Source organism: Mycobacterium sp. OAS707, from assembly GCF_014873705.1.
Taxonomy (GTDB): Bacteria; Actinomycetota; Actinomycetes; order Mycobacteriales; family Mycobacteriaceae; genus Mycobacterium.
The window spans coordinates 2,041,463-2,156,316 of sequence record NZ_JADBDS010000001.1 but is presented as its reverse complement, the minus strand read 5'-3'; the positions used below and the strand labels follow the sequence as shown (position 1 = coordinate 2,156,316).

Here is a 114,854-nt window from a genome sequence, read left to right as displayed (position 1 = left end):
GATCTTCTCGACTCACCGTTTCGCGAGTTGGGCCTCGTACGCCCTTCCCACGGGACGAAAAAGAACACGTACCGGATGATTAGAGGCAGCAAGCCGACGCTTCCCGCTGCGGCCATCACCTACGCGTGCCTCGACTACCTGAGTAAGGGAGTCGAGGGAAGTAAAACTGTGACGCTCACTCGCCTTGCCACGGACCCGGGAGCTCCCGGCCGCATCATGAAAGTAGCCGAACAAGACATCGCAGAAGCGATCGAGGACAGCGCTGCTGTTGTAGGCCATCTTCGCTTGATGAGGCCGGCAGGTTCGCGGCAACTCGCGATCAGTGCGCCGGTCAATGACGTGGCTTTTGAACTGCTGGCTGCGAGAAGCGCCCAGCGTAGCGCCGACGTCCCAACGTTCGATGACTGGGCGCTCGTAGGCCGCGACGCCACAACAGCGTGCCTTTCCGACGTCGAAGTAGAGGGTGTACTTCGCAAAGTAGAGCGATCACGAGCACGGATGGGCGGAGACGCGGCGTGACAAGAACTCTCGCAGATCACGTAAAGACGAGTAGTAGATTCAACAGGTCTGCAAACGTCGAACGCGACCATGGTGGCGCGGCGATCGATGGGTACGTGCCGACTGGCCGCGCACTCGATGTTATCTCGCGTATCGCCGGCGGCCTCATCGATCCCGCAGCAGGCCGGGCGTTTTCAATCACAGGGCCACACGGAGGCGGAAAGTCTTCCCTAGCTGTGTTCCTGGATGGCCTGCTCGCTAAGTCGACGACACCGGAATTTAAGCGGGCGCACGCGATCTTGGAGAGCGTAGATCGCTCCGTTGACGACCGACTGCGCGCAGGGATGCGATCCGTCAATGGCGGAAGGGCAGGCTTCATACGGGCGTACGCGACCGCACGAACTGAACCGGTAGCCGCAACCATCGCCCGAGCATTGCATGACGGCGCCAACCGTCAGCTCGGTGAAGCGCAGGCGATCGTGCCTGCCAAGTTCGCATCGCCAAAGCGCACAGCGACTGCCGCCGAAATCCGGCGTTGCGTCCAGGAGCTCACGCCGTGCCATCCGGTCCTCCTCGTAATTGACGAGTTCGGTAAGAATCTGGAGTATTTCGCAGCTTCCGGAGCCGATGGCGACCCATATCTTCTACAAGAATTAGCTGAGATGACCCAAGGCGACGGCGCCGCGCCGCTGGTCATCGTTACGATGCAGCACTTGTCATTCGATGAATACGTACAAGGTACCTCGACAGCCCGCCGCCGCGAGTGGTCAAAGGTGCAGGGCCGCTTTCAAGATATTCCCTACATAGAAACGCCCGCGCAGTCTCGACGCCTTATTGCATCGGTGCTGGATCAAGACAAAGCGTTACGGCGTGCTGCGGATCAATGGGTAGCTGACCACCGACAATCGTTGGAAACGCAGGGTTTACGTGATATCGCGGACGATGCGGCGGCCGCGATGCCGTTGCACCCAATAGCGCTCGCAGTTCTTCCGGAGCTATGCAGTAGATATGGCCAGAACGAGCGCACACTCTTCTCGTTCCTCACAGGCGCAGAGCCATCCGCGTTACCTCAGTATCTCGCGAACACTGGTTGGGATTCGAAGTCACCGCTTCCTCTGGCGGGTGCCGACCTGCTGTATGACTACTTCCTAGAATCGTCAGGCAGCACGATCGGCGTTGCCGACGGTGCTAGTCGCTGGATAGAGATTGAGACGCGTATCCGTGACACGGCGGGGTTGCCACCGGGACAACTGAAGGCACTCAAGACAATTGGATTGTTAAATCTCGTTGCGAGCGGCGGGCGCATTAGGGCCTCGCGCGCACTGTTAGAACTCGCGCTCGAATCCGACCCTGACTGCGGTACCGGCCTCGGTGGCATCCTCACACCACTGATCGATGCAGGACTGATTACTTATCGAGCGTTCTCTGATGAATACCGAATCTGGCAAGGCTCCGACTACAACCTGCGCCATGTGGTCGAGAATGCGAGGAGGTTCTACGAGGATGTCGACCTCGTCGACCTCCTTCGGGACGCATCCAGCCTCGAGCCGATCGTCGCGGGACGCCACAGCCAGCGCACGGGAGTGCTGAGGGTTTTTGCACGAGAATTCAGTGATCAACCCACTGACGCCAACGGTGTGCTCGATCCCGCCTGGGATGGAATCGTCTACTACACAACAGATGCACATCTGGACCCCGCGTCAGCTCCGGGCCTCGTCGATGGGCGCCCCGCCGTTTACGTAGTGCCACAGGATGTGTCGAGGGTTCGCGAGGCTGCGGTCGACGCAGCGGCGCTGAAATCGGCCCTGGAGAGTGCCGAACTCGAAGGCGCCGACTGGGTTGCACGTAGTGAGCTCGTGGAGCGTGTGTCGGGTGCTCAGCAGAGGTTACAGTCTGTCATCGCTGAGACTTGGAGCAGCGGGGCAGGTTGGTTCGTCGCAGGCACAGCTGAATCGCTTGATCCGCGGCCCGGACTTTCAGCACTTCTCTCCGCGATAGCGGATCGCGCTTACCCAGACACTCCTCACATTGCCAACGAGATGATCGCCCGCCGCGAGTTGACTAGTCAGGGGGCGAAGGCCCGTCGGTTCCTTACCGACGCGCTGCTATCGCATCAGGAGTCGGAAGCATTTGGGATCGACGGGTACGGGCCCGATCGCGCTATTTATGAAGCCATTTTCCGGAAGACCGGAATGCATCGCAGGACCGATGGGCCGGCGTGGGCCCTGCGCCCACCGACTGACCGAAGTTGGAAACCGGTTTGGTCACTGATGAACTCAGAGTTCGACCGTGCCGTGGACGATCGCCTTAGCCTCGCGGATATCGGTATTCGATTGATGCGACCTCCGGTTGGTTTGAAAGACGGCATCGTCCCTCTGCTGCTTATCGCCGGTCTCGTGTCTAGGAGCGACGAGATCGCGGTTTACGAGCATGGCAGCCTAGTCCTATCGATAGATGATGCCGTTGCGGAGCGACTGACCAAGAACCTCGGGCATTTCTCCATCAAGAACACTGAGACACGTAGCGGTAAGAGGTCTGTCGCTATTACCAGCCTCGTAGGTCGCATGGGCATTACCAATCCGAACCGCGCGGGTACTCCGACGTTCTTGAACGTCGCGACGGCGCTTTACCGGGAACTGCGGGTACTGCCGCCTTACGTCCAGAAGACCATGCGCGGGCTCTCTCCGGAAGCAATCGCGGTCCGAGATGCGTTCCACTTAGCGACAGAGCCCGACGTCCTTCTATTCGAGACGCTGCCCAGTATCTTCGGGTCTGCGCCCATCTCTGGACGCGGACGGCCGGACGCCAAGGTCGCCGACAAGTTCGCGGAACGTCTGGCGGAAGCGATCCGCGAGTTGCGTGAGTGCTATCCACAACTCATCAACTCAGTGCAGCAGCAGCTTGCAGATGCGACCTCGACTTTTGGGCGGCTACCGCAGCTCCGGCAGGCTTTGGCGGCCGATGCGACCCGATTGGAAGGTCATGTGCTCGAGCCACGGCTAAAAGCGTTCGTTGGTGCGCTCGCACGTCCGCTTGACGATCAAGCCTGGCTGGAGAACGTGGCAATGGTGGTTTCCGAAGGTCAGGCACCGCGCGTGTGGACTGACGATATCGCTGGTCGCTTCCCGTTACGAATCGCCGAACTAGGAGGCGCCTTGCGGCGTACGTCGGCGTTGCTCCACGAGCGGCTTGCCGGGAACGTGAACAATGCATATTCGGCGAGCAGGATGACACTTACACGTCCCGACGGCACGGAGTCCATTGAGCTCCTGGTCCTAACTGAACCTGAGAAAGCCGCAATCGAACCCCACTTCGCGCGTTTGCTCGATAGTTTGATGAAAGGCGGTGTGTCGAGAGCCGCAGCTTGTCGGATGCTGATGGCAAGGTTGGCCGTAGAACACGACGCGGGCCAGCCGTCCGACGCCCAGAACGTTGCCAGTAAGGACCAAAAATATGCCTGAGGCCATCCGTCACATCTGCGGAATCAGTGGAGGTAAGGACTCTAGTGCGCTAGCGGTGTACATGCGGCACCGGGTACCGGAGATGGAGTACTTCTTTTGCGACACCGGAGCTGAGCTGCCGGAGACTTACGAGTACCTAGATCGCCTTGAAACTGCGCTGGGCAAGCCGATAGCCCGGCTCAACCCCCGAAAGGGCTTCGACCACTGGTTCGATGTCTATCGGGGAACTTTGCCCTCCCCTCAGATGCGCTGGTGCACGAAGAAAATGAAGATCGAGCCGTTAGAAGAGTGGATCGGAGACGACCAAGCCGTTTCTTACGTTGCGATCAGGGCAGACGAATCTGGGCGCAAGGGCTATGTGAGCACGAAGCCGAACATTCGCACAGTCCTGCCGTTCGTCGAGGACGGCGTCGACCACGACGGGGTGCTGCGAATCCTTGATCAGGCCGGTATCGGGCTGCCGAAGTACTACGAGTGGCGCACAAGGTCAGGGTGCTACTTCTGCTTTTATCAGCGCAAAGCCGAGTGGGTGGGGCTGGCTGATCGACATCCGGAGTTACTGCGACGGGCGATTGCCATCGAAGCGAAGGTTCGTCAAGATGCCGGCGCCGACGGTGACGCGTCATTCGGCGAATACGCGATGAAGGGTCGCCAATACACCTGGTCGGGAGGTGAGTCGCTGCCGGAGCTAGTCGCTCGCAGGGAAGAGATCCTTGTTCGACACGAAGAGGCACAAGAACAGGCGAAGAAGCGTAAGAAGAATCGGTCGGTTTGGGAGGTTCTCGGAGACGCGCTTGATGATGACGACGATTCGATGCAATGCTCGGTTTGCGCGCTTTAGTCGGATGCGATCGCGAGTCTCCTCCGTGTGGTGAGAAAACCGCAGTCAAGGTTCTCTGATGTCCACGTACAGAAGCCACCAACATACCTTATGGCAGAGCGAATCAGGCGCCGAGTTATTAGACCTGTACAACGGCGCCGAACCTCTCTCGGTATTGCTTCCTAAAAGCGCCGCAGTTTATATGTGGAAACTTTCGCTAACTCCAGGGATTCTGCAGAAGACCGACCCAGATGAGTACACAACATGGCTTGATAGCCTTTGCAGTTTACCGCTCGGCAGAATCGTAGATTCGCAGCTGTCACATTACCTTCGGCTATCGAAAGTCGAAATCCGTGGCCGGGGCCTTCCGGAGCAAAAAAAGCAATTCTTTCGTAAATTCTTATCTCCACCGTCTGCTCGAAAGTGGATGACGGAATATATAAGCGAGCTCAGCGGCCAGCTTCCCGCCTTGTACGTAGGGGAGACTGAAAACCTACAACAGCGGGTTACACAGCACCTCTCGGGAGACAGTCAATTCGGTGCCCAGGTACGAGAGATACCTGAATTAAATTGGAACATGATGCGCCTCTATTTCGTCAAAATCGACAATAAAGACGCTGATTTTGCTGCTGTCGCACGTAGGTCACTCGAATATTTGACATCTACGCTAACGATAGCCGGCTTCACAACACGGCCAGGATAGGGAGGAAAGCGTGAAAGCACATTCTACAATTAAAGACGTGTCCGCTACGAAGAATTTCGACTTTTTGTATGGGAGCTTCAGGCTTTCGAAGTGGGAAATTCCGTACTTTGCAACCACGGTAAGCTTGAAGGACGCCGCGGCAGACCTGAGACTTACCTCGGAGATTCCGGGGGCAGAGAATATCGAATGGAGCCTCAACGAGCTGTACCAGCGTGATATCGACTGGCCACGAGTCGAGCGACAGATAGTGCCTTATCTCCGAAACTCAGAGATACCGCAATTCTTCAACTCGATCACCATTGCGCTCTTACCTTACGACACTATGCGAGGTCGGCTGGCCGACAAGTTTGATAGTAATATCGAGTGGAATCCCCCAGAGCTAGCAAACGAAGAAACCTTTGAAAAAATAATTGAAGTCGGGCCGATCAAGATCGGGACATGGAACTCCTGGAATTCTCCGTCTGACGATGAGTTTCGCAGCGGACGAATTCGGTGGAACACTGACGAAGTATTCGGAGTGGCAATCGATGGGCAACATCGCCTAGCCGCGATTAAATCGTACGTGCAGGGAGCCGCGTCGGTGGCGAACATTCAAGGGTCTCGGATTCCAGTGATCTTCTTGCTGTTCGACGAGCAGGTAGGTTACCGGGGTCCTGTCGACCCACCGACGGTTGAGCTCCTCCGCGCGCTGTTCATCGACTTGAACAAGCACGCCCAGACGGTCAAGCGCGGTAGGCAGATTCTCCTCGACGATCGGGATCCTCACGCCGTCTGCGTCCGCACGCTGATAGCTGAGCGTTTGAGTGATCACGCCGACAGCCTGCACGGGGCCCCTCCCCGCCTGCCGCTGTCGCTCGTTGATTGGCATTCTGAGCAGGCTAAATTCGACGTCGGGCCCTATCTCAGCACGGTGCTCGGGCTGGACTGGATTGTTATTCGTGCACTCGACACAAAACCGATTTCCGATTGGACCGACTACAACGCTATCGCTAGGCAGATAACAAAGATTGAAAGCCGTACGGGAATAAGCCTAGCATCCGCGCGCGGCAGGTTAACCGAGCTGCAGAATCTTCAGGTGAGTTCATTCTCTTATCTAGAACCCGATCTTGATGCGATTCGGACCGCATTTGGTGAAGTCTGGCGGAAGCCGATCATCAAGTTGCTGACTGAGTTTCAGCCGTATGCGGACCTCATCGCGCAGCGGGTTGAGGACGGCTCATTTTCTATGCAATACCAGCAGTGGTACCAGCTATATGAGGCAAGCCAAAAGGAGGGCCTTACCGGCGGGCATGCAACTACTGAGTACGGGCAATTCTTGCAACGCGCGGCGCTAGACGACAATACCCCCAAGGGCGAAGGCGATTTTCTGAAGGTTCTCAAGGCGCAAAATGTCGCCAAGGCAGATGGTGGATTGGCCTTCAACGTTGTTTTTCAGCGGGCGATGGTAGAGGGCTTCCTCGAGTACTCCCAATTTGGCGAGGCCGCCGTCAATGAACTGGCGCTCGAGGACGAGGGTGACGATATTGACTTCGGCGATCTCGCGTTCCAGGAAGACTCAGAAGCCGATGATTCTTATGCTAGTGAATTTGAAGCGGAGAGTGCGAGGGAGGCTATCGCTGATCAAAGCGAGGCTTCCGCCCAGAAGGCTGAGCATGCCTTGAAGGCTCAGTACGAATTGCGCTCCGCCGAGTACATTACGGCCCTTAATCGGTTCCTGGCGGGACTTCCTGAATTACTAAACGTTCAAGCTGACTTCGAAGTTGCTGAAGAAAGTCCGGCCAAATTCTGGCTTGGCTCCTTCTGGAAAGCCGAAGGAGGGATTGACTTTACACAGGGGGCATCGACTCGGGCGAAGGATATCCTTTTTATTGTCGCCGCCATGTGCTTGTACGACGACATGCGCGAACCGGCTGAGGAATCAGAGTTCGACGAGTTCTGGTCCACCTGTCAAGATCCTTCGTCTGGCGCCGTATGTCGCAAAGTAGGCCGTGTACTGAAGCGAATGACAAATACCGACGCTTCACTTGGGGGCCGAATCCTACGTTCACAGGGCTACAGCCACGATCCGGATGCAGCAATGGTCGAGGTTTATAACCGCCTTCTGTTCGTGTGGGAAGGTATAGGTTTGTAGCATGCCGCCAGCGGATTCGGCGGGTGTCCTTCGTCGCGCGCTGTCAAGACACTTCGCCATGGAATCGTCGCCGTGGGATGAAGGTTTTTTCGATGAGGAAGATAGTGCGGATGTCGCTACGGTTGGAACTCACTCCCTGGATCTCGTCCGGTCGTCTCTGCGGCCACGATTGTTCGACTATCAGCGTGATCTGGTAACGAAGTTCGTCGCTTGTATCGAAAGTGGAAGGTCCGGTTTGCTATCGCTTCCGACGGGAGGCGGGAAGACCCGTACGGCTGTCGTCGCTTGTCTAGATTCGTTCTCGCGGAACATAATTCACAATGCAATCTGGCTAGCTCCGACGCGGGAACTAGTCGAGCAAGCGCAGCTGACCTTCGTCGATATGTGGAAGGCGATTGGTGGATGCCCTGATATTCGTATTGACCGGGGGTTTCGGATGTCGAGGGAGTTGAGTGTATGTGTCACAACGCCTCAGGAAGTCTACGCGCGGTTGCAGAAGGAAACGAATTTGGGAGCTTGGGATGCTGTGATCTTCGATGAAGCTCACCAGCTAGGCGCACGCACATATGAGCAGTCGGTTCGTGCGCTGTGTTCCCAACATACGGGCTATCGATCGCAGCCAACAGGACTCATCGGCCTCTCGGCAACCCCTGGGCGAACGGCGGAAGATGAAACAAGCCGACTCGTCGATTTTTTCGGCGGCCACTTGATAACAAGCTCAACGCTGGGTGCCAATCCGGTCCTGACACTTCAACGGCGGGGGGTGCTCGCTCGACTCGAATTCCGCAGCCTCACGAAACGGGAGATCCCCGTGGCGGACGAAGTTTCGCGTTTGCGCATTGCAATCACAGCTTGCCAGCAGTTCGCGATGCACGGAAGGCGTGTGATGGTCTTTACACAGTCAGTCGAGGGCGCTGAATGCCTTGCGGCCGCCTTGTGGGGTCTCGAGGTTCCTGCTGCGAGCGTGAGTTCAAAGCTGCCGGCGCAGAGACGGTTTTCAATACTCGCAGCGTTCGGAGAAGGGCGTATCCAGGTGTTGGCGAACCAGCGGCTGCTCGCAACAGGATACGACTGCCCTGCGGTATCAGATGTCTTACTACTCGGGCCGGTCGGAAGTCCGATATTGTTCGAGCAAATGGTGGGGCGAGCTGCAAGGGGACCGAAGACAGGCGGATCAGCTCTGGCGCGCGTCTGGGACTTTGACGATCATCTAGCTAAGTATGGCATCCCGTCTTCCTACTATCGCTATCGTGACTATGACTGGTCGCGAAACTGAGGCGACGGACAGCGTGGCTGACGAGCGGACCGTTGCTGCAGGTCGCGTGTTCTGGCCGTCAGAAGTCGACGGCCGCGGAACATGACGCCGCCGCGGGAGCCCGACTGGGGAAGCCGCCGACATCGCACAGCAATCGGACGGGGCGATCTTTCGATGCCGGTTCGGCAAAGTCTTCGCGATCACATAATTCGACCGGAGCTCTCGGTACTCGATTACGGTTGCGGTCGTGGTCAGGACGTAAATCGCTTAGGGCGCATGGGAATTGCTGTCAGAGGCTGGGATCCATACTTTGCAGCCGACACACCCCTTGAGAAGCGCGATGTCGTACTGCTGACGTACGTCTTAAACGTTATCGAAGACTCGATAGAACGCCGCGCGACCCTCGAAAGGGCTTGGAGCCTAGCTGAGGGCGCAATAGTGGTATCGAGCCGGCTGCAGTGGGAAGTCAACTCGCTGAACGGGACTACGTCAGGCGATGGAATTCTCACTAGCCGCAACACTTTCCAGCATTTCTACAGCCCGCGTGAGCTGCGGCAAGTAGTTGAGGAAGTGACAGGTCGCAGATGTGTGTCTCCCGTCCCAGGCGTCGTCTACGCCTTCCGTAATGACGAAGACAGGTTCGCTTATCTCGCTCGCGGTACTATTGCTGATTATGAGTGGGCGAGGAGCCAGGATTACTCAGCGGCGGTAGCCGAGGTCGTCTCGTTCACTGAGAAGCGAGGCAGGCCCCCCTTGTTCGAGGAGATTCCAGCGGAACTGCTTCCGCTCCTTGGCACGCTCTCGCGTCGGACAATACTCGACCTAGTGAATAAGGGTGCCTCCCCCGAACGGGTTGCCGAAGGCTTCAAACGCACTACGCTCGACACGTTGCTGTACTTGGGAACATCAATCTTCAATGGACGCGCGTCCTTCAATGCTCTTCCGCTCGGTGTGCAAGCGGATATTAAATCCTGTTTCAAGAGTTATCGGGAGGCATGCGCAAGAGCTGACCGCCTGCTGTCAAAGATCAGGGATGACAAGTATATCCGTGGGGCAATGCAGAACTCGCCCGGAAAGCTGACAGCTACGGCGCTGTATGTTCATCGGCGCGCAGTTCCGAAAGTGCCTGTAGTGCTGCGGCTGTACGAGCACTGCGGATTTGTAGCAGCGGGACGTCCCGATGGATGGAACATACTCAAGCTTGACCATCGAGGTCGCCGTGTCTCGTGGTCCTCGTATCCGGACTTCGATAAGCACCCGCATCCCACGTTAGATTGGACGTATGGCGTTGATATGACGTCGCTTAACTCAAATTTCCAGCGATTCGGTGATCGATCCAACCGGCCTCTGCTGCATCGCAAAGAAGAGTTCCTCGCGCCCGAAGATCCAGACTTAGCCAAATACCGCCGTCTGACGGCCGCAGAGGTGCGCGCTGGATTGTATTTGAATCCCAACATGATTGGGCTCGAGGATGGATGGAATGCGGAACTGAAGAGATGTGGAGTAACGCTGCGTGGACATCGTCTCGTAAAGGCGTCGAGCTAGGCAAGCGCTGTACGTGTTAAATGCGGGTTAGGGACGCTTCTGACGCTGGTTGCATGTGTCAAACGTGGAACAGCGAAGGGAAGACGCAGGGACACATGGTGTTCCACTTTGACCATGCCGACGGAGGCGGTCTGAGTATCGCCCCGCAGAGAGACGAGCATTCCGCTATGTGGAAGCCGATCATTTCATAACCATGGCTGGCGCGGACGTATGCAGGCACAATCTCCATGCCGTCTGGGACGAGCGGACGAACGGCTAGGCGGGGGAAAGAGAAGCCCATGCTTCGCGAGTAAGCCGCTGACCTTCCGTGTCCGCTTCGACGAGGAACACGACGTTGTCACCGTTCCGCTGGGCAACGAACACCTGATCAACCTCAACTTGGCCCTCTCGATGCTCAATTATGTTGGCCGCAAGCGAGTGTGGTCGAAACTGAAAGTTGTATTTGGAGCTGCCAGTAGCTCTAGGTAAAGCGTAGCTGGGGTCATCAAGCTTTAGACCGGTACGACAACCCCGGTCGCTAGCGAGAGATTGGCTATGGACGGTTCGACTGGTTAAGCAAGACGAAGCTAAGCAAGTACCGCTTGGGTGCGCTCGACAGAAAGTTCTAGGTTTCCTATCAAACGTGTCCGTATCAAGATGAAGAAGTCGGAGGGCCAATCTTGCGATGCTGCCAGGGTGAATCTTGTACCCCGTTGTCCGCTCCGCACCCGAAACGCCAGGGTCGTTTCTGGACAAATTCCGGTGCCAGGCCGTCGAGGTGCGCATCGACGTCCTGCTCGCTGTGCGGTGCCTGCCGCTGACTCCGGTTTGCTCGGCGAGAAGCCTGTAGTCTTTGAATCGCTGGAATTCTCTGACGCGGGCGCCTGCCATTTGTTGCAACGCAAGGTCGAACGAGCGCGGCGGCTTGGATCCGGTGGAGGCTCCATGGTGGCAGGTTAATCAGCGTCTCGAAGTTACGATCTTCGAGTGGGTGCTCTGGCGAACGCAAATTCTGTCGATCCGATGCTGCTACGACGTCTTCTTGATCACGTAGACAAGACGATCGGGCGCGACGCGATCAAATGGCCGCCAACACCTGCAGGTTACCGAGATGAAGCGGAAGCAGCCCTTTTAGATTCCATCTTTTCTCTTCGAGCTGTATACGGTCGATCGGCAGTGAAGGGACCTCGCGCTGTCGTAGAACGCTGGCGTGCTCATGTTGGTAGGCCGCTGAATGACTTTCAACAGATGATCGACGAAGTGGAAGCCCTTGGAGGTGTCGACGGGTTTCGCGCAGTCTTGAAAAGCAATGCTGTCGCGGTTCCCAATTCGCCAGATAGGCCAACAAAGGCGCTCGCGGTTTACACCTCCGCTTCCGCACTGTTGGCCGCAGGCATTCGAAACGCTCGAGACGTCGTGGAGTCGCATGCAGAACGACCGATGGACCTTTTGAGGGCCATTCGGAGAGGTCGAGGTGTAGGTCGTCAAGCGGCAACCTACTTCCTAATGAACCTTGGGCTGCCGGGCGTGAAAGCCGACGTCATGATCAACCGATTCGTGGACGATGCCCTCGAACGTCACGTGTCCGACGTCGAAGCCGCGCAGCTAGTCACGATTTTGGCCGAGGAGCTTCAGGCCAGCGTGCTACAGCTCGATCACGCGATCTGGCACCACGGTAGCGCCGAATCAAGGTTGCGCCGGACAAGTAGGCGGACTAGCCGACGCGGGCACTCCGGCTGCAGTTTAGGAGGTTAACGCGGTGGGACAGCTTGCCGGTCGAGCGCTTGTACCTCTGAAGCAATGCATCCGACGTCCGGAAGTCCTCGCCGCGATCGCTGTCGAGCACGGGGCCGCTCTCGCTACCATCGTCGACATCGCACGAGTCAAGCGCGACGAGCGGGGAGGCTTCGATCTGCGGCTATGGCTAGACGGTGTTGACCCGCAGCCTTGACTCAGATCGGGAGGTGGATGCGTGTCGGATGAGCGGCTGAAGAACGACGTACTGGCCCGCGCCGACGAAGACCCGGACCTCAGCGAACAGGCCCGCCTCGTCGTCCTGGCCGCACTGGAGTCCTCCGAGGACCTGTCCGAAGTCCTCGGCGGGGGCACTACCCGCCGCGAACTCGTCGAGTCCCTCACGGCGCCGATCGAGGAGCCCAGCGAACCGACCGGTGCCTACCTCACCGAGGTCACCGTCGAGGGCTTCCGCGGCATCGGCCCGAAGGTAACGCTGCCGCTGAAGCCCGGACCCGGCCTGACCGTCGTCGCCGGCCGCAACGGCTCGGGCAAGTCGACGCTCGCCGAGGGGCTGGAGCTCGCGCTCACCGGCACCAATTCGCGCTGGAAGAACAAACCTGTGATCTGGTCGCAGGACTGGCGCAACTTGCATGCCGGCAAGAAGTCAGAGATCCGTGTGGGCCTCGCCGAGGAAGGCGAAGGCACCACCATGATCGGAGTCGACTGGCCACCCGGCGACGACGTCGCTGTCGACGACTCCAAGCGGTGGGTGCAGCGCAAAGGCAAGAAGCAAGAAGACGTCTCGGTGCTCGGATGGGACAGTGCGCTCGAGATGTATCGCCCGCTGATGAGCTACGACGAATTGAGCGGAATTCTCGAGGGCAGTCCCAGCGCCTTCTACGACCAGCTCTACAAGCTGCTCGGCCTCGAACAGCTCACCGACGCGATGGCGCGTCTCGACGCTGAGGTCAAGCAACTGCGCCAACCCGCAGCCGAACTACGCAAGGCCCGTGACGCGCTGAAGCCGACCCTGGAGTCACACGAAGACCCAAGGGCGGCAACCGCTCTGGCGCAGGTCCGCAAGACCAAGCCGATCCTTGACGTGGTGCGACCGTTGATCACCGACGGCACTAATGCCGCCGTCCCGCAAGCGTGGCTGCGAGCCGAGCGCCTCACCACTCCCGAGCCCGACGACATGGCGCTGAAGTGTGCCGCGCTGCGGTCCGCCGCCGACAGCCAGCGGCAGGAGGCGGAGCGCTCCGATGCGCTCGCCGCCGACCGCGCCCAGCTGCTGGAGATGGGACTCGACTTCCACGAGCACTTCGGTGACCAGAAGTGCCCGGTGTGCGGGCACGGAACCTTGGACGCGAACTGGGCAGTCGCTGCTCGCGCCGCCCTGGAACAGGAACAGGAGGCCGCTCAGGCGCTGACCGCTGCGCGGGCCGCGACTGCCCAAGCCCGCTCCGCAGTTTTGGCGGCCATCCGCGAAGTTCCGGCCCCGCCGACTGCGGACGCCGACCTCACCGACCTGGACGCCGCCCGCACCACCTACGACGCCTTCGTGAAGCTGCCCGTCGACGACGACGGCGCTCTCGCCGACCACGTGACCGAGACTCTCGAACCACTGCGCCAGGCCTATGCGAATCTGCGCCAACAGGCCGCCGCTTTGATCCAATCACGCGCTGACGCATGGCATCCCGTGGCCTTGGAGCTTGCGGGATGGATCAGCAAGGCCGAGAAGGTGGCTGAAGCGGAGCCTCGGCTCGCTGTCGCCGACGAGGCTCTTAAGTGGCTGCAGAAGAACGGCGGGATGCTTCGCAACGAACGCATCACCCCGCTGGCCGACCAGGCGAAGGGCATTTGGGCCGCGCTGCGGCAGGAAAGCAACGTCGATCTCGGCGAGATCCGGCTCGAAGGCCAAAAGACCACGCGCCGAGTTGTTTTGAAGGCCGACGTAGATGGGTCGGACACCGACGCGTTCGGGGTGATGAGTCAGGGCGAGCTGCAGGCGCTGTCGCTGGCGATCTTCATTCCGCGTGCCACGTCGCCGGCGAGCCCGTTTCGCTTTCTCGTGCTCGACGACCCCATCCAGGCGATGGACCCGTCGAAGATCGACGGCTTCCTGCAGGTGCTGACCCGGCTTGCCGAGAACCGCCAAGTCATCGTCTTCACCCACGACGACCGACTCCCTTCGGCCATCAGAATGTCACGGTCGCCGGCGCGGATCGTGGAACTTGTTCGTGGTGCGAATTCGGTTGTCACCGTGACGGAATCGACTCGGCCCGCAGACCGACTACTTGAGGATGCCTTTGCAATCGCGGTCGACGAGGCCGTCCCCGACGACATCAAGAAGAAGGCTGTTCCGCTGCTGTGCCGAGAGGCGCTGGAGGTCACGGCGTGGGACGTCTTCTCCTCGCGCCAGTTCACCGCAGGCAACTCGCGCGCCGAACTCGAGGACATGTGGAACGACGCCACGACGACGCGGCAGCGTGTCGCGCTGGCGGTGGATCCGACTAATAGTGCGGCGATCGACAAGTGGTTGGATGGCGGTTCAGCACGCAAAGCCACCATGATGGTGGCGACCAAGGGGATACACGCCGGAATCCGGGATTACCGTGAAGCCGTCAAACAGGCCCGGTTGGCAGTTGAGGACCTCGGACGGCTCGCCTGATGAACGATCGCAACGCCGTACTTGACGAAGCTGACCGACTGCTCGAGGGGGAGTACGGATTGGGCGGTCGCGGGCCGCGCATCGCGGCGCTGCTGGCACGCTCCGCACTAGAGGAATGGCTTGACGAGCAGTGCGCGTCGTGGACGAAGCAGGCGTATGGCTTTCCCACGACAAGATCGAAACTCGTTGCGCTAGGGGCGCTTCGAGGTCCCGCTCTCGGCGAGCAGGCGAAGCGGGTTTGGCACGGATTGAGTCTGGCGGTGCACCGGCACGCCTACGAACTGCAGCCGTCGCTCGCCGAGATTACACAGCTCGTCGGTGCGGTGAGACGGTTGCAGGCGCAGTGAGCAGTCGAGTTGGCCGACATGTTGAAGTTCTTCGGCAGATTTCGTGCGACGGGGGTTGAGGACGAGGATGGAATTCATCCTTGAACCGCAAGAGCAATCTGGGCTTCGGTACGGCCGCCGACATACGCCGCCAGGCGCTGAGCTTGTCGGTGCGTTTGGGCCGACGGTCATACCCGACGACGCCAGCCTGCCACTCCTGCAGGCACTTGAGGGGTAGGAGGACACGGATATGCCGGGACTGCTTCCGGCACAGATTGCCGACATAACTAGGGCCTCGATGCAGCGTATGGCCAACCAACGCGACTCCACCCCCGATGTGCAAGAGCGCGCGGCGATGGCGTTGACCGTGCGATTAGCGCATTGGCACGGCGACTTCTTACCGCCGCAAGGCCGGTTCAAGGACAAGCGGCCGGTAGCCGAAGCGAGTCCGGCCCTCGTCCGTGCAGACCCGATCGAGCTACTCATCGTGCGGGCCATTGCGATGACCTCAGTCCCAGGAGCCGCGCAATTCGGAGTATCAACTGACGGATCAGTGTTTACGACGGATGCGATTGGTTGGAGCTTGCACTCGGGCCGTCGGTACGACGTGACAGGATTGTCTCCGCTGCTGGACGAGGCTGCCGACCTCTTCAATCTCCGGCGTGGCGGCGTCGGCGGCCGGTTTTACGAGCGCGACGGCTCGTTCTTTATGGCGGACGGCAAGACCACGTTCCTCAAAGTGTTCGATGTCGAACCCGACGGCGCCAGAGGTTGGTGGCAGACCATATCGTCGTCGGTTCTTATGTTCATACGCGATGGCGACCCGTTCCCTGACGTTCAGCAGTGGGTGCTGCCCGCCAGACGGTCATTCGCTCGTTTCGACCACAATCAGCCTCCCGAGTATTGCAAGGTCCACCACATAGAGCTCCCAGCGACCGGACAATGCGATGAGTGCTGCTGATGGCCTTCGAGCGGTCTGGGGAACGTCTCTACATCGGCCTTTCGCGGGCTCGCGGCCACTCGTTGTGCGGCGACCTCGGCTTCATCGCGATCAGGGTGGCTGGGACCTCGCTCGGCGGTTGAACGTCGACTGAACCTGTCAGCAAACGCTGTGCGGCCTGAATTGTCATACCTCTCTGGAATAATTGGTAGGTGACGCAAACAAAGACCGAACGCCTTCACATCGTCGAGGGAACGCCCTGGAAAGACGCGGTGATCGCGCTGTTGGATTCTCGCAGCCCGTACCGACCCTGGCGACACGGCTTCGGCGCTCAGGTGGGCGACGCGGTGGCCATTGTCCTGGACACCGATCCGCCCGCCATCTTGACGACCCTCGGAAGAGTGGGCATCGACGGTCGCATGGACCGTGCGGTAGTCGAATGGTCTGATCACGCGCCCACCTTGGTCGACTTGACGACGCTTACCGCGGTGATGGACTTCAGGCACGATCAGGACCCCCGCGAAGTGTGGCAACTACACGGAGACGCCGCGGTACAGATGGAGCTGGCGTTGGACGAATGCAGGTACCGCAGTGATCCCTCGATGCGGTACGGGCATTCGACGGTGGCCGCAGCCCGGATCTTGCTGCATTCGCAGGGGACATGTACCGGATGCGATGACCCCATCGATATGACTGGCGAAGACGCCCGTGATGTTGTGCACATTCGCACTGTCGATGCGCCACGACGCGAGGGGCCGGAGGTGCTCATCCAAGCGGCTAACGGCCGTGCCAGCTACATCGACGGGCCATACTCGCCTAAGAGTTGGCTGCTACCAACGCTTCCCGCCGATTGGCCGGGGGTGCTGTGCGAGCGGTGTGTTGTCCGTATGCACGACGATGGACACACCAGCCTGCTCGACTTCCGCTTTTCGCAGCATCCCAGATGTCCCCGCTGTGGCGCGCAGCGCACACAACGAGGATTGTTCGGTGAGCCGTCGACCCAGTATGTCCCGCCATGGCGCAATATTCGTGGATGCTGCGTCAACCCAGAGCCTTGGACCTGTGCGGCGTGTGCATACCAGTGGTGACGCCGCCAGGCGACTATGTTCCTTCGAAACCCGGGCCGTGCAAGGGTTCTCCGAACTTAGCCCTCAGATGCAACAGGGGATCCACCGTGCGTATGGCCAGATCCACACGCTGACTGAGATCACCCGTCAGCAGCACCCAGGAATGTCCCGCCAGGGTCAAAGCGTCGATGAACCACTGCGTCATCGCCGCCCGCAGCTCGAGGTCACCCTCGCGCCAGCCATCGTCCTCCCACGGCACGCCTTGGTGATCAGTGACGAGGTACACCGCTCGCGGCGGAACTCGCGTCCACATCTGACCCGTACGGGCGGCCGCTGCGAGATAGCGCCGCTCCCACAGGGCGGTTGCGAATGCATCAGTGTCGCAGACCAAGAGCGGGGAGCCGACGCGAGCCGCTTTCTCCTCTTGGCGCGTCTGCTCCGCGGCGACGACATCGAAATCGTCACGCTCCCAGACCAAGTCGCGTAGTTGGCCGCCTTGGCGGCGATGTTTGATCTCGGTGTACTCGCGTCCGTACTCCCGCACACAGCGCGTGTTTGCCCACACCCCACCCCGCGCCTGGTAATGCGCGGCCAGCTCCTGCGCAACGGTGGTCGTCCCCGTTGATTCGGCGCCCACCACAATGACTCGTGTGGTCAAGCCTGCCCGGGTGGCTGGCGCCAGTTCGCCCCAATGCGACGCCAAGTCGCGTCGCACTGCGGTGCTACTTCCGTAGCGATCCAGGCGCACCGCGGTGGCGCCGAACCGGCTGGCCAGCTCGTCGCCGTAGTCGTCACCGCAAAACACTGCATCCACGGCCGGTGCACATCCGCACCGGAGCGCAGCCTGCATCACGGCGACCTGCGCGGTCCACACCTGTTCGTCCGTGACATCTAAGGGCGCATCGCAGCGGACCCCCAAGACTCGGACATTTGCGTCGCTGCGGTGCTCCTCACGCAGCCACGACACCCTCTGCTCCAGCGGGATCGACTCGACTGCAGCGGACATCACCAGGACGGTGAATCGGCGGCATCGTGCGGCAGCGGCGCGAATGCCGGCGTGGTGTCCAAGGTGCGGCGGGTAGAACTTGCCGATCAGCAACCCGTGGTCAAACGCGCTCATATGCTCGAGGCACTCTTCTGCTCGGCGACGTCGACCGCTGCGGTGTCAGATTGCCTGCGCCAAGCACGTAGACCGGCGATACACAGCGCAAGGAACAGGACATAGACCGCTGCGGTCAACATCAACCCCTTGCTGGCGTACAGCGGTACGTAGATGATGTCGGCGGCAATCCAGAAGTACCAATTCTGAATTCGCTTGCCGTTCAACAACCATTGCGCTGCCAGCGACAGGGCGGTGGTCAATGCATCCAAGAACGGCGCGCTGTCGTTGATGCTGTGCAGCAGCGGATACAGAACCATCGTCGCCGCGCCGACAAACACGACGCATCCGATGACCGTCCCTACCCCGGCGCTGCGTACCTCCAATCGGCGATGCTGGGCGCCGCCGTAAAGCCACTGCCACCAACCCGCGAACCCCAGTGCGATGTACAGGACCTGCAGTCCGGCGTCGGCCCACAGCCGCGTCGACAGAAAGAGAAGCAGGAAGAAGGTGGAGTTTGCGATCCCGACCGGAAAGTTCGCGACCGATGCCCGCACGGTTAGGAAGACGCACGCGCCGCCCGTGACGAAGCCCAGTAGTTCAGCCCAGCTGACTTCGTCGTTGCCGAGCACGAAGATCACGTGGGTGAACGGCGCAACCAGCGTGGTCAGTATGTCCACGACAATCCTTTCCGATCCGCTCGTCGTGACCCTAGCCGGTGTGACCCGTGCGCAAGCGCCGCAACGCTTCTCGGAACGCCCGGTTGGGATGCGCGCCTGGGAGAACGGCCGTGACGTCGTGCAGTGCCTTCTCGGTGTCGACGTTGCGCAGGCGCGCACCGTACAGCGCCGCAACGGTCGGTGTGCGGCTGTACGCCCCGACGCAATGCACCAGCACGGTCCGCCCTTCGCGCCGGAATTCCTCGATGGCACGCACGGTGTCGAGGAGCACGAAGTCGAGATTCGGGTTCTCGTCGTGTTCGGGACGGTCGATCAAGCGCACCTCGACACGAGGTATATCGGTGCGCGCATCGTCGTCTGCAACCCGGCACAGCGAGACCACCGCGTCGAATTTCGCCGGACGGTCTCGTAGGACACCGATGCCGCCGAGGAGGACGCCGTCATCGTAGGGGTGGCGCGCAAAGACGTCGATTGGGGACCCCGGATAAGAGAAGTCAAACTCATTCGGTTTTCCCTTGCGCTCGATCGCCGTCGCGAGTGACACCAGGCCGTGGGCAGTGATCCCTGGCCAGCCGTGCAGCAGCCTTCGCCAGTCAAGGGGTACGGCCGATGCGCCATATGCGGCTCCGAGCAGCGCACCTGCGATCGCAGCGACCGTATCGGTGTCGTTTCCGGCCCGGACGGCGGCGTCGAGCGCGAGGCGAAGATGATCTGCACGGAACACTTCAGAGTCGGGGTCGTCCACCGGTACGGGAGTGGTGGCAATCGCCGACCATGCCGCCTGTAACGCGGCGACCACCCAGCCATTGTTCGCGAAGGACGATGGCCGCCCCGATTCGGCCGCGTCGAGCCGCTGCGACCACAGCTTACGACGGTCAGTGTCGATGTGGCGCAAGCCGATTCGCACATCCAGCTGTCCGGTGAGCACGGCGTGCCCTATGGCGCTGCACCACAACACGCAGGCGTCGCCGGCGTCGGGGTCGAAGTGGGTGAGCTCACTGACAGTGCGGGCAGCTTGCACCATGGCCTGCTCGTCGTCGAGATAGGCGAGTGCCACCGGCGCCGTGCGCATCAGCGATCCGTTTCCGGCTGTGCGGCCAGTCTGCTCATGCAGCCTTTTTGACTCGGCACGCGCACTGGCGACGGTGATGGCGCCGTCGCGGGATGCCGAGTTGAGTACCGACCGCGTCTGTATGCCAACGTCTTTCGCGTGGCGCGACCATTCGCGCCATCGCTTGACGACGGTGTCCAGAGCGGAGATCTCGCGAAGGTCGGCGCCCGTCGCGGCGACTTCCGCGACAGCGATCGTCATCGCGGTGTCATCCGTCCACTCGCCGCGCTCCCACGGGCCGCCGCCGACCATCGCCACTTCGAGTTCTGGACCACGCGGTGGTCCGAATTCGTAGGGCGCGCCGAGTGCATCGCCGGCCGCGGTCGCCAGAAGGACACCCTCGACGCGATCCTGGTATGAAGTCATCACCGCTCCTCTCGAGAGTATTTTGCGCAGTTCTGCGCTAATTGCGTTTCACTGTACGCTGAGGCTCCGACATGAGCGAGCGCGATCATCGAGACAGCAGCGGGCGCACCCTGGCTGACTATCCGCGGCCGTCGGTGGCCGTGGACACGGCGCTGCTCACTCTCGACACACAACTTGGACTTGTGGTGTTGGAAGTGCGCCGTCCCAGCGGCACGGGGTGGGCGCTGCCCGGGACGTTCCTGCACGAAGGCGAGACTCTGGCTGATGCCGTGGATCGGTCACTGCGGGAAAAGGCGAACGTGCGCGGACTGCGTCCGCGGCAGTTGCATGTGTTCGACGACCCGCGTCGCGACAATCGCGGATGGGTGCTGTCAGTTGCGCATATCGACGTGGTGCGGCCAGATCAGCTGTCCTCGCGGTTGCCCGAGGCCACCAGGCTGGTTCCGGTTCACTCTCCTGGCCGCCTGCCGTATGACCATGCCGACATCATCAAGCTCGCTGTCGAGCACATCCGCACGAACTACGCCGACAAACCTGATCCCGATCGGCTCTTGGGCGAGGAGTTCACGCTGCGAGAACTGCGACTCGCACACGAGGCGGTCGCCGGACGCGAACTGCAGCGCGACACCTTCCGGCGCACGATGGAACCGCACCTCGTCGCAACAGGAACCGCGACTTCGGGAACTCGCGGGCGGCCGGCGGAGGTGTTTCGCCGCCGCTAGCGACGCGAACGGATTTGTCGGACCCGAGGCGCACAATCTGCACAGCGGGGACAAACGCTGGGGAGGTTGGTGCGGCGATGAGTAGACGCCGAAATACGTCGGCGGGTGGCGGCGGATTCGCCGGTGCGATTGGTGTGCTGTTCATCGTCGGCCTGATCATCAAGTTCATCTGGTGGATCATCGGTGCCGCGGTACTCGTCGGCCTGTTCTACGTGATCCGCGCAATCGTGCGGGCTGATGCCCGTCGTCGCGCGATCTTGGCGCGCCAGATGAATGAGTTGGCCGCACGTGCCGACCAGCAACACAACTGGGTGCTACAAGGTGACGATCGCGGTGTCTACGGTCCGCAGGGCGCTGATCTGATGCACTACATCCAGTGGCCGGCCGGGTGACGTTTGAGCGCGGTTCGTAATTGACTATTGCGGCACGGCAAAAGTCACGCTCGCATCATCTTTCGCTACTCTCGCTGGCAAGTTGCCGGCCAGTGCCGCAGCGATGTCGCCATGGAGGATGAAAGCTATTGAATCGTAAGGGAAGTACCATGCGGACGCAGTCTCGACGACTGCATCATCGATGATCATAAGTTCGCCCAACTGCTGTTCTTGCGCAAGTCTCTCTATCGCTTCTGCTGCGAGGGCGCGGGCCTCCCTGACAGTCGATCGAGACTTTGCGCCACCGAAAAATTTCACACCGGAGTCCCACGGTTCGATCCAGGCTTCTCGATCAGTAAGGCGTCACGTTCGTGTCTGCGGCACGACTCGACAAATTCGATTGCCGCGTCACGGTCGTTGAGAAAGGCCTGGTATTGATCTGACGTGATCTTGTAATACTCCTCGTAGTCGAACATTCCGTTACTCACAGGAATCGACACATAGGGTTGGGCAGAGTCTTCTTCGATGCCGATCGAATATCTGTCTTCCCTGGAGAAGAAAGTGTCGTTGTAAACCATGGTCCCTCCGTCCTAGTCGGATAGGTCCGTGATGATGTATCCCTTCGTCATGGTCGACGGCCTCAGCCACGACGTCATCCCTTCGGTGGTGCCAGCTGATTTTCCACACCCTGTACGTTTGTCAGGCGGCCCGCATCGACAATGACTTCATAGACGCCAGGCTCGACGAGACCCGCGCCCATCCGTCCGGCGTCCGAGGGCTCGTCGGAGAGTAAGAGGACTTCCGCGGTCCGTCCCATGCTGCGCAACAGACGCACCGGCACCCCTTCCAACTCGGCCGTGAAAACCCGCTCGAACACCTCACACTCAGACATCGGTGCTGTCGCACAACAAACACGCGGGTGAACCTGCTCAAAACCTGCTGGCCCGTCGTCGGTGATCGCCGTCAACAGAACGCTTTCCGGTAAAACGTCGGCGAAGAACTCGCGACCCTGCCAGCGGGCCAGGGTGCCGACCATCGGACTGGGCGCACGCCACCGTCGCGCGCCGATCCACCCGCGGGCAGCCCCTTCATAACGCGACAGGCACTTCTGCTCACCGTCGGCACGGATTCGCCAGTATTCAGCGCCATACGAGTATCGAGTACGGCCCAACGTCCACACCTGTGCTAGCGAGTCGCCGAGCAAAAATCCATTGGGGAAGGTCTGCCACGGCCGCTCTCGACCGTCCGGCATGCTCAGTGTTGCCAACCAGGGTTGCTCGAAGCGCACCACGTCTACGAATTCGGGTGTGCCATCGACGCCGTATGCCGCCAACAGGTCCGCCGGAGTCCTCAGGCTGGCTGCTGCCGAGGCTGCTGCGACGTAACCACCGACCTGGTCAGAGCCGGATTCCACGATGGCCGCGGCGATAGGTGCAGTGAGCAGCTTTTGCAACACGAGTCGCTTAGGCACGTCGAGTCTCCACTATCCGTATGTCTGTCAACTCGTCAGGTTTGACCAAGCCGGTCCATCCCATATGCTGATCACCTTCAAGCCGATTTTCCTGGGCTACGTCGCGAGAACCAATGAACCACACTCTGATTCGGCCATCTGGTGATATTACCGGGGAATTCCGCGATCGCTTCCAGGCTGTTGGATAAGCAGGTCGTCTCGTTCATGTCTGCGACATGATTCAGCGAATTCGAAGGCGGCCGCTTTGTCGGTGAGGAACGTTTGATACTGCTCTTCGCTGAGGTAGTAATACTCGATATAGTCAACCATCGCGTTGGCTACAGGAATTCCGATAAAACGCCTGTCAGTTTCGTTATCCGTGCCGAGCCAATACCTGTCTTCTTTGGAGAACTGCGTCTTTTCGAACCTCATTTCAATCCTTCCGTCATCGTCGACATATCCGTGACAATGTAATCTTCGACCGGAACTTGGGCGCCGTCGATGACAGCCTCCGACGTACCTTGAGGTAGGAAGCCACCGGGGATCCATTGGCCGGTAGCACCGGCTTCGTTGCCGGACGGCAGGCGTAGGTCGTAGTTTCGTGGGTCTCGTATGTCGACGCGGACCACATCGTCGCCAGAGAAATATCCCTCGGGTAGGCCGAGTGCCTTCTCCATCGCACGAGGTTCGCCGTGGGTCGCATTCATTAGGGCATCTATTTCGTCGGTAGGCATCACAAATGAAGTACCGTCGCGCTGCCCAATCCCATAGGTATCCAAGCTATCTCGGGTCATGAACCGAGTGGCGCCATCGTCGAACTTCTCAAGATGGCGTTCTATGAATTCGTGCGACAAGTACTCCGAAGGATCGGGCCGAGTGCCCTGCTCCATAGCAAGAATTTCGTTACGCTTCTCCTCGCTCAGCCCATTGTCGTCTGGCGAGGTTCCGTGGTCAGAGTCAGCGTGAGAGTGGTCGCCCGGATCCGAGTCCGAGTGATGCCCCTGTTCGTCTGAGTGAGTCGGCGGGTCGCCCGGTTCGTGGGGAGGGCCATCGCCTCGACCGTCGCCCGCTGGACCATGGCCGTCGCCAGAACCGCCGTGCCCGGATCCCGACTCACCAGAGCCCGAGCCATGCTCCACGGTTGGCGGCGCGTGTTCGCCTGCCGCGACAGACGTTTCCGCGCCACGGGTTTCCGCGCCGACAGAGGCAAGTTCTTGTGACGGTACGGTCGCAGGCTGTGCTGAACCGAATCCCTCGCTGGCAGAAGGAATCCCAGGAGCACTTGGCGCAGCGGGCGGCTCCATATGCGGCGCGCTGGGTGCCGTTGTGGCTGGCACATGAGGCTCTGCCGCCGCTGGCACGCTCGATACCTCTGCAGAGTGAGGCACCGGTTCGGGCGCCCGTGGCGCTTCGGGCACGGCTGGCGCGCCATTGTGCGGCGGCGTTGACACTTGCGGCTCAGCAGAAGTGTGCGGTTCGGCAGTCACAGACGGCTCGCTGTGCGGAACATCCGGCGCCCGCGGCGTGGGCTCGACCCGCGGAGTCTCTTGCGGCACAGGGGCTTCGACCGGCGCACGTCCGCCGGGGACGGTGCCGGGGGTAGCACCCTCGGGGACACTGACGCTGTCCAGCTTGCTGCTGATTTCCCCAGCCTTGGTCGTGATGCCTTCGGTCGCCCCGGCCGCGCGGGTAGCGGCCGTCGCCCCGGCATCTCGCGTGGCCGCGCCGGCCGCGCGCGTCTCGGCTCCCGCAGAGTCGGCTGCTGCCCGGGTAGCCGCGCTGGCTCCATCGACTGCGGGCGCGGCCTCTCCGGCGCCCGGGATGAAGAAGCTGCCGACCTGGGCGGCGTCGTAGCCGAGAGCACGGAACGGATGACCCTTTTCGACGTCTTCCCAATCCACCAGGCCCTTGACGGTGTTCAGGCTGCCTTGTGGATCGGACATGATCTCACTCGCGAGATGCACCGGATTGGTCAGCGTTTCAGCGGCATTCGCCAACCCTTTCCAAGTATCCAACGCCCCTTGCGGGTCGTAGGCGAAACGTGAAGGGTCAAGTTGATCGAGGCCGTGCGCAGTCTGGGCAACGAACTTGAGCCCGCCCTCGGGGAGATCCACCAACGCGTTGAAGTCGGACGACAGCACATTGCCGACGTCCTGCCCGAACGCCGAGATGAACTCCTTTTTCGCCCAGCTTTCAAGCGAATCCGTCACCGAATCAAGAGCATTGATGCCTTGACTGAAGAGCTGACTCGACGCGTCGGCCTGGCGCTTCATGTTGTTGAGCACGGTCTTGATCTCGCCGGCGACCTGCTTGATCTTGTCGATCGGATTGTGACCAGTGAAGATGCCGCCGATGGTTTCCAGCACCCCGCCTGGGCTCAGTTGGTGCAACAGATCTCGCACCGCGTCCTGCGTCGCCTGCACGTTGTCTGCGAACGCGTCGACATTTGAAGCCAATGCCTGCGCCTGCGCGGCGATATCGCTCAAGCCGGACGCGACCTTGCCGGCCGCCTCCACCATCTTCCCCGACTCGGGAATCTGCATGCCGCCCAACGCCGTTCCTGATGCCGACACCGGGCCCGCCGCCGCGCCGATGGCCGCTGCGAACCCACGCCACGCTGCCGCGGCGGCATGCATCTGCGCGGGATTGCCGTCGGGCCAGACCTCACCGACGAACTGCTCCACCAACGACCAGCCGAGCGGAGCCGCGACCCCGCCACCCATGGGAGGCGGCATCGTCAGTCCACCAAAGCACGACGGTTCCGTCGGGACCGGCACCGGCGACTCGCCACCGCCCACTGTGGATGCGGCGTTCGCCTTGCCGTAGTTCGAGGCCGACATCTGCACACCGAAACCCACTCGGCGGCAGGCATTTACGGCGGACTCTGCCGCATCGAGCAATGCCTGGCCGGAGTGGGTGTAGCCCTGCCCGAACACGATCCCGGCCGAGTCGTGCCCGAACAACGCGCCGGCGCCTGACAACGCCGACGACAACGTCTGGGTCGCGGTGGCCACCGCGTCACCCTCATTGCTGACGCTCGTTCCGGTAGCCGCGAGAGCCGACGGATCAACCGCAATCGGTGAGGTCACACATCAACCCCACATGCGCGTGTTCGCCTGCACCGCCGAGGAATAGTTTTCGTGCGCGCCCTCGGCGATCTGGCGTAATCGGGCCAGCGCCTCCCGCATCTCTCGTGCGCCTTCGTCCCATCGGGCTTGTGCTGCGCGCTCCGCCTCACCGCCGTCGCCGTACCAAGTGGTGCCCAGTCGGGCCACCGACTTGGCGGCCTGTGCCAGGTGCGCTTCGAGTTCGGAGTCGAACGCCGTCATGCGGTCAATCACTGCCAGCAGGGCGGCCGGGTCGACGCTGAACGCGGCCATCAGAGCCCCGCTCCGGAGATGCCGTCGGCCGTCGCAGTATCCGTCGATGAGTACTGGGCGGCGGCCTCCTGCAGCAGCCCGGACATCCGCGACAGACCCTCGACGACCTGCGCCGCTCCCTGATGCCACTCCTGCCAGACGCCGGAGTACGACGACGCCGCCGAACCTGTCCAGCTTGAACCCAACAACCCGGACACGTCGCTGTCGAGCGAGCCCAGGCCTGAGCGAAGACTTTCGGTGAGCGCGTTGAGCTCGGCTGACACCGCAACCAACTCCGACGCCGTGACCTGCAGATCTGACACCGTTCAACCCCCGCGAGTGACTTTCATTTGCGTTGTAAACAGAATAACGAAGCTCTCAGGGGGCTATGTGCACTAGAAAGTGCCGCATCCACAGCAAATGCACAGAAATGCATTTGTGCTGCGCTGTCCGCGTCAGATGACCGCGCCCCGAGATCGGGACTACGTAGTGGCGGATTGAAACCGGGCGAGATTGCAGTGGGGTCCTACTGCACTCGTCGCATCGAACGCGACTGATGATTCATGGCGGACGTCGACGCAGGAGAAGGCAATCATGCTAGACCGGCTTGCACGACTAGCAGTGGCCCGGCCGAAGTCGGTTCTCGCCGCGACCTTGGTAGTCATGGTGGCCGCACTTGCATATGGGTCCGGGATCAATGAGCGGCTGTCAGGTGGCGGCTTCTATAACGGTTCTTCCGAATCGCAGCGCGCCGCTGACGCGCTCGAGCAGCGTTTCCACGTCGGCAAACCAAACGTGGTGATTCTCGCGACCGACACCGCCGGCGGGTCCGTCGACGATCCCGCTGCGGTTGCCGCCGGCGAGGCGCTGACTCAACAACTTGCCGCCACGCCTGGTATCACGACAGTGAGCTCGTACTGGGGACCAGGCCAGTCTGAATTGCTCCGCAGTAAGGACGGGACGAAGGCGCTAATCGTGGCGCACGTCGAAGGCGATGAGCGCGAGTTCGCGGCGGCGGCCAGACGTCTCATCGCGACCTACCGCGGCACTGAGCACGGTCCGCTGAAACTCCAAATCGGTGGTGAGGCAGTTAGTTACGACGATGTGACCGATCAGCTCAACCACGACCTGGGGATCAGTGAAGCAATCGCGATGCCGATAATCCTGGTGCTGATAACACTGGTGTTCGGCAGCCTCGTCGCGGCCGGCTTGCCGGTCGTGATCGGTGTGCTTTCGATCGTGGGTTCACTAGGCCTTCTCGCGTTGTTGGCGGCCCTCACCCCGGTGTCCAACTATGCGCTCAACGTGACGACGATCCTCGGTCTTGCTCTGGCGATCGACTACAGCCTGCTGGTGCTGACCAGGTTCCGGGAGGAGCGAATGCGCGCCCAGTCCCTCGATGATGCGATCCTCGAGTCGGTTCGAACCGCGGGCCGCACGGTCGTATTCTCTGCGACTGCGGTGGGGCTGTCGGTGCTGGCGCTGCTTGTCTTCCCGATGATGTTCCTGCGTTCGATCGCCTACGCGTGTATCGGTGTGATACTGCTCGCGACGGTGTGCGCGCTCGTTGTCATGCCCGCCATGTTGCGCCTGCTGGGCCCCCGAATCGACACGCTGAATGTGCGCAGGTTGGTTCCACAGGTATTTGGACGTCACGAACCGGCCGAATCGCGTGCCGAGGAAGACGGGTTCTGGTTCCGCAGTTCACGATTGGTCATGCGTAGGCCGATAGTGATGGGGGGCGCGGTTCTGCTCCTGGCTCTTGTGCTTGCGGCCCCTTTCGGTGCCATCCGGTTGACCTCTTCGGATGACCGGTCGCTGCCCGCGACAATTGAAAGCCGAAGTGTAGGAGACGTTATCCGCTCGGATTTCCCGGCGACAGCGACCGCCGCGATGGATGTGATCCTCGAAGGCTCCGCGAGCGCGGATCAGCTGGACGGGTACGCCAGGGCGCTGTCACAGTTGCCCCATGTCGTGGCCGTCAAGCTGGGAACGACAAGCTATGCCGGCGGGGAGCGGATTGGCGAAATGCCGCTGCCCGACGCGAATGGCGCCTATCTACGGGTGCTCCCAGACGTCGATCCCTACAGCGACGCAGCCCACGTGCTGCTCGATCAGGTACGCCAAACCCCAGCTCCAGATACCGTGCATGTCGGTGGACTCACCGCAGAGAACATCGATACCAAAGATGCTTTGTTTGACCGAGTTCCGTTCGCCGCGGCACTGCTCGCCCTGGCGATGTTCAGCGTGCTGTTCGTGTTCACCCGAAGCGTGGTACTGCCGATAAAGGCGTTGCTGCTCAACGTAGTCAGCTTGTCAGCGACTCTCGGTGCGATGGTGTTCATCTTTCAGGAGGGCCACCTCAAGTGGCTGGTCGGAGATTTCTCGGTCACCGGGACACTGGCTACACCGACGCCGATCCTCATCATTTGTCTCGCGTTCGGGCTGTCCATGGACTACGAAGTGTTCCTGTTGTCGCGCATCACTGAGGAGTACCGCGCGCACGGCGACACCAACCGCGCGGTGATGTGCGGGCTACAACGCGTTGGCCCCGTCGTCACTGCGGCGGCAGTGATCATGTCAGTCGTGTTCATCGCGATGGCCACTTCTGAGGTGTCGTTCGTCAAGTTGCTAGGCGTCGGCTTGACGCTGGCAATCCTGTTCGACGTCACACTCATTCGTGCGATACTCATGCCCGCCGCGATGAGGCTGATGGGCCGCGCGAATTGGTGGGCGCCTCATTGGCGACGGCCTCCCGCCCATTTGCTCGTCAGCGGGGCCCGTCGTCGGCATCAACTGACCGTGCGCCAATTGACGGCGCAATTAGCAGCGAATTGAACATGCCCGCACTGCGACGCGATGCGTGCGAAATGACTACACAGCAACGCGTGCTGGCGGAGGTCGCAGCACAAGCTTCGGCGATGACCGAACGGCTGTCGACCAGCACTTCAGCCGGCGATCACGCGATGGGGACGTTCGTCGACACGTTTTTCGACATGATTCCTCTGGACGGCTCCGCGCCCAGTATCAACGGCATCGTCATGCTGCCCGTGCTCGTGTTCGGTGCCGAAACCGCTGCGCCGATGCGCGCGACACCCGTGGCGCTCATGCACACACTGTGGTGGGCGGCGGCGCGGTATCTGGACGACATGATCGACAATCCGCAACTCGCCCGGTCGGATCCCGCGGAATTCAACCGCGGTGTGATGACCGCAATTGCGGTGGGTAATTATCTGCCGCTCAACATAGTTGGCGAGCTGGCTGTCTCCGACGCCGTTCGGTTTCGCTTGCTCACTGAGTACAGCAACGGATGTATCAACGCACTGAGTGGGCAGCTGACCGACCTGGTTCTCGACGCGGAGAACGCAACTCTAGACGATGTGCTGCGCAACTACGAGTGCAAGACGGGCGCGCCCTACGGGATGTCCGCCGCGCTCGCCGCGCAGCTCGCGGAGCGCGATGCCGACCGGGTCGATGCCTGGCGGTCGTTCGGTAGGGTGCTCGGAGTGCTTCGTCAACTGGTCAACGACCAGCGCGACTTGGTCACCGAGCGCGACGAGGATCTGCGAAACGGCACTGCGACCTATCTGCTCGTTCATCTCCTGGGCACTGCGTCAAGTGCCCGCCGTGCGGAATTGATTGGCCTTCACCGGCAAGCACGCACTTCGGCGGAGGCGCGGGCCGAACTGAAGCGCGCGATGTTGGCGCCGGACATCGTTTCCAGCTACGCGGAAACCATCCAGCCCATCGTCCGTGCCGCTCGCGACATGCTTGCGTCGCTCGGAGGTGACCCGCAGTGTGTCACCGAGCTAGCACGGCTCATCGACGAGACGGTCTCCTACTTTCCGCAGTTTCAACTCCGGTGAGGAAAGGACCCGTGAGCGCCGACGAGTGGATCAGCGCTCTCGAGTCGTGTTGGCGGCAAAGGGATCCGAGTTCGATTGCCGACCTCTTCACTGACGATGCGTACTACATTCGCGGCCCGTTTGGTGAACCGCATCGGGGACGCGACGCGATCCGCGCTCATTGGGTCGAGACCTTGTCCAGACAGGTCGCCCCGCGAATCTGGTTTGGCAGTGCGATCGAGTGCGGGGACCGCGCCGCGGTGGAATTCTGGTGCATTCTTCATGATCCCGCGACGCGCGAACCACGGACCGTATCCGGCTGCCTCACACTGCGGTTCGGATCGGACGGACGCTGCTCGGTTTTCCACGAGTATTGGCACGCGGAGTCGAACGTGGCAATCGAACCGGCAGGGGATTGGTTCTGCGTCTAACCGACCATTCCGACGATGGCGAAACCGACCAGCGTGCCCAGTAGACCGAGGGTTGATAGCGCCGCAGGCCATCGGTTGTCTTTGTGGCTGAGGTACTTGATGCCGAAGGCGGCAACACCGATCGAAGGCAACGCGACGAATGCCTTGGAGAGCAGCGAAACAGGCGCAGCGATGGCGAACAGCGCGACGGCCAGCGGCGCAGTGCCGATTGTGAGCAGCGAAGTCCCGTAATAGCCAATCGAATTGACGTAGCTCCGTTCGCCTGGCGCAGGCTGGCGGACAAGCTTCTTTCCGAACTCGACTTGGCCGGCGCACAGTGTCAGGATCAGAATTCCCAGCCCACCAACGACTGCGGTCGGCGCATCGGCGTGGATCTTGGCCGAGGCCGCGAGCAGGTACACATACAGCAGTAGTTGAACAGGGAAGCTCACGAGCACGTTCAGGACGAGGTTGTCACCGCGGGTGGCCGGGACTCGCTGCCCGACAGCCATCAGCGCCCCGGTGTAGAGAAGCTGGACAGCGAGGACCAACAGTCCACTGGGGAAGAACAGATTCGCGACGACGATGACCGTCAGGCACAGGGCACACAGAGCCGAAAGGTCCCGCCGCGCAACTGCGCCGGACGCCACGGGGCGCTGTGGGTTCGCAATGCGGTCGTAGTCGCTGTCACGGACGTCATCGAGGACACGCATGATCAGCAGGTCGGCGAACAGGGTTACAGTGACTACCCCCAACATCGGTATCGCGCTGGCTGGAATCCGTTCGCCGGCGAGCGCGGCGAATAGACCGATTCCTCCTACGCCGAACGCCAAGACGTACACGGTCGCAAGAACCGGCGGATACCTGGTGAGAATGAAATTCGAGATACCGACCGCAGCAGTCATTTTCCGCCTCCTTGCCACGTCACCGGCAGGCTCCATACCCCGCGGGTGAACATCTGGGTGCGCCACTCGATCTCGGACGCAGTCACAAGAGCTAGTCCGCTCAGTCGGGACAGCACGGTTTGCAGGCCGACTTGCAGTTCGAGACGAGCGAAAGCCATTCCGATGCACTGGTGCCGACCGTGGCCGAATCCGAGGTGCGGATTCGGACTCCGCTGAGGGCAGAACTCGTCAGCGGCCGGGAACACATCGCGATCGCGGTTGGCGACATCGAGTACGGGAACGACGATTTCACCTTTTGAAATCACACGGTCGTGCAGCTTCACGTCAGCCGTTGCGAGGTGCGGACGCCCCGCGGTACCACCCATCGTGCCGCCGAACCAAACCCAGCGCAGCAGCTCTTCGACAGCGGAAGGAATCTGCCCGGGATATCGGCGAAGTGAATCCACCAGTCCGGGATGCTGAAGTACCTCGATGAGACTCAGTGCGAGGTGACTGGCGGTCGTCTCTGCGCCGGACATGAGCAGCCCCATGGCGAGCATGACGATCTCTTCGTGGGTCAGGCTGTTTGAGGATTCTTCGTGTACCAGGGCATCGATCAGCCCGCCCGCTGTCGTCTGGCTACCCGATCGACTGACTCGACTATCGAAGTAGTCGTGCAACTCGCGGTTTGCTTTCGTGACCTCGTCAGGGTGGTAGTGACCAGCTGACCATGCGACCGTCATTCGCGGCACGAGAAAGGGCAGATCGGCGGTGTCCAGCCCGAGCAGGGTCATGTGCACGAGGTTCGGAAAAGGCTGGCAGAACTGGGCGAAGATGTCCGCTGGTGGCCCCGCCGCGAGCAGGTCGTCGAGAAGTTGATCGGCGATGCGGCCGATGAGCGGCCGGGCCTTCTCGGCCCGCCGCTTCGTAAACCATCCCTGGACGGCCCGGCGCCGACGCGTATGGGTTGGCGGATCCGAGGTGACCAGTGCCAGAGGCAGGTCGGCGCCCGCACCAACGGTAGGCAGGTGAAAATGTGCCCGACTGAAGCGGTTGTCACTCAACACGACTCGTACGTCGCACTGACGAGTCACGGCAATCGCCGCCGTGCCGTCAGCCAACGTGATGTCGAGTGTCGGTTCGTCGCGAAAAAGATCGACATGATGCTGCGGGAGCGAAGCGCGCGGACAGCTCTCCAGCGGTAATTGCATGGTGTCACCGCGGTCTCTGCGAGTGGGGGCGGAGTACGCGGACGATGCCGGACCTACCGTCGATCTCGATCTCGTCGCCGTCAGATATCTTCGAGGTCGCGCCAGAAACCGCTACTACAGTCGGGATTCCGAGCATCCGTCCTGTTATCGCAGTGTGCGAGACCATGCTGCCGCGCTCGACAACGAGTCCAATTGCGTTGAGCATCAGTGGTAGCCATCCAGGATCGGTTTCGCGGGCGACCAGGATCATCCCAGCGCATTCACTCGGCGGAAGATCCGGCCGCAGTACCAATTTGGCGCGACCACGGGCGATCCCGGCGCTGGAGGGGAGACCGGTGAGTTCGGTGTTGGAACTTGCGGTCGCCGATGTGGCAGCCCTGCGACGAAGGTCGGCGGCAGCGATCGGCGGCGGGGCGGTTGTGAGAATGGCTGCGAGGGCGGGCCGCTCGCACGATCGTAGATAGGCGTCTTTTCGGGTCCGCGCCAGGACGCGCAGGTCGGGATGTGTGGAGGTGCCGTCGAAGGCTCCCAGTAATTCCTCGACCTCCAGATGGACATAGTCCTCGGGCGAGTCCAGACACCCTGCAGCGGCCAGCTCAGATCCGAGTCGTCGCATGACCTCCCGCGAGAATCCGTATAACTGGGTGCGGCAGAACCGAGTGTCCTCGCGGGCTTTCACCAGGAACCGACCCGCCCGCATCGCGGCACGAAGAATAGCGCGTTTCCATCGTGACGGGCAGATGCGGTGTAGTTCATCGAGTGCGACTGTCGCCGCGGTCGATTCCTGAAGACGCGTCTGCTGCATCGTCACTCCCGCCGCAACGAACGGCCGCAGGGCGTCGACGATCATCTCAGGTCTTTGGCGTGGCGTCGGCTCCTCGATCTTGAGGTCGTGCATGGCGCGATCGCCGAATTCCCTGAGGTGCGTGAGGGCATCGGACTGAAGTTTGCCGCCGTAGGCGCCTCGTGCGATGCGGTCCCAGGTATCGCGTGCGTCGGCAGTCAGCACTCTGGCGGCCAACGCGGGGTTGGCGTTTATCTGCTCGGCGAGCGCCACCGTGGACTGCACCGACTGCAAGGTTCGGTTCGGCGGTCCTCCGGGCAACAGCACAGTGAGGTCCACCTCGAGGGAGTCGGTCCACCGCTGTACCAGCACGCTCCCTGCGACATAGGCGGCCAGAGCGAGGTAACCAGCGAGAATGGGTATGCCCCAGCGTGATTTGGCTTCTGACCAGACTCGGCGATACGTGGCGATTACTTCTTCGACCGGCTTTTCCGACAGTCCTGCCCCCACCATGTGCTGGGAATCCCACCAGGACAAGAATCTCCGCAATTTGCGGGGAAAACTCACGGCCGCCCATATCAGTCGCGGTGAACGCCTGATGATGCCTGTGATGGAATGGCGTTCGAGCACTTGGCCCGGGTCGGGTTTCCGTTCTGCGAGCCCCAAGGACCGCTCCCACATCGGACGAAGAGCGTCCCACCCGGGGAGCTGGCTGTGCAGCGCGTACCACGCGTCCAGGCGGTAATACGCCCGGCCGTCGAGGTATCCGATCATGCGACGAAGTTGGTGTTCCCGACTCCGCAGTTGCCTCTCAGAAACTCCGACGATGCGATAGAAGTCGCGGAAACTCATGCGGTAGAAGACTCGTGCGTGTGAGTACGTCATCGCGGTGGTGACGCCCGGAAAGCTCTCAGTCAGATTGTGATTGGTCCATTCGATCGTCGTCGCCGGCGTTTGGGGCGACGTGGCGGGCCGTGCCTGCACCAGGTGAATCGCTGAGTCCGCCGTGACGACGCCCTCGATGTCCTGGGGTCCGGACAACAGCTGCTCGGTGGTCTCCGCCAGTGCTGCGATCTGACTGATCTGCGCATCGGAGAACACCGGTAGGTCGGCGAGCCGATCCGGCACCCGATATTCGACAACGCCACCGCCCGGAGCCCGGCGGAGCATTCTTGTCTTGTGAGAGATCAGCCGCCCGATCCCGTCCGCGCGTACGAAAAAGTGGTCGATGTCGGCACGTTCGGCTACCGCACCTTCTCCGATGCCGTAGACCGCAGCGACCACAGTTTCTCTGGCACCGCTGGCAGGATCGTGGGTGAACGCGACAAACGACCGCTCGCCGTCCAACATCTGCTGAACTCCGACGCAGATGCTGAGGACTCGGGGGTCGATTCCTCGCCGGGCGCGGTAGAGTACCGATCTGACACTGAAAAGCGATGCGGTACAGGCTGAAACGGCATCGATGAGCGTGTCGGCACCGACGTACAGGTAGCTATCTGTGAGGCCCGCGAACGGGTCGGCAGCGTCATCTTCGCCCGGCTGTGCGTGGCGGCCGACAACGCATGCTCGGACTGCGACGTCGGGTGAGCCGAGGGCCACATATTTGTCGCGGATCTCGGTTTCTGTCTCCGGCAGAAGGCGCAAGTGTTCGGCGGCGCTGCGACTCGCCTCGGCCCAGGCAGTCAATTTCGCGACACTGGCGTCGACACCGGGAAAGGGGCCAACCACATCGGCGATGGCTGTCCACGGAGTTTCTCTGACGACGCAGAAGAACGGCGGGACGGGAACTCCGGCATCGCGTAAGCGTTGCTGGCGCGCGAACTTGTGCCCAACCACGCTAGCGTCGGCCAGTTCTGCAGGTGCGTCGAAGATCTTGATCATCACCACACCCCCGGCACAATCCGGGATCGTGTGTTGGCGAAATCCCGATATTGCGGCAATTCAGTGAGGACGTCTTCTTCGATCCTGATGCGCCAGAGAACCGCGGCGACAAGGAGAGTCAATGCCGTGATACTCGCAGGGCTCGAAAAGTAAACGGCGAACCCGACGTTGGCGAGCAGCATCCCGGCATAAGCAGGATGGCGCAGCACCCTGTACGGCCCGGATGAAACGAGGCCACCGTCGGAGATCCGTACCACTCGGTGCGAATATTGGACGCCGAGTTCGTGAATCGCCCACGCGCGTAACGTCACACCAGCAACGAAGACCCCGGCGAGCACGACGCCGAACTGGTCGGGCACCGCGGGCGCTGAGTACGCAGCCGTAAGTGCCGTCGCGATTCGCGCTACCGCGTATGGAACGAGGGTGCGATTCTCAGCGGCCGATTGTGTGGGTGCTCGGACGGTGATTCGTGCTTCGGAGAGCAACCACACCAGATAAGCGGCGACGAAAGCCGCTGCAGCGGGGCGTCCGCCGAGAAGGTGCGCCGCGACCGCAATGGTGAGGCCGATGGCGGTCAGTGCCAACAGAGTACGAAGGATGTACATGGCGACCCGATCAGTCATTACCAGCCTCCATCGAGTCAGCCTCTAGCCTGCGCGCAATTGCGCGTACTCGACTTCGTCGACGCACCGGGTCGCGATGACGATCGAGCCGACTTTGATCGCTCGATCGCCTACTGCGTGCACGTCGATGTGGACTTTGCGCGTCTGTTCTGGCGGAGTGGGCTGCCACGACAACGCCAGCGTCATGTGACTCTGCGGCATCGCAGTGGGCACGTATGCGGTGAGCCCGACGAATATCATCTTCGTCCCCATTGGTTGCTGACCCCACAAGTGAAGAATCGCGATGACGAACTGACGCGCGGCCTCGATGATGGAGGCGACCGCGCTGGCTCGCGGCGGTATTCCGCCGATGGCAGCCTGCTCGTGTACGCGGACCCAGACGCGTCCGGTGTCGACTGTGAGCGGGCCGATTGCAATATTTCCGGGGTCGGCGCGGTGCACCAGTTCACACGGGATCGAGCCGTTCCCAAATGCCGGCACCGGGGCAAGCTCCGCAGGCAGCGCGGCCTCGCGTCGACTCAGCAGTCCCGTCGCTATGCAGCGGCCTGATTGGATGAATTCGAATGGGTTTCCGCCGGTTTCGCGTGTCGCACTCACCTCAATTGTGGCGTCGAGCTCGCAGAATTTGGTGAAGGTGAGGCGGAAGCTCACATTGGCCGGCCGCAGCATCGCTGCGTGCTCAGCCAGTTCAAGACCAGCCACCACCAGAAGCATTCCCGGCACGTGATCGAGCGGATGGTCGAAGAACACCGGGTCGTGCAGATCCACGCGGATGAACCCGCGAGAAACGCCACCGCTTGGCGCCAAGTCCAGGGTGTCAATCGTGCGTCCGGGCATCACCCGAGGCGTACTCGGTGCAAGTGCATGCATCGCTGCCTCCTCCGCTCGTTTGCGCCGTCTGAAGATCCGACGCAAGGGACCACTGCAATAGAGATCGTCGCTCCGATTCGAGGAGTGGCTCTCAGTAGAGCCCTACTGCAATCGAATGCGCGTCTCGGCGCAGTACTACTGAGTCGCAGGGTTGAGCGGTCTTGCCCGGGCTTAAGTAGTACCGCGCCAAAATCGGGCGAGATAGAAGTGGCGCACTACTGCGCTCCCTGCACCACACGGCAGCGACGATTTATGTGGTGAAACATCGCAAAGGGAATGATGATGATCGAGGCAAGCACATTGGTCGCATCCGACGGCCTCAGCGTCGACAACCGTCCGCTGACCGGACTATCCGATCAGTTGCCACTGGTCGCCGATCGATTGCGCGAAATCCTGGTCATCGGTGGCGGTTTCGATGCAATCCACCGTCACATCCTTGCCGTCCCCGGTAAACGGGTCCGAGCCGCGATGGTGCTGGCCTGTGCCCGTCTGGTGCCCTCGGCTGGCGCGGTGCCGCTGCGCGACGCCGTCGATGTGGCGTGCGCGATCGAGATGATCCACGAGGCATCGCTCGTTCACGACGACATCTGTGACGGATCGCTCTTGCGACGCGATGCGCCGTCAGTACCGGCCGCGTTTGGTGTCCGCACCGCCGCTCGGGCGGGATTTCATCTGGTAGGCAATGCTTTACAGGTACTCGCACGAGTGCTGGACGACAATCCGGCGACCTTCGCGCGGCTCGGTGAGGTCCCCGGGGTCACCTGCCTCGACAGCATCTCAGACCTGTCTTTCGGACAGCTCATCGAGACCGTGCCACCTGCCATAGACGACGCCGCCATGCGTAGACATTACGAACTCGTGGCCCGGGCGAAGACCGGCACGCTGTTCCGGCTGGCCTGCTCGTACGGCGGCACGGCCGGCGGTCTCGACCACAATCAGCTGTGCGCCCTGATGCGATACGCAGACCAACTCGCGCTGGCCTTTCAGATCATGGATGACGTCCGCGACGTCGAGGGCGGCCCCTCACTGGGCAAGGCGGCCGCCGGCGACCTCGACCGACGAGTGCCGACCTGGCCGGTGATCGAATGGCTGGCCATCCGGCCCGGGTCTCGTCAAATGTGGCTCTCCAGGCTGACTTCCAGTGCCGACCTGCAGGCCGACCTGATGCGCAGCGGGGCCACCCGGACTGCCCGTGCCGTCGCTGTGCGCGCCGCCCAGACGGCCTGCCGGGCGATCAATGCATTTCCGCACTCCCCAGCGCGTGAGCAGTTACGCGAACTCTCGGTGCGGGTGGTGTCCCGATGAGCGGGGGACGACTCGGCGCCCTGGCCGACGGGCTGTGGCACCTGCACAGCACGCCGGACTTGGCTGCGATGCGGGCGGCCCGGTCACCGGGCGAGTTGGCCCGGCTGGCGGTTGTCCCAGCTGCTCGAAACCTCGGCATCGCGGCCGGTTTCCTTCCCGCGGACCGGCGATCCGAGGCCACCACCGCCCTGCTGGCCTGTCGGGTGCTCCACGCCTACGAAGACCTGAGCGCCCGCCCGCTGGCGGCCGGCGCCGTCGTCACCGCCGTGGACTACCTGAACGGCGACACCGACACACCGCCGCCGCCACTGTCGGCGATCGCCGTCGGAGACGCCGAAGCGGTCGACCTGGTGCTGGCCGAGCGCATCCGCGACGTGCGGGAGCTGCTGTCGGAACTGCCCTACGAAGGCCGCAAACGGATCGGCCGATTGTTGACCGATGTCGGCCAGGTGATGGCCCGAAACCTGGAATGCCCGCTACCGCGGACCGTCTACGGCGAGGGCGTGCTCGGACGGGTGATGCTATACGTATGCGCACTGGTCGCCGAAAATGCGTGCGCCGAGGCCGATTTGAGCGAGCTGGCCGGATGCCTCGGCGTCACTGCACAGTTGGCCAACGACTTGCGGGACGGCGAACTGGCGCTGTACGGCGCCCGTGACCGCGAGGAACTGACCCGGGCGGTAGTACAACGCCTGCTGGTCCCCGCGCTCGGCAGCATCGCACTGCTGGCCCGGCTCGGCCCGTGCATCCACAGTCGCGGCGCCCGGGTGGCGATGGCCTATATGACCATTACGACGACCGCGTTCTTGTGCGCGGCCGTCGACGCGCCCGCACCCTACCGGCGAGCGGTACGGCCGGCCGCGGCAGTGCTGGCCGCCGTCTCAACTGTTCACTGGACCACAATGCTGGAGCGAGTGCAGTGGTCCGTCGAGAGGGCGATCCAGCGTCTGTTGGATGCGGCGCCCCACCCTTCCTTGAAGGCCGGCCGTGCTGTTCGATCGGGTGTGGCCGACATCCTTGCCGTTGGGGATCCGCGCTCGATGCCGTCCTCGGTGGGCCCGCTCATCGTCGGCGCTACCTTTGCGATCGTCGAAGGACTGTCGGAAGAACCGCTGACCGGCGAACTGCCCGAGTTGCAAGTACGCCGCATGATGATCGCCGATCATCTAGCCTTCTGCGCCCTGGAACGGCTGCGACCCCGCGACGCCGACGCCATGCGGGCCCTCGCAACGCAATTCCAGCTCGCCGCCCTCGCCCCGCTTCGCATGGTCAGCCGCCCGCTCAACCCACAAACTGATGTTGGTGACCAGGTCCACGGCTGTGAGGCCGAGGTCGGCGTGAATTGCGCTGCGCGTCGCATGAGCGAGAAATCGTTGCGGCACACCGACACTGCGCACCGGTGTGTCGATCCGGGCCTCGCGCATCCGGGCCGCCACGGCCGACCCGATCCCGCCGTGTAGCCCCGACTCTTCCAGAGTCACCACGAGCTGTGCCTTGCCGGCAAACTTCACCACTTGCTCGGGCACCGGCAGCACCCACCGCGGATCCACTACCGCGACGGCCACGCCACGCTCGCCGAGTGTCGCAGCCGCCGACACTGCGATGGTCGCGAGCGGCCCGACCGCGACCAGCAGAACATCCGGATCATCCGGGCCGCAGAGCATATCCACGCCTTCGATTCGTTCTACGGCGCATATATCAGCGCCGACTGATCCCTTCGGGAACCGGATCGCGGTAGGGCCGTCATCGACTTCGAGCGCCTCGCCGAGTTGTTCACGGAGCGAAGCAGCATCGCGTGGGGCGGCGACACGCATGCCAGGCACCAGGCCTAGCAGTGACAAGTCCCACACGCCGTTGTGGCTGGCCCCATCAGGCCCGGTAATGCCTGCCCTGTCCAGAACGAATGTCACTGGCAGTTTCAGCAGTGCGACATCCATCATTAACTGGTCGAAGGCCCGATTGAGGAACGCGGAATAGATGGCGACCACGGGATGCATGCCGCCGAGGGCGAGCCCCGCGGCGGATGTAACAGCGTGTTGTTCGGCGATCCCTACATCGAACATCCTGTGGGGAAACCGCTTTCCGAACGCCGCGAGACCGGTCGGCCCCGGCATGGCGGCGGTAATCGCGACGACGTCGTCGCGGCGGCTGCCCCATCGGAGCAGCTCACTGACAAAGACATCCGTCCACTGGGTGACATCGGCGCCGGCCTTCGGTTTGCCGGTTCGAGGATTGAACGGTCCGCAAGCATGCATGCGATCAACCGGATCTTCCTCCGCTGGGCGGTATCCCATTCCCTTGCGGGTGACCGTGTGGACGATGACCGGACCGCCCGCGTCCTTTGCCGCCCGTAGGGCCATCTCGAGTGCGAAGATATCGTGTCCGTCGACCGGGCCGAGATACTCGATGTCGAGATCTCCGAATAGGGTCGCCGGACTCGCCGCCAGGAGTCGCTCATACTTCCGACGCGTCCGCAGGCTGGTCAGACGCTCGGCAAGCCCACCGATCGTCGGTGCATAAGACCTGCCGTTGTCGTTGACCACGACAATGACACGACGGCTCTTGCCGGCAGCGATGTTGTTCATGGCCTCCCAACACATTCCGCCGGTGAGCGCGCCGTCACCAACGATCGCGACCACGTGGCGATCTGTACTGCCGGCCAATTCGAATGCCTTGGCCAACCCGTCCGCGTAGGAAAGCGCCGCCGACGCATGCGAAGACTCGACCCAGTCGTGCTCGCTTTCTGCGCGCGAGGGATACCCTGACAGGCCGCCGGATGCGCGCAACTGGTCGAAGCCATCTTGGCGACCCGTCAGAATTTTATGCGGGTAGGCCTGATGACCGGTGTCGAAAATCAGTGCATCGCAAGGTGATTCGAATACGCGATGAAGTGCAATGGTCAACTCGACCACACCAAGGTTAGGGCCGAGGTGCCCTCCTGACGCCGACACCTTTTCGATGAGGAATGCTCTGATCGCATCTGCGAGTCCTGTCAACTCATTGCGCGACAATCCCTGCAAGTCACGCGGACCCCGGATCCGGCGCAGGACCGCCAAGTCGCTTGCGACCGATGTGCTTGCCCCACCCATCATCGTCCCTTCCGCGATGTCCTGGCGAAACGACGGCCACAGGGTCAGATGTTTCGCTCCACAGTGGAAATCGTGGCTGCCTTGGCGTGCGACGAGCGCAGTATCCTGCCACTGCAATCTCGCCCGATTGGGGCTTCGTTCTACTTAGGCGCCGCGGCGGCATTCACGATGTACTCGGGCGAGTTGAACGCCACACAGATACTCTTGGCCAACTGTCGAATCTGAAAGCGTCATCAATTGATGACACTTCTTCAACCACAACCACTCGAGAGCGCGGCTCTTGCTCAAGAGAACAGCAGCAATCTACGTATAGCTTCGGTCAGGCCGCGCGCCGATCGATCAGTCTCGTCGGCTCGGCGGCCGCGTGCACCATCTGATCGTGGTCGTCTTGCGCACCGCGGTAGCTCCGCAGATACCGGTCGATCTGCTCGCGGCGCAGCGGGCGAGCCCAGATGTTCTCACCTGGGATCTCGATGCCGCTGTTGTTGGACTCCGTTCGCTTGCGGGCACCGATGCGGAACCCCACGACAGACGCGACCATCAACGCGACCAGCCCGATCCCGATAATTCCGACCAGCGCGCCTCCGGTTGCCAGCGCGTAGACGAACATCCCCAACGCGACGAACACCAGCAAGAACAGCACATACGCGACATTCGTCATCGAAACCCTCCGCAATGCCCTCAACACCTCTATCACCTCTCTACGATCTTTAGTCGATGCCGATACGCTACGTGTAGCGTATCGCTACGTTTAGTGTAGCGTTCTTCCGGCGACTGGTATTCCCGGACGGAGGAGGCGCGAATGGTGCAGCGACAAGACGTCGACGACGCCATCGCCGATGCGACCCTCGCGCTGCTGCGCACCAAGGGACCGCGATCGGTGACGGTCGAGGCGGTCGCCGCGCGCTCCGGTATTGCCAAGACGACCATTTACCGCCGCCACCGCGACCGACGCGACATGCTGTCCGCCGCTTTGTTGCGAGTAACGACACCCGAACCGCTTGCCGCGCAGGCCGATGCGTCGGATCGGCTGCGGTGGCTCATCACAGAAGCTGTCAACATCGTCGAAGTCGGCATCGGTTACGGCGGCTTCGCGGCCATGCTCACCGACGAAGATCCCGACTTCACCAAACTCTTCCGCCGCATCCTCGCCAAGCAGCGCGCTGAATTGGAGTCCATGATCGACGCCGGCAAGGCCGACGGCTCGTTCCGGGCCGACGTCGATGCCGCCACGCTCATTGACGCCGTGGTGGGTGCGCATATCGCCGAGCGCGCCCGCACCGGGCGGGTCGCCCGCGGATGGGAAGCGCGGTTGTTCGATCTCTTCGCGCCGACCGTGCTGGCTTGAGGTGACTCACTCGGGAGAAGCGCGACAGTCGTAACGCGCACCGGTGGTGACTCCTCCGGCCGATCGACGCGGTGGATCCCAATATTGATGTCTATCAACGCCTCGGAGGTCGATCTTCGGTGCGCGCATTGGGGTGGCGATTGAGGGCTTCAGTGATTGACCTAATCTCTGGATACTCCTCTTGCAGAGGCTCGTAGGCACCACCGTGTCGGTGTGCCCGTACGAGATAGAAAGCCCAGCCACGTAGCAAGTCGACGCCGGCCCAGTCGGGAATCTCACCCGTCCGCTCGAAGACTTCGCGCGCCGGCCGAATTACTTCCCACAGGTTTTCTGGATTGCGGGCCAGCCGCGCGTAGCCGTCGTACTCGTGCGCCCACTCGACAAGTTTGAACTCGTAATTGTCGCCTTCCATGGTCGAGACAGTAACTGCGAGGGCATCGATGAGACCGCTGCGACGTCAGAAACCATCGGCATCCCGCCGCTCATGCCTCGGGAAAACTACTTGCACGCGAACGCCTGGTGACGCGTTCGACAGCGCTCCGCATCAGTCAGGCGTCAGGCAAGATCTCAACCGGGTGTTCGCTCAAAGGCTCAATGACTACCCCCACCCGTTTCATCTGATCAATTGAGCGGTTGGTGTCCATCACGCCCGCTACGTCCCCTTCGAGGATCATGTAGGCGGCTCGATTCATTCGTTCGTAGAACTCTTTCATCGACTCCACGCTACGAAACACCGGCATGTACAAGATGCCCGCCCGCTCGAGCAAGAACAGCTTTTGTTTTCCGTCTGTCGTGTCGCCAAAAGGGGTGGAGTAGTAGACCTTGGCATTAGTGGCAACGTCCGATTTCGGCTGCTTCTGCTTTTTGAATAGGCCCACATAGCCTCCTTTATGGCTTGACCAACTCCTGAATTTCTTTCACGGATTTCAGCATTAGATGACTGAAAATTGTCGCTGACGGTTCCATCAATACCGCGCGTCCTTCTGGGATGCGGAGTTCGTAGATCCCTTCTTTGACAGGTACGAACTGAACATCGGAATTGTGGCCCAGTGAGTACAAGTTGGCACCAATTCTGGGAAGTCGTAGCACGTTCCGGGCGGTTGACGACCATTGCCAGATTAGGTATTTCTCGACAAGGTCGTACGTAGTGAACTTGGCGGCACCGCTGTGGAGCTGACCCCGATCATCGATCGTGTCAATCACCCACCAGCCGTCGTTGTATTTAAGATGAAACGAGTAGTCATCAGACTTGAAGCGAATTTCGTGCCCAGGATGAGCATCCGAGGTCTGCGCATTCGTCAAACCCGCTAGCGGCGCCCAATACAGCCATGCCTCTGATAGTCGCGAGAAGTCAATTGAGTCACCCATGCAGATCCTTCAGATATCCTGAGTCAAGTAAGTCATTCACCGACGCATCATTTCCGTCCGGCCCAATGATACGGTACTGAATACCTCCGCCCGGCTGGTGGAACCAGGGTGCCACTTGAGATTGCTCGATTCGAAATCCCGCTGGAAGTTTGGTGGGGTCGTCAACCGCGTACTGATAGTAAGACTTAGTGGCGCTATCCGGAGGGAGCGCACGTTCCGGAAATGGCGTTCCGTCCGGCGACAACCATGACCCAAACGGGCTGCCAAAGCGGTCGATGACGGTGCCTTGCGGTATTTGGGCGTTGTCGATGACGGTGCCGGGTATCGCGTACGGCTTAGTGGGCAAGCTTGCGTCGGGGTAGATCAGCCCGCCGTCGGGGTGCGTGAATTCCGGACCTGGGGGTATTGGATCGTAGCCGTCGAACATCGGGTGATCTGGCGGCAGCGGCGGCGGCGCATCGGGTACGAGTGTCGGTGCACCATGGTGGCTCGGTAGGTCGCCGAGCGGTGTCGGCGTGTGATGCTCGAATGTGCCTGCTGCAGTTGGGTTATCGATGAGCTCATGAGGGATGGCCCCGACGCGCGTGAGGTCGTCGAGTGCTCCGGCTCGCGCGGCCAGCGCTCCCTCGCCGCCGAACATGGCGCCTGGCGCCGTGAGGGCTGTTTCCCCGGCTTTCTCACCGAAATAGTGCGCCGGGTATTTCGTCGCGTGCTCGACTTCCTCGGTCCAGGACTCGACGGGGTTGGTGATCCGGTCCCAGGCGCCCTTGGCCATATCGGTCCAGGACTTTTTCAAGTCGTCCCAGCCGTTCGCGCCGACCAGGTCACGGATGCCTTCTTCGGTGCCGAACCAGCCGTCGGCGAAACCATCCTTGAAACTCGGCGGTGGCATCTTGTCTGGTTTTGGCGGCGTGTAGGCGGGTTGTGGTTTTTGCGCTGCCGCGACCATCGCATTGAGTCGCTGCTCGATCTGATCCGGCGGCACTCCGTCGTTCAGCATCGTCTGTCGTGCAAGCGCTTTGAACTGCTCTACCTTCTTAGGGTCCAGCGGGACCGACCCCGTCGCAGGGTCGGCCCCTGCCTGGCCACCCGGGGTGGCTGGTCGATCACCGGGCTTTCCGGCCAGCTGATCCAGTGCACTGTCCAGACTGTCCGGCTGCTTCGTGCCGTCATCGGGCCGCGGCGGTGGTTTCCGTTCCCCGCTACCAGGCATCAGCAGGTCTTCCAGCGAGGACGCCGTCTTCTTCACGGGAGGTGTTGTCCCCGTGGCGGTTCCGATTGCACCCGCCAATTCGCCATCCACGCGTTCGCCGTCTGCGAGAACGGCGGAGATCTGCGCCTGTAAGTCGGCGACCTTGGCTGCGACTTTCGCCGCTGCCTCGTCATCCAGATAGCTGGTGTCCGGCGGGATCACTTGATTGGTAGCTTCATTGACCTGCACCGCAGGCTGCTGCGCGGCGTAGTCCAGGATGATCTTGATCTTCTGAGCAACACCCTCGGCTTCGTGCTGGGCGTGCTCCATGCCGGTGGCGGCCTTGCCCAGGTTTTCGGCCACCGCTTCGTGTTGACCGGCGCTCGACACCATCGCCGCCTTGGCCGCCTCGCCGCCGTCTCCCTCCCAGGTGGAAGCTTTCGCCAACGACCGGTAGAAGTCAGCGGAGTTCGTGTGGTTCGCGGCAGCCTGACGGGTGGACCCGGCCAGATCCGCGATCTCGGGCGGCCACTCGCGCAGCTCCCTCAAGTTCAGCGGCACGGGCTCAGCTCACAGCGCGGCACTCGCGTCGTCGATGCCGTCAGCGCTCGAGGTATCCGTCTTCACATACTGGGCCGCGGCTTCGCGGTGGCCTTGGGCATTCGTTGCAAAATGCTCGCCGAAACGGGCGCTGTCGGCCTCCCAGGCCGTGAGCATCTGCGGCAACGCGGCGGCCGACAAGCCCGACCCGAGTTTCGCCTGGCTCGCCCGCGAATGCGCAGTCTGATGAGCTGCCAGGAAATCGCTTGCGTGCCCGTCGAGCTGGTCGGCTGTCAAGTGCAGCTCTGTCGGATCGACCTTCAACGGGTCTCTCGGACTCGACAACGCAGATCCCCTCGCCAGCAAACTCCTTGACCTTGCAAGCGTACCGCGACGTTAGACCCCCGAATGACACCAAAAAGCTCAGCGCAGGACGCGGTAGCGGAGGTGTGCGACGCCGGGAGCCTCGAGCACGCGAACCAGCTCCATCTTCGGCACGCCGGGCTCGAAGCCGTCGAACAAGCGCTCACCGGAGCCGAGGATCACCGAGGACACTTGCAGGTCGATGTCGTCGACTAAGCCCGCCTTGATCGCTTGGCGACCGCACGATGCGCCGCCGGCGATCGAGATGTCCTTTCCGCCGGCCGCCGCCTCAGCCTGGGCGTAGGCGGATTCGATGCCGTCGGTGACGAAGTGGAACGTGGTCCCGCCCGCCATCTCGATCGGGTCGTGCGCGTAGTGGGTGAGCACGAAGACCGGGCAGTGATACGGCGGGGTGTCGCCCCACCAGCCCCGCCAATCCGAGTCACCCCATTCGCCGCGGACAGGTCCGAACATGTTGCGCCCCATGATCGTTGCGCCCATGCCGTCGAGCATGTCGGACATCACCTGCTGGTTGACCGGGTGATCCCTGTTGGGGCCGATATGCCAGTCGTGCACAGCAAGTCCGCCCACCCCTAGCGGGTTGTCTTCGCTCTGATCGGGCCCGGCGACGTAGCCGTCGGCCGAGATCGACATCGAGAGGTTGGTGCGCGCCATGTGAAGTTCCGTTCCGTCGGGTTGCCGTTGCTTCAATACGACCACCGCGCCGGCCGAAACTCATCGTCGTCAGGCGTCTGGCTGCGAGACGTCCCCGCGCCACGCCCCAGTTTCCGTCGGCCGGTCTTCGATGAACTTTTTGAAACGCTGCAGATCGCCATTGACGCGAGTCTTGAGGATGCCCAGCTTGTCTGCGACGTTCTCGACGAAACCGTCGGGATCAACATCCATCTGCGTGGTGACACGGGTCTTGTTGGCGTCGAGTCGGTGGAAGGTCACCACTCCTGCGTGGTCAGGGCCGCTATCGGATCTCCAGGCCACCCGCTCGTCGGGATGCTGCTCGGTGACTGTGGCATCGAATTCGCGGGTCACGGGACCCACTTTGACGACCCAGTGCAAATGGGTGTCATCGCGCTGCTCGATGCGCTCGACACCTTCCATGAATTCCGGAAACGACTCGAACTGGGTCCACTGGTTGTAGACCATTTCGATGGGGGGATCCACGTCCACTGACGCGATGGTTGTGCTCATAAGGGACTCCTCTCAGATACGGGGCTTGGGGGTGAAAACTTGTCGACTCACCCCAGTGCGTCGCGCATTTCGGCCAGTGTGCGCGCGAGAATGCGCGACACATGCATCTGCGACACCCCTAGCTGCTCGGCGATCTGGCTCTGTGTCATCGACTCAAAGAATCGCATTCTCAGCACAGCGCGCTGGCGGTCATCAAGGCGAGCAATCAACGCGCGCACCACTTCTCGGTTCAGTATGAGCTCGTAATCAGGCTCCGCTTCGCCGATCGAGGCGCCGAGCGTTTCAGTTCTACCCTCACGGGTGGTCAGCGGGGCGTCCAAAGACGTGGGGCGGTAGCAGTCCCGTGCGATCAGCGCCTGCACTACCTCCTCCCGGTCGACACCGAGTTCGGCGGCTAATTCAGTTGCGACGGGCGCCCGCCCGAGTTGGTGAGTAAGCGTTGAGATGGTCGACGACATAGCGACGTTCATGTCCTTGAGGCGGCGTGGCACCCGCACCGCCCAGCCCCGGTCGCGGAAATGTCGACGCAGCTCGCCCGTGATGGTGGGTATCGCAAAAGACGCGAAGTGCGCGCCATTTTCGACGTCGAAGCGATCCACGGCCGCCACTAGGCCGATACGGGCCACCTGCACCAGGTCATCGGACTCCATGCCGCGGTTGTTGAACCGTCGCGCGATGTGTTCGGCCAACGGGAGGCATCGAACCACGATGGCCTCGCGCTGGTGCTTCCAGGCAGTTGAGCCCGGCGGCAGAGTCGCCAACCGTCGAAACTTTTCGACTACGTCGTCGTATTCGCCGACGTCGTGCCGTCGGGATACAGGTGCAGGCCGTGGCGTGGTGGTTCGTGTGCTGGGCGCGACGTCGGCCGTATCGAGGAGCGTCATGACAATCCTTAATCCGACAGCGCAGGCCGGAACAGTGACGCCTCGTCATCCGCGGATTGATCAACAAAGCTGAAGCGGAAATTTGCGACGCCACAACGGGCTCAGGCTGTTGGATCAACCGAGATGGTTCTGCACGGGTACCCGTGAAAGGCCGTCACCTAAACCACACGTTTGTCAGCGTGTGCATCGGTCATGCATCGATGGCTACGCTTGGCGTCAGCGCAGCTGATAGACAGTCGACGAAAGGCGCCATGGCCCGATATCTCCTAGCCGCAAGCCCCTTGGCCGGTCATGTCATGCCGATGCTGCGCATCGCCGCGGATCTGCACGACCGCGGCCACCACGTAACCATGCTCACCGCCGCGCGCTACCACGATTCGATCAGCAGCTCTGGCGCTCACGCGATCGATCTGCCACTCGCCGGGCAGCCGTCTGCGCAGCGCGGTAGGAGCGTTGGCAGGGCATGGCTGCCCTCGCTGATGAACCGGTTGTTGGCCGGACGCACCGAAATGCGCTCGGTTTTCATCGAACCCATGGCAGCGCAATACCAAGCGCTGCTCGGCGCAGTGGACACAGCAGAGGTCGACGCGGTGTTGTGCGACGTCGCGTTCACCGGTGCCGTGCCGTTGATCTCGAGCGACCTGCGGCGTCCGCCTGTCCTCGTGTGCGGCGTGGGGCCGCTGACCTTGTCCAGTGCCGATACCCCGCCGTTCGGCATGGCCTGGCAGCCACGCCCAAACACGGACTACGGCGGGATGCACTGGTTCGTGCAACGCGTACTGTTCGCCGACATTCAAGCCGAATTCAACCGCTGCGTAAGCGAACTCGGGTCGTCACCCTCGCCGGTGTTTCTCACAGACTGGCCGATGCTCGCCGATCGGCTGCTGCAGCTGACCATTCCCGCGCTTGAATTCCCGCGTAGCGATTTGCCACCCTCCGTGGTCTTCACCGGGCCTGTCCTCCCTCGTGCACAGACGACCGAGTCCACGCACGCTTGGCTCACCGATGCCCGCGCCGCCGCGACGGTGGTGCACGTGACACAGGGCACCTGGAACAACGACGATCCCGCTGACCTGATTCGGCCCACGCTTGACGCGCTCGGGCATCGAAGCGACTTGCTGCTCGTAGTGACGACCGGCCAGCCGGGGCGCACGACGGTGCCCGGCAGGATCCCGTCGAACACCTACATCACTGACTATCTGCCCTACAGCGAGCTGCTGCCGTACGTCGACGTGATGATCACCAACGGCGGCTACGGCGGGGTGCATGAGGCGCTGTCCCATGGCATCCCGCTGATCATCGCGGGGGAGGGCGCCGACAAGCCCGAGGTCGCTGTGCGCGTGCGCGCTGCCGGAGCGGCCATAACCCTTGACGCCAAACGTCTTTCGCCGTCGCACATCACCGCGGCCGTCGACGACATCCTGTCGAACGAGCGCTATCGCGCCGCCGCGCGCACGCTGTCCGCCAACATCGCCGAAACGAATGCCTTCGACACGATCGCCGAGATCCTCGCGGGCCTCACCCCGGAACCCCAGCCAGTTCGGTTGAGGCTGGAGCAATGAATTCATCGGCGGCGAACCGCGATCGCCGCACCCACCACGACCACCGCGGCGACGCCTGCCGTCACCGACAACGCCGTGCTGTCGCGCCCTGCGGCGCCGATCGCGATCGCCACCAGCGCCCATAACGCACCGGCCACGTATCCGGCGGAGCCGCGCAACATCGCCGTCATCCCCACCGCGAACACCGAGCCAGCCGCCAACACGACGAACTGCCACCACGGCACCGACGCAGATACGCCCGAATTGATCAGCGCCGCAGCGACGTTCGCGAACACCGCGATGCTGCTCCAACCCAGATACAGACCGAACGTCACCGTCGCCAACACCACCAGCCACCGTGGACACGTCATGTCGTGCGGCCGTCGAACCAGCAGTCGCATGATATGGATCAACGCCGACACCATCACCGCGAAGACCACGACGCTGACCCACAGCCAGTCCTGCGCGGCCACCACGAGCCACACGCTGAATCCGACGAACACCACGCCGGCGTCGATGAGCAGGCTCGTCTCCCACCACGCGCCCAGGCCATAGCGCAGGACCGCCACTGCCGTCGCCGCACTCAGCGCAGTGATCAAACCCCACAGCCCGAACGCGTACCCGGCCGGCGTGATCAGCGCCTCGTTCGTGGCGCCCGACTCGAGGAAATTACCGGCGATCGCTTCGGCGACGAACGGCGCGGCCAACTGGCTCAGCGCCAGCACCGCAGCGATCCATCGCCACCTCACCACTGCTCTCGGCTCGATGTTCGTTGCGTTGGCCAACTCGTCTCCCTTCGGACCCATGATCTACAGGGATTCGGAGCGGCGACGCCGTTGGATGGGCATGAAAATGCCCGCCTGTGAGCGACAGTCGCTCACAGGCGGGCATCGGGCGGTTAGGTGCTGATACCGACCACTTCTTGAGCGATATCAGCAAGCCTTGTTTGGGCAGCCGACACGACGCGCGCACGATTCTTGTGCGCCTCCTCGTAGGCCACGATCGCGCGGATGTCGCTCGGATCGGTGAGCTCCTTGACCTCCGCGATCGCGTCGGCGACCGTCAGTTCGTCGTAGTCCGCGATCGGCAACTCCGCGGCGTCGAGCACGCCGCCGGCCGCACGTGCGGAGTGCAGCGCGTCGGCGGCCTTGCCTGCGCCTTCGCCACGGACGACCTCTTCGGCACGCTGGAGCGCCGCATCGCGCGAAGCACCCAGTGCCTTGAGCGTCACTTCGCTCGCCCGCTGGGCGCGGCGCCGCAGCTCCTCGACCGCAGGCCCCGTCGAACGCAGCGCTTCGACCGCCCGGTCGACCGACTGCGCCGACCACGTCGCCGGCAGGTTGAACAGCTTGATCGCGGTGCCCGCCGTGGCCTGCAGCGGTGTGCGCCGCAGCGCGGCGGGGCCACCGAGCGCGTCCTCGGCCAGCACCGTCGTCAGCCAATTGACCGTGGCCGAATGCGCGGTGATCAGCCGGTCCGCGAGCTCTTGCACGTCGGTGTGCTTACCGGCTACCGCCAGCGCCTTGATGTATCGGGCACGATCGAGCAGCTGGTCTTCCAGCGCGAGGTCGCCGAGCAGTGCTTCGTCGAACGGCTGCGCCTGCTCGGTCAGCGCCTTGACCGCAGCCGCGGCGCGGCCGAGGAACGGGCCGATCGTGTCGGGAAAACCGCCCAGGTCCCTGATCGCCTTCTGAATGGCCTCGGCGCGGATGCGGCCATTGTTCGCATTCTGTGACAGCTCGTTGCGCACCGCCTCGGTGCGGGCCTGCGCGACGCGTGTTTCCGCGACCTGGATCTCGGTGTGGGTGAGATCAAGCATGGTGCGCAGCTGCGCGAGCAGCCTGGTGTCGGTGTCTGTTGCAGACATGGTGGATAAGCCCCCTCAAGTGGTGTGTTTGCTTGTGCTTTCCGCACTCACCCATGCGGCTACCCATTACGCGGGTAGGAGCTAACGCGAAACGCGCTGTGACATGGACCACGCCCGCAATGCGTTGGCCGCCAATACTGCGGCACACCTAGGCCGGCGGTGACTACGGGTTGCCGAGGCGGATATGGATCCCGTGACTGGCGAGCTGGTCGAAGGTGTAGATGAAGTCCCCGCGGTGGCTCACGGAAACGACGTATCGGTCCTGGCCCTCCGTGATGGGGAAGGTGAACAGGAACGTGCAGGTCGTTTCGTCGCCCTTGCCCTCACCTAGTGATGTTGAGGTCAGGATCTCGCCTTTGCCGTTACGGACGACGACCTGCGTGGCGGGGGTGATATCGGAGTAGCCGTTGACTCCGTGGCATGCCCCATTGTCTGCTGCGATCGAACTGACAACCGCATCTGGTCCACCACCTGTCAGCACGAATGCCCCTGTCACAGTGGCATTTTCGAGAATACGGAAGCCGGTGGCGAACCGCGGACAGAAAATATCGACGGCGATCTTGTCGGCGGCCTGACCCTGCTGCGGCCCGCCGTCGTCGAGTTGTCGGCAGACCTGCTTGCCGTGCGCAACCGCGTTGGCATCGGAGTTGAACTGGCCAGCCAGCCCGGCATCGTGCAACGTGGACAGGTAGACGTCCTCCGGCGGCGACGAATGACGGCGTTCGGGAACGTGCAGCGCCCAAAACACCAGGGCCGCCGTGACGATCACGACGGCCGCCGCGCCGGTGCCCAGCCAGGTTGACCGGATACTGGTCCTGCCGCGCGCGGGCACATCGACGTAGTCGGGCAGCATGGCGCCACCGTCGGGGTCGTCGGCCTGGGCCCTGCCGTTGCGGACCCGCCTGGTGGGACGTCCAGCGATGTAGTACCGGCCTTCATGCCGTGCTGTCGGGTCGGGACGCCATCCGGTCAGGGTGACGTCTTTGCCTGCGGCGCCGCACTTTTCACAGACTCCGCTGCTGTCCACAGCTGTACCGCAATATGGACACGCAGTCACGGCAGTACCCCAGCCTCTGCCCGGTAGTCGGGCGACTGGAGCGAATCTGCCTTGGTGTCGCGGCGGAGCATCACCGCCATTGTGGCCCGTTCGGGACCTAGATTTCGAGACTCAACGTGAGCCGACGGGTGCGGTCGACCGCACACCTGTCGTCCGGAAGCGACTCCGATACATGCTGGGGGAGACGCCGAGCGCGCGGCGGAAAGTGCGTCGCATCGTGTCCGCCGAGCCGAAGCCAGCCCGCCGCGCAACCGCTTCCTGGCTGTTGTCTCCGGTGGCGAGCAGCACCTTGGCCGCCTCCAGTCGCGCCCGCTCGACAAACCGTGCCGGCGTCATCCCGACCTGGACCCGGAACATGCGCACGAGATGTCGCTCGCTCACGGCCGCGCGATCGGCCATGGTCGCGATGGAATGGTCAGCGCTGGGATCGGCGACAACGGAGTCCAGGATCTCGCGCAGTCCCCTCGAAACCGGCAGCGCCGCCTCGGTCCAGACACTGAACTGCGCCTGACCGCCCGGGCGCTGGAGGAACACCACCATCCACCGCGCCACCCGCCTGGCCACGTCCGGGCCGTAGTCGCTTTCCACCAGCGCAAGCCCGAGGTCGATGCCCGCGCTGATGCCCGCACCGGTGATGAACCGCCCGTCCTGAACGAACAGCGAATCAGGGTCCACCGACACGAGGGGATACGCGCGCGCCAACTCCTGACAATGCGCCCAATGCGTCGTCGCGCGGCGCCCGTCGAGCAACCCGAGCGCGGCGAGCACGAACGCGCCCGTGCACACCGACGCCACCCTGCGCGCCCGCGGCGCCAGTTCGCACACCATCTGCAACGCAGACTCGACGACGTCGGGCGTCTGCTCCTCTGGGATGTCGTGCTCACCGGGCGTGAAGTTGAAGTCGGCGGGCACACCGCCCGGCACGATCAGCGTGTCGATCCGGTCGGGCACCTCGGCGAGAGACGTGTCGACGTTGAGCGTGACGTACGACGTCGTCTGGACGGCTTCACCTGTCAGTGATGCCAAGATCACGTCGTACCGCGCGCCAAAGTCGTTGGCACGGGCGAAGATTTCCAACGGCGCGGCCACGTCCTGCAGCGTCACCTTGTCGTACAACGCGAAGACGACAGTCTTGTGTGCCTTCCCCGGCCGCTGCGGGCTGTTCTCGTCGGGCACCGTCACACCCCCATCTAAAGGTGCACACAAGCTAACGGCCATGTGTTACGACGACGTTGCCGACGGCACGTCCGGATTTGCGCGAATCGTGTCCGGTCCTGACGGCCTGAGAATTCCAAGCGTAACACCGGCGAAACCTGCTGAGCTGAAGCTCCTTTCATGGATTCTCGGACAGCCTCGACGCTGAGCATCGGCGTCCTAGGCGGACTGGCGGTCGCACTGACCGCAGAAGTCATCACGGTGCCCATCTGGGTGGTGTTCTTGGCGTGGGCGTCGTTCTTCTTCGTCGGCGGCGGGACCGCCGGCTGGATTCGCTCCGTGTCGTCGAACCTCGTCGGCGTGGTCATCGCGTCGGCGAGCCTCTACGCCGCCTACCTGATGGGCGGCAGCCTGCTGGTCACCGCGATCGCGGTGGGCGTTGGCAGTGCGGTGATGGTGCAGGCGTCGTGGGTGCCGCTGTTGTCGACCACGCCTGCCGTCGTCGTCGGATTCGCCTCCACCGTGTCGACGGTGGCAGGCACCCGCAACGACATCACCGTCACCACCATCTCCCACCCCGGCCTCGTCGCCGCCGTCGCGTGCGTGCTCGGGGCGTCCTTCGGACTGCTTCAGGAGTATTTGGCCACCGCGATGACGAAGAAAACGGCCGATGACCGCGTTAGGCCAACCGGGACCGCGCCAACGGAAGGAAGTCCTGCCTGATGAAACTGCAGCACTATCTCGGCGGCCTGGAAGGCCTGCCCGAACCGCTGACGATGGAAAAGCGTGTCTTCGTTGAGGAGTGGGAGAAACGCATCTTCGGCATCCACGTCGCGATGATGGGGTTGTCGAACCATCTCGGCTCCGCACTGCCTGCCTATCCGATCGACGAGGTGCCGACGGCCTTCAAGGACGAATGGACATGGGCCGACCTGCGTACCGGCGCCGAGGCGATGAATCCGTTCGACTACTTCAAGTACCGCTACTACGAGAAGTGGCTGGGCGGCATCACGCAGTTCTTCATCGACAAGGGATACGTGACCGAAGAGGAACTCACCGCACGCGCCGCCGAACTCCCGTCAGCACCAGACGTTTCGGGGGAGGCCGCGGTCGACGACCAGGTGATCGCCTATCTGCGTGAGGGTGACAGCCCACGCCGCGACGTCGCTCATCCGAAGTTTGCCGTCGGGTCAACCGTGCGCATCACCAATGTGCCTGCCGACGCGCACAGCCGGTTGCCGGGCTATCTGCGCGGACGCACCGGCACGGTGGAGCGCGTCTTCGAGGGTGACTACGCCTACTTCTGCCACACCGGAGACGGCATCGGCGACCCGATGCCGATCTACATCGTCGAATTCGAGCCGTCAGAAATCTGGGGTCCGCGCGCGGAGGACGGCCCACTGATGCTGTACGCCGAGCTTTTCGAGGCCTATTTGGAACCGATCGAGGAGGAGTCATGACCGGCCAGTTCGCTTACCCGCCAGACCGCGAGGAAGCCAGCGCGGCGAAGGCAGCCGCGTTGGAGTCATTGCTGATCGAGAAGGGTGTCATCACACCACAGACCGTCGACAAGGTGCTCGCATATTTCGAGACCGAGATGACACCGCTCAACGGCAAGAAGATCGTCGTAAAGGCCTGGACCGACCCGGAATTCGCGGAGAAGATCATCACCGACACGCCCGCAGCGATCGCCGAAATGGACTTTCCCGACGGCATGGCCGGCGCCGAAGGCGAGCACCTGCAGGCGGTCGCCAACACCGCAGGCGTGCACAACCTGGTGATCTGCACACTGTGCTCGTGCTTCCCCTGGCCAGTGCTCGGACTGCCGCCGTACTGGTACAAGGACCCGACGTTCCGGTCGCGCGCGGCCCGCGAGCCCCGCAAGGTGCTCGCCGAAGTCGGTGTGGACCTGCCCGCCGACACCGAGATCAAGGTGTGGGACTCCAGCGGACACTCGCGTTGGTTCGTGATTCCCGAAAGGCCTTTGGGCACCGAAGATTTCACCGACGAGATGCTGATGGATCTGGTGACGACCGAATCGATGATCGGCGTCGCGCTGGCGGGACAGCAGTCATGAAGCTGCACGAGACCTGCACCACCGACCAGGCCGCCCCGCAGTTCGATCACGAATGGCAGCGCAGGGCGTTCGGGTTGGCGCTCGCACTGTCCGAGTTCCGCCACTACCCCTGGAGTGAATTCCAGGAAACGCTGATCGCGACGATCGGGGAGTGGGAGAGCACCCCGGAATCCGAACGCGGGCAATGGGAGTACTACGACCACTGGGTCGCGACGCTCGAGAAGCTCATCGACCGCCACGAACTGCTGACCGCGCCGGTGCTGACCGACGCCAGCGACCATGCGCTGCCCGTCGCACACGACCACGACCACTGAGGATTTCCGATGAACAACGCAAACCCCGCTTTTGCCGTCCCCCGGGTCAACCTGCGGGCGGCGGCTGCAGTGCTCGCCACCCCGGCTCGATTGACCGTCATCACTATGCTCGCGCTGATCGCGTACTACTTCGTGGGATACGACCAAGGTGCGGTGTCGGTGTTCGGCTCGGACACCCACATCCACGAGTTCCTGCATGATGCGCGGCACCTGCTCGGATTCCCATGTCACTAAACGCTGTTCGCTTTCTGGTGCCCGGCGCGGTGGCCGGCATGGTGTCATACGCGTTCAGCCGCGTGATGATCGAACCGCTGATCGGCGCCGCGGTGGACTACGAGGGTGCTCGCGAGCACGCCGAGTCACAACTTGCCGGGGGCGATCATGACCACGGTCATGAGGTGTTCACCCGTGCGGTGCAAGAGAACGTCGGCGCTGCGGTCGGTGTCGTGGTCTTCGGCGTCGTCATGGGTGTGCTGTTCGCGGTGGCCTACAACGCGATTCGAACCGTGTTGGAACGACGGGGCATCACGCCGGATTCGACCGGTCTGGCGTTGGCGCTATCCGCGGGCATGTTTGTGGTGATTGTGTTAGTGCCGAGCCTGAAGTATCCGGCGAATCCGCCGACGGTGGGGCTGGAAGACACGATCGGAGCGCGTAGTTCGTCGTTCCTGGCGATGACGGTGGTCTCCGTCGTGGGTGCATGCGTCGCGGTGGCTGCTGGGCTGGCTTGGTCGCGTCGGTGGGGTGTCTGGCGGGCCACTGGTGTTGCGGCCGGCGGCTACGTGGCGGTGATGCTGTGCGCGATGGCGCTGCTGCCCAGCTTCCACGAAGTCCCCGGCCCGCTGAGCGGACCTGACGGCCTGGTGTTGGCCGGCTTTCCGGCCGAGGTGCTGGCCGAGTTCCGGCTGTATTCGTTTGTGAACCAGGCCTTGCTGTGGATGGTGATCGGCGTGACTTGGGCTTGCCTCGCAGCTGTGCCGCGGATGTCGGCCAAGGACCTTGTCGGTATGCGCAAGCAGTAGAGGTAACCAGGACAGCACCGCAGCGTGTCAACATTTGATGACGCCGCCAGTACGGCAGTGGTTCTGCGGACAGCTCGAATCGGGGCTGCTGCGACCCGGGAGCGATATGGCCGCGAGTCCTCGTCGGCCGGGGCGTCCACCTCATCAATATCCGCGACTCCGCAGGCGAGAGCATCAGAGAGGAGTGAAGGTGGCGCCTGCGGCGCTTATCCTCGCTACCAACGCGTCAACAGCGTCAGGGTCGCACGCCAGTATTGATTGAAACGCGATTGGCCGGCGGCCACGGGCGCCGAAGTCTGCGGTCTCTTGATGCCATCTCTCATGCGCATCTGTAAGGACTATAAGCAAGGATTGAAACCCACGGTCGGACTCCGAGAGGAGATGCTCCGCCGAATCAAAGATGATCAAGTAGCTCAGCCCTGGTAGCCAGTTGAGGCCGGTTATGCAGTCCCACAATGCATTCCAGTTCTCGCCGAAGTAATAGGGAAACTGCAACGCAGCAGCCACTTCGTCGAAAAAGCGTGCTTCGTCAAAGGATTTGGTGCCTCGTACACGAAGAATGGTCCACTCTGGGTGTGCAGGTGTCCATGCCATGAGGTGGTCTGCCACCGTCGATGGGGTGGCGCCCATGACCGAGAGAGCTGGGCCGTCAGGATCAAACAACTCCTCAGCCATCCGACGCCTCCCCGCCTCTGATCACTGCTGTTCCTGGTATGGACAACAAGACGTCGCTAAGGGCATTCGCGACCTTCGTAGAGGCGAGCATAGGCGTCGCGCGCCCGAGCCCTCAGCTCTTCGCCGCTGATGCCACCCGTGCGCTCTCTGAGGGCGGGATCGCTGACGTAGTCGTCGACGTCGGCAAAGAGTTCGTCCAGGATGTCGAACTGCTCGCCGATCACTTGGTTCGGGTCATCTTTGAACCGAGCTAGGTAGTCCGTCTCAAACCTGACGGCCGAGATATCCCCAATTACAAAGCGGCGGATCAATTCCCGATAATTCTCGAGCATTCGGGACACGCTGGCTTCATCTGCGGGCATCATCCACCTCCGAGCTTCCCTTGGTTCGGCGGTGCCGGCGGCTCGGGAATGATCGCAATCGGCCGCTGATGCGGCATCGGCTGCAGCACCGGCATCTGCAGTGGACCCGACGACGATGTGACCGGCGGCGCGTCAGAGTTATCGACACGGTGGATGGCGGCGGCTCCCGGTCGATCTGCCAGTTCGAACACCACAGCTGCTGACTTGATAACAGCGCCGCCATACTCTCGGACCCGAGCCGCGTTTTCCAGTAGTTCAATCAGCGCGGTCTCATGCGCGTTCAGCGTCCTCGCTGCGCCAAGCGATGTGGAGTCAGAACCTGGTGGCGCGCAGTTCGACGGCTTGAACGGATGCCCCAGCGACTGTAGCCGCCCACCGTCGGCATTCAGCGCATCGATGTCGACCTCGAGAACCGGCCCCGTCATATCGTCGGACTCCTCCGAAATCGACTCAGCACCGAGGAATCACGATATCGCTCTCGGCGGGTGTCTCAGCGCACCAATGCTCGCGCCCAGGCATCCGATGTGAGATCGGGCTGATCACCGGGCGTGGCCGGGCGCGGTGACGGCTTCGTGCAGTCGCCCCATTCGCCCTGGCGGCGGATACGATGGGTGAAGCGACTGATCTCGACGTTGCAAAGCGCGGCGTCCATCGACGGTACGTCAATGACTTGGTGCCGAGTCACGGTGCGATGGACGAGAGGGACTGAAGTGAGACGAGAGGTCGCGGCTGAACTAGAGATCGAAATCACATCGCCGACGACATTGGAGTTCCAGATTGCGGTCGCACCGCATCCCAACGCCTCGGTTTCGGAGACCCTGTCGTTCAACTTGAACGGCTCGAACGTGGAGCCGCTGGAGGTAAGCGGTGTACACGGCAACCGCATCCACAAACTCGAAGTGCCAGTCGGCAGCCTGAGCGTCCACTACGCCGCAGCGATCGTCGGCCGAGCCGAACCGGCGCCCGTCACCGCGTACGACCTGTCGATGTATCTGCGCCCCAGCCGCTACGCGGAGGCCGACAAGTTCTTCGGTTTCGCCGCAACAGAATTCGGCAACTACGCCGACTCGACGACATTGCTGGAAAAGGTGTCCTCGTGGGTCGGCACCCGACTCAACTACGTACCCGGATCCAGCGACCCGATCGACGGCGCGGTCGACACCCTGCTTGCCGGCGCCGGAGTCTGCCGCGACTACGCACATTTGGTTGTCGCGTTGTTGCGGGCCGTGAAAATGCCCGCCCGAGTCGTCTCGGTGTACGCGCCGGGACTGTCACCGATGGATTTCCATGCGGTGGCCGAGGCATTCGTGGACGGGCAATGGCGGGTGGTCGACGGGACCTTGCTGGCTCCTCGTCAGTCGTTGGTGCGCATCGCCACTGGGCGTGACGCCGCGGACATCGCGTTCCTCGACAACCACAAGGGCGCAATCGAACTCACCAAAATGGAGGTGATGGCGATCGTCGACGGTGACCTACCGAACGACTCGATCGACCAACTGGTGTCGATCGGCTAGCAGCCGGCCAGGCTGTAGTGATTTCCTACGAAACCATCGACCCTGTACGCTGGGCGTAACGCAGGCGTCGGGATTTCGACGCCGGTACGTCGTGGATCACTTCTCACCCGTGCTCACGCACTTGGTTTTCTCGCGGCGATCGATATTGCCCACCGGCAATCTCGCCACCTTGCACTCGTTCGCGTCGAGCCTCGCCGCGCGCGGCGCAACCACCGAAAGACATCTCTCAACGTGACAACCCAACAGACCTTCGCCGACCTCGGCGTTGGCCAGCCGCTCATCGATGCACTCACCGCGCGCGGCATCCTCAACCCCTTCCCGATCCAGGAGAAGACCCTTCCCGACACCCTCGCAGGCCGAGATGTGTTGGGACGCGGCAAAACCGGAAGCGGTAAGACACTTGCCTTCTCGCTGCCGTTGATCACCCGGATCGCGGCGTTGCCACAACGGAAGCGCCCCACCGGACTCGTCCTGGCACCCACCCGTGAGCTCGCGACTCAGATCGCTGCGGCTCTCACCCCCCTCGCCGCCGCGCACGGCCTGAAGGTCACCACGATCTTCGGTGGCGTGCCGCAGAGCCGCCAGGTCAGTGCGCTGCGCGCCGGCGTCGACGTCGTCGTGGCCTGCCCGGGCCGGCTGGAAGACTTGATGAAGCAGCGCGTCATCTCCCTCGACGCGGTCGAGGTCACCGTCGTCGACGAGGCCGATCACATGGCTGACCTCGGCTTTCTTCCCGGAGTCACCCGTATCCTGGCCGCCACCCCCGCAAGCGGACAGCGACTGCTGTTCTCCGCGACCCTGGACAACGGCGTGGACAAGCTGGTGAAGCGCTTCTTGCGCAACCCGGTCACCCACTCCGTCGACGAGGCGCACTCGCCCGTCCAGGAGATGGCCCACCACGTCTTTCACGTCGCCGACACCAAGGCCAAGACGGAACTGGTTCGCCACCTTGCCTCTGGCACCGGGCGCCGGATTCTGTTCATGCGCACCAAACATCAGGCGCGCAAGCTCGCCCGTCAGCTCACCGAATCCGGTGTGCCCTCAGTTGACTTGCACGGCAACCTCTCTCAACCCGCCCGGGACCGTAACCTCGCGGCGTTCAGCGCAGGCACCGCCCGCGTATTGGTCGCCACCGACATCGCCGCGCGTGGTGTGCACGTCGACGCCGTCGAACTGGTTGTGCACGTTGACCCTCCGGTGGAGCACAAGGCTTATCTGCACCGCTCCGGCCGCACCGCCCGCGCAGGCAACGCTGGTGACGTCGTCACCGTGGTGCTGCCCGAGCAACGCCGCGAGCTGCAGCACGTCATGCGCAAAGCGGGCATCAGCGTTCGCCCGCAAGAGGTTTCAGCGCACTCGGAACCCGTCAAGGCGCTCGTCGGGGAAATCGCCCCATATCAGGCTCCGAAGGCCCTGCAGCCCGCCAACGCCGCACCGCACGCGCAAGGATCGCAGCGACGTGCGCCTGCCGGTGGGCGCCCCAGGCGTCGCCGCAGCACCAGGCGAGCGGCCTGATCGCACGCGGCTCAGAGGCTGCTCACCGGCTGAACCGGCGTCGCCTGGTCGGCGCCGGATTTCGACCGCCCGCATTCCGCCTGCGCCGCACGAACGATCTCGTCGGCCGCGCGGTAAGCGGCGGACTCCATGTGGCTCGCGAACACCGGTAGGCAGGCGGCCCGGCGCAGCACCATCACGGCCAGCGCCGTGCTGGTCGCACAGGGCACCACCAGCAGGTTCGCTCGGGCCAGGCTGCCGGTAACCGTCATGACGCGTTGACGGCGAGTCTTCCAGCCGGGTAGCACATCAGCCCCCCGACGAGTCAAGGAGTCGAGGTCGAGCACCCCGTCGATCGCCGACCAATTGACGCCGATGTCGACGACATCGCCCAGTCGATCGCGAACCGCGTCCATCAGTCCGGGTAGCTCGCGTGCCACCGATGGACTGTGCGGCCACCATGCCCCGTTGACCTCGTTGTCGATCAGCACGGTCGCCAACGTGACCCGGGTGGGTTTGGCCAACCGTCTGGGATCTGGGCGGCTCATGGACGAATAACCGAAATCAGTTGTTTCGCAGCGGTTTTGAAATTCAACGCGTGATCCACGGACTTGTCCTTCGCTTCGAAGCCGATCGAGACGAATACAGCGACGCGACCGGCATGCAAATCGGATCGCACGTCGATCTGGTTCGGCCCCACGGGGGCAGGATCACGTTGACAAACGAAACGGTTCATCATTGACGATACACCCGGCGACATGTGACGCGACCCGGCGAGCAAACGCTGCAAAGTGCTATCTGCGGGGCGCGAAACCCGTTGCGTCCAAACGTCGAAAACCGGCCATAAACAACGCCTGAAGTGGGCGAAAGGGGCCGTCCGTGTTAGCGTTGTCGAGGATGCTCAGGTGCATCCGTTCAAGAATGAAAGTAGTTGAAAAGTATGGCACAGGGAACTGTGAAGTGGTTCAACGGTGACAAGGGCTTCGGCTTCATCACCCCAGACGGCGGCACCGAAGACGTGTTCGTTCATTACTCGGCAATCCAGGGCGGCGGATTCAGGTCGCTCGAGGAGAACCAGCGCGTGCAGTTCGACATCGAACAGGGCAACAAAGGCCCTCAGGCGGTCGGAGTGACGGCGCTCTAACGAGTCCGGTCTAACTGTGGGCTGGTGGGATTACTCCCGCCAGCCCACATCTCATTTCGGTGGCCAGACTCAGCGCCGCTTGTTCAGATCCGTGATCGACTCCGTCGCCGCGAGTTTGGCTGCGGACTTCGCGTTCTTGTCCGCCCGTTTCTCCTTCAAAGACTTTCCGGACTTCTTGGACATCGCTTGCCGCGGAGACTTGTCAGACACTGCTGGCCCCTTGTTTTATGGGGGCCTGGTTGGTCCCGATTCTTTCGACCATACGCCACAAAACATGCGATTCCTGTCTCACCGCGGCGGGCCTCGGGTGTACCGTAAAACCCGTTGGAAACCCAGCCACTCCGGGCTGTGTCAGCCGTCCTGACCGCTGATCGCGCCGAGCAACCGCTCATGCCGGACACGCAGGTACCGGAATGTCGGGATCACGTTGAACGCTCCAACCATCGTCGAATCGGCGAGTCCTGCTGCACCGCAACGACTTTCCCGCACCGCACGGTTCGCGATTCTCAGCACCCAAACGTCACCCCCCTGCGGGGCTGCGAAATTCAGCGCCGGATTGTCCGCTGCGTTGCGTGCTCACGGATCGGACACAGACGTCATTTGGGTGCCCGACGGTGAACTTTCGTCAGGGCAGCAAGAGATCGGTTCGTGCCGCAGCCAGCTAGACCAGGCTGACGTCGCGGTCATCCAATACGGGAACGCCGTCGACTGCATCGACGGCGAAAGCGTGATAGACGTTCTTCGTGGGCTGCGTGTTCCGTCGATCGTCATCGCCCACGCTGTTCCCAAAAAGCCAACTGCACAACAGCGCTCGGTCTTCGAAGCGATCGCGGCCACCGCGAGCCACCTGGTGGTCACGTCCGAGGCGGCATGCCGGCACCTGTGTCTGACCTATCAGGTCGACCGCCGGAGAGTCGCGATGATTCCGCTGGGTGCGACCGTCCCCGAGGCGCCTCGGGTGAAGGTGCCCAGCAGGCCGATCATCTTGACGTGCGCGCTGATGGGCCCGGGAAAAGGCATCGAAAAAGTCATCGACGCGATGCCCCTGTTGAAGGATTTGCCGGGGCGGCCCCGATACGTGGTCGCCGGTCCCACCCATCCGCGAGTCATGGCCGCCGAGGGCGAGGCGTATCGGAGCGCACGAATCGAACAAGCCCGGCGCCTCGACGTGGCGGATTCGGTGAAATTCGACCCCGGTTACTACTCGGGGCCGATGCTGACGGCGTTGATTCAGCAGGCAGCTGTCATCGCGCTGCCCTTCGACTCCGACGAGCATGTGAGTTGCGGCGTGCTCGTCGATGCGATCGCGAACGGCAGACCTGTTGTCGCATCCGAATTTCCGCATGCCGTCGAGCTTCTCAACAGTGGGGCCGGCATCATCGTTGACCCCGACGACTCCGAGGCGCTGGCGGCGGCGCTGCGTACGGTCATCCGGCAGCCCCGCCTTGCCGGCACCATGGCCGCCGAGGCGCGCAACCGCGCAGCGGAGTTGACATGGCCGGTGGTGGCCGCCGCCTACGTCCGACTGGCCCACAGCCTTCTGGCCGAATGGCGCTCGCGAGCATGAATTAGATGGCCATCCACGACGAGCTCCTCGCCGCGGTCGACGGCACGCGTGGGGTAGACGCCGCTGATCGGCTCTGTGAGGCGTGTGTGACCCTCTTCGATGTTGACGCCGCGGCGATCTCGCTGGTGTTCGACGGGGCCAACAGCGGCACGCTGGGCTCCAGCGGCGAACCCGCGCGAATGTACGACGAACTCCAGTTCATCCTCGGCGAGGGCCCCTGCTTGGACTCCGTCGCCCGCCGCTCACCGGTCGCCGTCGTCGACCTCGCCGACCCCGACGAAGAGCGCTGGCCGGTGTACGGCCCTGCCATGCTGGACCTCAAGGTGCACGGCGTCTATGCGATGCCCGTCCTGGTCGCAGGCGAATACATCGGCGCACTCGACCTGTTTCGCACCGAGCCCAAGCGTCTGGAGGACCACCACTTCGCCGGAGCCATCGCCGCCGCCGAGCTGGCCAGCATCCCACTACTCGATCTTCTCGACACCGACATGCAGGCCGCGTTCGACGACCCCGACAGCAATGCCTGGGCCGACCTCCACACCCTTTCGCGCGCCGAGGTCAGCCAGGCCACCGGCATGCTGGTTGCTCAGCTCGGGGTCGAACCCGCCGAGGCCCTGGTGCGGCTGCGTGCCCACGCCTATGCGACCGGCCGCAGCGCCACTGATGTGGCCCGCGACATCCTCGACCGTCGGTTGAGGCTCGGGGAGGAGGATTGAATGCAGGTCCGCAAACCGCCACCGCTGCACGACGACATTGGAGGGCATCGTGACTGAACCCGCCCGCGAAACCAGCGCACTCGACGCGGTGGTCTCCCTCGTCGAAACCGTGCTCGAGGACTTCGACACCGTCGAGCTTCTCACCGAATTCAGCGAGCGCTGCGTGGAGCTGCTCGACGTCGCCGCCGCCGGCTTCCTGCTCGCCGACCCGCTCGACCAGCTGCATCTGCTGGCCGCTACCACCGAACGGGCTCGTGAATTGGAACTGTTCCAGTTGCAGGCCGACGAGGGCCCGTGCATCGATTGCTATTCCACCGGAAAGCCGGTCTCGGTCGCGGACCTGACGGCGGCCGAGGAGCGCTGGCCCCGGTTCGTACCGGCAGCGCTGCAGGCAGGGTTCGCGTCCGTACACGCTGTGCCGATGCGCGCGGCGGGCCTCGTCCTCGGTGCGCTCGGACTGTTCGGCAGCGGCCCCGGCGAACTCGACGACGCCGACCGCCTCGTAGCGCAGACCCTCGCCCACGTAGCGAGTGTCGCGCTGCTGCGCGAGCACGCACCGACCCCGTCGACGGTCATCCCGCAGTTACGCGCCGCGCTGGCCGGCCGGGTGCTGATCGAGCAGGCCAAGGGATTCCTGCGCGAAGCCCTCGATGTGTCGGTGGAGGACGCGTTCGCGGTGCTGCGGGCCTACGCCAGGGCCAACAATGAACACCTCACGGTTGTGGCCCGCCGATTGATGACCGACCGCCATGCGCGGCCGGTGCTGGTCGCGGCGATCGCTGAATTCGCAACGTCCCCAAGGGCTTAAGGGCGTCGGCGGGCTTGCGCGCGCCGCACCGCCTCGTCAACCAGCCGCTGGGCCACGAGGTGCAGCTTGATGTTCTGCGCCTGACTCAGCCGCATCAATCGGCTGAACGCCTCTTCCGCGCCGGCGCCCGACCGGCTCCGAATTATCCCGATCGCCTGATCGATCACGGCGCGGTTGTCCAGCGCACGCTGCAGCTGATTGGTGCGCTCCCGGGCACTGTCGAGCAGCTGCGCGTTGTACACCGATACCGCAGCCGGTCCGGCGAACTGAGTGCCCAACTGCACCGCGTGCTCTCCGAACGCGTCGCGGCGGTAGGCGTAGGCATTGATGGCGCCGATCACCTCGTAGTCCACGATGAGTGGCAGTGCCAGTGCGGAATGCACGCCCATCCTGGCCACTCGGCCACCAAGATGAGGCCAGCGGCTGTCACTTCCCAGCGACCCGCTCACGGTGGCCCGCCGCGAAGACATGCATGTCAGACAAGGACCCTCCTGGACGTCGAGATATTGCGCCTTGTCGATGTCTTCGACGAACTCCCCAGTGACTGCCCATGTTTCGATCGAATCGGCCCCGGTGTCGACGAGTGTGACGCCGGCACCGTTGACGCCGGGAATCGCCTGCTGCGCGAACTCCGCCACATCACCGAGCACCGCGATCAGGCTGCGGGCGCCTGCGACGATGCCGGCCACACCGGTGAGCGCGGCATGCAGGTCGTCCTCGTCGGCTTCGCGTTGGGCGGCAGACAGATCCGGCTCCGGTGCCGATACCCGACCGGGCTGCGCGTCGTAATCAGCCATCCTGCGTTGGAACTTACTCGCCGGGCAAGGCCATGTCAGTTGACGAGTGACAATGCGTGCGCGCGTCGCAGCTTGCCCGACGGAGTCTTCGGGATCATGCCGGGCGCGAGCACGACGACGTTTCGCGGCCGCACGTCGACCTCGGCGAAAACTTCGTGCGCTACCTGGCGTTCCACCCGGCGAATCTGTTCATGATCATCGAATTCCTTGCACTCCACCGCGACCGCGAAGGTCTCCCTCGACAGCCCGGCATCCAGCCGCACCGCGACCGCACATCCCGGGCGCACCCCGAATACGCGGCCCGCCGCACGTTCGATGTCGGTGGGGTAGATGTTGCGGCCCGCCATGATGATGACGTCCTTGAGGCGTCCGCACACCACCACATCGCCGGTTTCGGTCAGGTAGCCGAGGTCGCCGGTGTCGTACCAGCCCCGCGCGTCCTGCGCCTCGATGAACCCGGCCACCGTGGTGTATCCGCGGGTCACAGGCTCGCCGCGCACCTCGATGACGCCGACTGCGCGCGGTCCCAGCACCGCGCCGTCCTCATCGATGACGCGTAGCTCCATGCCTTTCAGCGGCTGGCCCAGGGTGACCAGTCGCCGGGTGTTTCCGCGTGTCGCGGGGACCGCGCGATGCAGGACGGACAGCAGATCGGCGTCCACCTCGTCGACCTTCATGCCGCCGCCACATTCGGAGAACGACACGGCCACCGTCGTCTCGGCCATGCCGTAGGCGGGGATGATCGCCTCAGGGCGCAGCCCGAATGGGGCGCCCGCCTCGCAAAGATCCTCGACGTCGACGGGGTCCACCTGCTCCGCCCCCGACAGCGCCCACCGCAGCGACGACAAGTCGTACTCCCCGGGCTTGGCCTGCTTGCGCAACCGGTTCGCGAACAGGTTGTAGGCGAAGTTCGGAGCAGCGGTCATGGTGCCGCGGTACTTGTCAATCAGCTTGGCCCACAACAACGTATCCCGCAGAAAGTCCATTGGCGTGATCTTGACGAGCTCGGCGCCGATGTACATCGGCACCGTGAGGTAGCCCGTCATGCCCATGTCATGGAAGCACGGCAGCCAGCTCACGATCACGTCGGTGTCGAGGTCGAAGTCGCAGCCTTCCATCATCGCCTCGGCATTGGCGACGATGTTGGCGTGCGTGATCTGGACGGCCTTCGGCGAACCCGTTGAGCCCGATGTCAGCTGCATCAACGCGATGTCGTCGTCGTAGCTCTTGACGGGTCCAACAGGGGCGTTCGCGAGCAGTGCCTCGATGGTCAGCACCGTCATGCCGAGTTCGGCCAGCACCGGCGCCGCGGCCATGAACGGATCGGAAACGATGACGGCTTTCGCTGAAATCATGTTGATGACGGCCGTCGTCTCGTCTGCCCACCGCACCAGATCGGTGCGGGGCGTCGGCTGATGCAGCATCGTCGCGCTGGCGCCGCGCATCCAAATCCCTTGGGCGGTAGGCGCTATCTCGACAGGCGCGCCCGCCAGCACCGCGATGGCATCACCGTGCCCGATGCCGGCGGCGGCCAGTCCGCCCGCGATTCGCGCGGCGCGCTGGTGAACTTCGGCCCAGCTCTGCCGAAGCGGTTCATGCGGCTCTCCGGTAATGAAGCTCCGCATGCTCCATTTCGCATTGGTGAACATTGTCTCGGTGAATTGGCTCACGAAAGTCCTTTAGACATAGACGTTTTGACGCCTGTGGAGGTTGTTCGAGTCATCCAGCGAGCTGGGGACGCTGCGCGTGGCGATGATGCGCGAGCCGCTGGGGTTCGACCGTCGTGCAGCCCTGCCAAGGGGCCGACGATGAGTGCGGAGGTGCGGGTCTCCTCTGTGTACACCCCAGATGGTCACCTCGCCCCGGATGAAGCGTGGTGCCTTACGTTGCAGACAGACAGACTGTACAGACCCGGCAGCGGGGCAACGCACACGCGCGCCGAGATCCGCCCAAGTCGTTATAAACGACGAACAAGCAGACACGGGACCCCCCTGCGTCATGCGCAACCGTGAAGATCGGCTGACGTCGGGGCTCAGGCGCCCTTTTCCGGCGGGGAGGTCAGATCGCCGCCGTGACGTTTCCGCGAGGCTGGAGAGTCAACCCGCTTGGACCGTACCGCCTAGACCGCCCTCAGGTCGACATTTCTGGCCTGTCGAGATCTGCCGTACCCCTTTGTGATGACGTCGTTATGTCCTTGCTTGCGACCGCGGCGAGCCCGAAAGAGCCTTGAGGTGCTGTTTGCCGGGTTTACCCCTCCGCCGCCACCAACGATCCCAGCTTCACGTCGGGGTTGTCGCGTTGGAAACCTTCCAGCCGCCAACGGGTGGAGAACAGCACAAGCATCACCCCGTCAGTGCGTGTCAGGACCTCGGAGGACACCTGCTTGGCCATGAATTCGGCGTCGGCGGGGTCGAGGATCCGCGCGACTTGGTAGGGCAGTGACTCCAGCGATATCGGGGCGCTGAGCTCGGTGGCCATCCGGTGAGTAGCCACTTCGAACTGCATCGGACCGACGGCTGCGAGTACCGGAGCCTGGTCGCCGCGGCGGTCTGAGCGGAGCACCTGAACGACGCCCTCCTGCTCGAGCTGTTCGATCCCGCGGCGAAACTGCTTGTGCTTACTGGGATCGGTGCCGCGGGCCACCGCGAAATGCTCGGGGGAGAAGCTCGGTATCGGCGGATATTGCACCGGGACGTCGCGATACAGCGTGTCGCCCGGGCGCAGGGTGGCGGCGTTGGCCAGTCCGATCACATCTCCTGGCCAGGCCGTATCCAGCGTGGCGCGTTGCTGCCCGAACACCGATTGCGCGTACTTGGTGACGAACGGCTTGCCGGTGGCGGCGTGGGTGAGCACATCGCCGCGTTCGAAGGTGCCCGAGACCACGCGTGCATAGGCGATGCGATCGCGGTGCGCGGAGTCCATTCCGGCCTGCACCTTGAAAACGAAAGCGCTGAAAGGTGATTCGGTGCCGCGCCGTGTCCCGTCGACGTCGAGCGCACCGCTGGGTGGCGGCGCGATGTCGACGAGCACGTCGAGCAGCTGATTGACCCCGAAGTTCAACGCCGCGGACGTGAACAGCACCGGGGTGGTCGCGCCGCTCAGGAACTGCTCGCGGTCGTAGTCGGAACCGTCGGCGGACAGCAGTTCAGACTCCTCGACGGCGTTGTCCCAGTCGACTCCGGCGGCGCTATGGGCGTCGGCCGCGGCGATGTGCTCTTCGGGAGCAGCGGTGGCGCCACCTGCGGTCCGGGTGAACCGGACGTAGTTGCCACTTCGGCGGTCGAGCACGCCTTTGAAGTCGCCGGCGATGCCGACAGGCCAGGTCAGGGGAGTGGGGCGCAGCCCGATGCGGGCCTGGATCTCGTCCATCAGCTCCAGGGCGTGGCGGCCGGGCCGGTCCCACTTGTTGATCACCGTGATGATCGGGATCCGTCGGTGCTTGCACACCTGAAACAGCTTCAGCGTCTGCGGCTCAAGGCCTTTCGCGGCGTCGATCAGCATCACCGCGGAGTCGACGGCCGTGAGCACCCGGTAGGTGTCCTCGGAGAAGTCGGCGTGGCCCGGGGTGTCGAGCAGGTTGATCACGCAGGTGCGGTACGGGAACTGCAACGCCGTCGAGGTGATCGAGATGCCCCTGGCCTTCTCCATCTCCATCCAGTCCGACACCGTCGAGCGGCGGCCCGCTTTACCGTGCACCGCGCCGGCCTCGGTGATGGCCCGGGCGTGCAGCGCCAGCGCCTCGGTCAACGTGGATTTGCCGGCGTCGGGATGGCTGATCACGGCGAAGGTACGGCGGCGGGCCGCCTCAGCCCCGATACGGCCAGCTGAAACGGTGTCGGGGGTCGCGGGAGCGACCAGGGCATTGTCGGTCATAGCACCAGCGATGGTATTGGCCCGCGAGGTCAAACCAGTAATCGACAATGGATGCGATGATCCTTTCGAAAGTCCGGGACCCTCGCCTGGTGACGATCCGCCGCGGCGGGACGCTCACAGATTCAGACCATCATCTCCTTGCGCTGTGGGCAGCACAGTGCGCTGAGCATGTCCTTCACTGTTTCGAGTCGGTTCGGCCGCAGGACCCGAGGCCGCGTCAAGCGATCGAGCATGCCCGCGCCTGGGTGCGCGGCGAGGTCAAGATGATGCAAGCGCGCGCCGCCGGCGGCCACGCCATGGGCGCGGCCAGGGACTTGCGTGGGGCGCCCCGGTATGCCGCCTACGCTGCCGGCCAGGCCGCAGTCGTCGCACATGTCGCAGCACACGAGCTTGGTGCAGCCGCCTACGCGATAAAGGCGGTACGTGCTGCCGCGCCGCACGGCGAAGGTGAGGCCGCTGGAAGGCGTGAATGCCAATGGCAGCGTGAGCAACTCCCGGCGGCGATCCGCGATCTCGTCGTCGACGACCAACGCTTGCGAAATGACCTCTGCTGGTCGGTGTTTGACTGCTAGGCCAAGGCGCCAACAGTTCTGACGGTTACCTGGCAGGCCCGTTGGTCGGTATGCACGTCGGCGGGACGCAGTTGTTGGAGCCGCCACCGATGCCGGTTTCACCAGACGGTAGGTGTCCAGGCGCGGCTGTCTTGCCTGCTTGGGAGGTCGGGGCGGTTGGTCCGCCACCGGAACCTCCCGACGAACCACTGGAGGATCCGCTGGACGACCCGCTCGAGCCCGAGCCACCGGTCGACCCGCCCGAGCCCGAGCCACCCGACCCGCTCGGCGGTTGGCCCGATCCACCGGATCCGGCTGGCGGTTTGGTCGGTCCGCCCGAATTGCCTTGTGGCGCAGATGGTTTAGTCGGGGTACTGGGCGGCGGCTCGCTCTGGCGGCCCCTGCCGGGCGTCGGTGTCGGCAGGGCCTCGCTTGGTTCCGGCGTCTGCACAGGGACACGCGAGCCACCTGGAGTCACGGTAGAGGCAGGCGTTGGAGGCAATGTAGTCGGGGAATCCGGTGATCCGGTCTTCGCGACGTTGCCCGACGGCCTCGGCACGGTCGCCGTTGCCGACGCCGATGGTGACGGTGCTGTCGTGGGATGGTCAGTCGAGACGGCCGGGTGCACGGAATAGATCTGCGGCACCTCGACGAGGGCGACGCCGCCTGCGACGACTACCCCCGCCACTCCGACCGCCGCCCAGACATGGCGCTTGAGGAATTTCGTCGTTCCGCCGGATGCCGATGTCGCTTCAGAGGGCGGCTTGGCAGCCTCGAGCGGACCGTCGGGAAGATCGGTAGTATCCAAATCATTTGGGGGCCACCATGATTCGTTGCCATCCGGACCGCCGCCGGTCGACGCCGACGGTCCGGATGGCAACGCTTGCATGCCTTGTGACAGGGTGTGCTCGCGCAACCAGGCGGGGGCCGGGACGATCACTGGTGCGGCACCCAGAAGTGCTGCCGGAGTGACCATGCTCGCCCGCTGCTGCTCGCATCGAGGGCAGCCGTCGATATGGCGAGCCGCGCGCTTACGCATCAACACTGTGAACTGGCCATCCCAATGTTCAATCAGCGCAGCCAATTCTGGGCACTTGGCAGGGTTGGCGCGCACCTGGCGGCAGACGAGCAGCGCGCCCAGCGACCGCGCGATGGTGTCGCGCAACCGCTCGACCAGGACATTGGCGTTTCTTGGCGTAACACCAAGGGCCTCAGCAAGTTCCGGCCCCGCCAAGCCTTTTCGGTACGACAGCTCGAGCACCACCTGATCACGCTCTGCGAGCCCACCGCATGCGTCGCTGATGAGATCGGCCAGCTCGCTCCGCGCGGCCAGGGTCGCGAGGTCGGGCTGGCGGTTCGTGATCTCCGGCAGTTCTTCGCTGGGGAGTTCGCGCCGCCGGGCCCGGATCACGGCCAGCGCCTCGTTGCGGGCGATGGCGTACAGCCACGAACGCAGGCGTTCCGGTTCTCGCAACTGGGCCAGTCGGCTGGCGGCCGTCACGAACACGTCCTGCACACAGTCCGCGGCGGCGTGCCGATCACGCAGCATTCCGACGCAGAAGTCATGAAGCCGGTCGGCGTAGCGGTCATAGATCGCCGCGAACGCCTTCTGGTTTCCGGCCGCGGCGGCGCGGGCAAGCGTGGCGTCGTCATCGGCCAGCGCGGGTGCCACATGGGTACTCGTCATAGCTTGCCCCCAGCCGGCTCCCGGCAAATGGTAAGTACCTCATCATGGCCTCCTTGCCAGCGCTGTGCAATGAAAATCACCACGACCTACCCCGCCGTCATCGGGGTTGCCAGCGAAGCCGCTGAACCGACAGCTGTCGGAGGCGGTGGCGTGTCAACGGGTCGGGCGCCCTGTGGCTGGGGGCAGTTCCGCATTGTGTAGTCACGCAGCCATTTGCCCTCGGGAAATGAAGGCTCCGGCGGACCGTACAGCGAGCAAATCTGGTCAATCGCACCGCTAGCGGCCGGCCGCTCGCGGTAGACGCCGCGAACCGCCCGTGGTTCATAGGACCACGGGTCGGCAGGACAGGTTTGCTTGAACGCATCGAACTGCGGGTCTGCGTGTGGGGCGGATGACGTGGGCGCCGTGATGGCGGCAACGACACCCAAACGGCCGAAAACGAGGAGGACCAAAAGGATTAAAGCCCTCAGTCGCCGTCGTGTGGAACTGGTGCTGGCCATGATGTTCTCGAGGTCGTGGTGTCGTCGGTTAACCGGGGTTCACCTGGCCAGGACCAGGCGGAGGGGTGTAGGCCCGCCGCGTGTAGTCGCCAAGGTGCTTATTGCTGTTGGGAGCCGGGACGGGATGGCCCAGCACCCACACATACTTGGCCGGGCCGTATAGCGAGCAGATCTGGTCGGTATAGAGGCCGGGAACGATGTCCCCCACGCTGTATTCGCCGCGCACGGCGCCGGCCACATACGCGCCGGGGTTGCTGACGCAGGACTGCTTGAACGCGTCGAACTGGGCGTCCGCCTGAGCGGCGGGGGACAGAGCCATGGCGCCGGCGGCGATGGCGCCGGATGCGATGACGATCTTGGCGGTCGCAGCGATCCACCGCTTCCGTGTGGTGTTGGTGCTGGTCATGATTTGTTCCTTCAGGGTCGTCGCAGCCCCTGGTGGGCTGCGTTCACCCGTTAGGAGCGGCCGGCGGTCCCGTCTCCCACACTTTTTTGAAAAGAAATCTGAAGAGGTTCGTTTTGCCAGCTAGAACAGCGCCAGCTGCCGATCCTCTCCGAACCTCTGTGGGATCGGCCGCTGGCGCACCCGCACCGGCCACCAGAACCACCGGCCGAGCAGCGCCGCGATCGACGGCGTCATGAACGACCGCACAATCAACGTGTCGAACAACAGCCCCAGCGCGATCGTCGTCCCGATCTGACCGAGCACCCGCAAGTCGCTGAAGATGAACGACGCCATGGTGAAGGCGAACACCAGCCCCGCCGCGGTCACCACCGAACCACTGCCCGCCATCGACCGGATGATGCCGGTGTTGATGCCGGCATGGATCTCCTCCTTGAATCTGGAGACCAGCAGCAGGTTGTAATCCGATCCGACGGCCAGCAGCAGGATCACCGCCAACGGCAATATCACCCAGTACAAGTCCACGCCGAGTAGGTGCTGCCACACCAACACCGAAAGGCCGAACGATGCGCCCAACGACAACGCCACCGTGCCCACGATCACCAGCGCCGCGACCAGGCTGCGCGTGATGAACAACATGATCAGGAAGATGAGGCACAGCGACGCGATGCCGGCGATGATCAGGTCGTAGCGCGCCATGTCTTGAATATCCTTGTACGTGGAGGCTTCTCCACCGAGATAGATCTTGGACCCGGCCAACGGCGTGCCCTTGACCGCTTCCATCGCGGAGTGCCGCATCGCCTCGATGTGCGAAAGACCCTCGGGCGTCGCCGGATCCACGTCGTGGGTGACGATCATCCGCGCGGCCTTGCCGTCCGGCGAGAGGAACAACTTCAGCCCGCGCAGGAACTCGGGGTTGCTGAACGCCTCGGGCGGTAGGTAGAACGAGTCGTCGGTCTTCGATGCGTCATACGCCTGGCCAAGCGCGGTCGAATTCTGCAGCGCCGCCCCACTCTGGTCGTAGAGACCCGACTGCGTCGCGTAGTTCGTCATCGTCAAGTCGCGGTTGGTCTGCTGATTGGTGATCTGCGGCGGGATCAACGCGAGCAGCTTGGGCTGCAGCTCATCCAGTTTCGCGATGCTGCCCGACACATTGGCCAGCTGGTCGGTTAAGTCGTTGATGCCGTCCAACGCGTCGAACAGGGAGCGCAACGCCCAGCAGATCGGGATGTCGTAACAGTGTGGCTCCCAATAGAAGTAGTTGCGGATCGGCCGGAAGAAGTCGTCGAAGTTCGCAATCTTGTCCCGCAACTCCTGCGCCACGACCACCGTCTGCTGAAACGCCACCGTCTGTTCGTGCGTCACCGCACTCGACTGCTGCTGCAGCGCGTACTGCTGCCGCAGGATGTTGATCGAGTCGTTGATGACGCTCACCTGCTTCTGCAGGTCGTTGGCGCGGTCCTGTTGGAAAGGCAGGTTGTTGAGCTGCGCCGCACTGTTCGCGCTGATCTGAAACGGAATCGACGTGTGGTCCAGCGGCGTGCCCAACGGCCGGGTGATCGACTGCACCTGCGCAACGCCGTCGGTGTGGAAGACGGCCTTGGCGACCCGTTCCAACAGGATCATGTCGGTGGGATTGCGTAGATCGTGGTCGGTTTCGACCATCAGCAGTTCCGGATTCAGCCGTGCCTTCGAGAAGTGACGCTCCGCGGCGGCGTTTCCTACATTGGACGGCGCGCTCGCCGGCATGTACTGACTGACGTCGTAACTCACCGTGTAACCCGCCAGCGACGCCAGACCGATGAAGGCCAGCGCCAGCGTGGCGACCAGGATGGGTCCCGGCCACCGAACTATCGCCGTGCCGATCCGCCGCCAACCCCGTTTGGCCGTCTTGCGTTTGGGATCCAGCAGGCCGAAGCGACCGCCGATCACCAGCACCGCGGGCGCCAGCGTCAACGAGGCGAGCAGCGCGACGACCACCCCGATCGCGGCCGGAATCCCGAGGCTCTGGAAGTAGGGCAGGCGGGTGAAGTAGAGGCAGGCCACTGCACCCGCGATCGTCAGCCCTGACCCGAGTATCACGTGCGACGTGCCGCGATACATGTCGTAGAAGGCGACCTCACGCTCGTCGCCCTCGTTGCGTCTCTCGTGATAGCGGCCCAGTAAGAAGATGACGTAATCGGTGCCCGCGGCGATGACCAACAGGGTGAGGATGTTGGTCGAATACGTCGACAGCCCGATGAGTCCGACATTCGCCAGGAACGACACGATCCCGCGGGCCGCGGCCATCTCGATGAGCACCGTGACGAGCGCCAGGAGCATGGTCACCGGCGACCGGTAGACGATGAGCAACATGATGGCGATGACGCCGACGGTCAACGCCGTGACGAAATTGGTGCTTTCGTTGCCCACCGCGAACTGATCGGCGATCTGGGCTGCCGAGCCCGCGACGTAGGCGTGGATACCCGGCGGCGCTGGCGTCTTGGCGATGATGTCGCGCAGCGCGTCGACCGACTCCAGCGACAATTGCTCGCCCTGGTTGCCGGAGAGGAACACCTGGACGTATGCGGCCTTCCCGTCGGCGCTCTGCGAGCCCGCCGCGGTCAGCGGGTCACCCCAGAAGTCCTGCACATGCTGGACGTGCTTGGTGTCCTCGTTGAACCGCTTGACCAGCTCGTCGTAATAGCGGTGTGCGTCGGCGCCAAGCGGCTGGTCACCCTCGAGCACCACCATCGCGGCACTGTCGGAGTTGAACTCGTGGAACACCTTGCCGATGCGCTGAAATGCTTGCAGCGAAGGCGAACTCGGGGAGCTCAACGCGACGTTGTGCTCTTCACCGACTTTTTCGAGCTGCGGGACGAACACGTTGGTCAGTGCTGCGACGGCCACCCAGAACAACACGATCGGCACGCAGAACCAACGAATCCACTTGGCGACGCGATTCGTCAGAGTCGGGCGTTCGGCGACGTAATGGCTCATCCGGACTTGTCCAAGCAGTAGGTGAAGGCGTTCAACGTGTTGACCGTTCTTTCGTCCTTGACGACGTCGTCGATCTTGATCCGGCAGCCGATGGAGTCGCTGTCGCCCTGGGCGGAGACGTTGACGAAGACGGCCGGTTGGGTGGTGGTCGTGTCATAGGCCCACGGCAGCTGCGCGGCGTCGACCCGCTGCGGTTGGGCGTTGATGTCCAGGTAGGTGATGGTCGCGACCGTGCCAGGGGGGCCGAACACCTCCATGACTACGTGCTTGGGGTTGAACGGATGAATCTCATTGGCCGCGGCGTCGGGAGTTGAGGTGACGTGCTTGGAACCGAAGATGCCGTTCAGCCGATACACAGCGAACCCAGCAATCGCCACAACGACTACTGCCACCAGCACCGTCCACCGTCGCAACAATCGGCTTCCGATGGAAACCCGCTGCATCCGTGACCCTTTCGACGACTGGTGACACGTTGACGGACGGCATGACATCCCTCCGTGGGATATCAACTTGGTTGACACTACGGTACGGGGGCGGACCGGACAAGCGGAGGGCTATCCGTCGAGCATCGTGACCCCGTGGCGCCACGCATCGATGACGTCCTCGACCCGCTGCTGCACCCGCACGCGAGCAGTTTCGCGGTCGAGACCCGACATGAGCAGGTCGTCGTAGTCGGTGTCGACGTGGCGAACCGACGCGACCACAGCGAGTCGTACGGCGTCGGCGTCGAGGGCCGGCCGGGCTGCGCTGCGTCCCAGCCGGCCGCTGCAGCGCGCCGCCTGATGAAGTGCGATCGCCTCGGCGCGGTCAGGTGGACACCCCGGAAACTGCTCGCGGATCGCGGCGGCGAACTCGGCGCGAAACTGCACCCGCTGATCGGTTCGGCGAGTGCGCACACCGGTGTGGCAGAGACATTCGCGTGCGGCGCGTTCGACTGCAGCCGGTTCCGCCAGAATGCCTTGCCGCTCATAGCGACTGCGTCGCACGCTCCACCGCACCACGACGGCGGACAGTCCGCTGGCCTTGCGGGCGCGCCGGGTGAGCGTGGCGTCACCGGACGGCAGGAACTCGAGGTGGCCGAGGTCGGTGCAGTCAAGACACATCGGACCGGACTTGTGCATGCGTAGGAAATCGCCGGTGCCGCCACAGGATGCACATGTCCACCCTCGATCCGCAGACAACACGACGATGCGTCCCACAAATCGAGCCTAGGGGGTGTCCGCCGACGGCGGTTTCACGAATTTTGCGTGCTGCAAATGGCTCGCTCTCCACCACAGTTGTTGTCGAAATGCCCAGCTCTTGGCGACAGTGTCGGTGCCAGCGACATTGTCGCTTCGAGCCGGGCATTTCTGCATTGATCTGTGGACGCGCCGCTCGCCGGCAGTTATGGCGACAGGTTTGCGATCACACCGCCGCGGGAAAGCGGTGTCCATTATTTGTCCTGTTCGCAAGGAGGCGATCATGGCAGCGCCCGCCGAGACGCAAGGCATAATCCGCAGCACCATTCCCGCACGCATCGATCGATTGCCGTGGTCGCCGTTCCACACCCGCATCGTCGTCGCGCTCGGTGTGGCCTGGATCCTGGACGGTCTAGAGATCACCGTGGCCAGTTCCGTGGCCGACACCCTCACCCAGCCCGAGACGCTTGGGCTGTCGTCGGCCGCGGTCGGCTTCATCGCCAGCGTGTACCTGGCCGGCGAGGTCGTCGGCGCGCTGTTCTTCGGCCGGCTCTCGGACAAGCTCGGCAGACGCAACCTCTTCATGATCACGTTGGGCGTCTACCTCTTCGGTAGCGGCCTGACAGCGCTGACACTCGGTAACGGGCCGGGTTGGGTCGTGTGGTTGTACGTCACGCGGTTCATCGCTGGCATGGGTATCGGTGGCGAATACGCCGCGATCAACTCCGCGATCGACGAGCTGATTCCGGCCCGCTTCCGCGGCCGCGTCGACATCGCCGTGAACGGAACCTACTGGGGCGGTGCGATTCTCGGCACACTGGGCACGTTCGTCTTCCTCAAAGCCATTGACCTCAGCCTGGGTTGGCGGCTGGCATTCCTCATCGGTCCCGTGTTGGGCCTGGTGATTCTGGTGGTGCGACGCAACCTGCCGGAGAGCCCGCGTTGGCAGGTGATGAACGGCCGCGTGGATGCCGCCGAGCAGTCGATCTCCTACATCGAGCAAGAGGTGGAGGCCACCGGCAAGACACTGCCTCCGGTGGACGAGAGCAAGGCCATCGAGCTGCGGCCGACCGAAAAGATCGGCTATATCGCGCTGACCCGAGTCCTGTTCCGCGACTACCCAAGTCGGTCCATCCTCGGCGCGGTGCTGATGATCAGTCAGTCATTTCTTTACAACGCGATTTTCTTCACCTACACCTTGGTGCTCGGCAAGTTCTACGGCGTCGCCTCCGGGTCGACCCCGCTCTATCTGATCGCGTTCGCCGTCGGAAATCTCACCGGCCCGTTGACCATTGGGCATTACTTCGACACGATCGGCCGCAAGAAGATGATCGCAGGCACATATGTGCTGTCCGGTCTGCTGCTCGCCGTCAGCGCGGTGCTGTTCAACGCCGGGATGCTCAATGCCATCACCCAGACCATCGCCTGGTGCATCATCTTCTACTTCGCGTCGGCAGGCGCCAGCGCCGCGTATCTGACTGTGAGCGAGATATTTCCGCTCGAGGTCCGGGCCAAGGCAATTGCGGTGTTCTTCTCCATCGCGCAATGCTTCGGTGCCCTGGGCCCGGTCATCTACGGCGCGCTGATCGGCGACGGCTCTCAACCGTTCCTGCTGTTCCTCGGCTATCTGCTTGGTGCCGCCGTGATGATCGCAGGTGGCCTCACCGCCTGGTTCCTTGCGGTCGACGCCGAAGGCAAGTCGTTGGAGGAGATCGCGACGCCGCTGGCCGCCGAGGGCGTCGGGCGACGTAGGGGCTCGGTCCGCGCGGAGGGTGCCGCTCGGCCCTACACGCCCTGAGCGCCGACAGCGCGACGACTCCGGACGCGCCTCCAAATCAGCGCTACGAGGGCAGAAATCGCGACCACGGCGGAACCGCCGCCGATCGCGAAACCGACGGGAACTGATCCCGCCGTATAGGCCTCGCCGTTGTTCACCCGAACATCGAGCGTTGATCCGACGCGATCGGCGCCATCCCAAAAGCCTCCGTTGATCACCCCGGTCTGCGAGACTCCGCCGATGCTCCATGTCGCCTCGCAATTACTACGCGAGCCGACCCCGCAATAGGTGACCGTCGCCCTCGTCGGCGTGCCTTCCGAATATCTCTGGAGGTCAGTGACGCCGAGCCAGAAGCCGACCACCGCGAGTGCAACCGCCACGGGAAGTGTCATCGCCAACAGATAGTTCGCCATCGATCCCGGAACCCGTGGATTGGGTAGGTAGCGAGGCGGTTTGGTCTGTCTGGCCGGATATTCGTAATCCTGACTTTCCCTACTCCAACGGCTCATTCGACGACGATTGATATACACCGCCAGACCGAAGAACAGAATCAAGACGACAGGGCCGATCCAGATCGTGTCCATCGTCCAAGGCTAGGACCGACCTCGCGCTACCGATCCCAAACTGGCCCCGCGGATCGGGCGGTCGCCTACGCTCCCTGCCCTATCCGACGGCGGACTGCGACGGTTGTGCCGAACCGCCTTGCGGCTCAGTGGCCGTCATCAACCGGACGATCTCTTCGCGATCGGCCGCCGACGGTAGGCCCATGCCGGGCTTGTACCCGTAGACCTCGTGCAGCGGTGTCGCGGCGGTCCGGCCGTCGAGGATGTCGACCGACTCGGTGGTGATCAGGCCGGGGTGCTCCACCCCGCAGGCCTCGGCCACCTTGACCAGATCGCGTCGCAACGTCTTGATGTAGTTCGCCATGCGCGCGGCCTTAACCTCGGGCACCAAGCCGCGGGCCAGCCAGGCGTTCTGGGTGGCGACACCGGTGGGACACGTGTCGGTGTGGCACTTCTGGGCCTGAATGCAGCCGATCGAGAGCATGGCCTCGCGAGCGACGTTGACCATGTCGCAGCCGAGCGCGAAGGCCACCACGGCGTTGTCGGGCAAACCGAGCTTGCCGGAGCCGATGAACGTGATGTCCTCATGCAGATTGCGCTCGGCGAAGATCCGATACACCTGAGCAAAGCCTAGCTGGAACGGCAGCGAGACGGCGTCGGTGAAGATCATCGGCGCCGCGCCTGTGCCGCCTTCGCCGCCGTCGATGGTGACGAAGTCGACGCCGCGTCCCGTCTCGCGCATGAGATCGGTTAGCTCATACCAGAATTCGAGATCGCCGACCGCAGACTTGATACCGACGGGTAGGCCAGTCTCGGCGGCGAGCATTTCCACCCAATCGAGTAGGCCGTCGGTGTCGGTGAATTCCGCGTGCCGCGACGGGCTGATGCAGTCGCGACCCTCGGGCACCCCGCGCGCTTCCGCGATCTCGGCCGACACCTTCGGCGCGGGCAACAGCCCGCCGAGGCTTGGCTTGGCGCCTTGGCTCAACTTGATCTCCAGGGCCCGCACCGGTGCGCCCGCGACAACGTCCTTGAGCCTGTCGAGGTCGAAGCGGCCCTCGGCGTCGCGGCAGCCGAAGTAGGCCGTGCCGATCTGGAAGATGAGCTCGCCGCCGTGGCGGTGATAGCGCGAGATTCCGCCTTCACCGGTGTTGTGCAGACAGTCGGCCAGCGCGGCACCGCGGTTGAGCGCCTCGACGGCGTTGCCCGACAGCGACCCGAAGCTCATCGCGGAGACGTTGACGACAGATTTCGGCCGGAACGCCTTGGCCCGGTTGCGGGCGGCGCCGATCACCTTGGCGCACGGCAGGTCGACCTCGTGCGAGGCGTTGGGTGCCGACCGCGGCACGGCTCGACCGAACGTGCGGTGTTTGATCACCGGATAGCCTGCGGTGTACTCGAGGTCGTTGTCGGTGCCGAAGCCGAAGTAGTTGTTCTCCTTCTTCGCCGACGCGTACACCCATCGACGCTGATCGCGCGTGAACGGGCGCTCCTCGTCGTTGGCCGCGACGATGTATTGCCGCAGCTCGGGGCCGATGGCTTCGATCAGGTACCGGGCGTGGCCGAGCAGCGGGAAGTTGCGCAGGAGTGCGTGATTGCGTTGGAAGAGGTCGCGCGCGACGACAGCGCCCACGGCGGAAGCTGCTGCGGCCGCGACAGTACGAACGGCCCGGCTCATGCGCTCAGTGTTTCCCCGTGGCGGTGGCCCGAAACTCCAAGAATCCGCCAAGTGGATGGCACCATCCTGTTGGACATGAAGCAAATCGCGCTGCCTCTACTCGCGGTCGCCCTGCTGGCCGGTTGTTCGGCCGAGCGGACGACGACGCCTGCCGCACCGGCTTCGACCGTCACAGTCACCGCCACGCCGTCGGCTTCGGTGACCGCAGCGCCGGCCACGGTCACCGTGACCACCACGCCCGCGGCCCCGGCGCCTGAGTCACCTGCGCCTGAGGCGGCCGGCCCCTGCACTGACGACGATCTCGCGGTCAGCAATGGGCCGCTGGAGTCCGCGAACACGCAACGGCACGTGAACCTGTCGTTCAAGAACACCTCGTCGCATTCCTGCACGCTCTTCGGCTATCCGGGCGCGGACCTGGTCACGCCGGTGGGTGGGTTGCTGATCAACGTGCCTCGGCGCCCCGCCAACGCCGCGCACCACCTGACGCTGAATCCCGGCGACGTCGCGACCGCTGACGTCACGGCCTATGCGATCGACACCGCGACCGGAAATGCGTGCCCGCGTTGGGGCAATCTGGTGGTCACGCCGCCCAACGGATTCGTTTCGCACCCGATGAATGTCGACGTGCCGATCTGCGATGCCAGTATCGGCTCGGTGGACTAGTTCGATATGCGTTGCGCCACAGCGCCATAGCGCTCGAAGCGGTCCTGATCACCGAGCGCGTTGTACAGCACGATGCGAGTCGCGACCCCGTCATACTTGGCCGTGAGCGCGTCGGCCAGGCCATCCCATGTCGACTCGGTTGCGAAGGTGGCGATGTGGTCGTCGGTGATCTGGTCGGCCATGCCTTTGAAGTCGCCGGCCTTCTGCTTCTCGCGAATGCGTGCGGTCGTCCCCTCGAACCCCGCCTCGTCCCAGATGAACGCGTAGTTCGGCGTGCTGCCGTAAAAGCTCATGCTGGCGCGTACGAGTTCGCGTTCGTTGTGGCGTTCCTCGTCGCTATCGCCGACGATCGTCATCACCGGCACGATCACTGCGATGTCGGAGGTCGACCGGCCCGACTTCGCCGCTCCCTCAGCCACATTGGGTACGACGTGTCGCAATAGATAACCCGGCTCGCCGAGCGGATGTACATGCACACCGTCGGCGACTTCGCCCGCCATCCGCAGCATCCACGGATTCACCGCCGCTACATCGACTTTCGGATCCGGTGCTTCGATCGGTCCCGCACTCCACTGCGGTGTGATGAAGTCCAGGTTGTAGAACTCGCCGTGGTGGTCCAGCTTGTTAGTGCGAAACGCGGAGAAGCAGGCTTTGACCGCGCGCACATAGTCACGCAGCCGTGGGCCCGGTTTTTCGAAGTCCACGCCGTAGCGCCGCACCACATGCGTGCGCACCTGCGTGCCGAGGCCGAGGCGGAACTTGCCGCCGGTGGCCTCCTGCAGTTCCCACGCCGTCGCGGCCGTCACGAAGGGACTGCGCGGAAACGCGACCGCCACACCGGTCGACAGTTCCAGACCGGGTGCGGCTTGCGACGCAACGGCCGCGGTGAGATATGCGGTGCGGCCGGTCTCGGTGAACAGCATCCCGTCGAACCCGGCCGCCTGCGTTCGCCGGGCCAGATCGCTCACCTTGCCGAGTGGCTGCGGAACCGTCATCACATCGACGCGCACCATCGGCACACTACGCCTGGCAGGCGTGCCTGTTTGCTGCTTTTGCTGCGCGCGGTGTCGGATGCAACGCACAATCGTGGTGACCGAGGGGGAATCATGGGTGCAAGAACGGGTGCAGTCATCGGTTTGACTTCGCTTGTACTAGTGGGAGTGTTGGCCCCGTCGGCCTTCGCTGATCCCAACGACTATCAATATGTCCGTACCGAATCCGGCAAGGTGCGATGCGTCATCAGCGCGGCCCATGCCACGTGCGAGCGCACCAGCCCCGACGGGTTTCCCGATGCCCCGGCCGGCCAGTACGGTCACTGGCACGACGCAGGATTAGACGCAGACGGCAACTTCAACTGGTCCGACGGCAACATCGGCGGCGGCGCCGAGAACCAAGACCTGGTACTGACGTACGGCGACACCTACCGGATCAAGGGATGGACGGTCATGCCGAGCTTCGACGGCACCCGGCTGACCAACGACGTCAGCGGCCACGGCATGTTCGTCTCCATTGACGGCGTCTCGTCCTATTGACGACTGCGCACCCACGCAAAGAACTCGTCGGCCGAAAACACCGGTTTCCCATACTCCTGCGCCTTGCGCGCCTTTCCCGACTGCGTGCCCGCCTCGGCTGTCACCAGCACCTCGCATCGCGTCTTCGTCACCGACTTGACCGGCGCAAGGCCTGCCCGCGACGCCAGCCTTTCCATCTCCTCGCGCTCGACGACCCGCCCGCTGGCGTCCTGCGCCGTCCCCGTGAAACAGATCCGTGCGCCCGGCACCAGGGTCGCGCCGATATCGTGATGTTCGGAAATGCAAGCGCCAGAAAGAATCTCGGCGCCCAGAAAAGTCTCCGCCTCCCTGAGCCGCTCGACCACCTCATCGGTCAGCGTCGCCCGGGAGGCTGCCGCGCACAGCTGGTCGGCCACCGACTGCCGCGCCGCTGCAATCCACGGCGTCTCCTCAGCGCCCTGCACGTCTGCCGCCGATGCGCCCCGCAAGACGATCGCGCCGACATCGCGGCTCACCCGCAGCAAAGCCGACAAACCAGGCAGATGGCCCGCTTCGGGTGTCGGTGCGTCGCCGTCGCGGCTGACGAGCAGGCCGGACACGGATTCAACGGGCTCCGGCTCGTCGAACGCCGACGCGCCACCGTCGTTAATCTGCGAGCCGGCATGCGCTTGCAGCGCAGCCTGTGCCAGCTCCAGTGCCGTCGACGCACCGGCGCTTCCGGATATGTTCAGTCCCAACGGCATCGGCGCGACATGCCCCAGCCGCTTCAGCTCGAAGTCGATCAGCCCGAGCGTCTCGTCGATCCCGAAACCGACCGGCGTGTAGCCGGCCAGCATCGGCGCGATCACCGCCCACGCCTCTCGCAGTGTCGGTGCCAACAACACGTCGGACACCGTGATCCCATATGCCTGCCGCGCGTCGGCCAAATCGCGCTGCGGATTGACCACGGTCGACAGCGCCGTCCCGTCGTCGAAGGCCACCGCCAGCTCGACCGGCCGCGGCCGCGACATACGCCCTTCGTCGCCGACGGTCAGGATGCCGATCGCGCAATACCGTCGCACCCGATCATCGCGCACCGCGCCGCGCAAAAAACGCGCGATGCGGCGGTCGACCTTCAAATCCTTCGGCAGCACAGGGCGTTTCAGCACCAGCCCGTTCATCGACGTGCACCGGCTCAGCGCGACATAGAGCTGGCCGGTCGAGAACATCCCGCCCGTCAGGTCCACCATCAACCGGTCCAGCGTCTGGCCTTGGCTCTTGTGGATCGTGATGGCCCACGCCAGCTTGAACGGCAGTTGTGTGTACGACCCGATCACCTCTCGGGTCAACGAGCCACCCGCCACCACGGGCCGTGTCGCCTCCCAGGTGTAGGGGCTGACGTCCGCACATGAGCCGTCGGGGAACTCCACCTCGACGACGGCTCCGAAGCGGTCGTAGTCCACGCCGACGATTCGGCCGATGGTGCCGTTGACCCAGCGATTGCCCTGATCGTTGTTGAGCATCATCACCTGCGCCCCGACCTTGAACCGCAGCGTCTGCTCGACCGGCGGGTCGAACAACGACAGGTCGCCCGATTCCCGAGCGTGGTGGACCAACTCGTCGCCGGGCAGGCGTTCGAGCTGTTGACGGTTGCGGGCCGTCACAAGGCGGTTCGTCGGCGCAAGCGTCAGCCAGAACTCGCCATCGGGCGGTACGAAGTCGGGATCCGTCCGGGCGTTGAGCTGTTCTCGGGCATGACCCAACAGCACACCTTCGCGGATCTCGTTGAGGATAGCGGTCATTCGATCGTCGCCGAGTTGGCGGAACACCGTCGTCAATGCCACGGTGGGGAAGTCGTCACGCCGAAAAGTGGTGGCGGAGAAGAAGTACGGGGTTTCGTACGTAGTAGAGAAGAAGCCGGCTTCGCTTTCGGTGACCACCGGCGGCAGCTGGTAGAGATCCCCGACAAGCACGATCTGCACGCCGCCGAACGGCTGACCCGGTGACGGGCCGAACCGCTCGAGCGCCGCGGCCAACATGTCGAAGACGTCGGCCCGCACCATCGATGCCTCGTCGATGATCAACGTGTCCAGCGACGCCAGGGTCTTGGTGAACCGGCCAGGGCGATAGCCGCCGTCGCGGACGTCATGCAGCGTCGTGGTCGTGCGGAACCCGAAGAGCCGGTGAATCGTGTAGCCGTCGACGTTGAGCGCCGCGATGCCGGTGGGCGCGACCACCACGACGTTGCGGTCGGTCTCGGCCATGAAGCGGCGGATCAGCGTCGACTTACCGGTGCCGGCCTTACCAGTCAGGAAGAGGTGCTCGCCCTCGGCGAGTAACGCCAGCGCGTGCCTGAACTCGTCGGTGAGGACGATCTCCACCGGACCAAGGTAGCGGCGGCGGGAAGCCCAGCATGTGGGGTCAATGTTGCCAAAGAGGTGGTTGTGGCGGCGGTGTCATGTGTTAACACGACACGGGCGGAACAAGATCAGAAATTTGCGTTTCGATTTTCCTGCGGAGGGGTAACGTTCGCGCAGGTTAAAGCGTCGTCACACGAGGGGAGTCAAGGTGAAGGTCAACAAACTGGCGGGAGTAGTAGCCGCCACAGCAATCGCATTCAGCTTTGGTGCAGTCACCGCCGCGCCTGCCGGGGCGGCCAACAACATCAAGACGTTCGGCACGCCGGAGTCACTCAACGATGTCTACGGCAACCCGATGATCACGTACACGGTTCAGGGACTGAGGAAGAGCTCTGACGCGGTGCCCCACAACGGCCGGTTGTATGAAGCGATGGTGACGAACGACGGCGGCATTCCCATCGCCGCGCTGTTCAACGCCCGCGCTGAGAGCGGGGAGAACTACCGATTCATCGGCGGCGGAATCCCCGGCAAGATCTATTTCGACGTCGTCGGCGACACCCCGAACAGCGTTGTCTACAACGACGGTGTCCAGGATCTGCTGGTGTGGGTCTCCCCGAAGCCGATCTCCAGCGGTGCCCCGGACGTCGCGGGCGAGACCACCGACGAGATCGGGGGCGCCCCGACCGGCGGCGGCGATGAGACGGGCGGCAACGACTTCGCTCCTGCAGTCGAGGCGCCTGCCCCCTTCGAGCTCACCCCGGGTGAAGTGGCTGAGCCAGGGTTCAACGGCGGCGGCGGACGTCGCTGATCAATTGACGCGGTCGGCCCAGCCAGCCGGAAGCTGGCTGGGCGCCGTGTCGATCACTGAGTCGTCGTCGGCGCCGACGTACTCGAACAAGGTGATGTAGGCGAATTCCGGGACGACGTAGATCGGATACGTCGGCCCCTGGTCGCGGTACGCGTGCATCTGCTCGAGGTGCTCATTCTGAAAGCAGACCGTCCGCTCGCCGTGCTCACGGATCCATTGCGGGAAGAAGATCACGCCGTGCAGGCGGCGCTTACTCGGCATGATGTTGACCGCCACGGAGGTACCGGTCGGCTCGGTCCAGGACACCTTGAAGCTGTCGTCGTCGAGCTGGACGAGGTCGACAACCTGGTTCTTCACCCAACGGCCGCCGACGTGGCCGGAATGTATTCGATAGTCGATGGTGCGGTCATTCTTGACGTACATCTCGTACTGCCAGCCGTTGGCATAGGTGTAGATGAATCGATGCCCCACGATGCCGCTCAGATCCTGCGGTGGAACGGGGTTTTCGACGCTGGTCACCATTTACCTCCTCGACAGGCCGGGGTGCCCGACCAACACTGTCCTAAACGGGGTAGTAGGAGACATGATGCGCGACGACCGTGACCAGTTGCCCGACGCCGAGGCCGCCCTGCCGCCGGACTACTGGTTACTGGCCCGCGAGTGGCGCACCGTCGGTGAATATGTCGCCGCCCGCCGGGCGGTGAGCCAGACGGCGCACTGGCCGCGGGGGGACGGTCATCCGGTACTGGTGTTGCCGGGCTTCCTCGCGGGCGCGGCGTCCACTCAGTTCCTGAGGCAGTTACTGCGCAGGCTCGGATACCGCGCGTATGACTGGCGCCTCGGTACCAACCTCGGAGTCCGGCCGGGGATGATCAAGCAGTTGCCTGCCCGGCTCGACGACATCCGAGCGCGCAATGACGGACGCAAAGTCAGTGTGGTCGGCTGGAGCGCGGGAGGCATCTTCGCGCGCGAGCTGGCGAGGGCTCAGCCGGACGACGTGCGGATGGTGATCACGCTCGGCTCGCCGATCCGCGGCAACCACCAAGCCACTCACGCGTGGCGCATGTGGCGGCTGCTGAATCGGAAATCACAAGCTCGCCAAGTCGTTTCGGAGGCCGCCCGGATTGCGCGGGAGGCGCCGCTTCAGGTTCCCACCACCTGCATCTACAGCAAGTCCGACGGCATCGTCGCGTGGCAGTGCTGCCTGAGCCTGCCTGCGCCCGAGACCGAGAACGTCGAAGTGCACAGCACTCACCTCGGCTACGGGCACAACGTGGAGACCTTGCGAGTGATCAGCGACCGTCTGGCTCAGCCGGAAGGGCAGTGGCGGCCGTACCGTAAACCCGATTGACCTGCGTTGTTGCGTTTTGACGGCCGCCCTGTGGGTACCGCTGGCACTACCACGCCAACTCGGCATAGCAACAACACAGGGGTGGACAATGAAGAAGTTAACGGGAACCGTCGCCGCCATAGCGATCACGGTCGGCATGGGGGTCGCTACGACCGCGCCCGCGTCGGCGGCCAGCAACATCAAGCCATTCGGTCAGCCGGAGACACTGCTCGATCCGGTCAGCGGGTTTCCGACGATCACGTACACGGTCGAGGGTCTGAATCCGAGTTCCGACGCCGTGCCCCACAACGGCCAGTTGTACGAGGCGGTCGTGAACGTCGACGCGCGGGGCGCCGTTCCCATGGTGACGATGTTCAACGCCCGCGCGCAGAGCGGCGCCAACTACCGCTTCATCGGTGGCACGGCGCCGGGCAAGCTGTACTTCGACGTCGTCGGCGACGTCCCCAACAGCGTCGTTTACAACGATGGGGTGCAAGACCTCCTGACGTGGATTCCCGGTCCTCGTGAGGGCGGCACGCGGCCTTAGCGAAGCTCGACGGTGAAGGCCTGAATTCGCCCACGCAACAAGACGATTACGAATCAGTGCTGGTCGGCGGTGCTGCGGCGAGCCCGCTGGCGTGTGGCTAGGATATGAGCCGTCCCGGCCCTCGCCGAACCCCAACGGAGAACACTTGACGTCTACTCGCCGTGTCCAGGGAGCCTGCCTGGCTGTCGTGCTCGCCATCCTCGCAGTACTTGGCGGGGTCGTGGTGTCAACCACCCCTGAATGCGGGGACCACTGCCCGACGGTGACGGCGACTCCCGTTCCGCAGGCGGTTTCGAAGCCGACAGCTCCGCAGCCCGCCGCGGTGTGGACGGCGCCGGCTCCTGGCGCGGACGAGGTCAGCCCTTCGGGTCCCGTACTGGTCACCGCCACCTCGGGGACGATCACCGGCGTCGAGATGCGCAGTGATTCGGGGAAGGTGATCCCCGGCGTGCTCACCCCGGACGGCACGGTGTGGAAGCCGACCGCTCAGCTGGGCTATGGCCGCACCTACACGCTCAGCATTTCTGCTCGCGGGCCCAACGGCATGCCGACGCGCCAGACGTCGAGCTTCAGCACGCTGTCGCCGGGCAACCAGACGCAGGTGTACCTCGAGACCACTGCGGGCGGTCTGCTGCAGGACGGCGCGACGTACGGCGTCGGCATGGTCGTCGTCGCGAAGTTCGACGAGCCCATCGAGAACAAGGCCAACGCCGAACGCCGCCTCGTCGTCAAGACCAACCCGCCCGTGTCCGGGTCGTGGAATTGGCTCGACGATCAGACCGCGCACTGGCGGCCCGAAAAGTATTACGCCCCAGGCGCAACCGTTGATGTGTCGGCCAATCTGTACGGCACCCTTGTCGGTGACGGGCTGTACGGCCAAGAGGACGAGCATGTGTCGTTCAAGATCGGCGACTCGCACGTCTCGATCGCCGATGACAACACCAAGCAGGTCAGCGTCTACGACAACGGCAAGCTGGTCCGCACGATGCCGACCTCGATGGGTATGGGCGGCACCGAGACGATTGGCGGTACGACGCTGAGCTTTTGGACGCCGCCGGGTGTCTACACCGTGATGGACAAGGCCAATCCGGTGATCATGGATTCGTCGACGTTCGGGCTGCCGATCAATTCGCGGCTCGGATATCGCGAGACGATTCCGTATGCCACGCGCATCAGCAAGGACGGCATTTATCTGCACCAGCTCAACGCGACGGTGTGGGCGCAGGGCAACACCGATACCAGCCACGGCTGCCTGAACCTCAACAGCGACAACGCGGCATGGTTCTACGACTTTTCGGTTCCCGGCGATGTCGTCGAGGTACGGAACACCGGGGGCCCGCCGTTGAAGCTGTGGGACAACGGCGACTGGACGATGCCGTGGAGCGAGTGGCGCAAGGGCAGCGCCCTGTCCTAGGGGCCACTATTTAAAGTGCCCGGCTCTGGGCGACTTTGTCGCTCGTGCCGACTTTGTCGCTAAGAGCCGGGCAATTCACATAGTGTCCCTGGCGGCGCTCGCCGATGATGTCGGTCGCCCCTGACACCGTCGAGCCATGACACACAGACGACAGCTCCGCGGCGTCGAGCTTCGCTGCGCGCTCACCATGTTTCTGTTCCAGCACGGCGCAAAGACCGTCGCCGACCTCATCGAGGCACTGGAATACCAATGCTTCGAGATTCCCGGCCGAGCCTCGAAGGTGGTGTCCGACGCATTGCGCGCCGAGATCGCGCACGGCCGAGTGATCCGCCTCAAACGCGGCCGCTATGGCCCCGGCGAGATGCCCCGCTCCACCGAGTATCGGATACACCAGCGCGTGCTCGACCTTCGCGAGGAAGCCGCACTCATCGCCAGCCAGGCCGACAACGACGCCGCGTTCTGGGACGCGCTACTCGCGTAACCGCTGCGCCAAGCCCGACGCGCGCACCGCCCGCCGCTCGATCGCCGTCCGCAGCGCTGCCTCCGAGCCCGCCACCCGGACCCGTTCCTTTGCGCGCGTCACCGCGGTGTAGAAGAGCTCTCGCGTCAGCAGCCGCGAATCCTCCTGCGGCAGCAGCACCGTCACCTCTTCGGACTGGCTGCCCTGACTCTTGTGGATCGTCATCGCGTGCATCGTCTCGACATCCGCCAGGCGACTCGTCGCAAAAGACGTCTCCCCGATGACCGCTCGCAGCGCATCGTCGCGGACCACCGTCACACCCGTGTCCCCGTTGTAGAGGCCCAGTCCGTAATCATTGGCTGTCACCAACACCGGCCTGCCCGCGTACCACGACGACCAGATCGGATCGCCCGTCTCCTCCGTCAGCCAGCGTTCGACTTGCCGGTTCCAGTGGGTAACGCCGAATGGCCCCCGCCGGTGCGCGCACAACAGCCGATGTTCATCGAGCACCTTCAACGCCGCCCGGTCATCGCCAAGGATCGCCGCCGTCCGCAGCGCAACGGCATGTCGGACAAGCACATTGCGCAACTTGTCCCGCGGATCCGAGGCGTCGATCCACTCGATGTGCTCGTCGCCGGCCCGCAATACCTCGATCGCTCTGTCCGCGTCGCCCACGCGGATCGCGGTCGCCAACGCGCCGATCGACTTACCGAAACGGTGCGACGTCTTCAGCGCCGCGATCTTGGTTTCGCCCAATCCGTCGACCAGATCCGCCAGTACCGCGCCCGCTTCCACCGACGCCAACTGATCCGGGTCGCCGACGAGGATGAGCCTTGCGTCCGGCCGCACCGCCTCCAACAGCCGGGCCATCATGGTCAGCGACACCATCGACGTCTCGTCGACGACGATCACGTCGTGCGGCAACCGATTTCCGCGGTTGTGCCGGAACCGCGCCGACGTATCCGGTCTGCTGCCCAGCAGCCTGTGCAGCGTGGTGGCATGCAAGCCCGCCAACGCCTCTCCATCCGCCTGCGACAGCGCGCCGACCTCCAACTGCACCGCCTCCTGCAGGCGCGCCGCCGCCTTGCCTGTCGGCGCGGCCAACGCGATTCGCAACCGCCCACCGCTTGCGAGCATCGCCAACAGTCTCGCCACCGTCGTCGTCTTGCCGGTGCCGGGGCCGCCCGTCAACACCGTCAGCCCTTGCGACAGAGCGATTTCCGCGGCCACCCGCTGTTCCTCGAACCCCGCAGGGAACAGCCGGTCGATGTCGGAGGACACCTCGGTCGGTCGGGCCGAGACCATCGCGCGGATGTCGTCGCACACCTGCTGCTCTTCTAGCCAGTACCTGTCGAGGTACAGCAGATCCCCCTCGACACGTAGCACCGGCGGGTCGGTCAACAGTGGGCTGGCCTTCACTGCCGCCGCCAGATCGGTCATCTCCGGCGAGGTCAGGTCGACGCATACCGAGCCGCCGCGCAACGCTCGCACAACGAGCGCGACCGCCAACGCCACCCGCTCGTCGGTCTCCTTGCCGAGCGCGGTGAGTCGCTGCGCGACATGGACATCCGCGGGTGCGAAGAAGCCAGTGTCGTCGACGACCAGTTCCAGCGTCATGCGACCAGCTCCGAAACCGCCGTGATCAACGACACCGGCGGCTGCCAACTGAACACCCCGGCCGGGGCGGCCGGTCCGCACATGCCACGAAGGAACAGATACAGCACGCCGCCGAGATGCGTGGCAGGATCGTATCCGGGCAGCCGCCACCGTAGAAACCGGTGCAGCACAACGCTGTACAGCAGTGCCTGCAGTGGATAGTCCGAATGCAGCATCGCCTCGACCAGCCGCGGCTGCGCGTAGTCCGCGGCGGTCAACGGCCGCGCCGGATCGCCGAGCCAGTTCGTCTTGTAGTCGACGACCACATACCGGTCGCCGATTCGCAGCACCGCGTCCACCGAGCCGGACAGATACCCGTTCAGTGGCTGGCCGCCCAGCGCCGCTCCCGTCAGTCGATCGGCATACGACGCCAACGGGTCATCCTTCGGCAGATGCGTCCGCAGCAGCTCGCCGACGTCGCGCAGATGCCCCCCACCCAACGGGAATTCGAAGTCCATCTCGCACATGCGGTCTCGCAGACCAATCTGCCGCAGCGTCAGACCGTCGGCAAGCGGGCCCACGGGAGTGTCGTGCATCGGAATCATCGCCGCCGCCAACACCTCAGGTTCGACGTCGACCGGCCACCACACCGAGTGCTCGCGGATCTGCGTCTCCAGCTCCGCGGCCAGATCGACCGCGAACGGGTCCGCCGTCTCCAGCACCGCGTGCACCAGCGTGCCGAACTTCGCTCCTGCGGGCAGGTCAGCCATCGGTGAGGGCACATCGTCGCCGGCCGCCGACGCCACGACCGGAATCTCGGCGACCTCGTCGTCCAACTCGACGACCTCCGGCTCACTGCTGACCGGCGTCGCCTCGGCGTCGCGGATCAGGCCGGAGTACGACGTGCGTCGCCACGACGTGTCGATGCCGCGGTGGAAGTGGCGGACGTCAAGATCCGTCGGCGGCACAGCGCTTGGCAGCTCGGGCATCGGCGCGATCACGGAGTCCTCGATCACCGGACCGCCCGCGGCTTCCCATTCCCGCAACCGCGCCATCGCGTCGGCATCCGAGATCTTCGCCGGCTGAGCAGAATTCGGCACCTCGGCCTCGCCCGGCTTGCGGCCCCGCAGCAGCCGCGACAGCCCGCCGTTGGGCTCGTCGTTCGACGGCGCCCACCACGCCACCACCTGAGCCTGCGCGCGGGTCAGCGCGACGTAGGTCAGTCGGCTGTCGTCGCTGGCGTCCTCGGCCCGCCCCAGCTTGACGACCGCGTTGTAATCCGGGCTGTCGGGGCCGCCGATGTGCAGGCATCGGGTGTCGCCCTCGTGGTACAGCACCAACTCGGGATCGCGGACGTACCGGTTGAACGCGAACGGCAGATACACGACCGGGAACTCCAGGCCCTTGGCGGCGAACACCGTCATCACCTGCACGGCGGCCGCGTCGTTGTCCAGCCGGCGCGCGCGTTCCGTTGCGCCACTTCGCTCGTCGCGCTGGGCACGCAGCCAGTCGCGCAGCGCGGGAAGGCTGAAGTGCTCGCGATGCGCCGCCTCCTGCAGCAGCTGCGTCACGTGCGACAGATCCGTCATCAAGCGTTCGCCGCCTTGCCACGACAGCACGCGGTCGCCCATTCCGCTCAGCTGCGCGGCCTCGAAGATCGCGGCGACGCCCCGCTCGCGGGCGTGGCCTGCCCACTCCCGCAGGGTTTCCGCGACGCGGTCGGTCAGCGCGTCGCCGCCTGCCACAAGCGATTCGGCCGTCTCGCCGAAGAACATCGTCGCCGCAGCGGCCCGCACCATCCCGGGTCGGTGCGGCTGGTCGAACGCTTCCAGCAGGCACAGCCAGTCCTCGGCTGCGTCGGACCCGAAGATGTCGGAATCGCCGGTGTACACGGCAGGAATGCCCGCTTCGCACAGCGCCTCGTAACAGGCTCGGGCGTCGACGTGCTTCTCGACGATGACCGCGACGTCGCCCGCGCAGACGCGATTGTCGTCGAACGTGGCGCCGCCGGTCAGGAGGCGGCCGATGTCGGCGGCCATATCGCGGGGGATGTGCGAGCGCAGGTCGCCGATCAGTAGTGTGCGAGTTCCGCTGCGGCCCAGTATTTCCCGTCGTACCACCCGAAGCCGGAACGGATCTCCGGCGCCCTTCAGTCGCGACCCGACATGGTGGGCGTCGACGTCATGCACGATGATGCGCGGGTCGCCGAGTTCGGCTCCCTTCAGCACGACCTGTAACCGCCGCACCAGATCGCCGTCGCTGCGCCAGTTCGTGCTGAGCGTCTTCTGCACCCCTGCGGTTGCGGCCGCGTCGAGGTAGGTGACGATGTCGCCGCCGCGGAACGAATAGATCGCCTGCTTCGGGTCGCCGATCAGAATCAGTGTCGAGCGGCCGCTGAACGCGCGGTCGATCACCTTCCACTGCACCGGGTCGGTGTCCTGGAACTCGTCGACCAACACGATCGGCCACCGCTGGTGCATGCGCACTTGCGCCGGTGAGTCGTCGGCGTCCAGCGCGTCAGCCAAGCGGCTCAGCAGGTCGTCGTAGCCGAGGATGCCCCGCTGCCGCTTACGCTTGTCCAGTTCGGCCACAACGTCTTTCGCGAAGTTCACGCAGACTGCGGCGCGCGAATCGGGATCGGGATCTTTGGGCCGCAGTTCGGTCGCCGGCTTGTTGACCACCTCGCGCGCCAACCGCAGCGCATCGGCGTATGCCAACAGCGGGTCCTCACGCTCGCGGCCGAAGTGCCGCAGATACAGGTCGTCGACGATCTCGGTGACCAGCTCGTCGAGGCTCTCCACCAGCGTCACCCCTGCGTCGGTGTCGCCCGCGACACCCAACGAACGCAACACCAGCTGACAGAACTGGTGCGTGGTGGCGATCGTCGCTGCGTCGAACGCGGCCAATGCATCTCGGAGCCGTCGACGGCGGTCGGGCTGTTCTTCCGCGGCCGCGGCTTCGACGAGTTGGCGACGCACCCGGTCGCGCAGCTCCTGGGTTGCCGCGCGGCTGAACGTGATGAGCAGCATCTGGTCCAGCGTCGCGACGCCCTCGGCGACATACCGCGTGACGAGGCTGGCCAGTGCGAACGTCTTGCCCGTGCCCGCACTTGCTTCCAGCACCGTGGTCGAACACGGGTCGGGCAGCGGACCGGACAGATCGAAGCGGTCCATCATCCCAGTGCCCTCAGCATCGGCAGCCACAACCGGCAGGCATACTCGTCGAGCCCTCTTTCGACGAGTTCGGATAGCCACGCGCCCTTGCCGAATGCCCGTTCGTGCGCCTTCTCGGCGTCCTCGCCGGGATAGCGATCGGAGCGCCAGCGATACATTGCCGCCCGTTCCGGGTCGCCGTGTGAGTGTTTGGCTTCCGCCCACGCGTAGGAGGTCTTGACGGGCAGCGGCAGCGGCTCCCGTCGACCCGCGTCGTAGATCGCCACCAAGTCAGCGAGCAGTTCGACAGCGGATTCCGCGGGGCGTCCCAGCACCTCCTCGCGCGGCGTGGTGCCGCGTTTCGGTCGGCCGATGACGACAGCCGACCAGTCTGTGCGCGACGCGTGAGCGAGCAACGCCAGCAACGGAATCCACGACTGCAGCAGATGCCGGCCGTCGAGCTTCGAATACGTCACCGCGACCAGCCGTTCGCTGAACACCGGCGAGACGGTCCCGGTCAACCGCCGCCCGCCGAGGTCGATGTCGACGTCAAGGGCCCGCGACTGCGCGCCGCGGTAGTGCCGCCCGACCTCCGCCAGTTGCGTGGCCTGGTCGCGGATCTCGGTGGCCTTGCGCCAGCCCAGTCGACCGGGTGGCAGTGTGCCGCGCCGCCATTCGGCCTCGCGCGCCTGGTCGGGCTGCATGCCGTCGAGCATGTCGTGCAGCATGCGGTCGCCGACCGTCCACTCCTCGAGCGCGTTGATGTCCACCGGCATCGCATCCTGGACCCCGTCGATCTCCCAGGGCAGCGTGTAGTCCAGTGCGCGGAAGAACCCCTTCACCGGGTCCCGGAAGAACGCCGCGAGGTCGGCGAGCACCACGTCCTCGGTCGGCGGGGCCGGCAGCGGACCGGAGATGAACGGTGGCCGCTCGGCACGGCCGGCGGAGCGGACGCGGGCCGCCCGCAGCACCGTCGGGTCGAAGGTGAACGGTTTGTCGGGGACAAGGCCGCCCGGCACGACGTTTCGAGTGTCGAAGGGCTGCAACGGGTGTCGAACGACGACGGCGTCGCGGACCTTGTCCGGCGTGGTCAGGTCCAGCGTGTCGAGCAATTCGGCCAGCGGCACCGCGGGCGGGCGTTCGTGTCCGGAGTATTCGTTGGCGCCGGTGTAGGTGATCACGAGGTGCTCGGTGGTGGCCTGGATGGCGTCGAGCAGCAGTTGCCGGTCCTCAGAGCGGATGTCGCGCTCGCCGGTCATCGGAGTGCGCGCCAACACGTCGTCGCCGTCGACCACCCCGAGCCGCGGGAACACCCCGTCGTCGATGCCGACCAGGCACACCACCCGGTGCGGCACCGAGCGCATGGGCACCATCGTGCAGACCGTCAGCGTCCCGGTGCGGAAGTTGGCGCGGGTGGGGCGCCCGGCGAGATGGCGCTCGAGCAGTGCCTTGATGTCGGGCAGCCGCATGAGGGTGTCCGCGCGTGGGCCGGCTTGGCGCACGACGTCGTTGAATTCGCGTTGCAGCTGGCTGATCTGCCATAGGTCGTCGTCGCTGACCTTGGCCAGCAGGTAGATGCCGTGTTCCAGCGACGTCAGCCACTCTTCCAGTGACCTTGTGCCGGTGAGTGATTCGGTGACGCGGTGCAGCCGGTCGACATATTCGGCGAGCCGCCCAGCCAGCTCGACGCGGTTGCTGCTGACGTCGTCGAGCGGCAGCGTGGTGTCAAGCCAGGCATGCGAATCGTCGGACATCGCGACACCGGCCAGGACGCGGTCGATGCCGAATCGCCAAGTGTTCTGGATGAAGTCGACGCCGAACGGCTGGCGGTCTTCCTTGTCGAAACCCCAGCGGATGTTGGCTTCGCGCACCCAACGGGTGATGTCCTCGAGATCGTCGTCGCTGAACTCGAATTGGGCCCGGACCGGCGCGGCGGCTGCGAGATTGAGCACCTCGCTGGAGGTGGCCCTGCTGCCCGCGAGGCTGAGCAGCTGACTCGCGACGCCCAGCAGCGGATTGGTCTGCACGAGGGAGCGGTCGGCCAGGCGTACGCGCAGCCGGTGCGCGGGATGCACGCCGCGGATCATGTCGCCGAGGCCGAAGCCGGCGACGATCAGTGGCGCATAGGTCTCGATATCCGGGCACATGACCAGGATGTCGCGAGGCTCGAGGGTGGGGTCGTCGGCGAGCAGGCCGAGCAGGACCTCGCGAAGCACGTCGATCTGGCGGGCCGGGCCGTGGCAGCTGTGCACCTGGATGGAGCGGTCTGTCGGCGTGTGTGTGCGGCCGTCCGGCCTGACGGCGTTGGCGGCGATATCGGACTGCAGCCAACCGAGCAGGGTGTCGGGATGCGTTGAGCCACTGAGATATTCGTCTGTGGCGGGATCGTCGGGCAGACTGCGCTGCAGCTCGCGCAGGTCGCGGCCGAGGGTGGCCAGCAGGGGGTGGGCGACGTTGCGGTGGCTGGTGTCGTCGCGGCGGGGGATCGGGCCGCTGTCGGTGGCGAGCTTGCGCCATAGGTCGTCGCTGGGATGCGGCAGCCACAGGTGCAGATCGTGGTGGGTGGCCAGCGCGGTCAGGAGTTCGACCTCGGTGGACGGCAGCCGGGTGTGACCGAACAGCGACATCCGCTCCGGCAGGTCCAGAGGCGATTCTTGTAGCCGCACAAGGGTTTTAGCGTGCCGGACATGCGGCGGGTCGTCGTCGACCTTGGCGAGCAGCGCGCGCCACAGCGGCGGCTGCCAGTCGAGGTCGGATGGGATGTCGCCTGGGTCGTCGCGTTCCCAGTCGATCAGCAGCTGTGGCCGTTGCCGGGCGTAGGAGGCGAACAGGCCCGCGAGCCGGCGGGCGACGGCGTAGCGGCGGCCCTGGCGCAACTCCTTCTCCTCGCCCACTTCGAAGTGGCCGAGATGAGTGGCCAGCGTCTTGCACCAGCTCGCAGTGCAGCTGGCGTCGATGACCTCGAGCAGCGGCCAGACCATGGCGTCGGGAGACCATGGGTCGTCGTCCGCGGTACCGGTGATCTCCGCAATCAGGGAATGCGGGTTGCGGAACGAGATGCCTGCACAGATGCCGTCCTGGCCGGCATTGCGGCCGAGGATGTGTGAGAGCCGCTGGCTCAGCCACCGTTCGACGCCCTTGGCGGGGACGATGATCAGCTCTTGCGCGAACGGGTCGGGCAGCGGAGTGGACAGCAGATGGCCGAGGGCGTCGGCGAGGAGATCGGTGCGCTCAGCGCGATGGAGGTGAAGCGCCATCAGTGCTCACCTTAGGAGCCTCCGTCGACCTGGCGGGCCAGTTCGTCGACGACACGGTCGAGCTCGTCGACCATCCAGCTGTCCAGGCCGCGAGCACGGTAGGCCTTCAGCAGTTCGCCGTAGTACCAGAGGTGATCCTGCGGGTTCTTCCGGTTGAAGCGCTCCCACAGTTTCGGGCCGTGCTCGTGGTAGTCACGCAGCATCGAGCGCGCGTTGTCGAGCTTGTCGGCGACGGAGACCAAAAGCGTGTCGACGCCGACCTCGGCAAGGTGGTCGACGTAGCGGCGCTTGCGGTCCAGCCATGGCGGCTTGGGTTCCTCGTCGGTGTCGCTGCACTCGGCGACGATGCGGGCGACGTCGTCACCGAACTTGGTTCGGATCTCGGCCAGCGTTGGGGGACCGCCCTGGTCCTCGACGGCGTCGTGCAGCAGCGCCGCGATGGCCTGGGCTTCGGAGCCGCCGTCGTTGATGACGAGCCCGGCCACGCTCAGGAGATGGCCCATGTAAGGGATGTCGCCACCCTTACGTACCTGGTTGTGGTGCTTGTGCTCGGCGTAGACGAGCGCCTTGGAGAACTGGTCGGTCAGTATCGGTGTGGAGGTCTGCTCACTCAATGCGATTTCTCCCCTTTCAGTCTGACCATAGCCGCAGGGGGTGACACGCCGAATCTCTACGCTCGGCGTATGAAGGCAGTCACCTGCACCAACGCCAAGCTCGATGTCGTCGACCACCCGACACCCACGCCGGCCAAGGGCCAACTGCTTCTCGACGTCATTCGCTGCGGCATCTGCGGCTCGGACCTGCATGCGCGCAACCACTGCGACGAGGTCGCCGAAGTGATGGCCGAGACCGGCTACCCCGACTTCATGCGCTCGCACCAGTCCGTCGTCTTCGGCCACGAGTTCTGCGGCGAAGTCCTCGACCACGGTCCGAAAACTCGCAAGACACTGAAGTCCGGCACACCCGTCGTCGCGCTACCCCTGCTGCGACGCGGCAAGGAGGTGCACGCGCTCGGGCTGAGCACGCGGGCCCCCGGCGCCTACGCCGAACGCGTCGTCGTCGAGCAGTCCCTCGCGCTGCCGGTCCCCAACGGCCTACCCGTCGAACAGGCCGCGCTCACCGAACCCATGGCCGTCGGCTGGCACGCCGTCCGCCGATCCGACATCGGCAGAGGCCAAGTCGCCATCGTCATCGGCTGCGGACCGATCGGCCTCGCCGTGATCCTGATGCTCAAGGCCAAGGGTGTGCGAACGGTGATCGCCAGCGACTACTCCGCCGGCCGTCGCGCGCTGGCCATCAAGTGCGGCGCCGACATTGTCGTCGACCCGGCGCTCGACTCGCCGTACGAGGCCGCGAAAGGCCATGGCCATCTCGAAACACCGCTCGACGCTTTCGATCTCGCGATCGGCACCATCGAGAAGCTGCAGCGGGTGCGCCTGCCGTGGTGGCACGTCTGGCGCGCCGCCGACGCGGTCGGTGCCGCCACTCCCAAACACCCCGTCGTCTTCGAATGCGTCGGCGTCCCCGGCGTCATCGAGAGCATCATCACTGGCGCGCCGCTGTTCTCCCGCGTGGTCGTGGTCGGCGTCTGCATGGGCGCCGATCAGGTTCGGCCGTCGATGGCGATCAACAAAGAGATCGATCTGCGCTTCGTACTCGGTTACACCCCAATGGAATTCCGCGACACACTGCACATGCTCGCCGACGGCAAGGTCGACGCCACGCCACTCATCACCGGCACCGTCGGACTCGACGGCGTCGACAACGCGTTCCAAGCGCTGGCCGATCCCGACGCACAAGCCAAAATACTGATCGATCCGAAGAGCGACGCCACAAGCCCTCAAGGGAGTTGACGATGAATGTCCTGAGAACCCCTGACTCCCGCTTCGCGAACCTGCACGGCTACCCGTTCGCGCCGCACTACGTCGACGTTGCCGCCAGCGACACCGACGGCCTTCGGATGCACTACGTCGACGAGGGCCCCGCCGACGGCGCACCAGTCGTCCTCCTACACGGCGAGCCCACCTGGAGTTATCTGTACCGCACCATGATTCCGCCGCTCGTTGACGCAGGCCGTCGCGTGCTCGCCCCGGACCTGATCGGCTTTGGTCGCTCCGACAAGCCCAGCGCCATCGCCGATTACACGTACCTGCGGCACGTCGAATGGGTCACGGCATGGTTCGACGCCCTTGACCTCAGGGACGTCACGATGTTCGTGCAGGATTGGGGATCGCTGATCGGCCTGCGCATGGCCGCAGAGCAACCCCACCTCGTCGGCCGCATTGTCGTCGGCAACGGGTACTTGCCTGCTGGTCAGCAGCCCGCGAACATCGCCTTCCGCACGTGGCGGGCCTTCGCGCGCTACACGCCGGTGCTGCCGTGCGGACGCATCGTATCCGCCGGCACCGTCACGAAGATTTCAGCCGAAATCCGAGCCGGATACGATGCGCCCTTCCCCGACAAGACTTTTCAGGCAGGCGCGCGAGCATTCCCAACCCTGGTGCCGACAACGCCGGATGACCCCGCGCTCCCGGCGAACCGCGCCGCGTGGGAGGCCCTCGGTCGGTGGGAGAAGCCTTTCCTGTGCGTCTTCGGCGCCAAAGATCCCATCCTCGGTCGCGCCGACCGCCCCCTGATCGCGCATGTGCCCGGCGCGGCGGGTCAGCCCCACGCCCGTATCAACGGCAGCCACTTCGTTCAGGAGGACTGCGGCCCGGAGTTGGCCGCCCGGATGCTGGCCTGGGACCCTGCCCGAGCCTGACGCTCTAGACTGAAAACAGCTTCACGAGTTGCCGTCGCCAAGCTCCGACTGGACGGCACGCCAACCCCACGCTCGTGGGTGGCTCGGATGACGAAGCGGTCCGCACCGACCGGTGCCGACAAGAGCGCCTCCACCGGAGGCCCCGACGAGGGAGCAACATGCGCAAGCATTTCTTCCGCGCCTTCATCGCCGATCCCGTCTGCGCGTCCGCGGACCCCGGTCACCACGTCGACATCGGCCGCTACTTCATGGCCGTCGCGAAATCAGCGGTGGCCTTTCCGGTCAGCGCCCACGTCCGCGATGGGCTCGTCCACCTCGACACCGGCGAAATCCTCTGGCATCACCGGCCCGACGACGTCGCGCATGCGCTGAGAAGCAGCGACGGCCACGCCGAGTGGGCGCCCGAATGGCAGGTCCTGCTGGTGCCCGGCGCCGTCCTCGCCGACGAGCGAAACGTGTTCACGCTCGCCTCCGAGCGCACCGAATGCGAGGCTCTCAGCCCTGCTGCACCACGTTGTTTCCCGAGTTATTGATGTCCGGGGAGCCGGAGTGATAGGTCACCACGTTTTCGACCCCCGACGCGCTGATCTGATCCGACGTCTCGAGCGTGACCTTGTTCTGCATGCCCGACACCGACACCGTCGTGCAGTGGCCCGTGATCGTGACCGTGTTCGAGACGCCACTGATGCTCACCGGATTGTCGTTGCATTCGAGCGTCTTGTTCGCGCCCATCCCAGCGACGCTGAGCTGACTACCTGGCGGCGCCGCGGTGGGCTGCGAGGGAGCGTTCGGCATCGAGGGCATCGACGGAATGCTCGGGATGGAGATGCCGGGGAAGCTCGAGATGTCGCGCGTCGCCTTCTGCATCACCACGAACCCGACGCCTGCGGCAACGATCAGGAACACCACAGCGATGCCCGCGAACAGCGCCCACGGAATGCCCGCCGACGACTTGCGCTGCGGCGCCGGCGCCCACGGCGCGCCGTACCCCGGCGGCGTGTACGGACCCTGGGCCGGCGGCGGCATCGGCGGCAACGGCGGCGGTGCGTACGCCTGATCGGGTGCCGTGTACGGCGTCGTCCCCGTCCCCAACTCGGTCGCCCGCGCCGTATCGGCCAGCGGTTGCTCGAGCGCCCTGATCCGAGCCTCGGGGTCGTCCTGTGGATTCATGCGCAGATGGTCCCACAGACAGTAGGTGCCCTCAACGAATGTGACGATTTGCTGACGAGGGGCGTGCAACGTCGGCTGAAGTGGTACCCAGGAAGTGTGGTGGCAGCTGGTTTCATCGCCATCGGCAGCGGTCCGGCAGGGTTAAGCGCAGCGGAGACGTTCCGCAGCAAGCACCCGCACATCCCCGTGCGGATTTTGACCAACGACGCCGCCCTGCCCTACGCCAAGCCGCCGCTGAGCAAGGACTATCTTTGCGGCCGCGAAGCCAAGCGCGATCTGCACAGCCCCGGCTGGTTCGCCCGCCACGACGTCGAACTGGTCCGTGGGATCACCGTCGACCACATCGACGTGGTCGGCCAGGAGGTCGTCACCGAGGGCGGCCGCCGCTACCCGTACTGGCATCTCGTGCTGGGCTGCGGCGCCAGTCCTGTCCCTCTCGCGATCCCCGGGGCCGAGGCCGCGCTTCCGCTGCGGTCGTTCGCCGACGCGCTGATCCTGCGGATGGCCGCCCGCACCGCCGACTCCGCGGTCGTGATCGGTGGCGGGCTGATCGGCTGCGAAGCCGCGGCCACGCTCGCCGCCCGCGGCGTGCTCACCACGATGGTTGCCGCCGAACCCGTGCCACTGCAGCGTAGATTCGGTGACGAAGTCGGCGAACGAGTCGCAAAGATACTGTTGGACAACGGGGTTCGCTTCATCGGGTCGACGGCCGTGACCGCGATCGACGACACCCACGTCCATCTCGACACCGGTGCGAGCATCGACGGTGACGTCGTCGTCTCCGCGACGGGCGTGCGTCCCGATGCGCATCTTGCCGTCGACGCCGGGCTTGACACTTGCGACGGCCGCATCGTCGTCAACGAGCACATGCACACCTCGGCACGCAACGTCTACGCCGCAGGCGATGTCGCCTTGGCCTACAACGTCACCGCAGGCAGGCGCATCCGCGCCGAGCACTGGCGAGACGCCGCGCAGCAGGGCCGCATCGCGGGCCTGACCGCGGCCGGCCAGCCTGCGTCCTGGCGCAAAATTCCCGAATTCTCTTGCCTCATCGGCGAATCCACGTTGAAGTACCGCGGCTGGGGTATCGACTACGACAACACTCGACTAGTCGACCACCGCGACGGGTTCACCGTCTACTACGAGTCGGAGGGCGATGTCGTCGGCGTCCTCACAGCCAATCTCGTCGGCGGAACATCCAGTACAGCACGATGACCATCAGCACGATGACCGACGTGCTGACCAGAAATCCCGAGAAGGTGTTGATCCCCGGGTACTCGACGTTCTGGCCGTAGAACCCGGTGATCGCGGTCGGCACCGCGATGATCGCCGCCCACCCGGTCAGCTTCTTCATCACCGTGTTCAGCCGGGCATCCTGCAGCGACAGGTTCGTTTCGAACACGGTTGTCACCATGTCGCGCAACGACTCTGTCCACTCCGAGACGCGCAGCACGTGGTCGTATAGGTCCGAGTACAGCGGATCGAGTTCGGGTGCCGTCTTCGCGTCGAGACGCCGATGCTGGATGGAGTTGACGACCTCGCGCATCGGCAGCACCACGCGCCGCAGCTCGACCAGGTCCTTGCGCATCCGGAATGTCTTGCGCTGGAAATCTTTCCGCGGGCTGTTCTCGAACAGGTCGTCTTCGACGCTCTCGATGCCTTCGTCGAGCTTCTGCACCGCGTCGAAGTGCCCGTCGACCACCACATCGAGCAGCCCGTGCACCAGCGAGCCGACCCCGTATTCCTGGCCGCCGAGTTCGTCGAACCGCTGAGACACCGCATCGATGTCGAAATGCGGTGACAGCCGCACCGTGATCAACCCCCGCGGCAACACGAACCCGGAGATGCGGTGCACGTCGAGCATCGACTCCGTGTCATCGGCGGGCTCGCGGGTCGAGACGCCGTACACCGTGACGAAGGTGTGGGTGCGGTAGACGACGGCCTTGGTGCGTTCGGACTCGGCGATCGCGTCCTCGACGGCCCAGCTGTTCAGGCTCAGCTCTTCGGCCAGGTCCTTGAGGATCGCATGGTCGGGGTCGTAGATGTCGCACCACACCAGGGTGTCCTCTTCGGCCAGGTAGTCCGAGATCGACGGGAAGTCGAAATCGTCCTGCGGCTTGCCGGCCCGCCAGACCCGGCCTCGGACGTGCGTCACTCCTTCATCATGTCAGGGCGGCGCATCCGCGCGCGTGGCCGCGGCACCAGCATCGGGACGGTCTGGCGGTATGCGTCGTAGCGCGCACCGAGCGTGGCGGTCAGGTCGCGTTCCTCCAGTTGCATCGCCACCAGGATCCACGCCGTCGTCACGCAGGCGAACAGCAGATGCCCGGCGGTCATCGTCGGCGCCGCCCAGAACGCGACGATGAAGCCGAGGTTCAGTGGATGACGCACCACGCGATAGAACAGCGTCGTGCGGAAGCCCGTTTGCGCCTGCGGCCGCGACCGCCACACCGCGAACACCTGCCGCAGCCCGAACAGCTCGAAGTGGTTGATCATGAACGTCGACGCCAGCACGATCGCCCAGCCGAGCCAGAACAGCGCCCAGATCACCAGCCGCACCGGCTGCGAGTTCACGTCCCACATGACGCCGGTAAGCTGCCGCCACTGCCAAAGCAGCAGAGCCAGAACAAGACTCGCGAGCAGCACGTAGGTGCTGCGCTCGACCGGCTGAGGAACGTAGCGCGTCCACCATCGCTTGAACGCCGGGCGTGCCATCACGCTGTGCTGCACCGCGAACAGGGTGAGGAGCGCGACGTCGATGGTTATCGCCTGGCCGACGGGAGCGGCGATCGCGTTGTCGACGCTGCGCGGGGTCAACCCCCCGACGAAGCCGATGGCATAGACGAACACGACGAGAAACAGCGCATAGCTGATCGCGCCGTAAGTGATTGCGAAATAACGGTTCATGGCTGTCAGCGTCGCGCCGGGCTGGTGCCCCGCGCATGGGGCATTTGCCTCAACTCTCGACGCGCCCGACCAGACCTCGTTCGAGCGCGTACATGCTGGCGCCGATCCGGTTCGAAACACCGATCTTGGCATAAGTACGTTCGACGTGGTTGCGGGCGGTTTTCTCGCTGATCACCAGCTTCGTGGCGATCTCCTTGTTGGTCGCGCCCTGCGCCACGAGGCGAAGTACATCCACCTCGCGCGCCGTCAGCCCATCGGGCCGCGGCTTGGATCTGAGCGACGCGTGACCTGCGGCGTGCAGCACCGCGTCGACGGCGATCTCGTCGAGCTCACCGTCGCGCACCCGGTTTCGCAGCCGTCGCGCCGCGCTCTCCGGCGACATCGCCTCGCGATACGGCCGTGGCTCGAGTGCGGACTGATAGCTGACCGCGGCCGCCACTAGCCGATCCGGCATCGTCAGCTGCCGCGCCGACAACCCCCGCGGATATCCCGTGCCATTCAGGCACTCATGATGATTCGCGGCGATCTCGGCCACGTCCTTCAGCCCGGGCACCCGATGCAGGATGCGTTCGGTCAGATACGGATGCAGCCGCATCCGCTCGAATTCGGCCATCGTCAATTCGCCTGGCTTGGACCAGATTTGGTTGGATACGCCGATCCGGCCGATGTCGTGAATGTGGGCGGCCCTGCGGGTCAAAGTGACGGCATCGGCGTCGAGGCCCGCGGCCGCCGCGGCGTCGGCAGCAAGCTGCGCGGTCGCCCGCGAATGTCCCAGCGTGAATGGACATTTCAGGTCGACGAAGTCTCCGATGGCGACGATGAGGTGGTCGAGAGCCTGCTCGTCTAGCGTGATGTGCCGATCGGGTGCCTGCTGTAGCGCCATCGTCCAGACGTCACCGGTCGACGGGATGGCGAGCAGCGATTCCGCGTCCGCGGTGAACGCGTCGACGACCGCGGGATCGAACTGCCCGCCGCGCCGGTTGCGCGCCATCGCAACCGCGCCGACCGTGCCGTACTCGCGCTGGTGCACTTCGACCATGTCGGCCACCTGTGCGACGCGCATCTCGATCGGGATCGCCTCGCCCGCAGCGCCGTTCGGCAGGCCGCCGCCGTCGAACCGCTCGAAGGTGAACCGCAGCGCGGTCTGCACATCGGTGGCCAGGCCGATGCGCTCGGCCAGCAGGGCCGCCGATGTGCAGTGCGAATGGATGAGATTCGAGATCTGACCGCGGGCGTTGAGATACAGCGTCGAGATGGTCTTCAGTCGCTGCAGCAGCGATTCGCCGTGCCGGATGTTGGTGAGCAGGAAGCGTTGATACGGCAGCCCAGACCAGTCGACCAGATACGAGCTGCGGCGCACCGAGATGTCGTCGCCGAACCACCGCGCGTATTCGTGCGAATCGGCGTGACAGCCGATCCACATGATCAGCGTCGTGTAGTAGATGTGATCCCGTTGCGCCTGCGGCAGTCCCATGCGTTCGGCGAGCCGCGTGGCGATCAGCGCCGACCGCAGCATGTGCTCCGCGGGTTGGCCGAGACCGAGGTCGACGGCCACCGACAGCGCGGCCAGCACCTCAGCGCGGGTAGTCATATGCCGATTCTGTCCCCGTCGAGATGCCGCGCGATGTCGAACGGCTCGAAGCGGCCTTGAGCGACGGCGCAGATGCCGCGTTGGGGGAGCTGGAAGTCGGCGAGGTTGCCCTGCACGGCGTGCGGACCGACGCGGCCCAGGTTCTCGCCCCTTACGACGGCCGTCGAATCGGCCACGGCCCAGACTTGTTTGGGCGCGATCCGGAACTCCTGGCCGTTCGGCAGGTGCCCGGTCAGCCGCATCCTTCCGACGCCGAGCAGCGGGCCGACGATGGCGCCCATCGCTTTCAGCATGCCGCGGCTGGTCCAGGCCGCGGTGGGCAGATGGCCGCCGACGGCGCTCATCAGGCGGGTCGCCCACGTCTGTTCGACGTCGACGCGCCACTGCAGCACATCCTCGATCGAAATCAGCAGCGACCACGGCGTGAGCCAGCTGGAGCCGATATCGCACACCTGGGGCTCGACCGGGGTCGCCGAGCTGAAGTAGCGCGAGCAGCTCTGCGGGCCCGGCGTGGTGGCATAGAAAGTCCAGACGCCGTCCGGAGTGCGATGCCACACCGAAAGGTAGCCGGGCGCGAACGAGGTCGCGGGGAAGTCGCGGAAAGCCAGGTAGTGGCCGTTGGCGAACGGCAGGCCCATGACGCCGAAGCCGACAACGCGCTCGTCGTCCCCGGGCGGCAACTCCAGATCCTTGGTGGCGGCCGCGGCGGCTTGTGGGGTGCTTGTCATGGGCCAATGGTGTGCCGTCCGAGCCGGCCAGGGCATGGGGCAATTGCCTCAACTTGGGATCGGTAGCGGGTCGCCAGGGTTGTACTGGATTTCCCCGACATGCAGGGCTCCAAGAATCCTCCAAGGCGCCCGCCGCAGGTTGGGGTGGTAGTGACCGCATCGCCAGCGGGGTGGCGCCTTACGAAAGGAAGCAACCATGGGCCGAATGTCACGGTTCGCAACCGCTGTCGTCGTGTCCGGCGGAGTCGGCCTGGCCGCGATGGCCACGGCTCACGCCGATCCCGGTTGGGGCCCGAGCTATCAGGGCGGCAACTGTCCGGGCAGCATGACGTGCACGCACTGGTGTCCGGGCGACGCGCTGTATTCCTGGAGCAACATGATTCCCTGGGATTGGAACGTCTGCCACGACTGGTATTGGAACTCGGAGGGCGTCGTCGACGTCAACTCCAACATGATCTACCCGTGGCATGGCGTTCCGCACGACGCGGGTCCGCCGCCGCCGGAACTGCCGCCCTACACCCCGCCCCCTCCGCAGCCGTTGCCCCCGGATTGCCCACCGTGGTCGCCGTTCCTCGCGCCCTCGCGGTGCGGCGGGCTGTAGGTCTGACGAAAGGTGTTGACATGAAACGAGTTTCGCGACTCGCAATGACATTGCTGGTGTCCGCGGGCCTGAGCCTGGGCGGTTTCGGGTTGGCTGCCGGCACTGCACATGCCGATGCGTGGCCCGGCTGCCCGAACGACCACCCGGAGGGGCCGTGCCGCTGGTGCCCTGGGGACCCTCCGGTTCAGACCGGCAATCACATCACTAATCCAGTGGTTTGGGACGAAAGTGTCTGCCACACCTACTGGTACGTGTACTTCGGTCAAGGCAACGTCGCGCAGAACATCTTCGAGGGCGATACGCCTCCGCCCCCGCCGCCGCCACCACCGCCGGCGCTGATCAATCGCGACAACTGCGCGCAGATTCTCGGGATCTTCTGCCCCAGGGCATGACCTCCCAATTGCCCGGCTCTGAGCGACAAAGTCGCCGGGAGCGACAAAGTCGCTCAGAGCCGGGCAATTTCACATACGAGTTTCCCGAGGCGTCCGACCGTCTGCCGTCCGGCAACTCGTACGGCCGAACATCGAGCCGACGCGACTGGGCACAGGAGGATTATCGCAGCCCGGCCAGCAGTGACGTCACCCCCAGCTTCCAGCGTCGCTCGATCAGCGTCCCGGATCCGAGCCAGCGCCCCGCCTCCTGCACCGCCAAACCCTGTGCCAGAGCGAGCAATACGTGTGCGATGTCGTTCGCGTCGCCACTGAGCAGACCCGCGTCGATGCAGCGCTGGATCCGCCCGATGAACACCTCGCGAACCGACGCCCCTGCCGCCAGTTCCTCGGGTCCCGGCTCGAAATCCGCGAACGGCCGCGAGAACATCACCTGCGCCAGTCGCGGATACGCCCGGCAGAACAACCGGAACACCGGAACCAGCCGCTCGACGTCCCCAAGCGGATCGGACGTCACGGGAACCTTCGCCAACTCGGCGCCAAGCAGCCGGAAACCCTCGAAGAACATCGCCCGCACCAGGCCGGCCTTGTCGTCGAAAAGCTCGTACACCGCAGGCACCGATGTGCCTGCCCGCTCGGCCACCCGACGGGTGGTGAACCGGGCGATGCCCTCGTCCGACAGCGTGCTGATCGCGACCTCGAGCAGCCGGTCCCGAAGCTCGGGCGTGCGCTGCTTGGCCCTTGGCATCGAAGGCCTAGCCGAGCGTGAATTCGGTTGCGAGCCCGTCGATTCCGGCCTTGATCGCCTTGAGAGCGGAGTCGCGCGCCTTCAGCTTGGTTGCCAGGTGCGCACCGGCGTGCAACGTCGAAGCCGCCTCGCGCGCCACCTCCTGCGCCCGGGTCAGCACCCGTTCGGCCTCGACGAGCTCGTCGAGCCAGCCGCCCGCGACCGCCTCGTCGCCTGCGAAGGTCGCGGCCATCGACGCGCCGCGCTCGAACGCGGCAGGCGTCAGTCGCGCCCGCATGATCTCGATCGCCGAGATCGGAATCGTCATGCCGATCGCCACCTCGATGGCCTGACACCTCGACTTGGGCTGGCCGATCCGATGGTCGCCCGAAAGCAGCAGGAACGATCCCATCGCGATCGCGGGGCCCGTCGCCGCCATGATCACCGGCGCCGGGAACGTCAGGCAACGCATCGACAACTCGAAGCCACCCGCGAGCATGCCCAACGCTGCCTTGGCGTCACCCGACTGAAACACCGCCAAGTCGAAGCCGCCGGAGAACACACGCTGGTTGCCGGCGATCACGACCGCCTTGGCCGAGTCCTTCTCGGCCTTGTCGAGCGCTTCGTTGATCGCCGACTGCATTGCCGGTCCCAGCACGTTGACTTTGCCGTCGTCGAGGGTGATCGTCGCGACGGTTTCGTTGAGCTCGTATGTGACGGTGTCAGCCATGGCTAACGATGTTACGTAACAAGGTTACGAAAGCCAACACCTGCTAGATGGCGCGATGCCTGCCGTTGATGATCGTGGTGTGCGCGTCCTCGAAAGCCGTGTCGACATGGTTGTTGTTCGCCGCGGCGTCGTTGAGTTGGTACTGGTCGCGGTAGCGCTCACGCAGGTCGTCGGCGGCCGCCCGCACGCGGTTGATCTCGACGCGCAGCACGTCCTCGCGGCTCTCACTGGCCGCGTAGTGGTAATAGGTCAGCAGGTGGCGCAGCAGTTCGAGCTTCTGCTTCTCCTGGCGGGCCAGGTCGTGGGTGGTGAGCAGCTCGAGGCGCTCGACGGGGTGCAGTGTCGCCCAGTCCAACACCGCGGTGGACCGGAACTGTGTGCGCTTTTGCTTGGTGCGCCCGCTGGCTTTGGGTTGGTCGTAGTAGGTCACCGCGCCGTGGAAGCGCGACGCGATGGCCTCGCCCAACTCGCGGCGGTCCAGCGCGGAATCCCACACGATGCGCCATTCCTGCGTCGGCGCCAGATAAGGGATCTCCGCGGGCAGGTTCAACTCCGTGATGTCGACATAGCGGTCCTCGTAAGCGGTTTCGTACTTTCCGACGGTCGGCGGGTTCGCGAACTCGAATCGGATGCCGTACGCCGGGGTCTTTCCGAAGTTCTTGACGACGAGCTCCACAAGATGCCAGTCGTTGGCGGCGGGCTCCATGAACATCGCCACGTTGGGCTGCGTCAGCTCCGCGCTCTGTGCCTTGGCCTGTTGGTACTGACGCCAGGCGTACACCAACGCCGCGATCCCGACCATGACCGCCAGCCATGCCGCCAGCGCCGTCCAGCCGCCCGCCGACATGCCGAGTACATGGTCTGAAAACCAATCCACGCACCGCAGTAAACCACGGTCGGCGCGTCGTTACATCATTCGCCGGGGTGCGACTTTGCCGGTTGCTGAGACGGTGTGGATTTGTGGGTAAATAGAGACTGGAGTGCCTAAGGGGGTTTCGGAAGCATTGCCGGTGCCGGCATAGGGTGGTCGCTCAGCGTGAACGCCTATGGGTTCGGACGAATCGCGTGTTCTTGGCTCTCGTTCCGCTACGGCATCAAAGCGATCTCACTGCGGTCGGCGCATTTTTGGTCGACAACAGATGCTCGAGCAGTTCCGATGCGGTGAGGGGCGGGCTGTAGTAATACCCCTGGGCCACTTCGCAACCGGACTCACGCAGCTTGGCCGCCGTGGCGCTGTTCTCAACGCCCTCCGCGACGGTCGTTACGCCAAGGACGTGCGCGAGATCAATGACCGCCTCTACGATCGCCGCGGCCCGTTCGTTAACGAGAATCGGTCCGATGAACTGTCGATCGAGTTTGACTTCGTCGATGGGCAGATCGCGTAGATACCGCAGCGCCGAGTAGCCGCTGCCGAAATCGTCAATCGCAACCCGCATGCCGTGCCCTCGCAGGTTGTCGAGGACGACGCGGGTCCGGTCGATGTTGTCGAGCAAGAGGTCTTCGGTGATCTCGATGGTCAGTGCGTCTGCGCTCAGGCCACGTTCGTTGAGTAAACGCACTATCCGGCTCGGCAGGCCCAGGTCACCCAGTGAAGGGGCAAAGACGTTGATTGCAAGGGGAACTCGCAGTCCTCTCGACTGCCAGTGCGCCGCGTCGTCGAGAGCTTGAGCGAAGACGAGGTCCGTCACCGATCCCATCAGTCCGTGCTCACGCACCATCGGCAGGAAGTGGTCCGGGCCTAGCAAGCCGCGTTCGGGATGTGGCCATCGAACCAACGCCTCGACGCCGACGATCTTGTCGTCGCGCAAGTCGAACTTGGGCTGATAGACAAGGCTCAAGTTGAGATTGTCGATCGCGTGCCGCAATTGGCCGAGCAGCCTCAATGCGATCGCTCCGTCGCGCGCTCTGCTTCTACTGATGTCTCTCATCGCTCCGAGTTCACTCGGATCAAACAAGTGCATGTCCGGCGTGAAGGTATGCACACCGCCAGTCCGCGAGCGTTTTGCCGAATACATTGCTACGTCAGCCTGTTTCAGCAGCTGATCGGCGGTGATGTCGGGCTGGTCGCCGGTGGCGACGGCAAGTCCGATGCTGGGCCGCAACAGTAGATCGTGCCCGTCAATGGGTATCGGTTCATCGAAGACGTTCGCCACCCGGTGCGCGACAAGGCGCGAGTGCTCGGGCCTGCCCTCCATCACTATGGCGAACTCGTCACCGCCCAGCCGGGCGACTGTGTCGCCTGTCCGCACGCAGCCAAGTATCCGTTCTGCGGTCCTGACCAACAACGCGTCTCCCGCCGGATGCCCCAAGCTGTCGTTGACCAGTTTGAAATCGTCGAGATCCAGCGACAACACGGACACCGATTGGTTGTCGCGCTGGTGAAGTTGCATGGCGTGTGTCAGTCGGTCGTTGAACAGCGCCCGGTTCGCCAGCCCCGTCAACGGGTCGCGCAACGCCTGATCGGCCACCGTTGCCATCAGCCGCCGGTTTTGGCCGACGACAATGAATTGCCTTGCCAGGACTACGAGAACCAGCAGGGCGGACGTGACGAGTATTGGACCCAGACCAGATATGGGCGTGAATTTCGGGAGGCATACCAGGACGGCCAGCGCGAGAGGCGGATAGGGGATCCACATCGATGCCCGCGATGGCGCTTCCGCCTCGAGCTCGTCGCTGTGTGGGGTCCGCAGGCTGACGAGCGCGGCCGAGCTCAGCGCCAGCAATGCCGCGAACCAGCCGATGTCCATCAGACTGCCGCCGTTGGAGTCCTCGTTGCCTGCCACGAAGAGGTAGGCGCTGTCCGAAAAGGCATTCAACACATTGCCGGCCAGCAGCAACACCAGCGTCGTGCGCTGCCTGGTCCGCGCCCGCCCCAGGATCAATAGCGCAACGGTGACGACAACGATGTCACTCACGGGATACAGCAGCGAAACAGCCAGCGCGAAAGCGCTCTCAGCCCCGGCCCGGTAAACGTTCTCCAGGACGAGCACCCAGGACACCTCGAACAGGGCGCCCGCGATGATCAGCGCGTCTAGCACGAGACGGGCGCGGGACTGCTTCGAGTATCCGGTCGGAAACAACACCAACGCCAGACACGCTCCGACCGGAAACAACAGGTAACCGGCGTCGGCAAGCGACGGAAATGGGGTTGGCTGCTTGAGAATCAACTCGTAGTAGTCGGAGAATACGTCGCCCGCTACCCAGCCGACCATACCGACGGTCAGACACATCCACGCCGTCCGTTGCCTGCCCCGTGCCGACTTCGCTGCCAACGCCGCGCAGATGGCCGCGAATACCGCAAAGCTCAGCAATCCAAGTGTGGAGCCCACGTGGGTGGCCCACTTGCCGCCCCACCCGCCGACCAGCCACGCGGAAAAGCCAACGGCTGTCGCCGCGGCCAAACCCGTCACGTATCCGATTGCCGGCACCCGTCATAGGCTAGCAACTTTTCGTTAGCTCGGGAAATGGAGCAACGACGTCGATGTACTAACGCAGGTGGTAGGAATTAGCAAAGTACGTGAATGCGGGATCTCGCCTAAGCTAGGACGCCGCCGCGGCGAATTCCGTGGGCTCGGCAGGCACGGCCGTCGACTCGGTTTGCACCAGTCGTTCGCCGCGGGCGAGCCAGTCGGTGTCGACCCACACCACATGGCCGGGCAATCGCCGCCAGTACTCCGGATGCGCGCGCAGATAGATGTCGACGCTCGCGTGTACCAGCGAGTCGGCGGGCAGCCGTCGCAGCGACACCGTGCGGGCGCTGCCTGCCAGTGCGTCGAATTCGGTTGGCGCAGGCGCGTCCCTGTGGCCGGTGGCGCGTACTGCCACACCGGCGTGCACCGCACCGTCGAGCACCCAATCGAGTGCGATGTCCGCCAGCGGCCAGCATGCTCCCGGTCCGCCCGCGACGTCGCAGTGCGCCCCGCGGAACCAGACCTCCTCGACGCTATCGGGTGACGACACCAGATGGTGTGAGCCCAACCGGCCGTCGATTGCGACCGCGTGCCGTCCCGCGACGACTTTCTTCAGCGGTTCCTCTGCCGCGTGACCCGGCACGCCGACCATGTCCCAGAGCCCCAAAAACTGTACGGGAACGCCGATTTCGCGATGGCCGGCCAACCGCGCGGCCAGTACCCGAAGCCGCCGCCAATCCTGCGGGCTGCGCCGGGTCCGTGGCACCGCATAGGCGGCGAGCACGTAGTCCATCAGGTCGGGGAGTACACCCACGGTGCCGAGCAGTCGGGCGAGCGCGTGCGCGCAGTATGCGCCGCGGCCGACGCCGAACAGGTAGATCCGATCGCCGCGGTCCCAGTTGTCGACCAAGAATTCGTAGGCCTCGGCGATCGTGGTCCGTGCCTCGTCGGTGGCGGCCTGGCGCCACCGCAACCTGGCCAACGGATCGCGGTCGGCGGCGGGCACCTTCGCGCCCGGGTGGTACCAGGTGATCTGTTCGTCGCTCTCGTCGAGCAGACGCAGCAACGCCTCGACGTTGGTGGCATCACGGGGTCCAGGATGGTCTGGCGCCCGGTCAAAGCACAGCACGATGTTCTTCACGGTGACCCCCGACGGAACTATTGACGCTGTTGGGGATAAGTTTGCTCCGCAAAATTCGCCGTGTCCTGCGTATCGCACTACTCGAATTGCGAATCACTGCGGATTCGCTACAGCGCGACCTCACTGGGCGCGGAATCCGCGATCGTGATGCCGCAGGCGCGGCCGAATTCCTCCGCCGTCAGCCCGTCGGCCGAGTTCATGTCGCAGCGGCCGAACGGTGGTGCGCCCT

At 64.0% G+C, this 114,854-nt stretch carries 110 protein-coding genes, 2 pseudogenes and 1 riboswitch (2 of these 113 running past the window's edge); of the genes and pseudogenes, 48 read left to right on the top strand and 64 right to left on the bottom strand.

What is annotated here, in order from left to right; all coding sequences use genetic code 11:
• From GGC64_RS10645 to GGC64_RS10590, 13 genes are all read left to right on the top strand, one after another.
• On the top strand, nt 1-519 hold the 3' end of the coding sequence (locus GGC64_RS10645) for a DUF4007 family protein (protein WP_192722318.1). Its footprint begins 555 nt before the window's first position; only the last 519 of its 1,074 coding nucleotides appear in the window; the start codon falls outside the window, past its left edge; its stop codon occupies nt 517-519.
• A gap of 458 nt (nt 520-977) precedes the next feature.
• The gene (locus tag GGC64_RS10640) at nt 978-3,959 is read left to right on the top strand and encodes a hypothetical protein (protein WP_370582050.1); all 2,982 of its coding nucleotides are present in this window, start codon (nt 978-980) and stop codon (nt 3,957-3,959) included.
• Nucleotides 3,952-4,800 carry a phosphoadenosine phosphosulfate reductase family protein gene (locus GGC64_RS10635; RefSeq protein WP_192722316.1) on the top strand — a complete coding sequence of 283 codons (849 nt, stop codon included), beginning with the start codon at nt 3,952-3,954 and terminating at the stop codon, nt 4,798-4,800. The genes GGC64_RS10640 and GGC64_RS10635 overlap by 8 nt, the downstream gene beginning before the upstream one ends.
• A gap of 58 nt (nt 4,801-4,858) precedes the next feature.
• On the top strand, nt 4,859-5,482 hold the full coding sequence (locus GGC64_RS10630; RefSeq protein ID WP_192722315.1) for a GIY-YIG nuclease family protein: 624 nt from the start codon (nt 4,859-4,861) through the stop codon (nt 5,480-5,482).
• 37 nt (nt 5,483-5,519) lie between these two features.
• Complete coding sequence (locus GGC64_RS10625) at nt 5,520-7,613, top strand: DNA sulfur modification protein DndB (protein ID WP_192722314.1); 2,094 nt, start codon at nt 5,520-5,522, stop codon at nt 7,611-7,613.
• Between the two features lies 1 nt (nt 7,614).
• On the top strand, nt 7,615-8,889 hold the full coding sequence (locus GGC64_RS10620) for a DEAD/DEAH box helicase (protein ID WP_192722313.1): 1,275 nt from the start codon (nt 7,615-7,617) through the stop codon (nt 8,887-8,889).
• 81 nt (nt 8,890-8,970) lie between these two features.
• Nucleotides 8,971-10,413, top strand: a complete 1,443-nt coding sequence (locus GGC64_RS10615) for a DNA phosphorothioation-associated putative methyltransferase (RefSeq protein ID WP_192722312.1) — start codon at nt 8,971-8,973, stop codon at nt 10,411-10,413.
• Between the two features lie 966 nt (nt 10,414-11,379).
• Entirely contained in the window at nt 11,380-12,147 is a 768-nt protein-coding gene (locus tag GGC64_RS10610) for a hypothetical protein (protein WP_192722311.1), read from the top strand.
• 217 nt (nt 12,148-12,364) lie between these two features.
• Nucleotides 12,365-14,800, top strand: a complete 2,436-nt coding sequence (locus GGC64_RS10605; RefSeq protein WP_192722310.1) for an AAA family ATPase — start codon at nt 12,365-12,367, stop codon at nt 14,798-14,800.
• Nucleotides 14,800-15,147 (top strand): hypothetical protein, encoded by a 348-nt coding sequence (locus GGC64_RS10600; protein ID WP_192722309.1) that lies wholly within the window; start codon nt 14,800-14,802, stop codon nt 15,145-15,147. Before GGC64_RS10605 ends, GGC64_RS10600 begins: the two co-directional genes overlap by 1 nt.
• 229 nt (nt 15,148-15,376) lie before the next feature.
• Complete coding sequence (locus GGC64_RS10595) at nt 15,377-16,087, top strand: hypothetical protein (protein WP_192722308.1); 711 nt, start codon at nt 15,377-15,379, stop codon at nt 16,085-16,087.
• Nucleotides 16,078-16,209 carry a hypothetical protein gene (locus tag GGC64_RS35015; RefSeq protein WP_255528855.1) on the top strand — a complete coding sequence of 44 codons (132 nt, stop codon included), beginning with the start codon at nt 16,078-16,080 and terminating at the stop codon, nt 16,207-16,209. The genes GGC64_RS10595 and GGC64_RS35015 overlap by 10 nt, the downstream gene beginning before the upstream one ends.
• A gap of 69 nt (nt 16,210-16,278) precedes the next feature.
• A complete protein-coding gene (locus GGC64_RS10590) occupies nt 16,279-17,154 on the top strand; it encodes a hypothetical protein (protein ID WP_192722307.1) in 876 nt (291 codons plus the stop codon).
• Nucleotides 17,155-17,167: 13 nt separating this feature from the next.
• On the opposite strand, the gene GGC64_RS10585 is transcribed toward GGC64_RS10590, so the two are convergent.
• The 3 genes from GGC64_RS10585 to GGC64_RS10575 are packed head-to-tail and all read right to left on the bottom strand — an operon-like array spanning nt 17,168 to nt 20,389.
• On the bottom strand, nt 17,168-18,253 hold the full coding sequence (locus tag GGC64_RS10585; RefSeq protein ID WP_192722306.1) for an AAA family ATPase: 1,086 nt from the start codon (nt 18,251-18,253) through the stop codon (nt 17,168-17,170).
• Nucleotides 18,250-18,912, bottom strand: a complete 663-nt coding sequence (gene pnuC, locus GGC64_RS10580) for a nicotinamide riboside transporter PnuC (protein WP_192722305.1) — start codon at nt 18,910-18,912, stop codon at nt 18,250-18,252. Before pnuC ends, GGC64_RS10585 begins: the two co-directional genes overlap by 4 nt.
• Before the next feature lie 31 nt (nt 18,913-18,943).
• Nucleotides 18,944-20,389 carry an ADP-ribosylglycohydrolase family protein gene (locus GGC64_RS10575; protein WP_192722304.1) on the bottom strand — a complete coding sequence of 482 codons (1,446 nt, stop codon included), beginning with the start codon at nt 20,387-20,389 and terminating at the stop codon, nt 18,944-18,946.
• Between the two features lie 71 nt (nt 20,390-20,460).
• Here GGC64_RS10575 and GGC64_RS10570 point away from each other — a divergent pair, with 71 nt between their 5' ends.
• Complete coding sequence (locus tag GGC64_RS10570) at nt 20,461-21,111, top strand: NUDIX domain-containing protein (protein ID WP_192722303.1); 651 nt, start codon at nt 20,461-20,463, stop codon at nt 21,109-21,111.
• A gap of 77 nt (nt 21,112-21,188) precedes the next feature.
• Entirely contained in the window at nt 21,189-21,503 is a 315-nt protein-coding gene (locus GGC64_RS10565) for a hypothetical protein (RefSeq protein WP_192722302.1), read from the top strand.
• A 24-nt stretch (nt 21,504-21,527) separates the two neighbouring features.
• On the opposite strand, the gene GGC64_RS34650 is transcribed toward GGC64_RS10565, so the two are convergent.
• The 7 genes from GGC64_RS34650 to GGC64_RS10530 all read right to left on the bottom strand — a co-directional run bounded on the left by GGC64_RS34650 (nt 21,528) and on the right by GGC64_RS10530 (nt 26,614).
• Nucleotides 21,528-21,800 (bottom strand): YrhB domain-containing protein, encoded by a 273-nt coding sequence (locus GGC64_RS34650; RefSeq protein WP_192722301.1) that lies wholly within the window; start codon nt 21,798-21,800, stop codon nt 21,528-21,530.
• On the bottom strand, nt 21,797-22,060 hold the full coding sequence (locus GGC64_RS10555; RefSeq protein WP_192722300.1) for a hypothetical protein: 264 nt from the start codon (nt 22,058-22,060) through the stop codon (nt 21,797-21,799). The genes GGC64_RS34650 and GGC64_RS10555 overlap by 4 nt, the downstream gene beginning before the upstream one ends.
• 74 nt (nt 22,061-22,134) lie before the next feature.
• Nucleotides 22,135-22,953: a hypothetical protein gene (locus GGC64_RS10550; protein ID WP_192722299.1), complete on the bottom strand. Its 819-nt coding sequence runs from the start codon at nt 22,951-22,953 to the stop codon at nt 22,135-22,137.
• Nucleotides 22,954-23,100: 147 nt separating this feature from the next.
• Entirely contained in the window at nt 23,101-23,364 is a 264-nt protein-coding gene (locus GGC64_RS10545; protein ID WP_192722298.1) for a hypothetical protein, read from the bottom strand.
• Nucleotides 23,361-26,021 (bottom strand): hypothetical protein, encoded by a 2,661-nt coding sequence (locus GGC64_RS10540; protein WP_192722297.1) that lies wholly within the window; start codon nt 26,019-26,021, stop codon nt 23,361-23,363. The genes GGC64_RS10545 and GGC64_RS10540 overlap by 4 nt, the downstream gene beginning before the upstream one ends.
• Nucleotides 26,022-26,024: 3 nt before the next feature.
• On the bottom strand, nt 26,025-26,312 hold the full coding sequence (locus tag GGC64_RS10535) for a WXG100 family type VII secretion target (protein ID WP_192722296.1): 288 nt from the start codon (nt 26,310-26,312) through the stop codon (nt 26,025-26,027).
• Nucleotides 26,312-26,614: a WXG100 family type VII secretion target gene (locus tag GGC64_RS10530; protein WP_192722295.1), complete on the bottom strand. Its 303-nt coding sequence runs from the start codon at nt 26,612-26,614 to the stop codon at nt 26,312-26,314. Before GGC64_RS10530 ends, GGC64_RS10535 begins: the two co-directional genes overlap by 1 nt.
• 271 nt (nt 26,615-26,885) lie before the next feature.
• On the opposite strand from GGC64_RS10530, the gene GGC64_RS10525 reads away from it, so the two are divergent.
• The 3 genes from GGC64_RS10525 to GGC64_RS10515 are packed head-to-tail and all read left to right on the top strand — an operon-like array spanning nt 26,886 to nt 30,567.
• Nucleotides 26,886-29,129, top strand: coding sequence for an MMPL family transporter (locus tag GGC64_RS10525; RefSeq protein ID WP_192722294.1), 2,244 nt, complete (start codon nt 26,886-26,888; stop codon nt 29,127-29,129).
• Nucleotides 29,130-29,161: 32 nt separating this feature from the next.
• Nucleotides 29,162-30,157 carry a polyprenyl synthetase family protein gene (locus GGC64_RS10520; protein WP_192722293.1) on the top strand — a complete coding sequence of 332 codons (996 nt, stop codon included), beginning with the start codon at nt 29,162-29,164 and terminating at the stop codon, nt 30,155-30,157.
• A complete protein-coding gene (locus GGC64_RS10515; RefSeq protein WP_370582049.1) occupies nt 30,088-30,567 on the top strand; it encodes a nuclear transport factor 2 family protein in 480 nt (159 codons plus the stop codon). The genes GGC64_RS10520 and GGC64_RS10515 overlap by 70 nt, the downstream gene beginning before the upstream one ends.
• Here the strand turns inward: GGC64_RS10515 and GGC64_RS10510 are convergent.
• Genes GGC64_RS10510 through GGC64_RS10490 form a run of 5 tightly spaced genes read right to left on the bottom strand, consistent with a single transcriptional unit; the run spans nt 30,564 to nt 36,799 of the window.
• Nucleotides 30,564-31,451, bottom strand: a complete 888-nt coding sequence (locus GGC64_RS10510) for a hypothetical protein (protein WP_192722291.1) — start codon at nt 31,449-31,451, stop codon at nt 30,564-30,566. The genes GGC64_RS10515 and GGC64_RS10510 overlap by 4 nt on opposite strands.
• Nucleotides 31,448-32,641 (bottom strand): cytochrome P450, encoded by a 1,194-nt coding sequence (locus GGC64_RS10505; protein WP_192722290.1) that lies wholly within the window; start codon nt 32,639-32,641, stop codon nt 31,448-31,450. The genes GGC64_RS10510 and GGC64_RS10505 overlap by 4 nt, the downstream gene beginning before the upstream one ends.
• Nucleotides 32,642-32,645: 4 nt before the next feature.
• A complete protein-coding gene (locus GGC64_RS10500) occupies nt 32,646-35,306 on the bottom strand; it encodes a PEP/pyruvate-binding domain-containing protein (protein WP_192722289.1) in 2,661 nt (886 codons plus the stop codon).
• Entirely contained in the window at nt 35,306-35,929 is a 624-nt protein-coding gene (locus GGC64_RS10495) for an isoprenylcysteine carboxylmethyltransferase family protein (RefSeq protein WP_192722288.1), read from the bottom strand. The genes GGC64_RS10500 and GGC64_RS10495 overlap by 1 nt, the downstream gene beginning before the upstream one ends.
• Before the next feature lie 24 nt (nt 35,930-35,953).
• Nucleotides 35,954-36,799 carry a hypothetical protein gene (locus GGC64_RS10490; RefSeq protein WP_192722287.1) on the bottom strand — a complete coding sequence of 282 codons (846 nt, stop codon included), beginning with the start codon at nt 36,797-36,799 and terminating at the stop codon, nt 35,954-35,956.
• Nucleotides 36,800-37,081: 282 nt separating this feature from the next.
• Here GGC64_RS10490 and GGC64_RS10485 point away from each other — a divergent pair, with 282 nt between their 5' ends.
• Nucleotides 37,082-38,104, top strand: coding sequence for a polyprenyl synthetase family protein (locus GGC64_RS10485; RefSeq protein WP_192722286.1), 1,023 nt, complete (start codon nt 37,082-37,084; stop codon nt 38,102-38,104).
• Nucleotides 38,105-39,270: 1,166 nt separating this feature from the next.
• Here the strand turns inward: GGC64_RS10485 and GGC64_RS10475 are convergent.
• Both GGC64_RS10475 and GGC64_RS10470 read right to left on the bottom strand, forming a co-directional pair.
• Complete coding sequence (locus GGC64_RS10475) at nt 39,271-41,160, bottom strand: 1-deoxy-D-xylulose-5-phosphate synthase (protein WP_225951684.1); 1,890 nt, start codon at nt 41,158-41,160, stop codon at nt 39,271-39,273.
• A gap of 352 nt (nt 41,161-41,512) precedes the next feature.
• Nucleotides 41,513-41,854: a hypothetical protein gene (locus GGC64_RS10470; protein WP_192722284.1), complete on the bottom strand. Its 342-nt coding sequence runs from the start codon at nt 41,852-41,854 to the stop codon at nt 41,513-41,515.
• Nucleotides 41,855-41,995: 141 nt separating this feature from the next.
• Here GGC64_RS10470 and GGC64_RS10465 point away from each other — a divergent pair, with 141 nt between their 5' ends.
• Nucleotides 41,996-42,541: a TetR/AcrR family transcriptional regulator gene (locus GGC64_RS10465; RefSeq protein ID WP_192722283.1), complete on the top strand. Its 546-nt coding sequence runs from the start codon at nt 41,996-41,998 to the stop codon at nt 42,539-42,541.
• A gap of 94 nt (nt 42,542-42,635) precedes the next feature.
• Here GGC64_RS10465 and GGC64_RS10460 read toward each other — a convergent pair whose 3' ends face one another.
• The 8 genes from GGC64_RS10460 to GGC64_RS10425 all read right to left on the bottom strand — a co-directional run bounded on the left by GGC64_RS10460 (nt 42,636) and on the right by GGC64_RS10425 (nt 48,094).
• Nucleotides 42,636-42,953, bottom strand: a complete 318-nt coding sequence (locus GGC64_RS10460; RefSeq protein ID WP_192722282.1) for a hypothetical protein — start codon at nt 42,951-42,953, stop codon at nt 42,636-42,638.
• Nucleotides 42,954-43,089: 136 nt separating this feature from the next.
• Entirely contained in the window at nt 43,090-43,419 is a 330-nt protein-coding gene (locus GGC64_RS10455; protein ID WP_192722281.1) for a hypothetical protein, read from the bottom strand.
• Nucleotides 43,420-43,429: 10 nt separating this feature from the next.
• Nucleotides 43,430-43,909 carry a hypothetical protein gene (locus GGC64_RS10450; RefSeq protein WP_192722280.1) on the bottom strand — a complete coding sequence of 160 codons (480 nt, stop codon included), beginning with the start codon at nt 43,907-43,909 and terminating at the stop codon, nt 43,430-43,432.
• The gene (locus GGC64_RS10445; RefSeq protein WP_370582048.1) at nt 43,902-45,662 is read right to left on the bottom strand and encodes a TNT domain-containing protein; all 1,761 of its coding nucleotides are present in this window, start codon (nt 45,660-45,662) and stop codon (nt 43,902-43,904) included. Before GGC64_RS10445 ends, GGC64_RS10450 begins: the two co-directional genes overlap by 8 nt.
• 9 nt (nt 45,663-45,671) lie before the next feature.
• On the bottom strand, nt 45,672-45,986 hold the full coding sequence (locus tag GGC64_RS10440; RefSeq protein ID WP_192722279.1) for a type VII secretion target: 315 nt from the start codon (nt 45,984-45,986) through the stop codon (nt 45,672-45,674).
• Nucleotides 45,987-46,064: 78 nt separating this feature from the next.
• The gene (locus GGC64_RS10435; RefSeq protein ID WP_192722278.1) at nt 46,065-46,679 is read right to left on the bottom strand and encodes a dihydrofolate reductase family protein; all 615 of its coding nucleotides are present in this window, start codon (nt 46,677-46,679) and stop codon (nt 46,065-46,067) included.
• Between the two features lie 69 nt (nt 46,680-46,748).
• Nucleotides 46,749-47,210 carry an SRPBCC family protein gene (locus tag GGC64_RS10430; protein WP_192722277.1) on the bottom strand — a complete coding sequence of 154 codons (462 nt, stop codon included), beginning with the start codon at nt 47,208-47,210 and terminating at the stop codon, nt 46,749-46,751.
• 47 nt (nt 47,211-47,257) lie between these two features.
• A complete protein-coding gene (locus GGC64_RS10425; RefSeq protein WP_192722276.1) occupies nt 47,258-48,094 on the bottom strand; it encodes a SigB/SigF/SigG family RNA polymerase sigma factor in 837 nt (278 codons plus the stop codon).
• Nucleotides 48,095-48,345: 251 nt separating this feature from the next.
• Between GGC64_RS10425 and GGC64_RS10420 the strand changes: the two genes are divergently transcribed.
• Nucleotides 48,346-49,656 carry a glycosyltransferase gene (locus GGC64_RS10420; protein WP_192722275.1) on the top strand — a complete coding sequence of 437 codons (1,311 nt, stop codon included), beginning with the start codon at nt 48,346-48,348 and terminating at the stop codon, nt 49,654-49,656.
• Nucleotides 49,657-49,658: 2 nt separating this feature from the next.
• Here the strand turns inward: GGC64_RS10420 and GGC64_RS10415 are convergent, their stop codons facing one another.
• The 4 genes from GGC64_RS10415 to GGC64_RS10400 all read right to left on the bottom strand — a co-directional run bounded on the left by GGC64_RS10415 (nt 49,659) and on the right by GGC64_RS10400 (nt 53,741).
• Nucleotides 49,659-50,441 (bottom strand): hypothetical protein, encoded by a 783-nt coding sequence (locus GGC64_RS10415; RefSeq protein ID WP_225951241.1) that lies wholly within the window; start codon nt 50,439-50,441, stop codon nt 49,659-49,661.
• A 92-nt stretch (nt 50,442-50,533) separates the two neighbouring features.
• Nucleotides 50,534-51,502: a ferritin-like domain-containing protein gene (locus GGC64_RS10410; protein ID WP_192722274.1), complete on the bottom strand. Its 969-nt coding sequence runs from the start codon at nt 51,500-51,502 to the stop codon at nt 50,534-50,536.
• Between the two features lie 163 nt (nt 51,503-51,665).
• Nucleotides 51,666-52,529: a DUF732 domain-containing protein gene (locus tag GGC64_RS10405; protein ID WP_192722273.1), complete on the bottom strand. Its 864-nt coding sequence runs from the start codon at nt 52,527-52,529 to the stop codon at nt 51,666-51,668.
• A gap of 141 nt (nt 52,530-52,670) precedes the next feature.
• Nucleotides 52,671-53,741, bottom strand: coding sequence for a GlxA family transcriptional regulator (locus GGC64_RS10400; RefSeq protein ID WP_192722272.1), 1,071 nt, complete (start codon nt 53,739-53,741; stop codon nt 52,671-52,673).
• Nucleotides 53,742-53,894: 153 nt separating this feature from the next.
• Here GGC64_RS10400 and GGC64_RS10395 point away from each other — a divergent pair, with 153 nt between their 5' ends.
• The 6 genes from GGC64_RS10395 to GGC64_RS10370 are packed head-to-tail and all read left to right on the top strand — an operon-like array spanning nt 53,895 to nt 57,127.
• Nucleotides 53,895-54,437, top strand: a complete 543-nt coding sequence (locus tag GGC64_RS10395; RefSeq protein WP_192722271.1) for a DUF1097 domain-containing protein — start codon at nt 53,895-53,897, stop codon at nt 54,435-54,437.
• Nucleotides 54,437-55,174, top strand: coding sequence for a nitrile hydratase subunit beta (nthB, locus tag GGC64_RS10390; RefSeq protein WP_192722270.1), 738 nt, complete (start codon nt 54,437-54,439; stop codon nt 55,172-55,174). Before GGC64_RS10395 ends, nthB begins: the two co-directional genes overlap by 1 nt.
• On the top strand, nt 55,171-55,791 hold the full coding sequence (nthA, locus tag GGC64_RS10385; RefSeq protein ID WP_192722269.1) for a nitrile hydratase subunit alpha: 621 nt from the start codon (nt 55,171-55,173) through the stop codon (nt 55,789-55,791). The genes nthB and nthA overlap by 4 nt, the downstream gene beginning before the upstream one ends.
• Nucleotides 55,788-56,105 (top strand): nitrile hydratase accessory protein, encoded by a 318-nt coding sequence (locus tag GGC64_RS10380; RefSeq protein ID WP_192722268.1) that lies wholly within the window; start codon nt 55,788-55,790, stop codon nt 56,103-56,105. The genes nthA and GGC64_RS10380 overlap by 4 nt, the downstream gene beginning before the upstream one ends.
• A 9-nt stretch (nt 56,106-56,114) precedes the next feature.
• Nucleotides 56,115-56,339, top strand: a complete 225-nt coding sequence (locus tag GGC64_RS10375) for a CbtB-domain containing protein (RefSeq protein ID WP_192722267.1) — start codon at nt 56,115-56,117, stop codon at nt 56,337-56,339.
• A complete protein-coding gene (locus GGC64_RS10370) occupies nt 56,330-57,127 on the top strand; it encodes a CbtA family protein (protein WP_192722266.1) in 798 nt (265 codons plus the stop codon). Before GGC64_RS10375 ends, GGC64_RS10370 begins: the two co-directional genes overlap by 10 nt.
• Before the next feature lie 174 nt (nt 57,128-57,301).
• On the opposite strand, the gene GGC64_RS10365 is transcribed toward GGC64_RS10370, so the two are convergent.
• From GGC64_RS10365 to GGC64_RS10355, 3 genes are read right to left on the bottom strand one after another with little or no spacing between them, the layout of a single operon-like run.
• Nucleotides 57,302-57,802 carry a barstar family protein gene (locus tag GGC64_RS10365; protein WP_192722265.1) on the bottom strand — a complete coding sequence of 167 codons (501 nt, stop codon included), beginning with the start codon at nt 57,800-57,802 and terminating at the stop codon, nt 57,302-57,304.
• A 56-nt stretch (nt 57,803-57,858) separates the two neighbouring features.
• Entirely contained in the window at nt 57,859-58,164 is a 306-nt protein-coding gene (locus GGC64_RS10360; protein ID WP_192722264.1) for a colicin immunity domain-containing protein, read from the bottom strand.
• A complete protein-coding gene (locus GGC64_RS10355) occupies nt 58,164-58,589 on the bottom strand; it encodes a hypothetical protein (protein WP_192722263.1) in 426 nt (141 codons plus the stop codon). The genes GGC64_RS10360 and GGC64_RS10355 overlap by 1 nt, the downstream gene beginning before the upstream one ends.
• Before the next feature lie 285 nt (nt 58,590-58,874).
• Between GGC64_RS10355 and GGC64_RS10350 the strand changes: the two genes are divergently transcribed.
• Both GGC64_RS10350 and GGC64_RS10345 read left to right on the top strand, forming a co-directional pair.
• Nucleotides 58,875-59,678 (top strand): transglutaminase family protein, encoded by an 804-nt coding sequence (locus tag GGC64_RS10350; protein ID WP_192722262.1) that lies wholly within the window; start codon nt 58,875-58,877, stop codon nt 59,676-59,678.
• 231 nt (nt 59,679-59,909) lie between these two features.
• Nucleotides 59,910-61,317: pseudogene (locus GGC64_RS10345) on the top strand (DEAD/DEAH box helicase); the annotation flags it as partial.
• Here GGC64_RS10345 and GGC64_RS10340 read toward each other — a convergent pair.
• Both GGC64_RS10340 and GGC64_RS10335 read right to left on the bottom strand, forming a co-directional pair.
• Nucleotides 61,205-61,720: a DUF5994 family protein gene (locus tag GGC64_RS10340; RefSeq protein WP_192722260.1), complete on the bottom strand. Its 516-nt coding sequence runs from the start codon at nt 61,718-61,720 to the stop codon at nt 61,205-61,207. The pseudogene GGC64_RS10345 and the gene GGC64_RS10340 overlap by 113 nt on opposite strands.
• Nucleotides 61,717-61,872, bottom strand: coding sequence for a hypothetical protein (locus GGC64_RS10335; RefSeq protein WP_192722259.1), 156 nt, complete (start codon nt 61,870-61,872; stop codon nt 61,717-61,719). The genes GGC64_RS10340 and GGC64_RS10335 overlap by 4 nt, the downstream gene beginning before the upstream one ends.
• Before the next feature lie 240 nt (nt 61,873-62,112).
• Between GGC64_RS10335 and GGC64_RS10330 the strand changes: the two genes are divergently transcribed.
• Nucleotides 62,113-62,316 (top strand): cold-shock protein, encoded by a 204-nt coding sequence (locus GGC64_RS10330; RefSeq protein WP_192722258.1) that lies wholly within the window; start codon nt 62,113-62,115, stop codon nt 62,314-62,316.
• Nucleotides 62,317-62,385: 69 nt separating this feature from the next.
• On the opposite strand, the gene GGC64_RS10325 is transcribed toward GGC64_RS10330, so the two are convergent.
• Both GGC64_RS10325 and GGC64_RS10320 read right to left on the bottom strand, forming a co-directional pair.
• Complete coding sequence (locus GGC64_RS10325) at nt 62,386-62,526, bottom strand: hypothetical protein (protein ID WP_192722257.1); 141 nt, start codon at nt 62,524-62,526, stop codon at nt 62,386-62,388.
• A 141-nt stretch (nt 62,527-62,667) separates the two neighbouring features.
• Nucleotides 62,668-62,829, bottom strand: a complete 162-nt coding sequence (locus GGC64_RS10320) for a hypothetical protein (RefSeq protein WP_192722500.1) — start codon at nt 62,827-62,829, stop codon at nt 62,668-62,670.
• On the opposite strand from GGC64_RS10320, the gene GGC64_RS10315 reads away from it, so the two are divergent.
• The 3 genes from GGC64_RS10315 to GGC64_RS10305 are packed head-to-tail and all read left to right on the top strand — an operon-like array spanning nt 62,759 to nt 65,407.
• The gene (locus GGC64_RS10315) at nt 62,759-63,883 is read left to right on the top strand and encodes a glycosyltransferase (protein WP_192722496.1); all 1,125 of its coding nucleotides are present in this window, start codon (nt 62,759-62,761) and stop codon (nt 63,881-63,883) included. The genes GGC64_RS10320 and GGC64_RS10315 overlap by 71 nt on opposite strands.
• Before the next feature lie 5 nt (nt 63,884-63,888).
• Nucleotides 63,889-64,599 carry a GAF and ANTAR domain-containing protein gene (locus GGC64_RS10310; protein WP_192722256.1) on the top strand — a complete coding sequence of 237 codons (711 nt, stop codon included), beginning with the start codon at nt 63,889-63,891 and terminating at the stop codon, nt 64,597-64,599.
• A gap of 49 nt (nt 64,600-64,648) precedes the next feature.
• Nucleotides 64,649-65,407, top strand: coding sequence for a GAF and ANTAR domain-containing protein (locus GGC64_RS10305; protein ID WP_192722255.1), 759 nt, complete (start codon nt 64,649-64,651; stop codon nt 65,405-65,407).
• Here the strand turns inward: GGC64_RS10305 and GGC64_RS10300 are convergent.
• The 3 genes from GGC64_RS10300 to GGC64_RS10290 form a co-directional block, all read right to left on the bottom strand.
• A complete protein-coding gene (locus tag GGC64_RS10300; protein ID WP_192722254.1) occupies nt 65,404-66,204 on the bottom strand; it encodes a GAF and ANTAR domain-containing protein in 801 nt (266 codons plus the stop codon). The genes GGC64_RS10305 and GGC64_RS10300 overlap by 4 nt on opposite strands.
• 35 nt (nt 66,205-66,239) lie before the next feature.
• Entirely contained in the window at nt 66,240-67,874 is a 1,635-nt protein-coding gene (locus tag GGC64_RS10295; RefSeq protein ID WP_192722253.1) for a fatty acyl-AMP ligase, read from the bottom strand.
• A 577-nt stretch (nt 67,875-68,451) separates the two neighbouring features.
• Nucleotides 68,452-70,077: a peptide chain release factor 3 gene (locus tag GGC64_RS10290; RefSeq protein WP_192722252.1), complete on the bottom strand. Its 1,626-nt coding sequence runs from the start codon at nt 70,075-70,077 to the stop codon at nt 68,452-68,454.
• Between the two features lie 56 nt (nt 70,078-70,133).
• Between GGC64_RS10290 and GGC64_RS10285 the strand changes: the two genes are divergently transcribed.
• Entirely contained in the window at nt 70,134-70,649 is a 516-nt protein-coding gene (locus GGC64_RS10285; protein ID WP_192722251.1) for a putative immunity protein, read from the top strand.
• A 25-nt stretch (nt 70,650-70,674) separates the two neighbouring features.
• Here GGC64_RS10285 and GGC64_RS10280 read toward each other — a convergent pair whose 3' ends face one another.
• The 5 genes and pseudogenes from GGC64_RS10280 to GGC64_RS10260 form a co-directional block, all read right to left on the bottom strand.
• Nucleotides 70,675-72,315, bottom strand: coding sequence for an RNA polymerase sigma factor (locus tag GGC64_RS10280; RefSeq protein WP_192722250.1), 1,641 nt, complete (start codon nt 72,313-72,315; stop codon nt 70,675-70,677).
• Between the two features lie 528 nt (nt 72,316-72,843).
• The gene (locus GGC64_RS10275) at nt 72,844-73,221 is read right to left on the bottom strand and encodes a hypothetical protein (RefSeq protein WP_192722249.1); all 378 of its coding nucleotides are present in this window, start codon (nt 73,219-73,221) and stop codon (nt 72,844-72,846) included.
• Between the two features lie 120 nt (nt 73,222-73,341).
• Nucleotides 73,342-76,197, bottom strand: coding sequence for an RND family transporter (locus tag GGC64_RS10270; protein WP_192722248.1), 2,856 nt, complete (start codon nt 76,195-76,197; stop codon nt 73,342-73,344).
• Complete coding sequence (locus GGC64_RS10265; RefSeq protein ID WP_192722247.1) at nt 76,194-76,640, bottom strand: MmpS family transport accessory protein; 447 nt, start codon at nt 76,638-76,640, stop codon at nt 76,194-76,196. Before GGC64_RS10265 ends, GGC64_RS10270 begins: the two co-directional genes overlap by 4 nt.
• Before the next feature lie 111 nt (nt 76,641-76,751).
• Nucleotides 76,752-77,360, bottom strand: a pseudogene (locus GGC64_RS10260) (DUF2293 domain-containing protein); the annotation flags it as partial.
• Nucleotides 77,361-77,658: 298 nt separating this feature from the next.
• Between GGC64_RS10260 and GGC64_RS10255 the strand changes: the two are divergent.
• A complete protein-coding gene (locus GGC64_RS10255; protein WP_192722246.1) occupies nt 77,659-79,173 on the top strand; it encodes an MFS transporter in 1,515 nt (504 codons plus the stop codon).
• On the opposite strand, the gene GGC64_RS10250 is transcribed toward GGC64_RS10255, so the two are convergent.
• A complete protein-coding gene (locus tag GGC64_RS10250) occupies nt 79,161-79,736 on the bottom strand; it encodes a hypothetical protein (RefSeq protein ID WP_192722245.1) in 576 nt (191 codons plus the stop codon). The two genes, GGC64_RS10255 and GGC64_RS10250, sit on opposite strands and share 13 nt — an antisense overlap.
• A 79-nt stretch (nt 79,737-79,815) precedes the next feature.
• A complete protein-coding gene (locus GGC64_RS10245; RefSeq protein WP_192722244.1) occupies nt 79,816-81,393 on the bottom strand; it encodes an FMN-binding glutamate synthase family protein in 1,578 nt (525 codons plus the stop codon).
• Between the two features lie 75 nt (nt 81,394-81,468).
• Here GGC64_RS10245 and GGC64_RS10240 point away from each other — a divergent pair, with 75 nt between their 5' ends.
• Nucleotides 81,469-82,056, top strand: coding sequence for a DUF4232 domain-containing protein (locus GGC64_RS10240; RefSeq protein ID WP_192722243.1), 588 nt, complete (start codon nt 81,469-81,471; stop codon nt 82,054-82,056).
• Here GGC64_RS10240 and GGC64_RS10235 read toward each other — a convergent pair.
• Nucleotides 82,053-83,066: a TIGR03617 family F420-dependent LLM class oxidoreductase gene (locus GGC64_RS10235; RefSeq protein WP_192722242.1), complete on the bottom strand. Its 1,014-nt coding sequence runs from the start codon at nt 83,064-83,066 to the stop codon at nt 82,053-82,055. The genes GGC64_RS10240 and GGC64_RS10235 overlap by 4 nt on opposite strands.
• A gap of 96 nt (nt 83,067-83,162) precedes the next feature.
• Between GGC64_RS10235 and GGC64_RS10230 the strand changes: the two genes are divergently transcribed.
• Nucleotides 83,163-83,588 (top strand): hypothetical protein, encoded by a 426-nt coding sequence (locus tag GGC64_RS10230; RefSeq protein WP_192722241.1) that lies wholly within the window; start codon nt 83,163-83,165, stop codon nt 83,586-83,588.
• Here the strand turns inward: GGC64_RS10230 and GGC64_RS10225 are convergent.
• On the bottom strand, nt 83,582-85,927 hold the full coding sequence (locus GGC64_RS10225) for an AAA family ATPase (protein ID WP_192722240.1): 2,346 nt from the start codon (nt 85,925-85,927) through the stop codon (nt 83,582-83,584). The two genes, GGC64_RS10230 and GGC64_RS10225, sit on opposite strands and share 7 nt — an antisense overlap.
• Nucleotides 85,928-86,114: 187 nt before the next feature.
• On the opposite strand from GGC64_RS10225, the gene GGC64_RS10220 reads away from it, so the two are divergent.
• Complete coding sequence (locus GGC64_RS10220) at nt 86,115-86,714, top strand: DUF1942 domain-containing protein (protein ID WP_192722239.1); 600 nt, start codon at nt 86,115-86,117, stop codon at nt 86,712-86,714.
• Here the strand turns inward: GGC64_RS10220 and GGC64_RS10215 are convergent, their stop codons facing one another.
• Nucleotides 86,715-87,233 carry a phenolic acid decarboxylase gene (locus GGC64_RS10215; protein ID WP_192722238.1) on the bottom strand — a complete coding sequence of 173 codons (519 nt, stop codon included), beginning with the start codon at nt 87,231-87,233 and terminating at the stop codon, nt 86,715-86,717.
• A 67-nt stretch (nt 87,234-87,300) separates the two neighbouring features.
• On the opposite strand from GGC64_RS10215, the gene GGC64_RS10210 reads away from it, so the two are divergent.
• The 4 genes from GGC64_RS10210 (at nt 87,301) to GGC64_RS10195 (ending at nt 90,486) form a co-directional block, all read left to right on the top strand.
• On the top strand, nt 87,301-88,065 hold the full coding sequence (locus GGC64_RS10210; RefSeq protein ID WP_192722237.1) for a triacylglycerol lipase: 765 nt from the start codon (nt 87,301-87,303) through the stop codon (nt 88,063-88,065).
• 88 nt (nt 88,066-88,153) lie between these two features.
• Nucleotides 88,154-88,591, top strand: coding sequence for a DUF1942 domain-containing protein (locus GGC64_RS10205; RefSeq protein WP_192722236.1), 438 nt, complete (start codon nt 88,154-88,156; stop codon nt 88,589-88,591).
• Nucleotides 88,592-88,736: 145 nt separating this feature from the next.
• A complete protein-coding gene (locus GGC64_RS10200; RefSeq protein ID WP_225951236.1) occupies nt 88,737-90,005 on the top strand; it encodes an Ig-like domain-containing protein in 1,269 nt (422 codons plus the stop codon).
• Nucleotides 90,006-90,141: 136 nt separating this feature from the next.
• Nucleotides 90,142-90,486: a hypothetical protein gene (locus GGC64_RS10195; protein ID WP_192722235.1), complete on the top strand. Its 345-nt coding sequence runs from the start codon at nt 90,142-90,144 to the stop codon at nt 90,484-90,486.
• Here the strand turns inward: GGC64_RS10195 and recD are convergent.
• Genes recD through GGC64_RS10175 form a run of 4 tightly spaced genes read right to left on the bottom strand, consistent with a single transcriptional unit; the run spans nt 90,475 to nt 99,084 of the window.
• Entirely contained in the window at nt 90,475-92,082 is a 1,608-nt protein-coding gene (gene recD, locus GGC64_RS10190) for an exodeoxyribonuclease V subunit alpha (RefSeq protein WP_192722234.1), read from the bottom strand. The two genes, GGC64_RS10195 and recD, sit on opposite strands and share 12 nt — an antisense overlap.
• Entirely contained in the window at nt 92,079-95,234 is a 3,156-nt protein-coding gene (recB, locus tag GGC64_RS10185) for an exodeoxyribonuclease V subunit beta (RefSeq protein WP_192722493.1), read from the bottom strand. The genes recD and recB overlap by 4 nt, the downstream gene beginning before the upstream one ends.
• Nucleotides 95,234-98,470, bottom strand: coding sequence for an exodeoxyribonuclease V subunit gamma (recC, locus tag GGC64_RS10180; RefSeq protein WP_192722233.1), 3,237 nt, complete (start codon nt 98,468-98,470; stop codon nt 95,234-95,236). Before recC ends, recB begins: the two co-directional genes overlap by 1 nt.
• Nucleotides 98,471-98,481: 11 nt before the next feature.
• Complete coding sequence (locus GGC64_RS10175) at nt 98,482-99,084, bottom strand: HD domain-containing protein (RefSeq protein ID WP_192722232.1); 603 nt, start codon at nt 99,082-99,084, stop codon at nt 98,482-98,484.
• 69 nt (nt 99,085-99,153) lie between these two features.
• On the opposite strand from GGC64_RS10175, the gene GGC64_RS10170 reads away from it, so the two are divergent.
• The 3 genes from GGC64_RS10170 to GGC64_RS10160 all read left to right on the top strand — a co-directional run bounded on the left by GGC64_RS10170 (nt 99,154) and on the right by GGC64_RS10160 (nt 101,764).
• Nucleotides 99,154-100,323 carry a zinc-binding dehydrogenase gene (locus GGC64_RS10170; RefSeq protein ID WP_192722231.1) on the top strand — a complete coding sequence of 390 codons (1,170 nt, stop codon included), beginning with the start codon at nt 99,154-99,156 and terminating at the stop codon, nt 100,321-100,323.
• A gap of 2 nt (nt 100,324-100,325) precedes the next feature.
• The gene (locus tag GGC64_RS10165) at nt 100,326-101,231 is read left to right on the top strand and encodes a haloalkane dehalogenase (RefSeq protein ID WP_192722230.1); all 906 of its coding nucleotides are present in this window, start codon (nt 100,326-100,328) and stop codon (nt 101,229-101,231) included.
• Between the two features lie 19 nt (nt 101,232-101,250).
• Nucleotides 101,251-101,362: riboswitch (SAM riboswitch) on the top strand.
• 27 nt (nt 101,363-101,389) lie between these two features.
• Entirely contained in the window at nt 101,390-101,764 is a 375-nt protein-coding gene (locus GGC64_RS10160) for a hypothetical protein (protein WP_192722229.1), read from the top strand.
• Here the strand turns inward: GGC64_RS10160 and GGC64_RS10155 are convergent.
• On the bottom strand, nt 101,727-102,401 hold the full coding sequence (locus GGC64_RS10155; RefSeq protein ID WP_192722228.1) for a DUF3060 domain-containing protein: 675 nt from the start codon (nt 102,399-102,401) through the stop codon (nt 101,727-101,729). The genes GGC64_RS10160 and GGC64_RS10155 overlap by 38 nt on opposite strands.
• 96 nt (nt 102,402-102,497) lie before the next feature.
• Between GGC64_RS10155 and GGC64_RS10150 the strand changes: the two genes are divergently transcribed.
• On the top strand, nt 102,498-103,616 hold the full coding sequence (locus GGC64_RS10150; protein ID WP_370582047.1) for an NAD(P)/FAD-dependent oxidoreductase: 1,119 nt from the start codon (nt 102,498-102,500) through the stop codon (nt 103,614-103,616).
• On the opposite strand, the gene GGC64_RS10145 is transcribed toward GGC64_RS10150, so the two are convergent.
• From GGC64_RS10145 to GGC64_RS10130, 4 genes are read right to left on the bottom strand one after another with little or no spacing between them, the layout of a single operon-like run.
• Entirely contained in the window at nt 103,573-104,556 is a 984-nt protein-coding gene (locus GGC64_RS10145; protein WP_192722226.1) for a magnesium transporter CorA family protein, read from the bottom strand. The genes GGC64_RS10150 and GGC64_RS10145 overlap by 44 nt on opposite strands.
• On the bottom strand, nt 104,553-105,308 hold the full coding sequence (gene mddA / locus GGC64_RS10140) for a methanethiol S-methyltransferase (protein ID WP_192722225.1): 756 nt from the start codon (nt 105,306-105,308) through the stop codon (nt 104,553-104,555). Before mddA ends, GGC64_RS10145 begins: the two co-directional genes overlap by 4 nt.
• Nucleotides 105,309-105,357: 49 nt before the next feature.
• A complete protein-coding gene (locus GGC64_RS10135) occupies nt 105,358-106,899 on the bottom strand; it encodes an HD domain-containing phosphohydrolase (protein WP_192722224.1) in 1,542 nt (513 codons plus the stop codon).
• Nucleotides 106,896-107,627: a hypothetical protein gene (locus GGC64_RS10130; RefSeq protein ID WP_192722223.1), complete on the bottom strand. Its 732-nt coding sequence runs from the start codon at nt 107,625-107,627 to the stop codon at nt 106,896-106,898. The genes GGC64_RS10135 and GGC64_RS10130 overlap by 4 nt, the downstream gene beginning before the upstream one ends.
• 205 nt (nt 107,628-107,832) lie before the next feature.
• Between GGC64_RS10130 and GGC64_RS10125 the strand changes: the two genes are divergently transcribed.
• Nucleotides 107,833-108,228 (top strand): hypothetical protein, encoded by a 396-nt coding sequence (locus tag GGC64_RS10125; protein ID WP_225951235.1) that lies wholly within the window; start codon nt 107,833-107,835, stop codon nt 108,226-108,228.
• Nucleotides 108,229-108,248: 20 nt separating this feature from the next.
• Complete coding sequence (locus tag GGC64_RS10120; RefSeq protein ID WP_225951234.1) at nt 108,249-108,620, top strand: hypothetical protein; 372 nt, start codon at nt 108,249-108,251, stop codon at nt 108,618-108,620.
• 160 nt (nt 108,621-108,780) lie between these two features.
• Here GGC64_RS10120 and GGC64_RS10115 read toward each other — a convergent pair whose 3' ends face one another.
• The 6 genes from GGC64_RS10115 to GGC64_RS10090 all read right to left on the bottom strand — a co-directional run.
• On the bottom strand, nt 108,781-109,365 hold the full coding sequence (locus GGC64_RS10115; RefSeq protein ID WP_192722221.1) for a TetR/AcrR family transcriptional regulator: 585 nt from the start codon (nt 109,363-109,365) through the stop codon (nt 108,781-108,783).
• Nucleotides 109,366-109,372: 7 nt separating this feature from the next.
• The gene (locus GGC64_RS10110; RefSeq protein WP_192722220.1) at nt 109,373-110,074 is read right to left on the bottom strand and encodes a crotonase/enoyl-CoA hydratase family protein; all 702 of its coding nucleotides are present in this window, start codon (nt 110,072-110,074) and stop codon (nt 109,373-109,375) included.
• A gap of 43 nt (nt 110,075-110,117) precedes the next feature.
• On the bottom strand, nt 110,118-110,921 hold the full coding sequence (locus GGC64_RS10105; RefSeq protein WP_192722492.1) for a hypothetical protein: 804 nt from the start codon (nt 110,919-110,921) through the stop codon (nt 110,118-110,120).
• Between the two features lie 247 nt (nt 110,922-111,168).
• A complete protein-coding gene (locus tag GGC64_RS35280; RefSeq protein WP_192722219.1) occupies nt 111,169-113,502 on the bottom strand; it encodes a bifunctional diguanylate cyclase/phosphodiesterase in 2,334 nt (777 codons plus the stop codon).
• A gap of 112 nt (nt 113,503-113,614) precedes the next feature.
• Complete coding sequence (locus GGC64_RS10095) at nt 113,615-114,625, bottom strand: DUF2235 domain-containing protein (RefSeq protein ID WP_192722218.1); 1,011 nt, start codon at nt 114,623-114,625, stop codon at nt 113,615-113,617.
• A 107-nt stretch (nt 114,626-114,732) separates the two neighbouring features.
• Nucleotides 114,733-114,854, bottom strand: the 3' end of a protein-coding gene (locus tag GGC64_RS10090) for a hypothetical protein (RefSeq protein ID WP_192722217.1). Its footprint extends 529 nt past the window's final position; the window shows 122 of its 651 coding nt (coding positions 530-651); its start codon lies beyond the right edge, outside the window; it ends in the stop codon at nt 114,733-114,735.

Bases quoted from the DNA above. Each gene is read 5' to 3' on its own strand.
- recC (WP_192722233.1), bottom strand. From the start codon at position 98,470: ATGGCGCTTCACCTCCATCGCGCTGAGCGCACCGATCTCCTCGCCGAC.
- GGC64_RS10555 (WP_192722300.1), bottom strand. From the start codon at position 22,060: ATGGTTTACAACGACACTTTCTTCTCCAGGGAAGACAGATATTCGATC.
- GGC64_RS10155 (WP_192722228.1), bottom strand. From the start codon at position 102,401: ATGAATCCACAGGACGACCCCGAGGCTCGGATCAGGGCGCTCGAGCAA.
- GGC64_RS10135 (WP_192722224.1), bottom strand. From the start codon at position 106,899: ATGACTACCCGCGCTGAGGTGCTGGCCGCGCTGTCGGTGGCCGTCGAC.
- GGC64_RS10545 (WP_192722298.1), bottom strand. From the start codon at position 23,364: ATGAGGTTCGAAAAGACGCAGTTCTCCAAAGAAGACAGGTATTGGCTC.
- GGC64_RS10615 (WP_192722312.1), top strand. From the start codon at position 8,971: ATGACGCCGCCGCGGGAGCCCGACTGGGGAAGCCGCCGACATCGCACA.
- GGC64_RS10265 (WP_192722247.1), bottom strand. From the start codon at position 76,640: ATGCAGCGGGTTTCCATCGGAAGCCGATTGTTGCGACGGTGGACGGTG.
- GGC64_RS10495 (WP_192722288.1), bottom strand. From the start codon at position 35,929: ATGACTGATCGGGTCGCCATGTACATCCTTCGTACTCTGTTGGCACTG.
- GGC64_RS10205 (WP_192722236.1), top strand. From the start codon at position 88,154: ATGAAGAAGTTAACGGGAACCGTCGCCGCCATAGCGATCACGGTCGGC.
- GGC64_RS10310 (WP_192722256.1), top strand. From the start codon at position 63,889: ATGGCCATCCACGACGAGCTCCTCGCCGCGGTCGACGGCACGCGTGGG.
- GGC64_RS10245 (WP_192722244.1), bottom strand. From the start codon at position 81,393: ATGAGCCGGGCCGTTCGTACTGTCGCGGCCGCAGCAGCTTCCGCCGTG.
- GGC64_RS10210 (WP_192722237.1), top strand. From the start codon at position 87,301: ATGCGCGACGACCGTGACCAGTTGCCCGACGCCGAGGCCGCCCTGCCG.
- GGC64_RS10570 (WP_192722303.1), top strand. From the start codon at position 20,461: ATGAGCGAGCGCGATCATCGAGACAGCAGCGGGCGCACCCTGGCTGAC.
- GGC64_RS10115 (WP_192722221.1), bottom strand. From the start codon at position 109,365: ATGCCAAGGGCCAAGCAGCGCACGCCCGAGCTTCGGGACCGGCTGCTC.
- GGC64_RS10120 (WP_225951234.1), top strand. From the start codon at position 108,249: ATGAAACGAGTTTCGCGACTCGCAATGACATTGCTGGTGTCCGCGGGC.
- GGC64_RS10395 (WP_192722271.1), top strand. From the start codon at position 53,895: ATGGATTCTCGGACAGCCTCGACGCTGAGCATCGGCGTCCTAGGCGGA.
- GGC64_RS10520 (WP_192722293.1), top strand. From the start codon at position 29,162: ATGACTACACAGCAACGCGTGCTGGCGGAGGTCGCAGCACAAGCTTCG.
- GGC64_RS10285 (WP_192722251.1), top strand. From the start codon at position 70,134: ATGATCCTTTCGAAAGTCCGGGACCCTCGCCTGGTGACGATCCGCCGC.
- GGC64_RS10600 (WP_192722309.1), top strand. From the start codon at position 14,800: ATGAACGATCGCAACGCCGTACTTGACGAAGCTGACCGACTGCTCGAG.
- GGC64_RS10170 (WP_192722231.1), top strand. From the start codon at position 99,154: ATGAAGGCAGTCACCTGCACCAACGCCAAGCTCGATGTCGTCGACCAC.
- GGC64_RS10565 (WP_192722302.1), top strand. From the start codon at position 21,189: ATGAGTAGACGCCGAAATACGTCGGCGGGTGGCGGCGGATTCGCCGGT.
- recB (WP_192722493.1), bottom strand. From the start codon at position 95,234: ATGGACCGCTTCGATCTGTCCGGTCCGCTGCCCGACCCGTGTTCGACC.
- GGC64_RS10380 (WP_192722268.1), top strand. From the start codon at position 55,788: ATGAAGCTGCACGAGACCTGCACCACCGACCAGGCCGCCCCGCAGTTC.
- GGC64_RS10500 (WP_192722289.1), bottom strand. From the start codon at position 35,306: ATGATCAAGATCTTCGACGCACCTGCAGAACTGGCCGACGCTAGCGTG.
- GGC64_RS10355 (WP_192722263.1), bottom strand. From the start codon at position 58,589: ATGACGGGGCCGGTTCTCGAGGTCGACATCGATGCGCTGAATGCCGAC.
- GGC64_RS10300 (WP_192722254.1), bottom strand. From the start codon at position 66,204: ATGGCTGATTACGACGCGCAGCCCGGTCGGGTATCGGCACCGGAGCCG.
- GGC64_RS10435 (WP_192722278.1), bottom strand. From the start codon at position 46,679: ATGGCGCGCACCAACCTCTCGATGTCGATCTCGGCCGACGGCTACGTC.
- GGC64_RS10255 (WP_192722246.1), top strand. From the start codon at position 77,659: ATGGCAGCGCCCGCCGAGACGCAAGGCATAATCCGCAGCACCATTCCC.
- GGC64_RS10195 (WP_192722235.1), top strand. From the start codon at position 90,142: ATGACACACAGACGACAGCTCCGCGGCGTCGAGCTTCGCTGCGCGCTC.
- recD (WP_192722234.1), bottom strand. From the start codon at position 92,082: ATGACGCTGGAACTGGTCGTCGACGACACTGGCTTCTTCGCACCCGCG.
- GGC64_RS10490 (WP_192722287.1), bottom strand. From the start codon at position 36,799: ATGCATGCACTTGCACCGAGTACGCCTCGGGTGATGCCCGGACGCACG.
- GGC64_RS10160 (WP_192722229.1), top strand. From the start codon at position 101,390: ATGCGCAAGCATTTCTTCCGCGCCTTCATCGCCGATCCCGTCTGCGCG.
- GGC64_RS10595 (WP_192722308.1), top strand. From the start codon at position 15,377: ATGCCGGGACTGCTTCCGGCACAGATTGCCGACATAACTAGGGCCTCG.
- GGC64_RS10410 (WP_192722274.1), bottom strand. From the start codon at position 51,502: ATGTCTGCAACAGACACCGACACCAGGCTGCTCGCGCAGCTGCGCACC.
- GGC64_RS10105 (WP_192722492.1), bottom strand. From the start codon at position 110,921: ATGTCGGCGGGCGGCTGGACGGCGCTGGCGGCATGGCTGGCGGTCATG.
- GGC64_RS10110 (WP_192722220.1), bottom strand. From the start codon at position 110,074: ATGGCTGACACCGTCACATACGAGCTCAACGAAACCGTCGCGACGATC.
- GGC64_RS10450 (WP_192722280.1), bottom strand. From the start codon at position 43,909: ATGGGTGACTCAATTGACTTCTCGCGACTATCAGAGGCATGGCTGTAT.
- GGC64_RS10340 (WP_192722260.1), bottom strand. From the start codon at position 61,720: ATGAGCCGCCCAGATCCCAGACGGTTGGCCAAACCCACCCGGGTCACG.
- GGC64_RS10230 (WP_192722241.1), top strand. From the start codon at position 83,163: ATGGGTGCAAGAACGGGTGCAGTCATCGGTTTGACTTCGCTTGTACTA.
- GGC64_RS10250 (WP_192722245.1), bottom strand. From the start codon at position 79,736: ATGGACACGATCTGGATCGGCCCTGTCGTCTTGATTCTGTTCTTCGGT.
- GGC64_RS10585 (WP_192722306.1), bottom strand. From the start codon at position 18,253: ATGAGCGCGTTTGACCACGGGTTGCTGATCGGCAAGTTCTACCCGCCG.
- GGC64_RS10575 (WP_192722304.1), bottom strand. From the start codon at position 20,389: ATGACTTCATACCAGGATCGCGTCGAGGGTGTCCTTCTGGCGACCGCG.
- nthA (WP_192722269.1), top strand. From the start codon at position 55,171: ATGACCGGCCAGTTCGCTTACCCGCCAGACCGCGAGGAAGCCAGCGCG.
- GGC64_RS10275 (WP_192722249.1), bottom strand. From the start codon at position 73,221: ATGACCAGCACCAACACCACACGGAAGCGGTGGATCGCTGCGACCGCC.
- GGC64_RS10270 (WP_192722248.1), bottom strand. From the start codon at position 76,197: ATGAGCCATTACGTCGCCGAACGCCCGACTCTGACGAATCGCGTCGCC.
- GGC64_RS10290 (WP_192722252.1), bottom strand. From the start codon at position 70,077: ATGACCGACAATGCCCTGGTCGCTCCCGCGACCCCCGACACCGTTTCA.
- GGC64_RS10620 (WP_192722313.1), top strand. From the start codon at position 7,615: ATGCCGCCAGCGGATTCGGCGGGTGTCCTTCGTCGCGCGCTGTCAAGA.
- GGC64_RS10370 (WP_192722266.1), top strand. From the start codon at position 56,330: ATGTCACTAAACGCTGTTCGCTTTCTGGTGCCCGGCGCGGTGGCCGGC.
- GGC64_RS10460 (WP_192722282.1), bottom strand. From the start codon at position 42,953: ATGGAAGGCGACAATTACGAGTTCAAACTTGTCGAGTGGGCGCACGAG.
- GGC64_RS10125 (WP_225951235.1), top strand. From the start codon at position 107,833: ATGTCACGGTTCGCAACCGCTGTCGTCGTGTCCGGCGGAGTCGGCCTG.
- GGC64_RS10465 (WP_192722283.1), top strand. From the start codon at position 41,996: ATGGTGCAGCGACAAGACGTCGACGACGCCATCGCCGATGCGACCCTC.
- GGC64_RS10280 (WP_192722250.1), bottom strand. From the start codon at position 72,315: ATGACGAGTACCCATGTGGCACCCGCGCTGGCCGATGACGACGCCACG.
- GGC64_RS10635 (WP_192722316.1), top strand. From the start codon at position 3,952: ATGCCTGAGGCCATCCGTCACATCTGCGGAATCAGTGGAGGTAAGGAC.
- GGC64_RS10430 (WP_192722277.1), bottom strand. From the start codon at position 47,210: ATGAGCACAACCATCGCGTCAGTGGACGTGGATCCCCCCATCGAAATG.
- GGC64_RS10360 (WP_192722264.1), bottom strand. From the start codon at position 58,164: ATGCCCGCAGATGAAGCCAGCGTGTCCCGAATGCTCGAGAATTATCGG.
- GGC64_RS10630 (WP_192722315.1), top strand. From the start codon at position 4,859: ATGTCCACGTACAGAAGCCACCAACATACCTTATGGCAGAGCGAATCA.
- GGC64_RS10535 (WP_192722296.1), bottom strand. From the start codon at position 26,312: ATGGCCGCGTTCAGCGTCGACCCGGCCGCCCTGCTGGCAGTGATTGAC.
- GGC64_RS10420 (WP_192722275.1), top strand. From the start codon at position 48,346: ATGGCCCGATATCTCCTAGCCGCAAGCCCCTTGGCCGGTCATGTCATG.
- GGC64_RS10505 (WP_192722290.1), bottom strand. From the start codon at position 32,641: ATGCAATTACCGCTGGAGAGCTGTCCGCGCGCTTCGCTCCCGCAGCAT.
- GGC64_RS10525 (WP_192722294.1), top strand. From the start codon at position 26,886: ATGCTAGACCGGCTTGCACGACTAGCAGTGGCCCGGCCGAAGTCGGTT.
- GGC64_RS10485 (WP_192722286.1), top strand. From the start codon at position 37,082: ATGATCGAGGCAAGCACATTGGTCGCATCCGACGGCCTCAGCGTCGAC.
- GGC64_RS10130 (WP_192722223.1), bottom strand. From the start codon at position 107,627: ATGACAAGCACCCCACAAGCCGCCGCGGCCGCCACCAAGGATCTGGAG.
- GGC64_RS10470 (WP_192722284.1), bottom strand. From the start codon at position 41,854: ATGACGAATGTCGCGTATGTGCTGTTCTTGCTGGTGTTCGTCGCGTTG.
- GGC64_RS10375 (WP_192722267.1), top strand. From the start codon at position 56,115: ATGAACAACGCAAACCCCGCTTTTGCCGTCCCCCGGGTCAACCTGCGG.
- GGC64_RS10415 (WP_225951241.1), bottom strand. From the start codon at position 50,441: ATGGGTCCGAAGGGAGACGAGTTGGCCAACGCAACGAACATCGAGCCG.
- GGC64_RS10240 (WP_192722243.1), top strand. From the start codon at position 81,469: ATGAAGCAAATCGCGCTGCCTCTACTCGCGGTCGCCCTGCTGGCCGGT.
- GGC64_RS10330 (WP_192722258.1), top strand. From the start codon at position 62,113: ATGGCACAGGGAACTGTGAAGTGGTTCAACGGTGACAAGGGCTTCGGC.
- GGC64_RS10425 (WP_192722276.1), bottom strand. From the start codon at position 48,094: ATGACGCTCCTCGATACGGCCGACGTCGCGCCCAGCACACGAACCACC.
- mddA (WP_192722225.1), bottom strand. From the start codon at position 105,308: ATGAACCGTTATTTCGCAATCACTTACGGCGCGATCAGCTATGCGCTG.
- nthB (WP_192722270.1), top strand. From the start codon at position 54,437: ATGAAACTGCAGCACTATCTCGGCGGCCTGGAAGGCCTGCCCGAACCG.
- GGC64_RS10165 (WP_192722230.1), top strand. From the start codon at position 100,326: ATGAATGTCCTGAGAACCCCTGACTCCCGCTTCGCGAACCTGCACGGC.
- GGC64_RS10510 (WP_192722291.1), bottom strand. From the start codon at position 31,451: ATGACTGCTGCGGTCGGTATCTCGAATTTCATTCTCACCAGGTATCCG.
- GGC64_RS10365 (WP_192722265.1), bottom strand. From the start codon at position 57,802: ATGGCTGAGGAGTTGTTTGATCCTGACGGCCCAGCTCTCTCGGTCATG.